The organism is Streptomyces sp. 2131.1 (assembly GCF_900105515.1).
Classification (GTDB): Bacteria; Actinomycetota; Actinomycetes; order Streptomycetales; family Streptomycetaceae; genus Streptomyces; species Streptomyces drozdowiczii.
In genome coordinates, this window is record NZ_FNSY01000002.1 from 53,642 (window position 1) to 138,435 (window position 84,794).

Annotated in this window: 83 protein-coding genes and 1 pseudogene (1 of these 84 cut by a window edge); 26 read left to right on the plus strand and 58 right to left on the minus strand. The window is 72.1% G+C overall.

What is annotated here, in order from left to right:
- A protein-coding gene (gene rfbB, locus BLW14_RS32700) for a dTDP-glucose 4,6-dehydratase (RefSeq protein WP_093710983.1) crosses the window boundary here: on the plus strand, positions 1–418 show its end. The gene continues 575 nt to the left of window position 1, outside the view; 418 of the gene's 993 nt are visible here — the last part of the coding sequence; its start codon lies off the left edge, out of view; its stop codon occupies positions 416–418.
- 20 nt (positions 419–438) lie between these two features.
- On the opposite strand, the gene BLW14_RS32705 is transcribed toward rfbB, so the two are convergent.
- Positions 439–921 carry a hypothetical protein gene (locus BLW14_RS32705; RefSeq protein ID WP_093710984.1) on the minus strand — a complete coding sequence of 161 codons (483 nt, stop codon included), beginning with the start codon at positions 919–921 and terminating at the stop codon, positions 439–441.
- A gap of 98 nt (positions 922–1,019) precedes the next feature.
- Here BLW14_RS32705 and BLW14_RS32710 point away from each other — a divergent pair, with 98 nt between their 5' ends.
- Entirely contained in the window at positions 1,020–1,559 is a 540-nt protein-coding gene (locus tag BLW14_RS32710; RefSeq protein ID WP_093710985.1) for a hypothetical protein, read from the plus strand.
- Between the two features lie 26 nt (positions 1,560–1,585).
- Here BLW14_RS32710 and BLW14_RS32715 read toward each other — a convergent pair whose 3' ends face one another.
- Both BLW14_RS32715 and BLW14_RS32720 read right to left on the minus strand, forming a co-directional pair.
- Positions 1,586–2,776: an alpha/beta hydrolase family protein gene (locus BLW14_RS32715; RefSeq protein WP_093710986.1), complete on the minus strand. Its 1,191-nt coding sequence runs from the start codon at positions 2,774–2,776 to the stop codon at positions 1,586–1,588.
- A gap of 104 nt (positions 2,777–2,880) precedes the next feature.
- Complete coding sequence (locus BLW14_RS32720; protein WP_093710987.1) at positions 2,881–3,762, minus strand: FAD-dependent oxidoreductase; 882 nt, start codon at positions 3,760–3,762, stop codon at positions 2,881–2,883.
- Positions 3,763–3,842: 80 nt separating this feature from the next.
- On the opposite strand from BLW14_RS32720, the gene BLW14_RS32725 reads away from it, so the two are divergent.
- Positions 3,843–4,676: a class I SAM-dependent methyltransferase gene (locus BLW14_RS32725; protein WP_093710988.1), complete on the plus strand. Its 834-nt coding sequence runs from the start codon at positions 3,843–3,845 to the stop codon at positions 4,674–4,676.
- A gap of 4 nt (positions 4,677–4,680) precedes the next feature.
- On the opposite strand, the gene BLW14_RS32730 is transcribed toward BLW14_RS32725, so the two are convergent.
- From BLW14_RS32730 to BLW14_RS32740, 3 genes are read right to left on the minus strand one after another with little or no spacing between them, the layout of a single operon-like run.
- Positions 4,681–5,280, minus strand: coding sequence for a hypothetical protein (locus BLW14_RS32730; protein WP_093710989.1), 600 nt, complete (start codon positions 5,278–5,280; stop codon positions 4,681–4,683).
- A 9-nt stretch (positions 5,281–5,289) separates the two neighbouring features.
- Positions 5,290–5,616 (minus strand): DMT family transporter, encoded by a 327-nt coding sequence (locus BLW14_RS32735; RefSeq protein ID WP_093710990.1) that lies wholly within the window; start codon positions 5,614–5,616, stop codon positions 5,290–5,292.
- Positions 5,613–6,278 (minus strand): FMN-dependent NADH-azoreductase, encoded by a 666-nt coding sequence (locus BLW14_RS32740; protein ID WP_093710991.1) that lies wholly within the window; start codon positions 6,276–6,278, stop codon positions 5,613–5,615. The genes BLW14_RS32735 and BLW14_RS32740 overlap by 4 nt, the downstream gene beginning before the upstream one ends.
- 158 nt (positions 6,279–6,436) lie before the next feature.
- Here BLW14_RS32740 and BLW14_RS32745 point away from each other — a divergent pair, with 158 nt between their 5' ends.
- Positions 6,437–6,988: a TetR/AcrR family transcriptional regulator gene (locus BLW14_RS32745; protein WP_177154261.1), complete on the plus strand. Its 552-nt coding sequence runs from the start codon at positions 6,437–6,439 to the stop codon at positions 6,986–6,988.
- A gap of 74 nt (positions 6,989–7,062) precedes the next feature.
- The gene (locus BLW14_RS32750) at positions 7,063–7,533 is read left to right on the plus strand and encodes a hypothetical protein (protein ID WP_093710993.1); all 471 of its coding nucleotides are present in this window, start codon (positions 7,063–7,065) and stop codon (positions 7,531–7,533) included.
- 147 nt (positions 7,534–7,680) lie between these two features.
- Here the strand turns inward: BLW14_RS32750 and BLW14_RS32755 are convergent, their stop codons facing one another.
- The 3 genes from BLW14_RS32755 to BLW14_RS32765 form a co-directional block, all read right to left on the minus strand.
- Positions 7,681–7,959 (minus strand): VOC family protein, encoded by a 279-nt coding sequence (locus tag BLW14_RS32755; protein WP_256333053.1) that lies wholly within the window; start codon positions 7,957–7,959, stop codon positions 7,681–7,683.
- 124 nt (positions 7,960–8,083) lie between these two features.
- Positions 8,084–8,701: a hypothetical protein gene (locus BLW14_RS32760; RefSeq protein ID WP_256333054.1), complete on the minus strand. Its 618-nt coding sequence runs from the start codon at positions 8,699–8,701 to the stop codon at positions 8,084–8,086.
- On the minus strand, positions 8,694–9,509 hold the full coding sequence (locus tag BLW14_RS32765; protein ID WP_093710994.1) for an alpha/beta fold hydrolase: 816 nt from the start codon (positions 9,507–9,509) through the stop codon (positions 8,694–8,696). The genes BLW14_RS32760 and BLW14_RS32765 overlap by 8 nt, the downstream gene beginning before the upstream one ends.
- A gap of 694 nt (positions 9,510–10,203) precedes the next feature.
- Here BLW14_RS32765 and BLW14_RS34735 point away from each other — a divergent pair.
- The gene (locus tag BLW14_RS34735; protein WP_177154258.1) at positions 10,204–10,575 is read left to right on the plus strand and encodes a hypothetical protein; all 372 of its coding nucleotides are present in this window, start codon (positions 10,204–10,206) and stop codon (positions 10,573–10,575) included.
- A gap of 69 nt (positions 10,576–10,644) precedes the next feature.
- On the opposite strand, the gene BLW14_RS32775 is transcribed toward BLW14_RS34735, so the two are convergent.
- Positions 10,645–11,580: a LysR family transcriptional regulator gene (locus tag BLW14_RS32775; RefSeq protein WP_093710995.1), complete on the minus strand. Its 936-nt coding sequence runs from the start codon at positions 11,578–11,580 to the stop codon at positions 10,645–10,647.
- Positions 11,581–11,682: 102 nt separating this feature from the next.
- Entirely contained in the window at positions 11,683–12,681 is a 999-nt protein-coding gene (locus tag BLW14_RS32780) for a DMT family transporter (RefSeq protein WP_143052038.1), read from the minus strand.
- 192 nt (positions 12,682–12,873) lie between these two features.
- Between BLW14_RS32780 and BLW14_RS32785 the strand changes: the two genes are divergently transcribed.
- A complete protein-coding gene (locus BLW14_RS32785; protein ID WP_256333055.1) occupies positions 12,874–13,206 on the plus strand; it encodes an ArsR/SmtB family transcription factor in 333 nt (110 codons plus the stop codon).
- A 136-nt stretch (positions 13,207–13,342) separates the two neighbouring features.
- On the plus strand, positions 13,343–14,587 hold the full coding sequence (locus BLW14_RS32790) for an MFS transporter (protein ID WP_093710997.1): 1,245 nt from the start codon (positions 13,343–13,345) through the stop codon (positions 14,585–14,587).
- A gap of 4 nt (positions 14,588–14,591) precedes the next feature.
- Here the strand turns inward: BLW14_RS32790 and BLW14_RS32795 are convergent, their stop codons facing one another.
- On the minus strand, positions 14,592–15,179 hold the full coding sequence (locus tag BLW14_RS32795; RefSeq protein ID WP_093710998.1) for a TetR/AcrR family transcriptional regulator: 588 nt from the start codon (positions 15,177–15,179) through the stop codon (positions 14,592–14,594).
- 134 nt (positions 15,180–15,313) lie between these two features.
- Between BLW14_RS32795 and BLW14_RS32800 the strand changes: the two genes are divergently transcribed.
- Complete coding sequence (locus BLW14_RS32800; RefSeq protein WP_093710999.1) at positions 15,314–16,768, plus strand: MFS transporter; 1,455 nt, start codon at positions 15,314–15,316, stop codon at positions 16,766–16,768.
- A 28-nt stretch (positions 16,769–16,796) separates the two neighbouring features.
- Here BLW14_RS32800 and BLW14_RS32805 read toward each other — a convergent pair whose 3' ends face one another.
- The 3 genes from BLW14_RS32805 to BLW14_RS32815 form a co-directional block, all read right to left on the minus strand.
- On the minus strand, positions 16,797–17,333 hold the full coding sequence (locus BLW14_RS32805) for a GNAT family N-acetyltransferase (RefSeq protein ID WP_093711000.1): 537 nt from the start codon (positions 17,331–17,333) through the stop codon (positions 16,797–16,799).
- 76 nt (positions 17,334–17,409) lie between these two features.
- Positions 17,410–18,207 (minus strand): VOC family protein, encoded by a 798-nt coding sequence (locus BLW14_RS32810; protein ID WP_093711055.1) that lies wholly within the window; start codon positions 18,205–18,207, stop codon positions 17,410–17,412.
- A 129-nt stretch (positions 18,208–18,336) separates the two neighbouring features.
- Complete coding sequence (locus BLW14_RS32815; protein ID WP_093711001.1) at positions 18,337–18,810, minus strand: carboxymuconolactone decarboxylase family protein; 474 nt, start codon at positions 18,808–18,810, stop codon at positions 18,337–18,339.
- 70 nt (positions 18,811–18,880) lie between these two features.
- Between BLW14_RS32815 and BLW14_RS32820 the strand changes: the two genes are divergently transcribed.
- Positions 18,881–19,765 carry a sigma-70 family RNA polymerase sigma factor gene (locus tag BLW14_RS32820; RefSeq protein WP_093711002.1) on the plus strand — a complete coding sequence of 295 codons (885 nt, stop codon included), beginning with the start codon at positions 18,881–18,883 and terminating at the stop codon, positions 19,763–19,765.
- 31 nt (positions 19,766–19,796) lie between these two features.
- Positions 19,797–20,399 carry an ATP-binding protein gene (locus tag BLW14_RS32825; RefSeq protein WP_177154259.1) on the plus strand — a complete coding sequence of 201 codons (603 nt, stop codon included), beginning with the start codon at positions 19,797–19,799 and terminating at the stop codon, positions 20,397–20,399.
- Positions 20,400–20,405: 6 nt separating this feature from the next.
- Here the strand turns inward: BLW14_RS32825 and BLW14_RS32830 are convergent, their stop codons facing one another.
- Entirely contained in the window at positions 20,406–21,458 is a 1,053-nt protein-coding gene (locus tag BLW14_RS32830) for a phosphotransferase (protein ID WP_093711003.1), read from the minus strand.
- Between the two features lie 21 nt (positions 21,459–21,479).
- On the minus strand, positions 21,480–22,391 hold the full coding sequence (locus BLW14_RS32835) for a TetR/AcrR family transcriptional regulator (RefSeq protein ID WP_093711004.1): 912 nt from the start codon (positions 22,389–22,391) through the stop codon (positions 21,480–21,482).
- 114 nt (positions 22,392–22,505) lie between these two features.
- Between BLW14_RS32835 and BLW14_RS32840 the strand changes: the two genes are divergently transcribed.
- On the plus strand, positions 22,506–24,077 hold the full coding sequence (locus BLW14_RS32840) for an MFS transporter (protein ID WP_093711005.1): 1,572 nt from the start codon (positions 22,506–22,508) through the stop codon (positions 24,075–24,077).
- 138 nt (positions 24,078–24,215) lie between these two features.
- The gene (locus BLW14_RS32845) at positions 24,216–24,752 is read left to right on the plus strand and encodes a pyridoxamine 5'-phosphate oxidase family protein (protein WP_093711006.1); all 537 of its coding nucleotides are present in this window, start codon (positions 24,216–24,218) and stop codon (positions 24,750–24,752) included.
- Between the two features lie 339 nt (positions 24,753–25,091).
- On the opposite strand, the gene BLW14_RS32850 is transcribed toward BLW14_RS32845, so the two are convergent.
- The 21 genes from BLW14_RS32850 to fabD all read right to left on the minus strand — a co-directional run bounded on the left by BLW14_RS32850 (position 25,092) and on the right by fabD (position 46,583).
- Complete coding sequence (locus tag BLW14_RS32850; RefSeq protein WP_093711007.1) at positions 25,092–25,730, minus strand: NADPH-dependent F420 reductase; 639 nt, start codon at positions 25,728–25,730, stop codon at positions 25,092–25,094.
- Complete coding sequence (locus tag BLW14_RS32855; RefSeq protein WP_093711008.1) at positions 25,727–26,335, minus strand: dTDP-4-dehydrorhamnose 3,5-epimerase family protein; 609 nt, start codon at positions 26,333–26,335, stop codon at positions 25,727–25,729. The genes BLW14_RS32850 and BLW14_RS32855 overlap by 4 nt, the downstream gene beginning before the upstream one ends.
- A gap of 51 nt (positions 26,336–26,386) precedes the next feature.
- The gene (locus BLW14_RS32860) at positions 26,387–27,871 is read right to left on the minus strand and encodes a DHA2 family efflux MFS transporter permease subunit (protein WP_177154260.1); all 1,485 of its coding nucleotides are present in this window, start codon (positions 27,869–27,871) and stop codon (positions 26,387–26,389) included.
- Between the two features lie 171 nt (positions 27,872–28,042).
- Positions 28,043–28,513 (minus strand): nuclear transport factor 2 family protein, encoded by a 471-nt coding sequence (locus BLW14_RS32865; protein WP_093711010.1) that lies wholly within the window; start codon positions 28,511–28,513, stop codon positions 28,043–28,045.
- A gap of 103 nt (positions 28,514–28,616) precedes the next feature.
- Positions 28,617–29,207: a cupin domain-containing protein gene (locus tag BLW14_RS32870; RefSeq protein WP_093711011.1), complete on the minus strand. Its 591-nt coding sequence runs from the start codon at positions 29,205–29,207 to the stop codon at positions 28,617–28,619.
- Positions 29,208–29,240: 33 nt separating this feature from the next.
- Entirely contained in the window at positions 29,241–30,734 is a 1,494-nt protein-coding gene (locus tag BLW14_RS32875; RefSeq protein ID WP_093711012.1) for an MFS transporter, read from the minus strand.
- A 22-nt stretch (positions 30,735–30,756) separates the two neighbouring features.
- Positions 30,757–31,665, minus strand: coding sequence for a TauD/TfdA family dioxygenase (locus tag BLW14_RS32880; protein ID WP_093711013.1), 909 nt, complete (start codon positions 31,663–31,665; stop codon positions 30,757–30,759).
- Positions 31,662–33,293, minus strand: coding sequence for an AMP-binding protein (locus BLW14_RS32885; RefSeq protein ID WP_093711014.1), 1,632 nt, complete (start codon positions 33,291–33,293; stop codon positions 31,662–31,664). The genes BLW14_RS32880 and BLW14_RS32885 overlap by 4 nt, the downstream gene beginning before the upstream one ends.
- Positions 33,283–33,939, minus strand: coding sequence for a thermostable hemolysin (locus tag BLW14_RS32890; RefSeq protein WP_093711015.1), 657 nt, complete (start codon positions 33,937–33,939; stop codon positions 33,283–33,285). Before BLW14_RS32890 ends, BLW14_RS32885 begins: the two co-directional genes overlap by 11 nt.
- A gap of 26 nt (positions 33,940–33,965) precedes the next feature.
- On the minus strand, positions 33,966–35,174 hold the full coding sequence (locus BLW14_RS32895; protein WP_093711016.1) for an FAD-dependent oxidoreductase: 1,209 nt from the start codon (positions 35,172–35,174) through the stop codon (positions 33,966–33,968).
- 37 nt (positions 35,175–35,211) lie between these two features.
- The gene (locus tag BLW14_RS32900) at positions 35,212–36,198 is read right to left on the minus strand and encodes an aldo/keto reductase (protein ID WP_093711017.1); all 987 of its coding nucleotides are present in this window, start codon (positions 36,196–36,198) and stop codon (positions 35,212–35,214) included.
- A gap of 101 nt (positions 36,199–36,299) precedes the next feature.
- Positions 36,300–37,166 (minus strand): ester cyclase, encoded by an 867-nt coding sequence (locus tag BLW14_RS32905; protein WP_093711018.1) that lies wholly within the window; start codon positions 37,164–37,166, stop codon positions 36,300–36,302.
- Positions 37,167–37,263: 97 nt separating this feature from the next.
- The gene (locus tag BLW14_RS32910; RefSeq protein ID WP_256333056.1) at positions 37,264–38,373 is read right to left on the minus strand and encodes a 3-oxoacyl-ACP synthase III family protein; all 1,110 of its coding nucleotides are present in this window, start codon (positions 38,371–38,373) and stop codon (positions 37,264–37,266) included.
- A gap of 2 nt (positions 38,374–38,375) precedes the next feature.
- Positions 38,376–40,739, minus strand: coding sequence for a beta-ketoacyl-[acyl-carrier-protein] synthase family protein (locus BLW14_RS32915; RefSeq protein ID WP_093711019.1), 2,364 nt, complete (start codon positions 40,737–40,739; stop codon positions 38,376–38,378).
- A 34-nt stretch (positions 40,740–40,773) separates the two neighbouring features.
- Positions 40,774–42,060: a beta-ketoacyl-[acyl-carrier-protein] synthase family protein gene (locus BLW14_RS32920; protein WP_018521806.1), complete on the minus strand. Its 1,287-nt coding sequence runs from the start codon at positions 42,058–42,060 to the stop codon at positions 40,774–40,776.
- Positions 42,057–42,473: a 3-hydroxyacyl-ACP dehydratase FabZ family protein gene (locus tag BLW14_RS32925; RefSeq protein WP_093711020.1), complete on the minus strand. Its 417-nt coding sequence runs from the start codon at positions 42,471–42,473 to the stop codon at positions 42,057–42,059. The genes BLW14_RS32920 and BLW14_RS32925 overlap by 4 nt, the downstream gene beginning before the upstream one ends.
- On the minus strand, positions 42,470–43,747 hold the full coding sequence (locus BLW14_RS32930) for a beta-ketoacyl-[acyl-carrier-protein] synthase family protein (protein WP_093711021.1): 1,278 nt from the start codon (positions 43,745–43,747) through the stop codon (positions 42,470–42,472). Before BLW14_RS32930 ends, BLW14_RS32925 begins: the two co-directional genes overlap by 4 nt.
- A complete protein-coding gene (locus BLW14_RS32935) occupies positions 43,744–44,196 on the minus strand; it encodes a hotdog family protein (RefSeq protein ID WP_018521809.1) in 453 nt (150 codons plus the stop codon). The genes BLW14_RS32930 and BLW14_RS32935 overlap by 4 nt, the downstream gene beginning before the upstream one ends.
- 31 nt (positions 44,197–44,227) lie before the next feature.
- The gene (locus BLW14_RS32940; protein WP_093711022.1) at positions 44,228–44,995 is read right to left on the minus strand and encodes an SDR family NAD(P)-dependent oxidoreductase; all 768 of its coding nucleotides are present in this window, start codon (positions 44,993–44,995) and stop codon (positions 44,228–44,230) included.
- Between the two features lie 130 nt (positions 44,996–45,125).
- Entirely contained in the window at positions 45,126–45,539 is a 414-nt protein-coding gene (locus BLW14_RS32945; RefSeq protein WP_256333057.1) for an acyl carrier protein, read from the minus strand.
- A gap of 75 nt (positions 45,540–45,614) precedes the next feature.
- Positions 45,615–46,583: an ACP S-malonyltransferase gene (gene fabD / locus BLW14_RS32950; RefSeq protein WP_018521812.1), complete on the minus strand. Its 969-nt coding sequence runs from the start codon at positions 46,581–46,583 to the stop codon at positions 45,615–45,617.
- A 171-nt stretch (positions 46,584–46,754) separates the two neighbouring features.
- On the opposite strand from fabD, the gene BLW14_RS32955 reads away from it, so the two are divergent.
- Entirely contained in the window at positions 46,755–47,405 is a 651-nt protein-coding gene (locus tag BLW14_RS32955) for a TetR/AcrR family transcriptional regulator (protein ID WP_093711023.1), read from the plus strand.
- A gap of 68 nt (positions 47,406–47,473) precedes the next feature.
- Here BLW14_RS32955 and BLW14_RS32960 read toward each other — a convergent pair whose 3' ends face one another.
- On the minus strand, positions 47,474–48,679 hold the full coding sequence (locus BLW14_RS32960; protein WP_093711024.1) for an FAD-dependent monooxygenase: 1,206 nt from the start codon (positions 48,677–48,679) through the stop codon (positions 47,474–47,476).
- A gap of 203 nt (positions 48,680–48,882) precedes the next feature.
- Here BLW14_RS32960 and BLW14_RS32965 point away from each other — a divergent pair, with 203 nt between their 5' ends.
- Complete coding sequence (locus BLW14_RS32965; protein WP_018521815.1) at positions 48,883–49,356, plus strand: DUF1772 domain-containing protein; 474 nt, start codon at positions 48,883–48,885, stop codon at positions 49,354–49,356.
- 647 nt (positions 49,357–50,003) lie between these two features.
- Here the strand turns inward: BLW14_RS32965 and BLW14_RS32970 are convergent.
- The 14 genes from BLW14_RS32970 to BLW14_RS33035 all read right to left on the minus strand — a co-directional run bounded on the left by BLW14_RS32970 (position 50,004) and on the right by BLW14_RS33035 (position 65,469).
- Complete coding sequence (locus tag BLW14_RS32970; protein ID WP_093711025.1) at positions 50,004–51,215, minus strand: AMP-binding protein; 1,212 nt, start codon at positions 51,213–51,215, stop codon at positions 50,004–50,006.
- Between the two features lie 87 nt (positions 51,216–51,302).
- Positions 51,303–52,124 (minus strand): AfsR/SARP family transcriptional regulator, encoded by an 822-nt coding sequence (locus tag BLW14_RS32975; RefSeq protein WP_093711026.1) that lies wholly within the window; start codon positions 52,122–52,124, stop codon positions 51,303–51,305.
- Between the two features lie 245 nt (positions 52,125–52,369).
- Positions 52,370–53,227 (minus strand): 4'-phosphopantetheinyl transferase family protein, encoded by an 858-nt coding sequence (locus tag BLW14_RS32980; protein WP_093711027.1) that lies wholly within the window; start codon positions 53,225–53,227, stop codon positions 52,370–52,372.
- A complete protein-coding gene (locus BLW14_RS32985) occupies positions 53,217–54,719 on the minus strand; it encodes a beta-ketoacyl synthase N-terminal-like domain-containing protein (protein WP_093711028.1) in 1,503 nt (500 codons plus the stop codon). Before BLW14_RS32985 ends, BLW14_RS32980 begins: the two co-directional genes overlap by 11 nt.
- A 21-nt stretch (positions 54,720–54,740) precedes the next feature.
- The gene (locus BLW14_RS32990) at positions 54,741–55,442 is read right to left on the minus strand and encodes a phosphopantetheine-binding protein (protein WP_093711029.1); all 702 of its coding nucleotides are present in this window, start codon (positions 55,440–55,442) and stop codon (positions 54,741–54,743) included.
- Between the two features lie 138 nt (positions 55,443–55,580).
- The gene (locus tag BLW14_RS32995) at positions 55,581–56,366 is read right to left on the minus strand and encodes an AfsR/SARP family transcriptional regulator (protein ID WP_093711030.1); all 786 of its coding nucleotides are present in this window, start codon (positions 56,364–56,366) and stop codon (positions 55,581–55,583) included.
- 151 nt (positions 56,367–56,517) lie between these two features.
- Positions 56,518–58,113, minus strand: coding sequence for an acyl-CoA carboxylase subunit beta (locus tag BLW14_RS33000; RefSeq protein WP_093711031.1), 1,596 nt, complete (start codon positions 58,111–58,113; stop codon positions 56,518–56,520).
- Between the two features lie 36 nt (positions 58,114–58,149).
- On the minus strand, positions 58,150–58,347 hold the full coding sequence (locus BLW14_RS33005) for an acyl-CoA carboxylase subunit epsilon (RefSeq protein WP_093711032.1): 198 nt from the start codon (positions 58,345–58,347) through the stop codon (positions 58,150–58,152).
- Positions 58,348–58,431: 84 nt separating this feature from the next.
- On the minus strand, positions 58,432–60,450 hold the full coding sequence (locus BLW14_RS33010; protein WP_093711033.1) for a condensation domain-containing protein: 2,019 nt from the start codon (positions 60,448–60,450) through the stop codon (positions 58,432–58,434).
- Entirely contained in the window at positions 60,447–61,352 is a 906-nt protein-coding gene (locus tag BLW14_RS35645) for a 4'-phosphopantetheinyl transferase family protein (protein WP_093711034.1), read from the minus strand. Before BLW14_RS35645 ends, BLW14_RS33010 begins: the two co-directional genes overlap by 4 nt.
- Before the next feature lie 7 nt (positions 61,353–61,359).
- Positions 61,360–62,715 (minus strand): hypothetical protein, encoded by a 1,356-nt coding sequence (locus tag BLW14_RS33020; protein WP_093711035.1) that lies wholly within the window; start codon positions 62,713–62,715, stop codon positions 61,360–61,362.
- A gap of 19 nt (positions 62,716–62,734) precedes the next feature.
- Positions 62,735–63,655, minus strand: coding sequence for an SRPBCC family protein (locus BLW14_RS33025; protein WP_093711036.1), 921 nt, complete (start codon positions 63,653–63,655; stop codon positions 62,735–62,737).
- A gap of 97 nt (positions 63,656–63,752) precedes the next feature.
- The gene (locus BLW14_RS33030) at positions 63,753–64,568 is read right to left on the minus strand and encodes an AfsR/SARP family transcriptional regulator (RefSeq protein WP_093711037.1); all 816 of its coding nucleotides are present in this window, start codon (positions 64,566–64,568) and stop codon (positions 63,753–63,755) included.
- Between the two features lie 313 nt (positions 64,569–64,881).
- Positions 64,882–65,469 carry a ScbR family autoregulator-binding transcription factor gene (locus BLW14_RS33035; protein WP_305616612.1) on the minus strand — a complete coding sequence of 196 codons (588 nt, stop codon included), beginning with the start codon at positions 65,467–65,469 and terminating at the stop codon, positions 64,882–64,884.
- 498 nt (positions 65,470–65,967) lie between these two features.
- Here BLW14_RS33035 and BLW14_RS33040 point away from each other — a divergent pair, with 498 nt between their 5' ends.
- The gene (locus tag BLW14_RS33040; RefSeq protein WP_093711039.1) at positions 65,968–66,927 is read left to right on the plus strand and encodes a ScbA/BarX family gamma-butyrolactone biosynthesis protein; all 960 of its coding nucleotides are present in this window, start codon (positions 65,968–65,970) and stop codon (positions 66,925–66,927) included.
- Between the two features lie 292 nt (positions 66,928–67,219).
- Here BLW14_RS33040 and BLW14_RS33045 read toward each other — a convergent pair whose 3' ends face one another.
- Positions 67,220–67,774 carry a telomere-protecting terminal protein Tpg gene (locus tag BLW14_RS33045; RefSeq protein WP_093711040.1) on the minus strand — a complete coding sequence of 185 codons (555 nt, stop codon included), beginning with the start codon at positions 67,772–67,774 and terminating at the stop codon, positions 67,220–67,222.
- A 12-nt stretch (positions 67,775–67,786) separates the two neighbouring features.
- Complete coding sequence (locus BLW14_RS33050; RefSeq protein WP_093711041.1) at positions 67,787–69,985, minus strand: telomere-associated protein Tap; 2,199 nt, start codon at positions 69,983–69,985, stop codon at positions 67,787–67,789.
- A gap of 715 nt (positions 69,986–70,700) precedes the next feature.
- Here BLW14_RS33050 and BLW14_RS33055 point away from each other — a divergent pair.
- From BLW14_RS33055 to BLW14_RS33065, 3 genes are all read left to right on the plus strand, one after another.
- Positions 70,701–72,206 (plus strand): DNA primase family protein, encoded by a 1,506-nt coding sequence (locus BLW14_RS33055; protein ID WP_093711042.1) that lies wholly within the window; start codon positions 70,701–70,703, stop codon positions 72,204–72,206.
- Positions 72,203–72,595 (plus strand): DUF6009 family protein, encoded by a 393-nt coding sequence (locus tag BLW14_RS33060; RefSeq protein ID WP_093711043.1) that lies wholly within the window; start codon positions 72,203–72,205, stop codon positions 72,593–72,595. Before BLW14_RS33055 ends, BLW14_RS33060 begins: the two co-directional genes overlap by 4 nt.
- A 105-nt stretch (positions 72,596–72,700) precedes the next feature.
- Entirely contained in the window at positions 72,701–74,203 is a 1,503-nt protein-coding gene (locus tag BLW14_RS33065) for an FAD-dependent monooxygenase (protein WP_093711044.1), read from the plus strand.
- Positions 74,204–74,233: 30 nt separating this feature from the next.
- Here the strand turns inward: BLW14_RS33065 and BLW14_RS33070 are convergent, their stop codons facing one another.
- The gene (locus tag BLW14_RS33070) at positions 74,234–74,905 is read right to left on the minus strand and encodes a ScbR family autoregulator-binding transcription factor (protein ID WP_093711045.1); all 672 of its coding nucleotides are present in this window, start codon (positions 74,903–74,905) and stop codon (positions 74,234–74,236) included.
- Between the two features lie 126 nt (positions 74,906–75,031).
- On the opposite strand from BLW14_RS33070, the gene BLW14_RS33075 reads away from it, so the two are divergent.
- From BLW14_RS33075 to BLW14_RS33100, 6 genes and pseudogenes are all read left to right on the plus strand, one after another.
- Positions 75,032–75,898 carry an NAD(P)H-binding protein gene (locus tag BLW14_RS33075; protein ID WP_093711046.1) on the plus strand — a complete coding sequence of 289 codons (867 nt, stop codon included), beginning with the start codon at positions 75,032–75,034 and terminating at the stop codon, positions 75,896–75,898.
- 677 nt (positions 75,899–76,575) lie between these two features.
- Positions 76,576–77,592 (plus strand): bifunctional DNA primase/polymerase, encoded by a 1,017-nt coding sequence (locus BLW14_RS33080; RefSeq protein WP_093711047.1) that lies wholly within the window; start codon positions 76,576–76,578, stop codon positions 77,590–77,592.
- A complete protein-coding gene (locus BLW14_RS33085) occupies positions 77,589–79,124 on the plus strand; it encodes a DNA primase family protein (RefSeq protein ID WP_093711048.1) in 1,536 nt (511 codons plus the stop codon). Before BLW14_RS33080 ends, BLW14_RS33085 begins: the two co-directional genes overlap by 4 nt.
- A 123-nt stretch (positions 79,125–79,247) precedes the next feature.
- Positions 79,248–79,631 carry a DUF6009 family protein gene (locus tag BLW14_RS33090; protein WP_018521694.1) on the plus strand — a complete coding sequence of 128 codons (384 nt, stop codon included), beginning with the start codon at positions 79,248–79,250 and terminating at the stop codon, positions 79,629–79,631.
- A gap of 212 nt (positions 79,632–79,843) precedes the next feature.
- Positions 79,844–81,082 (plus strand): ParA family protein, encoded by a 1,239-nt coding sequence (locus BLW14_RS33095; protein WP_093711049.1) that lies wholly within the window; start codon positions 79,844–79,846, stop codon positions 81,080–81,082.
- Positions 81,079–81,831: pseudogene (locus tag BLW14_RS33100) on the plus strand (ParB/RepB/Spo0J family partition protein); the annotation flags it as partial. The gene BLW14_RS33095 and the pseudogene BLW14_RS33100, both read left to right, overlap by 4 nt.
- A 271-nt stretch (positions 81,832–82,102) precedes the next feature.
- Here the strand turns inward: BLW14_RS33100 and BLW14_RS33105 are convergent.
- A complete protein-coding gene (locus BLW14_RS33105; RefSeq protein WP_093711051.1) occupies positions 82,103–82,612 on the minus strand; it encodes a hypothetical protein in 510 nt (169 codons plus the stop codon).
- A gap of 236 nt (positions 82,613–82,848) precedes the next feature.
- A complete protein-coding gene (locus tag BLW14_RS33110) occupies positions 82,849–83,673 on the minus strand; it encodes an SGNH/GDSL hydrolase family protein (RefSeq protein ID WP_093711058.1) in 825 nt (274 codons plus the stop codon).
- Between the two features lie 245 nt (positions 83,674–83,918).
- Here BLW14_RS33110 and BLW14_RS33115 point away from each other — a divergent pair, with 245 nt between their 5' ends.
- Positions 83,919–84,212: an HIT family protein gene (locus BLW14_RS33115; RefSeq protein WP_093711052.1), complete on the plus strand. Its 294-nt coding sequence runs from the start codon at positions 83,919–83,921 to the stop codon at positions 84,210–84,212.
- Positions 84,213–84,794 lie beyond the last annotated feature (582 nt).

Here is an 84,794-nt window from a genome sequence, read left to right on the forward strand (position 1 = left end):
GAAGGTCATCCCGCTGTTCATCACCAACCTCCTGGACGGGCACAAGGTGCCGCTGTACGGGGAGGGGCTGAACGTACGGGACTGGCTGCACATCGACGACCACGTCCAGGGCCTGGAGCTGGTGCGCACCGGCGGCCGCCCGGGCGAGGTCTACAACATCGGTGGTGGCACGGAGCTGAGCAACAAGGAGCTGACCGAACTGCTGCTGGAGCTGTCCGGCTCCACCTGGCAGAGCGTCGAGCACGTGGCCGACCGGCTCGGGCACGACCTGCGCTACTCGGTCGACTGCACCAAGATCCGCGAGGAGCTGGGCTACCGGCCGCGCAAGGACTTCACGCAGGGGCTGCGGGAGACCTTCGACTGGTACCGGGACAACCGCGCCTGGTGGGAGCCGCTGAAGAACAGGGCCGCCTTGTGACCCTCCGGCCGCGGCCTGCTTCAGGCCGGGCGTTCGGTGCCGAGGGTGATGCGGCCGTCCGTCCAGGCGCGCAGGGACCGGGCGAGTCGCTTCAGTGACGGGCCCCGCACGTGGTGCAGATGTACCGCGAGCCGCGTGCCGAACAGCGCCTCGAAGCGGGCTCCGAGGCCCCGGCCGGTGCCGCTGAACATGTCGTCGGCCGGGATGTCGGGCCGCGGCGGTTCATCGATCCGGTACACGCACAGGGCCCGCCGGCCCGCTATCGGCCCGGGAAGGACGGCGACCGCCCGGACCGCCGACCAGCCCAGCTTGATCACGGGGTCGTGTCCGAACGCCTGGTGGTACGCGACCCCTCCGGGATGGAAGCGGACGGCGGGATCGTCGGGGCGGGCCGGTGTGGGCCCGCCCGTGTACGCGCGGACCGTGGTCAGGAGCGTGCTTCCGGGCCGGTAGAGGAGCGACTGCCGGTGGAGCTGTCGGTCGTGCGAGGACTCCTGGCCCATCTCGCGACTCCTTCACGGCCTCTCGCGCGGGACTGATGGCCGCATCAGCCTCGCACGGACCCGTTACACGCACCATGCTCTTTGAATAGGGTGCGCCCATGCCCACCGCGCGCGCCCCCGAACCCGCCCTGCTGGATCCCAAGGGCCCGGTGATCACCGCGATCGCCTGCACCGTGGGGGCGGTCCTGCTGCTGGGCGCGGGCGGCGCCGCCGTCTACGTCGCGGTCCGTACCGTCTCCGAGATCGGTGGGACCGGCAGCGGATGGACGTGGGCGGGCACCGCACTCTTCCTGGTCGCCGTGTTCGTCGCGTACGTCGGGTGGTCGACCTTCGTCTCCGCCCGCGTGGAACGCCGGCTCACCCTCCGGCTCGCCGCCACCGGTGTCGATGCGACCGCCCTGGTCCGGTCGGCGTCCTCCGCCCCTCCGACCAACGAGGAGCACGAGCAGGTCCGGCTGCTGATATGGGTTGACGGCCCGGGATTCGAACCGTTCGAGTGCACATGCGACCTTCTGGCGTACCTGTTCGGGGACGCCGCACAGGGGACGGTGCTGCCGGCCCGGGTCGACCCGGAGACGCGCGTGTTCACTCTCGAACGCCGCTCCGCACCCCCGGCACCCGGCACCGGAGGCAGCTGAGCCCGCCCCGCATCCGGCGAGACCTGTCACAGCCGCTGGAACGACACCTCCGGGTCGGCGGCCGTCGGGCCGTCGAGCAGCGGCTGCGGTACGCCCTTGAGATGGAGGTCGAAGAAGGCGGCGACGTAGTCGCGGGTGATGCGGCTGGAGGGGTGGGCGGCCAGCGGTGCCGAGGGGTCCTTGATGCCCAGTTCGGCGCCGAGAACCGGCATGTCGGTGAAGGTGAAGTGGCCCGCCCCGGCGACCGTGAGCCACCGCTTCCAGCCGTCCAAGCGCGGCCAGTCACGGTCCCACGTGGTGTCGGTGGTGCTGCCGGGGGCGTGCTGGACCTCGGTGCCGAGCATCATGAACGGCCGGCCCCGGAGCCCCGCGTCGGGGACCGGGGCGTAGAAGGCGCCGTCCATGTTCACGCCCGCGCGCACCCGCGGGTCGGCGGCCATCGTGGCCGCGGCGGAGTCGCCGCCGATGGAGTGCCCGGCCATGCCGACGCGCCGCCGGTCGATCATCGAGGCGTACGACCAGGCGGGGTGATGCCCCGTCAACCGGTCCAGCAGGAACGAGACGTCCCTCGCCCGGCCCCGGGCGACCTCCGCCATGCCCGCGTCCCCGGTCCGCTCCACCAGGTCGCAGGCGGCGCAGGGCAGGACGCGTCCGCCCGGGAAGACGGTCGCGAGGGACTCGTAGGCGTGGTCCACCGCCGCGACGACATAACCGCGTGAGGCCAGGTCCGCCGCGAGGGAGGTGAGCGTGAAGCGGCTCTGCCCGAAGCCCGGCGACAGCACGACCAGCGGGAACCGGCGGCGCGCGGGCGCCGCGCCCAGCCGCGCGTGGGTCTCGGTGGCCCCGACCACACCGGGCTTGACGAGACCGCCGAGCCCCCGGGACTCCAGCAGCAGTTCCGCTTCCTTCTCGCTCATGTACGGAGCCGGCACCCCGCTTCCGGCCCGTGCCGGGTAGAACACGGACGCCAGCAGCTCGCGTCCGCCGGCCTCCGGAACGTACGGGTCGGCGCGGCCGGTGTCCCGCAGGTGCAGGGTGCTCCGGCCGACGCCGTACGGCCCGGTCGGCGCGGGCAGCCGCAGGTGCTGGGCGGCGGCGGTGAGTGCGGGGCCGCCCGCGGCGGGCGACGGGGTGGCGGCGACGGCCGGGGCGACGGCGGTGGCCCCCAGGGCGAGGACGAGGAGCGAGGCGGCCAGGCCGCGGTGACGAGTTCTCATGATCGGAACGCTAGGCGCGGACCGGGTGCCTCAACGTCCGCCCACGGGTGGTGGTTCGGTACCTCCGCGGTCGCATGTACGTGGCTGCGCGCCGTACCACGGGCCTACAGACGGTCCGCGTAGTACGCGTGCAGAGCGGCCTCGCTGCCGGAGCCCAGGGCGGTCATGATCCGCTGGTAGCGCGCGGAGCGGAGGTCGCCTGCGACGAGGACGCGGGGGTGCTGGCCGGCGGGCGCGCAGTACCCGTCGGCGCCCCGGACCAGATCCCCCGCCGGTGCGGCGGGCGCGCTGCCGAGGCTGAGGTACACGGCGTCCGCCGCGAGCCTGTGCCGTACACCGTCCGGGCCTGTCGCCTCCGCCGCCCCGTCGTCCGCGAGCGTCAGGTGCTCGACGGGGACGAGCGTGACCCGGGGGTCCTCGCGGATCTCCTCGGTCTTGTACGCGTCGGCCGCCGGGTACGCCACGAGGAGCCGGATGCCGGTGTCCGGACGGGCGCGCAGGAAGGTCCCGATCGGCCGGTCCCCGCCGAGGACGAGGAGCGTCCGGCCCTCTGCCGCCTCTGCCTGCCAGAGCGGCGGCAGGGTCGGCCCGTCCGGGGCGGTGATCCAGCCGACGTCGCACGGCTGGAGCGGCCCGACCCCGGTGGCGACGACGGCGTACGGGGCGGTGAGACGGGCCCCGCTGTCGAGGGTGGCGGTGACACGGTCCTCGTCAGCGCGCAGCTCACTGACGTATCGCCCGAGTGCGAGCCGGCACAGCTCCGTGCCCCTGACCTCCGCGGTGACGGCGTCGGCGAGCGCGGGGCCGCCGGCATGGCCGCCGAGCACGTTGTTGAGGACCGGAATCCGGCAGAGGTTCCGGCACAGCCGGTCCGGCTCGACCAGCACCGACCGCATCCCGACCCCGGCGGCCATCCGCACGGCGGCGCAGCCGGCGGGACCGCCGCCGATGACGAGGAGGTCGGTGTCGTACAGCGTGTCGCCCATGGAGCCATTCCAGCACCCCCGCCGTACCGCTTCCGCCGTACGGCGGGCCACCGGCGCGGGCATCGCATAGCCTGCCCCGCATGCCCGGAATCGCCACCCACCGCGACGACACCCCCGACGACGCCCGGCGGGAGCGGCTGCGGCGGACCTTCGACGAGGACGCGGAGCTGTACGACCGGGCCAGGCCGGGGTATCCGACGGCGTTGTACGACGACCTCGCGGAGCTCGCCGGGGCCCGTCCCGGCAGCCGGGTCCTGGAGGTGGGCTGCGGGACCGGCCAGGCCACCGTCCCGCTGGCCCGGCGGGGCTGCCGGATCACGGCCGTCGAGGCGGGGCCGAGCATGGCCGCGGTCGCCCGCCGCAATCTGGCCGGGGCGCGGGGCGTGGAGGTGGTGACGGCCGAGTTCGAGAGCTGGCCGCTGCCCCCGGAGCCGTACGACACGGTGCTCGCGGTGACCTCGTTCCACTGGATCGCCCCGGCGGTGCGCGTGCCCAGGGCCGCCGACGCGCTGCGCCCCGGCGGTGCGCTCGCCGTGGTGCGTACCCAGCATGTGGCGGGCGGCACCGAGGAGTTCTTCCTCGATGTCCAGCGCTGCTACGAGCGGTTCGACCCGGACACGAAGCCCGGGACGCGCCCGCCCGCGACCGCCGAAGTCGGCAACGCGGACCACGCCGAGGAGGTGGCCCGCAGCGGCCGCTTCGGCCCCACGGTCTTCCGCCGTTACGAGCAGGACCTCACGTACACCGCGTCGGAGTACCTGGACGTGCTGCGGACGTACTCGGGTCACCGGGCGCTCCCGGACACCGCCCGCCGCGGGCTGCTGGATGCCATCGCCGAGCTGATCGACGGGCGATACGGGGGCCGGGTGACCAAGCGCTACCTGATCGAGCTGGGGGTTTCGCGCAGGCGCTGACCGCCTACTCGCTCACGCCCGCGATCCCCCAGCCCCTGCGGGCGGCCTCGGCCAGGACTTCGCCCCAGTCGGTCAGGAGGCGCACGAAGGCGTCGAAGCCTTTGTACTGGGACGCTTCGGAGCGCTCCTCGTAGGGTGTGCGGAGCTCTTCGAGCCTTGGCCGTACGCGCTCCCAGGCCGCGAGCAGGTCCCGTACGCCCTGCGGGGACTGCGCGACCAGCAAGCCGTAGCCCCCGGTGAAGAAGGCGTGGCCCTCGCCCGGCTCCTCGTCGTCGAAGTCCGGACCGTCCCAGATCAGCCCGCCGAGCAGCGCGTCCAGCTCCGCCCGCACGTCCGCGTCGACGTGGTCGCGGGCCTTCTCCCACGCCTCCCCCGCCCAGAAATGCGGCTTGTACGAGCCGAGGGTGCCCGGGAACTCGTACACGCCGAAGAGCGCGCTGTGCGGCCCGCGCGGCCACTCCCACCCGTACGTCACCGACACGGCGTCCCACAACCCGGTCGCCTCGTCGTACCAGGCGTTCCGCAGCCGCTCCAGCCGTTCCGGGGGCGGGACCTCGGCGAGCCAGGTCCAGTCGGCGATCAGTGTGGTGAGGTCGACGCCCATGGCATGACCCTACGAGCCCTCCTGAGAGGTCACCCGGGCCAGGGCCACGCCCCCGACGATGAGGGCGAGTGCGGCGATACGGCCCATCGACACCGGGTCCTTGTGGACGACGATGCCCAGGGTGATCGCCCCGAGCGCGCCGATGCCGGTGAAGACCGCGTACGCCGTGCCGACCGGCAGGCTCCGCATCGCCAGCGACAGCAGATAGACCGCGGCGGCGGCGAGCACGAAACAGACCAGCGTCGGCAGCGGGCGGGTGAAGCCGGCCGTGGGCTTGATGCTCTGCGACCAGGCGACCTCGACCAGCCCCGCCGCGAGGAGCAGCAGCCAGCTCACAGCGCCCCTCCGGTCTTCCGGGCCGCCGCCAGCGCCGCCTCGCGGGACGCGTCGTGGGCGGCGCGGCGCGCGGCGAGGGCGGGATCGACGCGCGCGTTCACCAGCTCGGTGCCGAGGAAGTCCATCGCCTCGTCCGGAATGGCGAAGTGCCCGGCGAAGAAGTCGCGCAGGTAGCGCTCCTGGTGGTCGTACGGGTGGCGCGGCGTGCCCGGCCCGTACGCCCCGCCGCGTGCGTACGCCACGACGAACCGACGCCCGGCCAGGGACATCTTCGGGAAGGTCACCTGGTCGATCCACGCCTTCAGCGACGCCGGGATCGAGAAGTTGTACATGGGTGTGGCGATCAGGACGGTGTCGGCGGCGACGAGTTCGGCGAGCAGCGGCTCGATGACCGCCCAGGCGGCGGCATGTTCCGGGGTGCGGACCGCTTCCCGGTACCGGTCGGTGTCGGTGATCCCGTGCTCCAGGACGTAGTCGCACAGCTCGGTCCACGCCTCGGTTATCTGCGGGACCGGAGTCAGCGCGAGATCACGGTGGAGGTACGTGCCGCCGGGGTGGGCCGTACGCCAGGCACCGGCGACGGCGTCGCCGAGCTCCCGGCTGAAGGAGTGGCGGCGGGCGCTGGCGTCGATGTGGAGCAGGGTCGGGGCGTTGGCGGTCATGGCGGACGTCTCCTCGGTCGGGCGATTCGTTCGAGCGCGCACAGACGCTCGCACAACCGGACACCGTGTCCAGTTATGCGGCGAGCTGACCCTACCAACCAACCGGACACCGTGTCCGCTTACTTCCCGGACTGACGTAGGCTGAGCCCGTGGTGGAGATGAGGGAACGCGCGGACGCGGCGCGCAACCGCGCCAAGGTGCTGGCCGCCGCAGCTGAGTTGTTCGAGACCGGGGACCCCCGGACGGTCACGATGGAGGACATCGCCCGCACGGCCGGCGTCGGCCGGGGCACCCTCTACCGCCGCTACCCGGACGTGGCGTCCATCGCGGCGGCCCTGCTCGACGAGCACGAACGCCTCCTCCAGGACGAACTGCTGCGCGGCGCCCCGCCCCTGGGCCCCGGCGCCCCGCCCCACGAGCGGCTCGCCGCCTTCTACGCGGCGATGGTCGACCTGCTGGACCGGCACGGCCACCTGGTCCTGGGCGCGGAGTCCGGAGCGAAGCGCCTCGCAGTGGGCGCGTACGGCTTCTGGCGCGCCCACGTCCTCGCCCTCCTCCGCCAGGCGGGCACCCCGGACCCGGAGGCCCTGGCGGACAGCCTGCTCGCACCGCTGGCCCCGGAGGTGTACCTCCACCAGCGGGAGCGGGGGGTGACGCCGGACCGGATCAAGGCGGGGCTGGGGCGGCTGGCGAGGGTGGCTGCGGAGTGAGGTGAGGCGGCCCCCCGTTTCGAGATCGCCGGAATGGGCGAACACCGCTCCACTCGGTGATCGTTTTCCGAGACATGACGACGAACTCCCTCTCCACCAGGCGCCCGACGCGCCGCCTGGCCCGTGCCTGCGCCACCGCCCTCGCCGTGGCCGGCGCGGCACTCCTGCCGGTCTCGTCCGCCAGCGCGGCGACCCTCGAAGCCCACGTCAGCTACATCAAGGACGACCCGTACGGGGTCAACCTGTACGACGTCCGCTTCAACGGAACCGTCAGCAGCGACGGCCCCCGCCACTACACCGTCAAGGGCGAACTCGACGCCTACTGCCACCACGGCGCCCTCACCGGCCAGTCCGTGACCCTGGGCTACCGGAACTGGAACGGCAGCTGGCACTACAAGAGCTACTGGTGCACGGACACGCCTGTGAAGATCGACGTCCGCTCGGACCGGCACGAGAACGGATCCGTCGAGCTGGTCGTGGGCGCCACCAGCGGAATCGCCAACACGTACCAGTACGGGGACGTGGAGTTCTATCAGATCGGCTGAGCCCGAAACACCGGTGATCACAACCGGCCCTGCTCCGGCATACCGCGAGAGCCGGGCCGGTTGCGTGCTCCGACGAGGGGCACCGACGGCCTCGGCTCACGCCGTTGCCCGTACCCGCAACCGACCCAGGTCGTGTTTTCGCGCGCTCTACGGGCCTTCGATCCCGATGACCGTGCCGAACGGGTCGCGCAGTTGGGCGATCCTGCGCCCCGGTTCGATGGTCAGCGGCCCGCGATGGTGCGCGCACCCGCCCGCCAGCAGCCGCTCGCGTACCCGGTCGAGGTCCGCCACGCCCCAGTACACGACGGGGCTGCCGCCCCGGGGATTGCGCTCGTCGTCCACCGGATGGAACCCGAGCTCGACCCCGCCGACCACCACCCAGGCGTAGACGGCCCCGGTGTCACCGACGTCCATCTCCACGGGCACGCCCAGAAGCTCACCCGCCAACGGGCCGACGCCTCGGGGTCGACGGCGAAGGTCATGACGGTACGGACGGCGCTGAACAACGCCTTGCCTCCTCAGTGCTCCGCGGATCGCTGGGGCCGGATGATCACTTCGCTGCCGATCGGGGTGAACCCGCAGGCCAGGAAGGCGCGGAAGGAGCGGCATTGCCCGGGGACACGGCGGCGAAGAGCGGTTCGCCCGCCGGCACGAGCGTCAGGGCATCCGCGAGGAGGCCGCGTCCGTGGCCCTGGCTCCCGTGGTGGGGGGCATGCAGTTCGATGCTCAGTTCCCGCCGTCCGGCGAGGCCGACCGCCAGCGTGATCAGCCCCCGCTCGTCGCCGTAGACCTTGATGCCGGTCCTCAGTGCGCGGGCATGCAGGACGCGCGGGTGATCGTGCGCTTCGTCCCCGAGCTCGGCCAGGCGTGGCGTTCCGCCGGTACCACGGGTCGTCAGGGTGGCGTCCGTGACGCCGATCGCCCCCTCCGGGCCCGCGAGGTGGCGAAGGAAGTCGGGGGCCAGGGAGGCACCGAAGCCGTCCGGTCCCAGGGCGTGTACGTCAGCGGCGTTCAAGGCGGTGGCGAACACCGCGTGTCCGGTGAAGGCGACGGATGCCTCAAGCCCCCCGGGCAGCGGCGGAAGCACCGTCACACCGCCGTCGCAGGGCGGGAAACGACCGTGGGCGGCCTCGGTGAAGCAGGCCAGGAGCGGGTGCGGCTCAGTCACGGGTGGCCACCCGGGCGGTGAGGAAGTCCAGCAGAGCGGTGTTGAAGGACTCGGGCTGCTCGGCGCCGGGAAGGTGGCCGGCCTTCTCGATGACGGCCAGAGTCGCGTCGGGTACGAGGCCGCGGATCGCCTCGGCCTCCGCGACCGGGGTGTACACGTCGTCCGCGCCGACGACGACCAGTACCGGCTTGCGGACCGCTGCCAGCGTGTCCCGGTAGTCGGGGCGTTCGGCCCGCCCGCGCAGGGCTGCCGCCGCGCCGTGAGGGTCCGTGGCGCGCATCATGCCCAGGACGCGATCGGCGACCTCGGGCATCGCGGTCACGTTGTACGCGGCGAGCATCTTGTCGATCACCTCGCTCGCGTACCCGTCCATGCCCTCGGCGAGGAGCCGGTCGGCCAGGCGGTTGCGGAACTCCTTGCCCTCATCGGTCTCGGCGGGAGCGGAGGTGTCGGACAGGACCAGGGCCCGCACCCGCTGCGGGTGGAGACGCTGAAACTCCATGGCGATCTGACCGCCCATCGAGACACCCCCGACCACGGCCCGCTCGACACCCAGGTGGTCGAGGAGCGCGGCGAGGTCATCGGCGAAGTCGGAGAGCAGGACCCTTCCCCGGGTGACGCTGCTGTCGCCGTAACCCCGCAGGTCAGGGGTGATGACCCGGTACCCCGCCTCGGCCAGCGCCCTGCCCTGGGGTGCCCACAGAGTGCGGTTGAACGGATGGCCGTGAATCAACAGGGCCGGCAGCCCGGCCGAGGGACCGAAGTCGTCGTAGTGGATCGTGGCTCCACGCACCGCTATCGCGTTCATGCCAGGCACCTTAGCCGGGTGATCAACAGGGACGCAGAGGTGTTCTCTTCGTGCTGGGTGCCGGTTCCCGAGGCTGTGCGTCCGACCGGGAGCAGTCCGGAACCGCATCGATACGGCCCACGTCTCCCACCTCATGATCTCCAACGAGCACCAAGAGCACGCGAGCGCCCCCGGCCCACCTCGTCGTCCGCGGTGACCGTGGATCCACCGAAGGTCAACGACTACAACAGCCACGCCGAGGCGTACACGGCCGAGAACGAGACCAACCTCCTCAATGCCCCAGGTTGGGGGCACTCAGGTGCTTGGGGGAGCTGGTTCCAAGGGCCGCACCGCCCACCCCGGCGCCCAGGACTCCGACGCCCCGTCTCACGGCGTGCTTGGCGCCTTCGCATTCACGTCATCCTCCCCACTCACGAACGGTTCGGCCTCGGCCACAGCACGGAACCTGCGACGCGGGTCGGCGTCGGCTCCGGCGTGCGGAGGCACCTGAGCCGTTCGGCCCCCGGGCCGGACGGCGGAGCCCGGCACCGTGACCAGCCACTCCTGCTGTTGTTCGTCCGTCACGGTCCGCACCACCCGAGACTCAGATCCGCTGATGCCCCCTACGGTCCGAGGAATCCCACGGGCCCGCACGTTCAACGGTCTCGCGTACGTGCCCAGGCTCCCTCCCACCGCGTACACCCTGCTGCTGCCCATGATGACCGAGCAGGAGCCCGGCGGACTCGTGGCCGCCACACACGAAGAGTTCGCCGCCGGTCTCGCCATGGAGCGCGGCATGATCAGCCGTGCCATGCCGCACCTCGTCGCCGCCCGCCTCGTCACCGTCATCCGCCGCGGACGGTTCCAACTGCACCCGATGATCGCCGCGTTCAACGACCCTCGCGACCAACAACGCGCCATCAAAGCCACGCCGGATGACATGCGGCTGGACCTGGGCGACTTCGAGGACGAATACGAACGCCGCTTCCAGCTCCACCTGGACGAAAAGGCTCGAAAGGCCGAAGCCAGAGCCAAGGGAAACGTCACGCCCATCAATAGGCGAAGCCACCTCAAGCCCGTCGGCTGATGCCGGCCACGAGGGGCGCGCACGCCGGTTCGTGACGAGACGGAGCGCGTATGGCGGATTCCATCTCGTTCAGCGCCCGAGCACCCACCCCGGCACCCAGGTTCCCTCAGGGTCCCGGCGCTCCCCCGTCACCGCCAAGTACGCCCGCAGCGCCCCCAGCCCCGGGTGCGGGTTGTCGCGGTGCCAGAGGAGGGAGTGGGGGTAGACCGGGGTCGGGGTCTTGATGGGGATGCGGCGGAGGTCGTGGTCCTTGGGCCAGATGAGGCGGGAGTGCTTGCCCATGAAGGTGGCCAGGGACGGGGTGTCCGCGATGGTGTCGAGCAGGGCGTCCGAGCCGAAGTTGGGGCCCGTCGCCTCGATCGTGAGGCCGAAGTCGGCGACCAGGTCGTCGTAGTAGGCGCCCCACTCCGTGCCGGGGGCGATGCCGGGCATCCAGATGCGGTGGCCGACGAGGTCGGTGAGGGTGACCGCGCGGGCGTCCGCCAGGGCGTGGGCGGGGCCGGTGAGGAGTTCGAGGGGTTCGTCCAGGACCCGGGCGGACTCGATGTCGTCGGGCAGGGGGCGGCCGGGGGCTCCGACCGCGCGGAACGTCGCGTCGAGTTCGCCGGAGCGGAGGACGGCCACCGCCGTGTCCATGCTGACCAGCATCATCACATCGAGGCCGATCTCCGGGTGCGCGTGGTGGAAACCGCGCATCGCGCTCGACTGGGCGGTGCGCGAGGCGATCACGTCGACGCGGAGCGCGCGGCTGCCGGGGCGGACGGACGCGCTCGCGCGCTCGGCGGCGCGCAGGAGTTCGCGCGCGTGGGGCAGGAACGCGCGGCCGTCGATGGTGAGCTCGGCGCCGCGCGGGGCGCGCGTGAACAGCCGGACGCCGAGGGTCTGCTCCAGCGCGGCGATCCGCTTGGAAACGGCCTGCTGGGTGACCGACAGGTCGGCGGCGGCTTTGAGGAACCCGCCCGCTTCCGTGACGGCGACGAAGGTGCGTACTGCTTGGAGATCCACGTCGGCCCACCTTAGGGAACGTTGCGCGCAGACGGCGCCCGGGAGGTGAGCGCCATCCTGTGGCGCTCACCTCCCGGGCGCCGGCGAGGGCGGGACCCGTCGTCATGCGGCCGTCGTGAGGGACTTCCCGGTGTCGGCGGCGGAGGCCGGTGCCGACACCGCGGCGGAGGCCGGTGCCGCCCCGCGCGCCCGCTTCGCCGCTCGGCGGCTGTACACGTTGTTGGCGATCACGGCCGCGAGGGTCAGCGCGACGCCGGCGAGTTCGGCGGTCGTGGGCCGGTGGCCGCGTACCGCTTCGATGGCGAAGGCCGTGATCGGAACCAGGTTGATGAACAGGACGCCGTTCGCGGGGCCGAGGGTGCGGGTGGCGTGGTTGAAGGCGAGGATCGCGACGGCGGTGGCGGGGACGGCCATGTAGAGGATCTGCCACCAGTCGGCCGCGTAGTCGGCGGCGGACGGGGTGGGGATCCAGTCCACCGCGCCGGCGGTGAGGGTGACGACCGCGATGGTGACGGTGCCCAGGACGCTGGTGAGGGCGGTGTAGCGCAGGACGGAGAAGGCCGGGAAGCCGGCAGCGCCCGTCGTGTAGACGACCCAGCCGACCACGCCGGCCAGGATGGCGAGGCCGCCCGCACCGATGCCGCCGGTGAGGACGACGAGCGGGTTGCCGTCGCCCAGGACCATGGCGACGCCGGTCAGGGCGAGCAGGACCAGGCCGAGGGTGATGCCGGTAGGGCGCTTCCCGGTGCGGGCCCACATCACGATGACGGTGATGGCGGGCATCGCGGCCATGATCAGCGAGGCCGTGGAAGCCGGGGTGGACTGGAGGCCCACGTACGTCAGGAGGTTGAAGGCCGCGAAGCCGAGCGAGCCGAGCCCCCAGAGCTTGAGGAGCTTGCCGTCGGTACGCAGCGCCCTGCGGCCCTCGACGATCAGCAGGGCGATCACGAAGACCGCGGAGCCGAGCGCGAAGCGGGCCAGAGTGAGGTGGAAGGGATCCACGTGGCCGAAGGCCGATTTGGCGACGGCGAACATGCCGCCGAAGGCGAGGGCGGTGACCAGGCCTCCGGCGGCTGCGGCAGCGGTCTTCATCTCAGCCATGAGGGTCTCCCAGCGTGCGGGCAGCACGTATTCGTCGGGTCATAGTCGTTGGTCGCGTGTTCGCCTGTTGGCGAACACATCGGTTAACGTATACACAGAGCCGAGGGTCGTCAACCGGTGTTCGCCAACCAGCGAACACTGCCACGGACAACCCTCACGAACACATCGCGTCCGACCCGGGAGAACCGCACAGTGAAGCCGCTCCAGCACCCCCGCGCCGCAGACATCAACATCTACGCCGTGCTTCACGCGCTGGCCGAGCCGGCCCGGATGCAGATCGTGCGAACCCTCGTCGAGGCCGGCGGCAAGCCGTGCGGGAGCTTCGGCATCGACCTGAGCAAGTCGACCCTCTCCGCCCACTTCAAGGTGCTCCGGGAGGCGGGGATCATCCGCCAGGAGACCGGACCGGGAAACTCCCGCGTCAACACCCTGCGCCACGAAGACCTCGACACCCGCTTCCCCGGCCTGCTCACCGCCGTTCTCCTCGCCGTCGAGCGGACCGAGACCGCGCTTCCGTCTCTCTGAGCTCTCCGGCCATCGGGCGCCGCGCCCACAGGGCATGACAACCAGCAGTTGTCGCTGATCGGCGCGTCGGTTGTTTGACCTGTGCTTCTCCTGAACGGTTGTCTCTCCCCTGCCAAATACAGGTTGTGGGTGAGGCATGGTGGGCAGAAGAGCGCTGGGCAAGCCGTTCGGTTGGTTGTGGGCGGCGTACGCGGTGAGCGCGTACGGGTCCGGACTGGGGTTCGGGGCGTTGCCGCTGCTCGCGGTGCTGGTGCTGCACGCCGGGCCCGCCGAGGTGTCCGCGCTGTCCGCCGTGGGGCCGGCGGTGGGGGCGGTGATCGCGGTGCCGCTCGCGCCGTGGGTGGAGTTCCGGCGCAAGCGGCCGGTCATGATCGGGACGGACCTCGTCCGGTTCGCGGCCATGGCGACGATCCCGGTGGCGTACGCCTTCGGGGTGCTCGGGTTCGTCCAGCTGCTGGTGGTGTCGGCGGTGATCGCCGCGGCGAAGATCGCGTTCGGCGCGGCGAGCGGCGCGTATCTGAAGGCGCTCGTGCGGCCGGAGGACCTGCTCGTCGCCAACGCCCGCTTCGAATCCACGAACTGGAGCTCCATCGCGGTCGGCCCGCCCCTCGGCGGCGCGGCGATCGGGCTGTTCGGGCCGGTCACGACCGTGGTGGCCGACGCGCTCAGCTATCTGCTCTCCGCGCTGGGCATCACCGCGATCCGGGGCAAGGAGGAGGCGCCGGGGGCCGAGGACAGGGGCCCGCTGCGGGCGGGCGCGCTGCTCGCCGGCTGGCGGCACATCATGGGCCATCCGGTGCTGCGGGCGCTCTACCTCAACCAGGTGCTCGTCGCCGGTCTGATCATGGCCACCGAACCGCTGCTGGCGGTGCTCCTGCTGCGCCGGCTCGGGTTCCCGCCCTGGCAGTACGGTCTCGCCTTCGCCGCTCCGTGCCTCGGCGGCCTCATCGGCTCGCGGCTGGCCCGCCCGGTCGTCGCCCGCCACGGCCGCGACCGGGTCTTCCGGACGGTGGGCACCCTGCGCGCGGTCTGGCTGATCGGGCTGGTTTTCGTACGGCCGGGTGTCGTCGGGCTCGTCACGGTGATGGCCGTCGAGCTGGCCATCATCGTCAACATGAGCCTGTACGGGCCGGTGCTGTCCACGTACCGCCTCGAACACACCCCGAAGCACCTCGTCGCGCGCACGCTCACGGCCTGGTCGATCGGGCAGCAGGCGTCCGTCGCCGTCCTCACCGCGCTCGCCGGACTGCTCGCCGGCGTCACCGGTCCGCGCACCGCCCTCGCGGTGGCGGGGGTGCTGATCCTGGGCACGCCACTGCTGCTCCCGGGGCGGCGGAGCCGTAGGGCGCGGCCGGAGGCCGAGGTGGCCCCCAGCCGCTAGCCGCTCATGAATCGCCCGGCAGGAACGCCAGCAGCCGGGCGACCAGCCCGTCGACGTACTCCGGGGTGAGCGGGCCCATGCCGAACAGGACGCGGATGTACATGGGGGCCAGGATGTGGTCCAGCACCTCCAACGCGTCGGGTGCGTCCTCGCCCCGTTCGCCGGCGCGGTCGAGCATCGACTGCAACTGCCGGGTGCGGTCGGCCCGGAGGCCCTCCTGCGCGCGCACGCCCTGCTCCCCCGTGCCGGACAGCGCGACGGCGAGGTGCAGCAGCACCGGGCCGTCGGGTCCGGTGATCTCGCGGGCCACCTGGGCGGCGTACGTACGCAGGTCGCCGGCCAGGCTTCCGGTGTCGGGCATCGGCGAGCGCGTGTTCAGCCGGTTCAGCACCACGTCGCTGAGCAGGGCCTCCAGGTTGCCCCACCGCCGGTAGATGCTGCTGTCGGCCACGCCCGCGCGGGCCGCCACCTCGCCGACGGTGAAGTTGCCGTAGCCGCGCTCGCCGATCAGCTCGGTGACGGCCTGGTGCACCTGCGCGCCGACGCGGGCGCTGCGCCCGCCGGGCCGTCGGGTCCGCTCCTTCTCGTTCATCCCACCACCTTAAAGCAGTTCTCGCTTGCGTTTAAGAGGCGACCCGCCTTACAGTCGACAAACGCAGTCGCTGACTGCGTTAAAGCGTCGGGTGCTCCACCGGGCGCGCATGTCCGTCGACGAGAGGAATCCCCATGGCGGCTTCACCCGCGGCCGTTGGCAGTCGTTCGCACCGGGCCGTGCTGCTCACGGTGACCTGCCTGGGCCAGTTCATGGTCCTGCTCGACAACACGATCGTCGGAGCGGCGCTGCCCGACATGCAGCACGGGCTGCACATCGAACTCACCGGTCTCCAGTGGATCGTCGACGCGTACGTCCTGCTCGTCGCGATGCTGCTGCTGTCCGGGGGCGTCTTCGCCGACCGGTTCGGCCGCAAGCGGGTCTACCTGACCGGCGTCGCGGTGTTCACCGCCGCCTCGGCGGTGTGCGCTCTCGCGCCCTCGCTCGGCTGGCTGATCGCGGGCCGGGTGCTCCAGGGCGTCGGGGCCGCCGCGCTGAGCCCGGCCTCGCTCGCCCTGCTCGCCGCCGCGTATCCCGTGCCGCAGGAACGCGTGAAGGCCATCGGGCTGTGGGCCGGGCTCAGCGGGATCGGTCTCGCCGCGGGCCCGGTGGCCGGCGGCGCGCTCACGGACGCGTTCGGGTGGCCCGCGATCTTCCTGGTCAACCTGCCGATCGGCGTAATCCTCCTGGTCGCCGGCGTGCGCAGCCTCGACGAGAGCCGCAACCCCGGCGCCCCCACGATCGACATCCCCGGAACCGTGCTGTCCGTCCTCGGCGTGGGGACGATGACCTACGGGCTGATCGAGGGCGGCGCCCGCGGCTGGACGTCGCCGCTGATCCTGGGCAGCTTCACCGCCGGGGCGCTCCTCCTCGCGGCCTTCGTCGCCGTCGAGGCACGCCGCCCGGCGCCGATGCTGCCGCTGCGGCTGTTCCGGGAACGCCTGTTCACCGTGTCCAACACCGCGATGGTCGTGGTCGGGTTCGCGCTGATGGGCTCGTCGTTCTTCTTCTCCCAGTTCTTCGTGTACGTCCAGGGCAGCTCGATCCTGCGCGCCGGTCTCCAGACGCTGCCGGTGTCCCTCGCGATGGTGGTCGTCAGCCCGTACGCGGGCCGGCTCGCCGCCCGGTACGGCTTCCGCGTCGTGGTCACCGCGGGGCTGGCCCTGGCCGGCCTTGGGCTGCTGGGGCTCGGCGCGGTGCACGCCGACACCGGTTACGGGACCGTGTGGTGGCGGCTGGCGGTCGTGGGCACCGGCTTCGCCCTGACCATGTCCCCCCTGACCGGCGCCGCCATCCAGGCCGTCAGCACGCAGGAGGGCGGCCTCGCCTCGGGCATCAGCAGCACGACCCGGCAGATCGGCGCGGTGCTCGGCGTGGCCCTGCTCGGAGCCGTCGTCCGCACCCGCCAGTCGGGCGGCGCCTCCTTCGAGGCCGGCCTCGACAGCGCCTTCACCACGGCCGGTGCCGTCACCCTGGCCACCGCCGTGTTCACCGGCCTGTGGCTGGCGAAGTCCAAGCCCGCGGCAACCGCCACGGCCCCGGAGGAGGCCGCCCCCTCGCTGAAGGCGTCCGCGCCCGGCCGGAGCTGAGCGCGCCCCCGGGGGCGGCCGGCGCCGGTCAGCCCACCAGCGCCTTTTCGAGCAGCGTGAACGACTTCGGCGTACCGCCCGGCTGCGGTTTGCCCTCCTTGCGGCCGACCACCCGGTAACCGGCACCGAGGTAGTACGCGGTCAGGGGCTCGTTGCCCGCCAGGCAGTCCAGGCGCACCGTCGTCCGCCCCGCCTCGGCCACCCGGCGTTCGGCGGCGCGCAGGAGCCGGCGGCCCGTGCCGGGCGGGGCGCAGGCGCGGTCCGCCATCAGCCGGTGCACGTAACCGGCGGGCACCCGCTGCGGGCCCCAGGCGTCCTCGTCCTGCCACCACAGCTCCCAGGCCCCGACGGCCCGGCCGCCGGCTTCCGCGAGCCACACCTCGCCGGTCTCCATGATCCGGCCGAAGTGGTCCTCGCCCAGCTCGCCGGGCTGCCACTGGCCGGTGACGCCCAGGGCGTGCAGCCGGCGGGCCGCGTCGTCGCGCAGCCGCACGAGGGAGGCGAGGTCGGCGTCACCGGCGAGGCGGAAGCGCAGGTCGTCGAGGCGCGGGTGCGAATCATTCACCGCGCGATCTTCGCACGCGCGTACGTGTGCGGGGCCGGGCGCGGGGAGGCGGGGGCCTCCACGTGCCCGGTTCACGTCAGGCCGAACCCTCGTGCGGCTTCGGCGCGATGACGGAGAACGCCCCGCCCTGGGGGTCGGCCAGGACCGCCATGCGGCCGGCGACCATGTCGAAGGCGGGGGCCAGGACCTGGCCCCCGGCGCGGACGGCGGCGGCCTGGATGTCGTCCACGCTGTCCACGTTGAAGTACGGCTGCCAGTTCGGCGGGACGCCGGGCGGCATCTTGCTCATGTCCATCATGCCGCCCACCGCCCGCCCGTCGACCTGGAACTCGACGTAGCCGTCGGCGCCCTCCATCTCGGAGCGCGCCGTCGTCACCGGCAGGACGGCCGAGTAGAACGCGGAGGCGGCCGCCAGGTCGGGCGCGGTCAGCTCGCTCCAGATCAGCGCGCCGTGCTCGTTGACGATGGCCGCCCCGTCGAACGTGCCGGGCTGCCAGAGGCCGAAGACCGCACCCGCCGGGTCGGAGATCACGGCCATCCGGCCGAGGTCCATGACGTCCATCGCGGGCACGACGACCCGGCCTCCCGCGTCGGTGACGGAGGCGACGGTGGCGTCGATGTCGTCCGTCGAGAGGTACGTCGTCCACGCCGTCGGCGGCATGGGGTCCGGCACCGTACCGTCCGGGTTCATCGCCTTCATGATCCCGGCGACCGCCTTGCCCTTCAGCGTGCAGACGGTGTAGCCGCCCTGCTCGGGCGGGCCCACCTCGCCCTGCCAGCCGAAGAGGTCGCAGTAGAAGTCGATGGCGGCCTGCTGGTCGGGGACCATCAGGGCGATCCAGCAGGGGGTGCCGGGCTTGTAGGGACTGTTCACTTCGGGCACGGATGCCTCCGGGAGGCGCTCGGGGACGGACGGGCCGTCCTTACCCGCACCGTGCGCGAGCGGAATCGGGCCGTACGGGTGATGCGCGCGTGGCCCCGGGAATCAGCCCGCGATCCCCGGTCACCAGGTGGTGCCGGCGGGCTCCTCGATGGTGGTGTTGATGCGGTTGAAGAAGTTGGTGAGGCTGATCATCAGGATGATCGCGGAGAGCTGTTCCTCGTCGAAGTGGTCCGCGGCCTCGTTCCATACGTCGTCGGGGACGGCCTTGCCGGAGCGGTCGGCGATGCGGGTGGCGGCCTCGGTCAGGGCCAGGGCCGCGCGCTCCTCGTCGGTGAAGAACGGCGCCTCGCGCCAGGCGGCCACGGCGTGGAGGCGTTCGTCGCTCTCGCCGTGCTTCTTCGCGCCCGCCACCCCGGCGAACACGCAGGCGCTGCAGCCGTTGATCTGGCTGGCCCGCAAATGGACCAGTTCCAGGGTCTGCGGGGAGACACCGCCCTGGTACATGGCCTTGTAGATGTTCTGGATGCCCTTCATCGCGTCCGGCAGGACCAGAGCGGGGTTCTTCATCCGGGCAGTGGTGGTTCCGGCGTTCATCCGGTGTACTCCTCGTGATCCGTTGGCGTCTGACACTGGATCGACGGATCCGGACACGGGGGTGTGACAGGTGAGCGAAGAAATTCTTCTGGCCGACCGTTTCGAGGCGGAGCGGCCCGGCCTGCGGGCGGTGGCCTACCGGATGCTGGGTTCGCTCGCCGAGGCGGAGGACGCCGTCCAGGAGACGTGGCTCAAGCTCGGCCGCGCCGACGTGAGCGACGTGAAGAACCTGGGGGCCTGGCTCACCACGGTCGTGGGCCGGACGTGCCTGGACATGCTGCGCTCGCGCACCTCGCGGCGGGAGAGTCCGCTGCCCGAGCAGGACGGGTCCGTCCGGCTTCCCGACCCGGTGGTCACCGCGCTGCCCCGCGTCGACCCCGAGCGGGAGGTCCTGATCGCGGACTCGGTGGGCATCGCCCTCATGATCGTGCTGCAGAACCTGTCCCCGGACGAGCGCCTCGCCTTCGTCCTCCACGACATGTTCGACGTGCCCTTCGACGACATCGCGCCGGTCCTCGGCCGGACCACGGTCTCCACCCGGCAGCTCGCCAGCCGCGCCCGACGCCGGGTCCAGGGCGCCGCCCCGACGGCCGACACGGACGTGGCCCGCAAGCGCCATGTCGTGGACGCCTTCCTGACCGCTTCCCGGGGCGGGGACTTCGAGGCGCTCCTGGCCGTTCTCGCGCCCGACGTGGTCGCGCGTTCGGACGGCGGCACGCTCGTCCCGAGCATCCTGCGGCGCGGCGCCTCCGACGTGGCGTCCCAGGCGATCACTTTCGCCCGCTTCGCGGCGGACGCACGCCTCGTCCTGGTCAACGGCACTCCCGGCGTCGTCTCGTTCGACGGGGAACGGCCGCTGTCCGTCATGTCGTTCACCATCCAGGGCGACCGCGTCACCGGCCTCGACATCCTCACCGACCCCGACCGTCTGGCCACGCTGGGCCTGACCGCCTGACCGGCGCCCCCGTATCCGGCAGGCTGGGCCCATGCCGAAGAACCCGCGGGAACCGATGCGCCACCTGTCCGACGGCCCGCCGGCCATCCGGGTGCCGGCAGGGCTCGTCGTCCTCGTCGGCCCACCGGCGTCGGGCAAGACCAGCTTCGTCCGGGCCCTGATCGCGCGCCGGCAGATCGACGCGGAGGCCGTGGTGTCCAGCGACGAGATCCGCGCGGAGCTCTTCGGCGGCTCACCCGCGGAGGCGGAGTCCGACGCGGCGGACGCGCGGATCTTCGAGGAGCGCGACCGCAGGATCGTCGCCAGGCTCGCCGCCGGGCACAGCGCGATCGCCGAGTCGACCAACGTGACACCGCCGGCACGCGCACGCCTCATCGCCCTCGCCAGGCGCTTCGACGCCCCGGTGACGATGCTGCGCTTCGATCCCGATGTCGCCGGCCTCCTCCAGCAGTACGCCGAAAGGGGCCGCACGGACCTCACCGCCTCGGACGTCCGCGCCTACGCGGCCCTCATGGCCCGGGACGCCGGTGCCGAGCAGCTCCGCTCCGAGGGCGCGACCGCCGTCCACGACGTCCCCGGCCGGCGCCGGGCGACCACACCCGCGGAGGCCGCCGCGCGCTTCTCCTTCGCCTGACAGCTCTCAGTACCAGGGCCGCGCGTCCGCCGTGGGCAGCGGCCGCAGTCCCGGCCAGCGTTCGAGGAGGCGGGTCGCCATGGCGGAGCCGAGGCGGCCGAGCGCGTGCAGGTGGTCGTGGCGGCGGGTCAGGCCGGCGACCACACCCAGGCGGTGGACGAGGCGTTCGCGGGCGGAGACGTAGCCCCACTCGAAGTCCTCGACGGGTACCCGGGCGAGCTGGTCCGCCGTGCCCCGGTGGGCGCGTTCGACGAGGGCGTCGCCCTGGATCAGCCAGCCCGCGCACGCGTCGGCCAGGTCGCCCGGGACGTCCGTGCCGGTGACGTCGCGCCAGGTGGTCCGGTAGACGGCCTCGACCTCGGTGAGCGGGGCCGCGGTGACCGAGAGGGCGCACCAGCAGGTGGGGAAGCCGATGCGGAAGTAGGCGAGCTCCATCAGGCCGTTGCCGAGCGAGGCCCGCTCGAAGTCGACGAAGCGGACGCCGTCGGCGGTGCGCAGGTCGTTGCCGGGGCAGGGGTCGCCGTGCAGCAGCGCGTGGTGGCCGGTGGGGTCGAGGCGCTGGAGGAGACCGGCGAGTTCGTCCGGGACAGCGGCCGGTACGGGCACGTCGAGCGCGGCGGCCAGGGCGAGGAAGGACTCCGCGTCGGCGGCCGTCGGGCCCGTCCAGGCCGGAAGGGCGACCGCGTCACCGGGACCGGTCAGGGCGTGCAGCCGGGCGAGCGCGTCGGCGTACCCGGGCATCCAGTCATCGGTCCGGCCGAGGTCGTCCACGTACTCCAGGACCAGCACCCGCGCGGCCGGGTCCGCGGCGAGCAGCGCGGGGGCCACGGAGCCGCGGCCCGCCAGGCGCAGTCCGGCGAGCTCCCGCGCGAAGCGGGCGTCCGCGTCGGCGCCGGTGTCCCCGTCGTCGGTGATCTGCTTGACGATCACCGGTCGCCCGTCGGCCCGCCGCACCCGCCAGACCCGTGACCGGGGGCTGCTGTCCAGGGGTTCGGCCCGGGCGGGGGCCCCGCCCAGGGCGGAGAGCAGTACTTCGGTCGACGGAAGCGTGTGCGGCATGGGGAGGAGCCTACGACCTGCTCAGCGGCCCCCGGCCCGCTCGACGAGCACCGCGACCCCGTCCAGTAGGCGTTCGAGGCCGAAGGAGAAGAGCATGTCGAGTTCGAGGTCGAACCCCTCGTCGCCGAAGAGCGTGGACAGGGTCGGGAAGGAGCCGGTGATCTGGATCGTCTCCATCCGGGTTTCGTGGGTGGCCAGCCACTCCTCGGGGGTCATCCCGGTCTCCTGCCACGCCTGGGACTCCAGCTCGACCGCCGCCGCGATGCCCTGCGCGTAACCGAGGAGAGCCAGGTGTACGTGGATCATCTGGGTCGGCGTCAGGCCCAGGCCCTTGAGGGCGCTGAGGACCCGTTCGGTGTAGCGCATCGCGTGCGTCGAGGCCGTCGGGCGGGTGAGGGCGGACAGGACTCGCGCCATCCACGGGTGGCGCACGTACAGGCTCCACAGCCATCGCACCTCCCGTTCCAGCCGGTCCCGCCAGCCGGCCGGGCACGGCCCGGGCGGAGCGCCCTCGAACACCGTCTCCGACATCAGCCGTACGAGTTCGCCCTTGTTCGGGACGTGGCGGTAGAGCGCCATCGTGGAGGCCCCGAAGTCGGTGGCGATCCGGCGCATGGAGAGCGCGGGGAGTCCTTCGACGTCGGCGAGGGCGATCGCGGCGTGCACGATGCGGTCCCGGGTGAGGCCGTGCGGCGGGGCCGCGGGCCGGGCGCGCCCGGACTCGGCGACGACGGTGCCGACGCCGGGGACGGCGCGTACCAGGCCCTCCTGGTTCAGGGCGGCGAGCGCCTTCGTCGCGGTCGCCATGGCGACGCCCCACTCCTGCGTGATGCGCCGGGTGGAGGGGACGCGGTCCCCGGGGGAGAGCTCGCCGGCGGCGATGCGGCGGCGGATCTCCCCGGCGATGCGGAGGTAGGGCGGTTCCTCGGGCATGGCCGTACTGTACTAGTGCGCTGGGGAGCCAACGGGCCCCTGGAAAAGGGCCGAACCCCGGTGCACTAGGCAGCCGCTTGCGGTGTACGCGGGCGTATCGCTTCCCTGCCGTTCATGGAAACCAACACATCCCGCCCCCGCGCTGGGCGCAAGGAATGGACCGCCCTCGGCGTCCTGATGCTGCCGCTGGCCCTCGTCTCGATGGACGTCTCCGTCCTGTACTTCGCGATTCCGTACATCAGCCAGGACTTGGAGCCCAGCGCCACCCAGCAGTTGTGGGTCCTCGACATGTACGGCTTCGTGCTCGCCGGACTGCTCATCCCAATGGGTGCACTCGGTGACCGCTTCGGCCGACGCAAGCTGGTGCTCGTGGGAGCGGCCCTCTTCGCGGTGGCCTCGGCGGCTGCCGCGTACGCGCACACGGCCGAACTACTCATCGCCGTGCGGGCGTTGCTCGGTGTGGGCGGCGCCGCCCTGATGCCGTCGACCCTCGGCGTGATCCGCAACCTCTTCCACGACGCCCGGCAGCGCGGGCGGGCGGTTGGCCTGTGGACCGCCGTGATGACGACGGGCATCTCGCTCGGGCCGGTCGTCAGCGGTCTGCTGCTGGAGCACTTCTGGTGGGGATCGGTGTTCCTGATCAACGTGCCCGCGATGGCGCTGCTGCTCGTCCTCGTGCCGTTCCTGGTGCCGGAGTCCCGGGCGGCGAGGAGCGCGCGTTTCGACCTGCTGAGCGCGGTGCTGTCCCTGGGGGCCCTCCTCCTGGTCATCTACGGCATCAAGGAGTGGTCCCGGCACGGTTACGAGCCGCTGCCCGCGCTCGCCGTCGGTGCGGGGCTGGTGCTCGGTGCCGTGTTCGTACAGCGGCAGAGGCGCGCCCCGCATCCGATGATCGACCTCGGTCTGCTCGGCCGGCGGGCCTTCGGCGGGCCGGTGCTCGCGAATCTCCTCGCGATGTTCGCCACGGTCGGGATGGCCGTCTTCGTCACCCAGTACCTGCAGTCGGTCCTCGGCCTGAACCCGTTCCGCGCCGCGCTGTGGAGTCTGGTGCCGTCCGTCGGGGTGGCCTGCATGGCCCCGGCCGGGGCCATGCTCGCGCAGCGGATCGACCGGGCGTACGTGATGGGAGGCGGATTCCTCGTCTCCGCCTGCGGGTTCCTCTGGCTGTCCCAGGTCCGGACGGACTCGGCGCTGTGGTTCGTCCTCGCCGGCGCCTCCGTGTACGCGGGCGGCCTGGTGGCCGCGATGACGCTGGCCAACGAACTCGCCCTGGGCGCGGCACCGTCGGAGCGCGCGGGGTCGGCGGCGGCCGTGCTGGAGTCGGGCCAGGAGCTGGGCGGCGCGCTGGGCATGGCGATCCTGGGGTCCGTCGGGGCCGCCGCCTACAGCCGGGACATGGCGGGTGCGCTGCCCTCCGGCGTACCGCAGGCCGACGCCGTACGCGAGACGCTGGGCGGTGCCACGGCCGTCGCGGCACACCTGCCGCACGCGTCGGCCGACGCCGTGCTGGCGGCGGCGCGCGACGCCTTCACGCACGGGATGAGCATCGCGGCCGTCGGCGCGTCCGCTGTCATGGCCGGGGCGGGCCTGCTGTCCCTCACGTGGCTGCGGGGCGCGGGGAGGACGGCGGGCGCGGGCGCGGACGCGGGCGCGGGCGCGGAGCGGGAGCCGGCCACGGCGGCGTAGCGCCGGTGCGCGCTCGGCGGAGCAGAAGTTTCGGTGACTCCTGGGGCGGCGAGTGCCTCGCGTCGCCGCGACCGCCGGTTCATGCGCAGACTTGTCCTGCCCGAGGACCGCGTCGACCAGTGACAGGACAGGGGAATCATGACCGACGAACCCGAGGCCGAGCTTCACCCCGGCTACAGCAGCGCCGGTGCCGCGGCGACTCCGTGGGCCGAGGTGGTGGCCGTTCTCGAACAGGCCGAGATGTTCTGGATCTCGACGGTCCGCCCCGACGGCCGGCCGCACGTGTCACCGCTGCCGGCGATGTGGCTCGACGGCGCGCTGCACTTCTCCACGGGCCTCGAGGAGCAGAAGGGCCGCAACCTCACCCGCAACCCGAACTGCGTGCTGACGACCGGCAACAACGCCTACGGGCAGGGGCTCGACGTCGTCGTCGAGGGTCCGGCGGTACGCGTCACCGGCCTCCCGACGCTGGAACGCCTCGCCGAGCTGTGGATGGCGAAGATCCGGTGGCCGTACGACGCCGTCGAGGACGGTTTCCGGCACCGGCCGGAGGGGCCCCAGCCGGAGACCTCGGGCAGGGCGGGCGAAGTGGTCCCGGTGTTCGCCGTCCGGCCGTCGAAGATCCTGGCGTTCGGCCGCGGCGACGAGTTCAGCCAGACCCGGTTCCGGCCCTGAGACCGGCGGGGCGGGCCTGCGGCCCGGAGTCGTTTCCCGTGACTCCGGGCCGTGTGGGTTCGCGAACGGCTGCTACCAGTCGGAGGTGTATCCCTTGCCGTTACATCCGCAACAGACGCCGTCGCCCCCGCACTTGTCGCACTTGCGCTGGCCGCCCCATCCGTAGGTCTTTCCGCTGCCCTTGCACGTGCGGCACTCGCCCTTGCGCTCAGGGCATGCCTTGCATCGAGCCATGAGTGCTCCCCCTCGTTTCGGTTCCGGGGGCAAATACCTGACGCCGGTGTCCGCCCCGGGTCAACGATCTCGGAGCGCATCGACAAGAGCAAGCCCGTATACGCCTCAGTGCGCGATCGCCAGGCTGAACGGGGCCATGCCGTGACGTCTGATGATCGGGCCCAGCATCACGTAACTGGCCTCCAGGGCGCGGGCGGCCGTCAGGGGGCCCAGGTCCAGGAGCCAGTCGTCGTGCCAGCCCACGTCGTGCAGGAGGGCGGTGACGGCGGCCTTGGCAGTCGGGTCGTCGCCGGCCAGGAAGGCGGTGGGCGGGGCCGGGAGGACGGACGGGTCCGTCATGACGCGCTGGTCCATCGTGTTTAGGGTCTTGACCACGCGGGTGTCGGGAAGGGCGCGCTGGATCTCCTCGGCCACGCTGGTGTCCGGGTCCAGGGGGCCGGTCGGGAAGCCGTCCGGGCCGCGTACCGCCGCGTTGGAGACGTCCGCCAGGACCCGGCCGCGCAGGGCGGGGGCGAGGCCGGCCAGGAACTGTGCGGCCACCTCGCCCGGGGTGGCGTTGAAGACGACGTCCGCCGCCCCGGCGGCGTCCGCGTGGGCGGCCACGCGGACGCCGGCGGCGGTCAGGGCCTCCTGCGGGCGGTCCGGGTGGCCCGAGCCGACCAGCACGGTGTGGCCGGCCCGGGCGAAGCCGGTGGCGAGGGTGATGCCGACGATGCCGGTGCCGAGGACGGCGACCGTGCTCATGCGCGGGCCTTCCCGGCCGGGACGTACGAGGCGCGGGCCTGCTCGTACGTGGGCAGCAGGCCCTGGGCGACGGCCTCCGAGAGGGTGGGGGCCGCCGCGTCCTTCTCGGATCTGATGAGGGGCTCCGTGGTGTTCCACGGGATGCCCAGCGCGGGGTCGAGCGCCTGGATGTCGACCATCGTGCCGGGCACGTACTCCTCGGTGCACAGGTAGTTCATGCACGTGTCGTCGGTGAGCGCCAGGAAGGCGTGGCCCAGGCCGTCGGCGAGGTAGACGCCGATGCCCGAGCCCGCCTCCTGGAGCGTCGTGTCGAACATGCCGAACGTCGGCGAGCCGACCCGCAGGTCGACCACGACGTCCAGCGCCGCGCCGCGCACGCACGTCACGAGCTTGGCCTGCCCCGGGGGCAGGGTCGTGCCGTGGATGCCGCGCAGCGTGTTCCGCTTGGAGACCGAGTAGTTGACCTGCCCCACCGAGAACGTCTGGCCCGTGGCGTCGGTCAGCTCGCTGAGCCGCCACGCCTCGAAGAAGAGGCCACGGTTGTCCGACAGCTGCGACGGCGTGATGCGGAAGGCGTCGCGGACCTTCATCTCCTCGATAGCCATGCTTGCTTCCTCGGTACCTCTCGGGAGGGGGCAGGGGGTCGGCCGCTTCGGTCAGCGGGACTGGGTCGCCGGTTCCGGTTCCTGGGCCGGAGCCGGGGTGGCGGCAACCGTCGCCGCCTTCGCCGCCACGGTGGTCTCCGCCGCACGGCGGCCGGGGGCGATGAGCATCGAGAACGTGGCCAGGGCGACGGCCACCGCGCCGACCCACATCGCCGGCACCAGGCCGTCGACGAAGTTCTGCGGGGAGGCGTAACCGCCGTTGGCGCTGAAGATGGACGCCAGCAGGGCGACACCGAGCGCGGCGCCGACCTCACGGGTGGCGGCCGTGACACCGGAGGCGATGCCCTGCTCGTGCTCGGCCACCGAACCCATGGTCAGGTTCATCAGCGGGGCGTAGAACATGGCCATGCCCGCGCCGCAGATCATCAGGGACGGCAGCTGGGCGACGTAGCTGACGCCGGGGTCGAGGACGAACGCCCACCAGACCATGCCCGCCGTCATCAGGGCGAGGCCGAGGGTGACCACCGGCTTGCCGCCGATACGGTCGGAGACCATGCCCGCGATGGGCGCCACGACCATCGGCATCGCCGTCCAGGCGAGCAGCCGCACGCCGGCCTCCATCGCCGTGTAGCCCTGGATGTTCTGCAGGAACTGGGTCATCAGGAAGATCGCGCCGAACATGCCGACCGACATCAGCGTGCCGGCCAGGTTGATCGCGGTGAACGCCCGGATGCGGAACAGGCGCATCGGGACCATGGGGTGCTCGGTGTGGTTCTCCCACACCACGAAGGCGGCCATGACGACCGCGCCGCCGATCAGCGCGGACAGGGTGAACGCGGAGGTCCAGCCCTTCTCGTGGCCCTTGATCAGGCCGAGGACGATGCCGAACAGGCCGGCGCTCGCCAGGATCGTGCCGATCGCGTCGAGCCGGGAGTTCGCGATCCGGCTCTCCTTGAGCTTGGCCCAGGACAGCGGGGCCAGGGCCAGGCCGATGGGCACGTTGAGCCAGAAGATCCACTGCCAGGAGATGTGCTCGACGATGGCGCCGCCGACGAGCGGGCCCGCGGCGATCGACAGGCCGTTGACCGCGCCCCAGATGCCGAGCGCGGCACCGCGCTTCTCGGCGGGGACGGCGGCCGTCAGCAGCGTCACGGACAGCGGCATGATGATGGCCGCGCCGGCGCCCTGGACGGCGCGGGCGGCGATCAGCTCGTTGACGCCCGGGGCGAGCGCGGCGGCCGCGGAGGCGCCGGTGAAGAGCAGCAGACCGAGCGAGAAGACCTTGCGCCGGCCGAAGCGGTCGCCGAGCGCGGCGCCGAACATCATGAGGACGGCGAAGGACAGCGTGTACGCGTTGACCGTCCACTCGAGGTCACTGAGGCTGCCGCCCAGCTTCTCGCTGATGGTGGGCAGCGCGGTGATGATGACCAGGTTGTCCAGGCCCGCCATGAAGGAAGCGACACTGGTCGTGAGGATGGCCCAGAAGACCACTCCCTGCTTCCCTGTGGCCGGAGTTGGGGGGTTAGCGGTGCTCATCCGAGCATCCTTTCTGAGTACGGTCACGGGCCGACTCGGCCGAGGCTATGGACGGCCGCTCGACGCGCGCTCGAATCCCGCCTGACCCCCGGTGGAGCCGCCGCGCCGCACATAGCACCGCGGGGCCCGGCGTCCTGGCCGGGCCCCGCGATCACCGGGCGTGCGCAGCCGTCAGCCGAGCTGACGCTTGAAGGTGTCGACGTCGAAGTAGAGCGTCTCGTCGATCAGCACGTCGCCGTCGAAGTGGAAGAAGACCGCCACGGGCGCGTCGATCGACTTGCCCTTGTTGGGTATGTCGCGCCAGTCGGCCTCCTGCTTGCCGCGCGCCTGCGCCTCCAGGATCACCGCGGTCGGCGTGTGGTGCACGTGGTGCAGCTCGTGCTCCAGGTTCGGGAACGCGGCCTGCATGTCGTTGAAGTAGCCCTTGCGGATGGCTTCCTCACCGACGAAGGGGCTCTCCTCGAACGCCTGGACGCGGTAGACCGCACCGCGCGGGAAGGTGGCCATCACACCCGGGATGTCCCACACCGTCTCCGCGATGGTGTGGGCGGCGACGACCGCCTCGCGCCGGGCACGCAGGTCGGCGTCGGGCGCCGGGAGATCCGCGCCGGGGAGAGTGAATCCGTGCTCTTCGCTGGCCATGTCCGATTCCTCCACGCGTAGCCGTGTCCGTTGCCGCAGACGCTAGGGAGCACACCTCGCTTCCCCCTCGCGCGCGACTGGAGAAATCGGCCACCGGCCGGAATCAGACGGACTGGTGTGCCCCTTGACGGTCGGCCAGGTGGTCCTCGGGGTGCTGCTCGGGCCGGTACGAGGAGCGGTAACCGCAGGCCAGCGATACGGGGGCGAGTGCCGCGCACAGCGCCATGTCGACCAGGAACGGACGCCCGGTCACCACCCGGTACTCGTCGCGGAAGCCCAGCGCCAGCAACGGCATCTGGAGGCGCGGGGTGCCGTCGGGGCGCAGCCGGCCCTCGTTGGTCAGGCCCCACAGGGTCTCGAACACGGTCTCGGTGCGGTAGGCGGGGGTGGTGCGCCAGACGATCCGGGTGTGCTCGGGGCCCGGGTTCCACAGCGAGTGGACGGCCCCCGGCGGGATGTGGAACTCGTCGCCGGCCTCGTACTCGTGGAGTTCGCCGTCGAGCAGCAGGTTCAGCCGGCCGCTGCGCACCTGCATCCGCTCGGTCTGCTTGGGGTGGTAGTGGGCGGGCGGCTTGATGACGGCCGGTGCGTAGTCCACCGCCACCTCGACGTACGCGCCGCCCGACTGGGCCGCGGTGGTGAGGAAGGTGAGCCGGTCGTCGCCGAGGCGCAGTACGTCTCCCGGGCTGGCCATGGAGATCTCCTGTCGTTGTGGGGTCGGGCGGGTTCAGGCTGTCTGCTGCCGCGCCCCGGCCGGGGCGCGCCGTCGGCCGGGCAGGCCGACGAAGGCGTTGACGAGGTTCAGTACGGCGATGCCGGCCGCGATCCAGAAGCCCAGGTGGAGTCCGTCGAGCCAGGCGGCGGCCGGGGCGGTGCCGTGGGCGAGTTCGCCGGTGGTACGGGTCATGGCGCTGGTGGCGATGGTGGCGACGCCGAGCGAGGCGCCGACCTGGAAGGCCGCGGTGAGCACGCCGGACGCGATGCCCTGCTGCTCCTGCGGTACGTCGGACACGCCGTGGACGTTGACGGGGATGGTGCAGCACTGCATCGCGGCGCCCAGCAGGAGCAGCGCCGGCAGCAGGTCGAGCAGGTAGCTGCCGTGCTCGGGGGCCCGGGTGAGCAGGATCAGGCCTAGTACGGAGCCCACGCCGCCCGCGAGGTACACGGGGCGCGGTCCGGAGCGGTGCATGACGCGGGTGGCCGGTGCGGTGATCGCGATGGCGATGACCCCGAGCGGCAGGAAGGCGAACCCGGCCTTCAGGGTCGAGTAGCCGAGGGTGCGCTGGAGGTAGTAGCTGGCCAGGAAGAGCACGGCGGCCTGCACCGCGCTGGTCAGGACGCGGCCGACGGACGCGGTGACCAGGGAGCGGGTGGTGAACAGCCGCATCGGCATCAGCGGGTCGGGGGCGCGCAGTTCGACCAGGACGAACCCGGCGAGCAGCGCGACGGAGGCCACCGCGGGCACCACGACGTACGCCGCCGAGCCCCAGCCGTGCTCCTGGATGTTGACGATGGCGTACACGAGGGCGGCCAGGCCCCCGGTGACGGTGACGGCGCCGAGCACGTCGGGGCGCGAGGCGGTGGCCGACCGGCTCTCGGCGCGGCCCCGCGAGAGCGCGACGACACCGGCGACGGCGACCACGCCGAACGGGATGTTGATGTAGAAGATCCAGCGCCAGCTGAGGCTGTCGGTGATCAGGCCGCCGACGACGACGCCGAGCGTGCCGCCGAGACCGGCGAGCGCCGCCCACACCGCGAGGGCGGTGGTGCGCTCCTTGCCCTTCGGGAAGATGGTCGTGACCAGGGACATCGCGGCGGGCGAGAGGAAGGCCGCGCCGCAGCCCTGAATGGCACGGGCGGCGATGAGCACGCCCGTACCGCCGGCGACGCCGCACCACAGGGAGGCACCCGTGAACAGGGCGGCGCCCAGCAGGAACGTACGCCGGCGGCCCCAGCGGTCGGCGGTGCGGCCGCCGAGAAGCATCAGTCCGCCGAAGCAGAGGATGTATCCGGTGAGGATCCACTCGACGCCGGTGGCGCTCGCCCCGAGGTCCGCCTGGATGGCGGGCAGGGCGAGGTTCACCACCGTCGTGTCCAGGAGGACCATGAACTGTGCGAGTCCGACGAAGGCGAGCAGGCGCCAGCGGCGGGGGTCCGGCGGGGCGCTGCCGGAGGTGTCCTTCGACAGGCTGGTGCCGGGTGCGGTGCGGTCGGTGTTCATGGCGTCCTCTCGGGCGGTCCCGTCAGGCGGCCTGTGCCTCGATGTAGCTCAGGGCGTTGTAGATGGTGCGGTCCGGGTCGGTGATGGCCCGGCGGCCGTGCATGACGCGGGTGTTGTCGATGACGGCCGCGTCGCCGTGCTGCCAGTCGAGGTTCTCGGTGACCAGGGCGGTCACCGTCTCGATCTCGGCGAGGAGTTCGGGGGAGAACTCGGTGCCGTCGGCGAAGGTGATCCGGGGCTTCTCGTAGTTGAAGGACGGGCCCAGGATGCTGTTCGCGAAGGACGGGCGCGAGCCGAACACGGTGGAGTCGGCCGCCGGGGTACGGAAGGCGTAGCGGATGCCGCCGTCCTCCTCCGGGGTGATCGTGGTGCCGGCCAGCTGCTCGGTGAGGGCGAGCAGTTCGGAGACCTCGATCTCCTCGGCGGGCTTGGTGCCGCCGAGCAGGTGGTGGGCCATCGCGCGCCACTGGGGCTCGGCGACGTAGCGGCTGTAGACGATGTCCTGTGCGGCGAACGCCTCGCGGGCGGCCGGGGACAGGGCGTCCCAGACGCGGTAGCCGTCGCAGACGGTGGTCTGGGAGCCGGAGGAGGCGGCCTTCTCGCAGAAGAACCAGGCGAGGTGGGAGCGGAAGGGGCTGTTGCCGTTCTCGGTGTGCAGCCCGACCTCGTCGAAGCCGGCGTCGACCTTCTGGGCGACCTCGGAGTAGAAGTCGCGGGCGGGGTCGAGGGTGGTGGAGACGGAGGTGTTCTGGACGAGCGCGGTGAACGACGTCATGTCCGAGTCGAAGCCGCGCAGCAGCAGGAAGCCCGCCTCGGCCAGCAGGTCGAGGAGTTCCTTGCGGTCGACGTCGGCCAGCGAGCCGCCGGCGACGGGTTCGACCAGCAGGCCGCTGCCGGTGCCGTAGGGGGTGGTCTTCACGGTGGTGCTCATACCTTCTCCTCGTGGGGCGTCGGTGCGGCCGGCGTGCGGCCGGTCAGTACGTGGTCGCGGATGACGTCGCGGCGCGGGCGGCCGGTAACGGTGAAGCAGCGGGTGTAGTCGGGGTCGTCCTCGGTCATGAGGTGGACGACGGCGGCGCGTTCGATGGTGGAGAGCCGTTCCCGGCCGAAGGCGTCGATGCGCTCGCGGGCGGTGTCCGGGTCGAGGCCGGCCTCGACGACGAAGAGGCCGTGGACCTCTTCCAGGGCGTCGGCGACGATCGCGGACTCGCGGACGAAGCCGAGTTCGCGGTAGCGGGCCTCGACCCATTCCGGGGACACGTTGCGTCCGCCGGCGGTGATGATGAGGCTCTTCTTGCGGCCGGTGATCCGGAGGTAGCCGTCCTCGTCGATCTCGGCGAGGTCGCCGGTGTGCAGCCTGCCCTGTTCGTCCACGACGACGCTGGAGGGGTCCTCGCGGGTGTAGCCGGCGAACAGCGAGGTGCTGCGGATGAGCAGTTCGCCGTCCTCGGCCAGCTCGACCTGGACGTGGTCCAGCGGGCGGCCGACGGTGCCGAACCTGACCTCGCCGGGGAAGTTCCAGGAGACGACGGAGGAGTTCTCGCTCAGTCCGTAGCCCTCGTGGACGGTGAGCCCGAAGGCGTCGAGGCGCTGGAGGATCTCGGCGGGCACGGGCGCGCCGCCGCAGGCGATGAAGACCGGGCCCTCGTGGCCGAAGATCCGCAGGTGCCGCTCGGTGACGCTCTCCCCGGGCGCCTCCTCGCACAGCGCGAGGAACAGCCCGGCGACGGTGGGCGGGACGACGAGCGCGGTGGGCCGGGCCTGGCGCAGCAGCGAGAGCATCCGGGGTCCGGCGTCGGCGGCGGTGCCCACCAGGGCGGTGCCGGGCGGCAGGAAGGAGACCGAGCCGCCGGCGAGGAACGGCATGTAGAGGCCGGCGACCTGCTCGATGAGGAGGCTGAGCGGGACGATGGAGAGGTACCGCTCGAACAGCGCGGTGCCGGTGCGGGCGCGCAGCGAGGTGAGCAGGGCGTCCAGGCCGTGCCGGCGGATCTGCACGCCCTTGGGCGCGGAGGTGGTGCCGGAGGTGTGGATGACCTTGATGACCCCCTCCTCGCCGGAGGGGTTGCGCAGGTCGGCGGTCCGGAACGGCTCGGCGAGCAGGGCGGGCAGGTCGACGGGCCGCACTTCGCAGCCGCCGCCCAGCACCTTGACGGTGGAGGTGTCGGCCCAGCGGGCGAGGGCGCGGGTGCCGGCGTCGTCGACGAGGCAGAGGTCGGCGGACTCCAGGAGGGAGGCGGCCTGTTCGGCGGCGAAGGCGGTGGGAACGGGGATCTCGACGGCCCCGGCGAACAGGGCGGCGAGGTCGGCGACGACCCACTCGGGCGAGTTCTCCGCGAGGAGCCCGACCCGGGCGGGCCGGCCGTGTTCGGCGGCCCACTCCCCCAGGCGGCGGGCGAGGCGCAGGGAGGCGCCGATGATCTGGCGGTAGGTCCACTCGGCGGGGACGCTGCCGGCGGGAGCGTCGTCGGGGACCAGGACCCGCAGCATCACGGCGTCGCTGTCGGCCTGCCGCAGGAGTCCGGCGGTCAGGCTGGTGCGCTCGGTGTCAGGCAGCACGGGTCAGCACCTTCTGCTCGGGGCGGTTCGCGACGAACCGCATGTCGACCGATTCGAAGCAGTAGCGGCCGATCGCGGCGAGCAGCAGGGTGCTCTGCTCGGCGGCCTCGGCCCAGCCGACGACCGGCCGGGTGTCGTAGTACGAGCCCCACTGGTCGGCCTCCTCTGCGGTGAGGCGGTCGCGGGAGGCGTCGACGAGCGGGTGGAAGACGCAGCCGAGGCGTTCCATCAGCTGGGCGAGCCGGCCGGTCATCGTCATCACCGCGTACGGGCGGCCGAGGCAGGCCATGATCAGGGGGATGGCCCTGATGATCTCGCCGCCGGCGCTCGCCCGTACGGAGGCGACGTTGCCGATCTGCATGACCTGCGAGCGCTTGACCTGGACACCGGCCTCGTCGCTGAGGACGTCTTCGACGGGCCGGTCGAGATAGCGTTCGAGCAGGAGAGGGGTGTCCCCCTCGGGGAAGGAAAGCCCCGCGCAGGCCAGGGCCTGTTCGGTGCCGTCCTCCGCCTCGTCGAAGAACGCCAGGAACCCGTCGGGGTCGGGCCGGACGCTGGCCCGGTACTGCTTGGCGAAGACCTGGTGGGCGAGCTCGGAGGCGATCTGCCAGTCCGGTTCACCGCGCTGGGACAGTGTGATTCTCATGCGTGCACCCCCCTTGGTGGGTCGGGTTACAGGACGGAGGCGGACGGCTCGGACGCGGCCTTCGCGCGGGGCGCGGGGGCGGCCACCGGCCGGGCGCGCACGGCGAGTTCGGCGGCGCGCAGTCCGCTGTTGATGGAGGTCTCGGCGAGGATGCCGGGGGCGGCGACGCTGTCGCCGATGAGGTAGACGCCCTCGCCGCGGTCGATCGCGGGCCGGTCGCGCCAGCTGAGGCCCGGCAGGTCCAGGGCGCCGGTGCGGCCGCGGGAGACGCCCTCGCGGCGCCACAGGGTGCGGTCCTGCCAGCCCGGGGTCGTCAGGTCGAACAGCTTCTCCAGGCGGGCGATGGCCTGGGCCTTGTTCTCGCCGGGCCGGATCGGCATCGCGCCCTGGAAGAGGGCGTGGCCCTCGGGTGCGAGGGAGGGGTCGTGGTCGGAGTACTGGGAGGTGAAGCCGCCCTCGTCCATGTCGAAGGAGACGTTGCCGTCCTTCTTGGAGCGGGTGACCGCGAGGTCGACCAGGGCGGAGGTGCCGCTCGGCCACTCCAGGGTGGTGTCCTTCAGCAGGCCGCGGGCGGCGGCGAGCGAGGTGGCGATGATGACCGGGCCGTCCGTGGGCAGCTCGGTCAGGCGGGAGTTGGTCTCGATGACCACCCCGTTGTGGCGGGCGACGCGGGCCATGCGCTCGACGAGCGCCCCCCAGCCGCCGATGAAGTAGCGGCTGGGCAGCGGGAACTTGGGGGTACCGACCCGCAGCAGCCGCTCCCAGACGAAGGCGGCGGACAGCCGGCCCGGGTCGCCGTCGAAGAGGATCGGGCCGAGGAAGCCGAGGGCCTCGTCGACGGTCTGCTGGGGGAAGTTCTCGCTCGCCCAGTCCTGGAAGGAGCGGTCGATGGGGACCGGCCGGTCCCGCTTGAGCAGCGTCATCTTCATGTAGCCGGGCGGCAGGGTCATGCGCAGCTTGCCCTGGTGGCGGAAGCGCATGCGCGTCCACTCGTGGAAGGACAGGCGCACATAGCGTCCGGCCACCCCGCGCTGGATGAGCCACTGCCAGGCGGGCCCGTTGTTCATGATGGTGTGCGGGCCGTCGTTGGTGACGTACGGCCCGTCCGCCGAGCGGGCGCGGCCGCCCAGGTGGGTGTGCGCCTCGTGGAGAGTGACGCGGGCGCCTTGCTCGGCGGCGGCGATCGCCGCGGTCAGGCCGGCCAGCCCGCCGCCGATGATCGTGATGTTGGCCATGGTCGGTACTCACTCACCTTCGGGTTTCGCGGGCGTGTCAGCCGTCGAGCGTGGCCATGGCGCCGGCGGGGTAACGGTCCCCCACGGTCGATCCGTGCGGGGCGATCGCGTCGAGCGCCGCGAGGTCGTCGGCGCTCAGCCGTACGTCGGATGCGGCGACGTTCTGTTCGAGGTAGCCGACGCGCTTGGTGCCGGGGATGGCGACGACGTCCTGGGAGAGGACCCAGGCCAGGGCGAGCTGCCCGGGGGTGACGCCCTTGGCCTCGGCGAGCGCCTCCAGGCGTTCGACGACGCTCAGGTTGGCGGCGAGGTTCTCGGCCTGGAAGCGCGGGACGACGCGGCGGAAGTCCTGCTCGGCGAGGTTGTCGACGCTGCGGATGGCGCCGGTCAGCAGGCCGCGGCCCAGCGGGCTGTAGCCGACGAAGCCGATGCCGAGTTCGCGGACGGTCGCGAGGACGCCGTTGTGCTCGACGTCCCGCGTGGACAGCGAGTACTCGGTCTGTACGGCGCTGAGCGGGTGCACCGCGTGGGCGCGGCGGATGGTGGCGGCGGACGCCTCGGAGATGCCGAGGTGGCGCACCTTGCCCTCGGCGACCAGCTCGGCGAGGGCGCCGAAGCTCTCCTCGACGGGCACGTCCGGGTCGACGCGGTGCAGGTAGTACAGGTCGAGCCGGTCGGTGCCGAGCCGGCCCAGGGTGCCGTCGACGCAGCTGCGGATGTACTCGGGGCGGCCGTTGAGCCGTCCCGTGATGCTGCCGTCGGGGGCGACCTCGTTGCCGACCTTCGAGGAGACGACGATGTCGTCGCGGCGGCCGGCGATGACCTTGCCGACGAACTCCTCGTTGGTGTGCGGGCCGTAGAAGTCCGCGGTGTCCAGCAGGGTGACGCCGAGTTCGAGAGCCCGGTCGGCGGTGCGCAGCGCCTCCCGGCCGTCGACCGGACCGTAGGCGAACGTCATGCCCATGCATCCGAGCCCCTGCTCGGAGACGACGAGCCCCTGGCTGCCGAGCTTTCGTTGCCGCATCATCGGTTCCTTCCGGATTTATCGTCGATAAAAATTCTAGCACTGACAGTTTCAGGGAACCAGTGAGCGACGGTGCCCCGTACGAAGGGGGTGACGCGGCCTCAGTCGCGCACGAGCTCGCTGTTGACCGAGGACCAGACGTGCCCCGGCTCCGCGTCCTTGCGCGCGGCCAGCTCGGCCCACGGGTCGGCGCCGAACGCGTCGAGCGCCGCCGTCCGCAGCCAGGCGTCGAACTCGTCCGACGACTCGCCCAGCCGGCGCGCGGCCAGGGCCGGGTCACGGGCCTCCACCCGCAGCACGACGACCTCGCGCCCGTCGAACTCCTGCACGGTCAGCGACTCGTGGACCACGCCGGCCCGGCGTCGCGATGCCTCGTACGCGCGCAGCCTCGGCCCGCTCAGCTCGGCCTCGACCGCCTTCCAGCGGGCGGCGGCGCCCTCGGTGGCGGGCACCAGGACCGAGGCGGGCCGCACCTCGCGGCGGGCCGTGGCACGGGCCGCGCCGCGCGAGGACGGAGCCAGCCGGCGCATGCCCAGTTCGGAGAGCATGTTGGAGTCGACACCGACGCCCCAGCGCTCGGCGATCAGGCCGTTGTCCAGCAGCCGCCACACGACGACGCCCTTGAACTCGATGACCCGTCCGGTGGGCTCCATGCCCAGGAACTCGCCGAGGTGGGTGCCGCGCCAGGTGTTGTGGACGACGACGTGGTCGGCGTGCGCGCTGATGTCCTCGATCGTCACGTGCAGGTCGGGGAAGCCCTCGCGCAGCCCGGCGATCGTGTAGCGCACGCCCTCCAGGCCCTCGGGGGCGCCCGGCAGCGGCTGGTGGTCGACCATGTCCGGGCTGTAGATCCTGTCGACGATGGAGAAGTCGCCCTTGTTGACGAAGGTGTGGAAGACCGCGCGGATGGTCTCCTTGTTCCGCTCCTCCACGCTCCGGCCGGTGTGCACCATCTGCTGTGTCGACACGTTTTCATCCTTCTCGGTAGGAACGCCCGCGAGGGGCGGTGGTGGGCGGCGGACGCCGGGGAGGGGAGGCTGAGGTGCACTTCCCGTGAGGCGGGGGTCACTTCCCCGGGAAGGGTGCCTCCCAGGTGAGGGTGAGCCCCGCGTACACGTAACGGCTGGCCTCGATCGCGAGGAGCAGCACCTTGTGGCCCGGCCGGATGCGGCCCTCGGCCCAGCCCGCGTCCAGGGCGAGCGGTACGGCGGCGGAGCCGGTCGCGCCGACGTCCGTCAGGTTCTCCACGATGGTCTTGCTCAGCACGGCCTGGTCCTCGTCGGACAGCCCGGCGGTGCCGTACTCGCTCGCGAAGTACTCCGCGTTGCCCTCCGGCAGCACGCACGCGTCGAGGTCCGACAGGGCGAGCCCGGAGCGCTCCAGCATGTCGTGGATGCCCCGCACGAAGACCCGCGGCCCGAACTGGGCGGTGCCGGGGATGTCCAGCTTGATGTCCATCAGCCGCTTGCGGTCCCGCTGTTCGGCCAGTGGTACGTCGGTGCCGCCGCCGACGATGAGCATGCCGGGCTTGCGCGCCCCGCCCATGGACTGGGTGGCGAACACCTGGCGGCCGCCCTCGTGCGCGGAGCCCTCCTCGCCGGCCCGCAGCACGACCGCGCCCGCCCCGTCGCCGAAGGTGTAGACGGTGAGCCGGTCGCGCATCCGCACCCGCTCCGGGTCCTGGCCGATGAAGACCGGGGCCAGCAGGGGCGAGACGGACTCGGTGCCGATGACCAGGGCGGTGCGGTAGGTGCCGTCGGCGAGGTTGCGACGGGCGATGTCCAGGCCCTGCACGGCGCCCACGCACCCGGCCCGCACCTCGATGACCGCGCAGCTCTCCAGGCCCAGCTGCTCCTGTACGTAGGTGGCGGCGACCGGGAGCAGGTAGTCGGGGCTGGCCGTGGAGACGACGATCAGGTCGACCTCCTCCGGCTCCACACCGGCCCGCTCCAGCGCCTGCCGGGCGGCGGCCGTGGCCATCGCGGAGGTGCTGGTGAGGTGCTTGCCGGTGGCCGGGTCGATCATCCAGTGGCGGCGCTGGACCTGGATGCCCTCCAGGACGTCGTCGGGCAGCGGCCCGCAGATCCGGGCCAGGGCATCGTTGTCCAGCGGCTCGCCCGGCAGATGGGCGCCGGTGGCGAGGACGGACACATGGCGGTCGGAACTCGATGACATGGTCACTTCTCCGTAGCGGGACGCAGGACGAGGCTGATGTGGGTGCCGCCGAGCGAGGAGCTGTTGATGAGGACGGGCCCGCTCGCCATGCCCCGCTCCCAGCCCGTCACCGCGAGCAGCGCGGACAGCTGCGCCCCGGCGCCCGCCGGCTCGCCCAGCACCTGCTTCGGGGTGTGCACCGGGGTGTCGCCGGGCGCGGCCAGCCGGTCGGTGGCCAGGGCCTCCGGCGCGTCGGCCCGCTTGAGGCCGGCCGCGTTGGCCCAGATGCCGGTCAGCTCGGCGGGCTCGACGCCGGCCTGGTCCAGCGCCTGGCGCATCGCCCGCTCCACGCCGCCGCCCTGCGGGTCCCAGCGGCCGATGCCCCGCGCGTCGGACGCGGTGCCGTGGCCGGCGAACTCCGCGAGGATGCGGGCGCCGCGTGCCCTGGCGGTGGACTCCCGCTCCAGGACCAGGGCGATGCCCGCCTCGGCCAGCGTGTAGTCCGGGGAGTCGAACAGCGGCAGCTGCCTGTACGCCTCCAGGACGCCCGGCGACAGGTCCTCCACCGCAGGGCACAGCACCGCGTCCGCCCGGTGCTGGAGCAGCAGGTCGTGGGCGACGGTCAGGGCGGACGCCCCGGCCGCGTGACCGGTCGTCACGGTGGACGTGGGGCCCTTCGCCCCGACGTTCATCGCGACCTGGCCGGCCGCCGCGTTGAAGACGGTGTTCGGGAAGACCGCGGGGCTGCCGTGTGCGGGGCAGCCCGCCAGCACCGGGAGCAGGAACTCCTCGATGGAGCGCATCGGGCCGAGGCCCGTGCCGAGGACCACGCCGACCCGGTCGTCCGCGGTGAGCCCGGCGTGCTCCAGGGCACCCCGGCACGAGGCGACGGCGAGCTGGCCGAGCGGGTCCATCCGGCGCCGGTCCCGGGCGCTGATGTACTTCTGCGGGTCGTAGTCGGCGCGGGCGACGCGCAGCCCGTCCTCGTCGGTGCCCAGGGCCCGGCCCTCGCGCCACGCCTCCCACACCGCGTCCGCGCCGTCCCCGGCCGAGGTGATCGCGGCGAAGCCGGTGACCACCACCTTCTCCGGGGGCGGCGCGTCGGCGGGGGTGAAGGAGCTGCCCGGCCGCCCGAAGGCGACGCAGGCGTTGGCCCCGGCGAACGCGAAGTTGTTGGACAGCGCCACGTCCATGGCGTGCGCGCGGCCCGGGTCCGGCACCGCGTCCAGGCCGCACTTGGGGTCCAGCTCGGTGAAGTTGGCGGTCGGCGGCGCGATCTGGTCGACCAGCGCCTGCACGGTGACGATCGCCTCGACCGCCCCGGCCGCGCCGAGCAGGTGCCCGACCATCGACTTGGAGCTGCTGAGCGCCGTCGCCTCGGCGGCCTCGCCCAGCGCGGCCCGTACGGCGTTGCTCTCGGCCGTGTCGTTCTTCGCGGTGCCCGTGCCGTGGCCGTTGATGTAGCCGACGTCCTCGGGGGTGATCCCGGCCGCCTCCAGCGCGGAGCGGATCGCGCGCGCCGCGCCCTCGCCCTTGGGGTGCGGGGCGGTCGCGTGGTAGCCGTCGGCGGACAGGCCGTAGCCCAGCACCTCGGCCAGGATGGGGGCGCCGGCGGCCCGCGCCACCGACTCCTCGGCCAGCACCAGCATTCCGGCGCCCTCGCCGAGCGAGAGGCCGTCGCGGTCCTTGGAGTACGGGGCGGCGGGCTTCGTCGACAGCGACTGGAGGCTGGTGAACCCGGCGAACGCCGTCTCCGTGAAGGCGTCGCTGCCGCCCACCAGCATCGCGTCGACCCGGCCCGCGCCGATCGCCTCGGTGGCGTGCGCGATGGCGTGCGCACCGGAGGCACAGGCGGTGTTGACGGAGACCGAGGGGCCCAGGAGCCCGAAGGCGCTGCTCAGCGCCTCCGCTATCGCCTGCGGGGACACCAGCAGGTAGTGGCGCCCGTCGTCCGGGCCCGACGTCTCGGTCTCCGCGCGGCGAGCCAGCTTCTCGGCGCTGCGCAGACCGCCGTTGCACGACCCGAAGGCCACGCCCCAGCGTGCGCCGGGCACATTGCCGAGGCCGGCCTGCCGCATCGCTTCCTGCGCGGCCACCAGGGCGAAGTCCACGGCCGGTTCGGGCTCGTGGCCGCCGAAGGAGGCCAGGTAGTCGTAGGCGGGGGTGCGCGGGTCGCGGACCTCGCCGCCGATCTCGGTGCCGTAGCCCTCCATCGGCATGCCGCGTACGGGGCCGATGGCGGAGCGGCCGGCCTTGACGCCCTCCCACAGGGCTGTGACGTCGTCGCCGTGGGCCGTCACCGCGCCCACACCGCAGACCACGACGGTCCGTCGGGACCGAGCCCCGCTGTCCGGCGAAGTGCCGGTGCTCTGCTCGCCGTTGCTCATGTCGCGACTCCTTTCGGGTTGTGCGTTGCGTCCATCAGGACCGCTCCATCGCTATGGCCACCGCCTGGCCCTCCAGGCCGCGGGCGAGTGCCAGGGCGTTGCCGGGGCGGGTCTCGCGTGGTGTCAGGGGTACGTAGTCGAGGTCGCAGTCGTCCGCGGGGTTGTGGAGGTTCTGCGTGGCCGGCACGACCCCGGAGTCCAGGGTGAGCGCGGCGACCGCCGCGTTCAGCGCCCCGGCGCCGCCGACCAGGTGGCCGGTCTGCGGTTTGACGCTGCTGATGAGCGCCGCCTTCGCGCTGGTGCCGAGCGCGTCGTGCAGGGCCAGGGTCTCGCTCGCGTCGCCCTGCCGGGTGGCGCAGCCGTGGGCTGCGATGTAACCGCCGTCCGCGAAGCCGTTGCCGGAGTCGGTGAGGGCCCGCCCGATCGCCCGGGCCAGGCCGCGGGCGCGGGCCTGCGGGCTCGGCGGGCGTACGCAGTCGTTGCCCGAGCCGAAGCCGGTGACCTCGGCGTAGACGTGCGCGCCGCGGGCCAGGGCGTGTTCGCGGTCCTCCAGGACGAGCAGGGCCGCGCCCTCCCCGAACACCGAACCGCTGCGGTCCCGGTCGAACGGGCGGAACGCCTCGGCGCCCAGCTCCGTACGCGTCGACAGCACGCCGAGCCCGTCCATCTTGGACATGGCCCACCAGCCGGTGGCGTCGTCGTAGCCGCCGGCCACGATCACGTCGGCCTCGCCGCGGCGGATGGTCCGCATGGCCCGGCCGATCGCCATCGCGCCGGAGTCGGCGGTGCCGGCGAAGTAGGAGTTGGCGCCCCGGATGCCGTACTTCTCCGAGATGTGGAAGCCGGCCGCGGGCTGCAGCCCCTCGACGAAGAACAGCGGTGCGACCACCGAGGAGGCCGTCTGCCCCAGCTTGTGCAGGTCGGGAGTGCCGTCCGGCGCCCGGACCGCCTGGAGCTGGGTGATCAGCTCGTCCATGCGGGGCATTTCCTTGTTGCTGCCGAGGAAGAGCCCGCTGCGGTGGCCGAGGTCGCCGACATCGTCCAGGCCCGCGTCGCGCAGGGCCAGGGTCGCGCCGGCCAGGGCCAGTTGGTCGCCCCGGCACAGCATGCGCAGGGTGCGCCGCTTCGCCCACTCGGTGGGGTCGAAGTCGTGGATCTCCGCGCCGATGCCGGTCCGCAGCGGCGCGGGGTCGTACGCCTTCAGCGGGCCGATGCCGCTGCGGCCGGCCAGCAGGTTCTCCCAGGTCTGTGCCGCGCCCTGGCCGATGGCGGTCATCAGGCCGATGCCGGTCACCACCACACGGCGTCCGCCGTCGCTCATGCTGTGTCCTTCCCGGCCCGGTCCGCCGCCGCCAGCGTCAGGGTGCGGGCGGTGGCGACCACCCGGTCCCCGACCCGGGCGGTGGCCCGTACCTCGGTCGTCTGCTCGGTGGTCTTCGTGACCTCGGCGGTGATGCGCACCTGGTCCCCGGGGCCCACGAAGTGCTTGAAGCGCACCGCGCGTACGGACTCCAGGCGCCAGGCCCGCTCGCCGCCCGCGGCCGCCTTCGCCAGGGCGGCCATGCTCTCCAGGAGCAGCACACCGGGCAGGATCGGGTGGCGCGGGAAGTGGGTGTCGAAGAAGGTCAGGGTGTTCGGGATGTTGCGTACGGCCACGGCCCGGTCGCCCGGTACGAGTTCCTCGATGCGGTCGAAGACGGGCGCGGTGTCGGTGGCCCCGGTCGTGGCGGTCATGCGTCCTCCCCTGCGGCGCCGATGACGATGCTGGTGTTGCTGCCGCCGAAGGCGAACGCGTTGACCAGGGCCGCGCCCACCGGCATCGGGCGCGCCGTGTGCGGCACGTAGTCGAGGTCGAGGCCGCGGTCGTTCTTGTCGAGGTTGACCGTGGGCGGCACCAGCGAGTGCTTCATGGCGCCGATCGCGGCGAGGACGCCCAGGCCGAGGCTTGCCGATGTCAGGTGGCCGGCCATCGACTTGGGGGCGCTGACCACCAGGCCGTCCGCGTCGTCGCCGAAGACCTTCTTGATGGCGACGGTCTCGGAGTGGTCGTTGCCGTGCGTGCTGGTGCCGTGCGCGACGACGTAGTCGATGTCGCCGGTCTTCAGGCCGGAGTCCGCGAGCGCACCCTCCATGGCCTGGATCGCGCCGGAGCCGTCGGGCGGCGAGTCGGTGATGCGGTAGGCGTTGAGCGTGGAGGCGTATCCGAGGACCTCGGCGAGGATCGTCGCGCCCCGGGCCCGGGCCGTGTCCATGTCCTCCAGGACGACGGCGACGGCGCCCTCGCCGACGACGAAGCCGGAGCGGTCCGCGTCGAAGGGCCGCGAGGCGTGCTCGGGGTCGTCGTTGTGCTGGTCGGTGAGCGCGCCCAGCAGGCTGAAGCCGAGGATGTCGAGCCAGGTCGTCAGGGAGTCGTAGCCCCCCGCGACCATGACCTTGGCGTCGCCCTCCTGGATGGCGCGGAACGCCTCGCCGATGGCGTGCCCGGACCCGGCGCAGGCGGTGCTGATGCCCATCATCGGGCCGGTGGCGCCGATCATCCGGGCCATGGCGGCCAGCGGCACGTTCTGGTCGTCCGTCAGCGTCACGGCCGGCGGCTGGCAGATGAAGGCGTCGGGGCGGCCGGTGGTGGCCCGCAGGTGCCCGATGTCCAGCAGCGTCTGCAGCTCGGGGCGGCCGACGCTGGCCCCCATCGAGACCCCGCGCTCCTCGGCCGGGTACACGTCGAGCGGCACCTCGTCGAGGCCGGCGTTGCGCACGGCCTCCCAGGCGGCCGCCACGCCGAACTGCCCGACGCGGGAGAGGTGCTTGCGGCCGACGCGGGCCGGGATGGCCGTCTTCGCGTCGAAGTCCTTGACCTGGGCGGCGATCCGTACGGCGAAGCCCTCGGCGTCGAACGTCGTCAGCTTGCCGACGCCGCTGCGCCCGGTGGTCAGGCCCTCCCAGGTGGTGGCGGCGTCGTTGCCGAGGGGCGTGACGGCCCCCACCGCGGTGATGGCTACGCGTGTCATCCGACCGGTCCTCCGCCCTGGAGCTGGTGCGCCATGCGCCGGGTGTTCGCGGGGTCGTCGAGCCGTTCGGCGTCGATGAGCGCGCAGAGCAGGCCGCTGACCTCCAGCACCTTCTCGCCGTCCACGGTGACGGTGCCGTCCAGGACGGCGGCGTCCTCGTTCATCGACTCGATCCTGGCCTCCATGTGCAGGACCTCACCGGGCTGCACGGGGCGCAGCGAGGTCGCCTCGCCGACGGCCAGGAGTGCGGCGCGCAGCCGGTGGTCGGTGCTGATCATGATCAGCCAGGTGGCGGCCTGGCAGAGGGCCTCCAGCGCCAGGCCGAACGGCATGGCGGGCCCGTCGCCGGTGCTCTGCCAGTACGTCTCGTCGACCGAGGTGACCTTGCGGGCCGTGATGCGCTCGTTGGGCGCACACGTCTCGATCCTGTCGATCAGATGGAATCGCATCGTCGTCTCTTCTCCCGGTTCCCGTGGCCCGTCACGGCCGGCCGACGCCGAGCTGGGCGGAGAACCCGCCGTCCACACAGAGCAGTTCGCCCGTCGTGTAGCCGGAGTCGGGCCCGGCCAGGAACAGCGCGGCCGAGGCCACCTGCTCGACGGTGGCGAACCGGCGCATCGGGATCTGCCGCTTGATGCTCTTGCCGCCGTCCCGCTGCATGACCTCCCCGACCAGTTCGGTCGGGGTGAAGCCGGCCAGGACGGCGTTGACCCGTACGCCGAACCGCGCGAGCTCGACGGCGGCGCAGCGGGTGAAGGAGTTCAGGGCGCCCTTGGACGCCGAGTAGTTGGACTGCCCGATCCAGCCGCGCTCGCCCATGGCGGACGAGATGTTGACGATCGTGGCCGCGCCCTGCGCCATGAACTGCTCCATGACGGCGTGGGTGCAGTGGTAGGCGCCGCCGAAGTTGGTCTTCATGACGTTGAGCCAGGCGTCGGCCGGGGAGTCGTAGATCAGCCCGTCGTCGCTGACGCCGGCATTGTTGACCAGCAGGTTCAGGGGGCCCAGCAGGCGGTTGGCCTCCTCGACGAGGCGGGCCGCGTCCTGCGGGTCGGCGACGTCGGCGCCGATCGCCACGGCCTTGCCGCCGGCCGTCTCGATCTCCTTGACCACCGCGAGGGCGTCCTCCCGGCGGGAGCGGTAGTTCACGGCGACGGCCGCGCCCTGCTCGGCCAGTCCCAGGGCGATGGCCCGGCCGATGCCGCGGGAGGCTCCGGTGACCAGCGCGGTGCGGTCCTTCAGCTTCATCTGTCTCTTCCTGTTTCTGCCGGGAGATGGGCGGCACGGGGGCGGACGTGGCCGGATGGCCGGTGGCCCCGCGGCCGGTGTCCGGGACGCCTTCGGCCCGGACACCGGCCGCGGAAGGCGGCGGGGCGGGTCAGGCGGCCTTGGCCCGCTCGGTGAGCAGGTCGGTGAGGTTCTGGACGGTGAACAGCCCGAGCACGCCCTCGGCCGTCAGCGGCTCGGTCAGCTGGGCGCGGTCGAACTGCGGGAGCACCTTCTCCAGGTGGGTCAGACCGGTGTCGTTGACGACCTCGTTCTCGTCGCCGAACTCCTCGTCGGGGATGCCGCCCTGGAGCAGGTCCGCGATGTCGGCGACGGTGATCTTCACCTTGGTGGTGCGCTCCAGCCGGAAGAGGATGTCGAGCAGGTCGATCGACTCCGCGCCCAGCTCGCCCAGCAGGGTCGCCTCGGGAACGGCCTCGTCCTCGTCGATGCCGAGGGCGTCGGCGACGGCGGCCTGCACTGCGGAGAGGTAGTCGGTCGTCGTGGGGATCAAAGTTTCGGACACCGCTGGCTGCCTTTCGGTGGGTTGTTGCGTACGGGCCGGCGCCGGGGGCCGGTCCGCCGGGTGCGGGGCGGGTGCCTAGGCGGCGGCCGCCGTGGTGATCTCCTGGCTCAGGTCGCGCAGGAGGGTGGTGATGCGGCGCGCGTCGTTGGTGCTGCGCACGTCGGCGCCGGGCGCGGTCCGCTTGGCGAAGCCGCTGAGCACCCGGCCGGGTCCGACCTCCAGATAGCCGTCCGGGACGGTCTGCGCGGCGCCGGCGAGTACGTCGACCCAGCGGACCGGGCCGGCCAGCTGGCGGCGCAGCAGGTCGCGGGCGTGGGCGCCGTCCCGCACGAGGGTGCCGGTCACCGAGCTGTACACCGGGAGCCGGGGGGACCGGAAGGTGACCCGGGCCAGCTCGGCGGCGAACTCGTCCTCGATGACACGCATGAGGGAGCAGTGGAAGGGGGCCGAGACCTTGAGCGGCACGGCGCGTTCGGCTCCGGCCTCCAGGGCGAGCCGCATCGCCTCGGCGACGGCCCCGTCCTGTCCGGAGACGACGGTCTGGCCGGCCTCGTTGTAGTTGGCGACCTCGACCACGCCGAGCGCGGACGCCTCGGCGCAGATCTCGTCGATCCGTTCGGGCGCGAGGCCCATGAGCGCGGCCATGGCGCCGGAGACGCGCTGCGAGACGCCGGCCATCAGCTCACCGCGCCGGCGCACCAGGCGAAGGGCGTCGTCGGCGGCGAGTACCCCGCCGACGACGAGGGCGGTGTACTCGCCGAGGCTGTGCCCGGCGACCGCGCCGGGCACGAAGCCGGTCTCCTCGTGGAGCACCTGGTACACGGCGAGGCTGGTGGCGACGATGGCGGGCTGGGCGATCTCGGTCGGCTCCAGCTCCCCGGCCGCCGCGGTGGAGCACAGCTCCATCAGGGGCAGCCCGGTCGCCTGCTGCGCGTGGGCGAGGACGCGGCCCGCGGTGCGCGGGTGGTCGCGAAGCAGATGGGCGGCCATGCCGGCGCGCTGTGATCCCTGTCCGGGAAACATCGTGAAGAGGTTGTCGCTCATTCCCGTCCTGCCTCACTGGGGGGTGGATGGTGTGTCATCGAGCCGTCGGCGAGGCGTTCTCGACTCCTGGAATGTCGCACCGCGCTCTGGCGCATTCCTCGAATGTGTCTCGATTCCCGCTGGCCACCAGGGCCTCTTGACGTGGTGTCACGCAGACGTGAGCTTGGGGCCATGGTCAGGATGAGTGCGCAGGAGAGGCGTGAGGTCGTCGTACGGGCGGCGGTGGTGGAGTTCGCCCGGGGCGGCTACCGCGGTACGTCGACGGAGACGATCGCGCGCCGCTCGGGGGTCTCGCAGCCGTATCTGTTCCGGCTGTTCCCGGGCAAGCAGGCGCTGTTCCTGGCCGCCGCGACGCGCTGCCTGGCGCAGATCACGGAGCGGCTGGTGGGGGCGGCGGACGGCCTGTCCGGCGAGGACGCGCAGCGCGCGATGGCGAACGCGTACACCCGGATCATCGTCAAGGAGCCGGAGAGCCTGCTGATGCAGATGCAGGTGTACGCCGCCGCTGCCGCGGCGGAGGCCGACGGGGACCACGCGTTCGCGGAGGCGGTCCGGGCGCACTGGCAGGAGCTGTGGGACGCGGTGCACGCGACGACGGGCGCGGACACGGCGGGCACGACGACGTTCGTGGCGCGCGGGATGCTCGTCAACGCCCTGGTGTCGCTGGGCTTCCCGGCCGGGCACCGCGCGTGGGACGGCCTCGACCCGACGGTCGGCATCCGCGCCCTGCACGGGTTCGCGGACGGGGCGCCCGCGCGGGAGGCGGGGCCGGGTACGCATGACGACGGGCCCGCCGGAGGGGACGCGGCGGGCCCGTCGTGATCAGGCGGGACGTCAGAACGTGTCCGGCGGATCATGGCCGGGGTCGCCCCTGATCCGCCGGACAGGCCCTAGTCGGCGCGGCCGGTGACCGGCGCCCGGTCCTTCTTCGCCCAGCGCAGCCCGTAGGCCACCTGGTCCTTCTCGGCGGCCGTGAAGGCGCGGGTGTTCCAGTTCTTGCGCATGAACGCCTCGCGCACCTTGATCAGCAGCGGGTTCTTGACGGCGCCCATCTTGCCGATCATCCAGGCGATGTTCTGGAGCGGCCCGGTGCGCTTGCGGCGCTCCTCCTCGTACCGGCGCAGCGCACCGACCGAGTCGCTGTCCTCGGCGAGGTATTCGGCGAGGACGAGCGCGTCCTCCAGGGCCTGGCAGGCGCCCTGGCCGATGTTGAAGGTGATGGGGTGGGCGGCGTCCCCGAGGAGGGTGACCCGGCCCTTGCCCCACTGCTTCTCTGGCTTGCGGCCCTCGACGTCGCCGCGCAGGATCCAGTCCTCCGGGGTGGCGCGCAGGATGTCGGCGACCGGGCCGGCCCAGCCCTCGTGGCGGCGCAGCAGCATGTCGCGTACTCCGGCGCCGTCGCGCCCGCCGGGTGCCCCGTTGGCCACGCTCATCCAGTGGACGAGGCCGGGGGCGACGTCGTAGTACGTGAAGCGGGTGCCGGGCCCGAAGACCGCGTTGAACGTGCCGGGCGGGATGTCCGCGTGTTCCATCGGGGCCCGGCCGCGCCAGGCGATGTAGCCGCTGAACCGGTTGCGGGCGGGCCCGAACATGCAGTCGCGCACGGCCCCGTGGATGCCGTCGGCACCGATCAGGAGGTCGCCGCGCTCGCTGCCGCCGTCCGCGAAGTGCACGGTGACGCCGTCCGCGTCCTGGTCGAAGGAGACGACCTGGGCGCCGGTGCGCAGCGGGGAGCCCTCCAGCGCGTCGCGCAGCACGCCGTGCAGCACGGAGCGTTCGACGGCGATGGTGGGGGCGCCGTAGCGCTCGATGAAGTCGCCGACGGGCCAGGCGCCGAGGACGTCGCCGCGGTCGGTGGTGAAGTGGGCGGTGTGCTGGACGGGCGCGACCTCCAGGACCTGGTCGGCCAGGCCCAGGTAGTCGAGGGCGAGCACGCCGTTGCTCCAGATGTGGAGGCCGGCGCCGCCGTCGCGCAGCGAGTCGGCTCGCTCGAACACGACGACTTCGAAGCCCCTGCGCTGGAGCGCGAGGGCGGCGGCGAGGCCGCCTATCCCTCCGCCGGCGATGAGTATGCGACGGGCACGTCCTTTGGCCATCTGTGGGTCTCCTCGTGGCTGTCCGGGCGCTGGGGTCCGGGCGGGGGTCCGACGGAACGGGGTGCGGGGCGGGCTGGAACGCCGAGGAACAAGGGGGCGCCGGAACAATCTTCCTGTCAACGCTAGAACTTTAATCGATGAATTCTGTAGTGTCATCGACAGATGATGGAGCACCGACTGTAGACCGACGAAGGTGGTTGTTGATGGAAGCGCTCCTGCAAACGCTGGCCGTGGTGGCCACCATGGCCAACGCCGTCGTGTACGGCACCGACGTCTTCTCGGCCCTCGTGCAGCGCCCCGCGATGGCCCACGTCGACGACCGGGTCCTCACCAGCACCATGGGTCAGATCCACCGCTTCGGCGACCAGCGGATGCCGGTCCCCGGAGTGTTCGGCCTCGTCGCGACCGTCGGCACGGCGGTCGTCGCGGCCGTGGACGGCAAGGCCGTGCCGGCCGTCGCGGCGGGCATCGCGGCACTGGCCCTGGTGGTCTGGCTGACCGTCTACAACAAGATCAGCGCCCCGGTGAACAAGGAACTCACCGACGCCGCCCTGGACTGCCGCACCGCCGCCGACGCCCGCGGCCTGCAACGCACCTGGGACAGCGTCATCAACGCCCGCGTCCTGCTCCAGGCGGTCGCCCTGGGCGGCATGTGCGTCGCACTGATGGGCTCCTGAACGCCGGCCGCCCGTACGGGAGGGGGCCCACCGGTGACCGGTGGGCCCCCTCCCGTGTGCCCGTGCCCTACTGGAGCGCGATGTTGCCGAGGACCGACTCCTCGGAGTCCTGGTCCAGGACCGCGTCGAGGACGGGCTCGGTCTCGGTGATCTGGGTCTGCTGGCTCTTAGCGGCCACGGGAGGGCTCCTTCGTCCTGGACAGCCTGCGGGAACACCTGTGCGGAAGCACACGGCGAATTCTCTATCGAGATTCGCTGGCCCCCCGATGGCCGTCAACCCGCCTTTCCCCGAATCGAGCGCCGCTCAAGAAATGCACCGGCCGTTTTCCCGTACGCCGATTTCCGGAAATGATCTGCGAACCCGTCTCGTACGTTTCTGGTGCGGCTCTCATGTGTTCCTCAAGCGGTTCTCCAGCGACTCACGGGAGTCTTTCGATGGCCCGGTATGCGTCCGGGCGCCCTGCCCCGTTTCCCGTCCGCTGCCAGGGGGTCGACCGATGAGGCTCTGCGTGTGCTCCCCGTACGCACCCGGGAACGACGACCCGGAGGCCAGGTCCGACGAGGACATCGGCTGGCCCCGGCGCTGACCGGGACGCGCGAAGGCCGCCCGACCGGTGAGGTCGGGCGGCCTTCGCCGCCGCGCCCGTTCAGGCGTACGCGGGTGTCTTACGGGTCACCAGGTGCAGCTCGCCGTCGAGGTCGAGGTAGCCCCGGTCCCCCGTGGCGAGCCAGCCGTCGGGGTGCCCGGAAGGCACCTGCGGTCCGCGTATCTCCACCTCGCCGTCGCTCCACACCGGCGCCGGCAGCCCGCTCACCGCGTCGACGACCCGGCACTCGGTACCCGGCAGGGGCGCCCCCGCCGCCCCGCGCCCCGGCAGCGAGCCGGGGACCTGGGCGTGCGAGAGGGCGGCGAGCCCGCCGACTCCGTACCCCTGGAGGACCGGCACCCGCAGGGTGTCCCGCAGCCTTCGGGCGATGCCCGGCTCCAGCGCGGCGCCGTCCGAGAACACCGCGCGCAGCCGGCCCCCGGGCGGGAGCACCCCGTGCCCGGCGAAGCGCGCGTCGTCGGTCAGCCGGGCGAGCCTGGCCGGAAAGCCGTAGTAGTGGGTGGCGCCCAGGCTCCGGCTGACGGTCATGCCCGCGCACGGGTCCGGGTCGGCGACCAGGACCTGCTCCGCGCCCGCGTGCACGGCGGCCGCCAGCAGCGAGGGGTGGTACGCCTGCATGTGGTTGACGACCACGCTGTCCGCGTCGAGCCGGTGCGCGATGGCGGTCTGGGCCGCGTTGGCCAGCAGGTTGCGGTGGCTCAGGCGCAACTCCCGTACACCGGCCGTGGCATGCGCGACCCGCTGTACGCAGGCCACCGCGTCCGCGTCCGTGAAGGCCGGCGGCAGCGCGGGGCCGGCGCCGGCGTCCAGCAGCACCTTCAGCGGGACGCTCCCGCCGCCGCCCGGCCCATCCGTGGCGACCACGGTGTGCGGCCGCCCGGGGCCCCCGGCCAGCCGCTCGGCCGCCGGGGCGGGCAGGAACGCGAACTCCGCCCCGGACCGCGCGCACAGGTCGCGCAGGGCCCCGGGGTCCGCCGCCGGGTCGGCGAGGGCCAGCACCAGGCCGCTGCGCACCGCACCGAAGTACACGGCGGGAAAGACCGCGTCCAGGGTGCAGGCCGCGACCACGGCCCCGTCGGCCCGGCGCGCGGTGCGCCGGATGCCGTGGGCGATGCGGTCCGCCTCACGGTCCAGACCGGCGAAGCTCAGGGTGCCGGCCGGGGTGGTGACGGCCGGGCGGTCCCCGTACCGCTCCGCGGCCCGGCGCAGGAGACCGTCCAGCGGACGGTCCAGGTGTCTGAGCACGGCCACGGTGACCTCCTGGCGCCGGGAACGGGGTGGGAACGAGGCCCCACTCTCCGCTCCGGCACTCGAAGGGTCTTCGAGACGGAGTGGACGTCACGCGGCGAACAGATCGAACGTCGACGTGTGCCGCGGCCCCGCCAGTACGTCGAGCTGCGGGTCCACCGCCAGCATGGCCTGGTGCAGCCGCTGGAGCTGGGGCGAGGGCTCCACGCCCAGCTCCTCGATGAGCCGCATCCGCAGCCGCCGGTACGCCTCCAGCGCCGAGGCCTGCCGGCCCGAGCGGTAGAGGGCCACCATCAGCTGCGAGTGCAGGCCCTCGTGCTGCGGGTGGCGGGCCGTCAGCTCGGTCATCTCCGCGATGAGTTCCGCGTGCCGGCCGAGCCGCAGCTCGGAGTCCACGCGCCGCTCGATCGTCATGAGACGGCTCTCCTGGAGCCTGCGGACCTCGATGTCGAGGATCGGGCCGATCCGCACGTCCACGAGCGCCCCGCCCTGCCACAGGTCCAGCGCCGCCTTGAACCGGGCCGCCGCGACAGCGTTGTCCCCGGTCTCGAAGGCCACCTGCCCCTCACGGACCAGCCGCTCGTAATCGTGCACATCGACCGACTCCTCGGGGACCTGCAGCAGATACCCGCCGTGCCGGGTGGCGAGAACGTCCTTGGCCCGGCCGGGGGCATCCGTCCCCATGGCCGTGCCCAGCCGTCTGCGCAGCTGGAGGATGTACGTCTGCAGCGTGGTCAGGGCGCTCTGCGGCGGCGCCGTCGACCAGATCTCCTCCATCAAGGTCGGTACGGGCATGACGCGCCCGGGGTACAGGGCGAGCAGTGCCAGAATCTGCCGCGGTTTCCCCGCGGACGGAACGATGGATCCCCCGTCGACCTCGGCACTCAACGGACCCAGAACCTGAATCCTCACGGTCTCCTCCGTACTCGTCGAGTTCCTTGTCTCGCTTTCCTTCCGGTGGCCTGAATTCTGCCTCCGCTGCAGGCAAACTAGCGGGATTCTCGAACATTCAGTAAATTCCTCAAGCGCCTCTCTAGTGAATTCCGGGCCTCCGGCGCGCATTCGTTCGAAGACGTTACGGATCACGATGCACATGCAAAAAGAGGGCGACGCGGTTTGTTTTTCGCGCGGGAGAAATCGCTGCTCGTACGCGGTGTTCAGGCGGCCCGGCCGGCCGGGATACGCCCGCCGACGGGCGGCGGCAGAGCGAACTGCCGGGGCGCCGACCTGCTCCACGGGAAGCCGAGGTTGAGGTGGACGGCCGTCGCACCCTCCCCCGCCGGCACGGCCACGGCGACCAGCACCCCCGGCACGGGCTCCAGTTCGACGAACCGCCAGGGGCGGGCCTCGTCGTCGGCCGGCGGCGTGAAGGCGAGCACCCCGCGCTCGTCGTCCAGTGTGAACTCGAAGCTGTCGAACGGGATGCCGAGCCCCAGCCCGCGCGCCTTGGAGTACGCCTCCTTGAGCGTCCAGATCCGCAGCGCCCGCCGGTCCCGCTCACGGCCGGGGCCGGGTTCCTCCGCCCAGGCGCGCTCGGGCGCGGAGACGGCGTTGAGGATCGTGGCGACGGCCTGCTGGTCGCGGTCGTCGACCCGTTCGACGTCCACGCCGATCCGGGCCTGGCGCACGATGCCGAGCAGGTTGTAGCCGCCGGCGTGGGACAGGTTGAAGTCCAGCACCCCGTCGTCCTGCGAGAGCCGGTCGGTGGCGGGCCGCAGGAAGGGCCGGCCGCGCGCCGAGCGCCAGATGACGAGCTCGGACTCCGCGTGGCCCGCCTCCAGCGAGAGGGCACGCCGGACGAGGGTGTGCGCGACGAGGTACTGGAGCCGGTCGCGTTCGAACAGGAACTTGTTCGCGGTCCGCTGCTCCTTGGCGTCCAGCCAGTGCCCGGCGAGCAGCCTGGCCGTCTCGGGGTCGAGGCCGTCGTTGGGGCACAGCCACAGCGTCACCGGCGCTGACTGCGGAGCACTCTCCGCGTCCGGCCCGGCGTCCACGGCCTTCAGCTCAGCCGTCACGGCGTGCCTCCGGCCCGTCCTTCGGCCCGTCCTTCGGCCCGTCCTCGGGCAGCACGGCGCTCGTGGGCAGTTCGAGTACGGGGCCGGGCGGCCCGGTCCGGTCACCGGCCGGCACATCCGCGCCCGCCAGCCACAGGCGCGCCAGCTGCTCGAACCGCCGCCCGCGCCACAGGGCCGCGAGGTAGTCACGGGTCTCGGGCAGCCCGTCCGCCAGCAGCGGTTCGTCTGCCGCCCCGCGCAGGTCCGCGTCGCGCACCGGCCTGGGAGCCGACGCCGCGTCACCGTGCGCGAACGCGGCCAGCGACCCGGCCAGTTCCGCCGTGCCGTGGACCACGACGGCCAGCCGGCAGTCGTGGACCGCGCGCCCGAGCCGCAGCTCCCGCGCCACCGCGCCGGGCCCCGGCGCCTGTGCGCACGAGGTGAGCCAGTCCGCGAGGCGCCCGGCCGTGGCGGCCAGGTGCCGGGGCGTGGGGGCGGAGAGCAGCACCAGGTGCGGCCCGTCCTCCTCCCCGGGTCCCGGCGGGGCGGGCGGTGGCTCCCGCAGCGCCACGACGGCGTACGGTGCGTCGTCCTCGTACACCCCGGCCAGGGCGGTACGAGGCCCCGCGGGCCATGACTCGGGGCGCGCGCGTCCGGGTCCCGGGAGCAGGACGCCGTGGCGCAGCTGGAGGACGGCGCGTACGAGGGCGACCGCACCTGCCCCTTCCTCGTCCAGTACGGGGGCGGTGGCCGACGCCCGCCGCCGCAGCCGTTCGCGCAGGTCGGCGGAGGTGCCGCGGCCGGGATGCCCGGCGGCGCTCGCGGTGAGGACGGCGTGCACCCGGTCCCCGTCGGCGCGCGCGGCGGCCAGCGGCTTGAGGAGCAGGACGGCCGTGCCCCCGCCGCCGCCGGCGACCAGGGCGGCGGCGCACTCCCCGGTGCGCAGGGCGCCGAGCGCCTGGTGGACGGCGGTGAGGTACGAGGAGGGCCCGGTGTCGACGTTGTGGCCGGGACCGCTCAGGTCCAGCACGCGGGACAGCAGCGCCGCGGTGTGCGGGCGGGCGGCGGCCGTGAAGACGCCGACCGCGCGGTGCTCGCCGTCCGGCCCGGTCAGCGCGTCGAGCCGGGCCCCGGCGTGTCCGGCGCCCTCCAGCGCGTGCCAGACGCGGTGGAGCAGGAGCCGTTCGGCGGGGTGGAGGGCGTCCGCCTCGTCGGGGCCGATGCGCAGGGGCGCGGGGTCGAAGGCGTCGGCCTCGGTGCCTCCGGGCTCTTCGGGCGCCGCGCGCAGGGCCGCCTCCCAGAAGCCGGCCGTACCGGCGGCGGCCCCGGGAAAGGCGCAGTCGACGGCGACGACGGCGAACCCGTCGGCGGGGGGAGGCGGTTCCGCCTGCTCCGCCGCAACGGGCACCTCCGAAGCCGCGGGCGCCTGCCCGTTCCCCGTGAGCATCGCCAGGACCTGCTGCCGGTCCAGCGCACCGCTCTTGAAGCGCGTCAGGATTTCCCTGTTGTCCATGGGCTCAACGCGTCCTTCGCCTCAGGCGGTTCGGGTGTCGAGCAGTCCGGCCGCCTGGTCGACGCCGATCAGGCCGTCGCGGACCGCGTCGAGCAGGGCCTCGATCTCGGCCGTGGAGCGGGGCGCGGTGAAGGCCGCCGGGGCGGGCTCCCCGCTGCCGGCCGTGGCGGCGCGCTCCACGTATCCCGTCAGGGAGGCGAGGTCCGGGTAGGTGTAGAAGAGGGCGGACTGCTCCTTGAGGCCCCAGGTCCGGTTGATGCCCTCGACGAACTGCGCGGCGAGGATGGAGTCGAGCCCGAGCACGGTGAACGGGGCGGTGGCGTCGATCGCGTCGGGCGCGCAGCCCAGGATGCCGGCGAGCTGGCCGCGCAGGGCGTCGGGGACGGCGCCGGTGCCCGGCGGGGCCACCCGTACGACGGGGCGCGGCTGTTCGGGCACGACGGAGGCCGTCCCCTCCGCGCCGAGCCGGTCGGCCACATGCGCGGCCAGGGCCTGCGGCGTCGGGTAGCGGTACAGGGCGTCGGCGGGCACGGCGGTCCCGTAGCGGGCGTTCACCATGGCGAGGAACTGGGCGTTCAGCAGCGAGTCCATGCCCAGCGCCGCGAAGGTCCGCCCCGGGTCGACGGCGTGCGCCTCGACGTGCGAGAAACCCGCGAGGATCGCGGTGACCTCGGCGAGCACGTCGGCGACGGGTGTCTGCGGGAGATGGTGCGCGGCAGTCATGGTGGGCGTCTCCAAGTGTCGTGTCTCGGGTGGCCGTCCGCGCATTGTGCTGCCGGGGCCCGCGCCGCCGCATCGCCGTACGGGGTGAACCGGTTCCCGGGACCTCGCTCCTGGGAGGGAGCGGGGCCCCGGGCCCGGTCAGCCCGCGAGCAGCGAGACCCCCGGCAGTTCGGCGGCCGCGGCCTGCACGGAATGCTGGAGCCGCTGGAGCCGGGGCGAGGGTTCGAGGCCCTGGTCGCGCAGGAGCGTGGTGCGCAGCCGTGCGTACGCCTGGAGCGCTTCGCCGCGCCGGCCGGAGCGGGCGAGGGCCACCATGAACTGGGCGTGGAGGTTCTCGTGGGCGGGGTGGCGGCTGGTCAGGACGGTGAGTTCGGCGAGCAGTTCGCGGTGGCGGCCCAGGTGCAGGTCGGCCTCGATGCGCTGGTCGAGCGCGCACAGCCGGCTCTCCTCCAGGCGCCGGACCTCGGTGCGCAGGAGCGGGCCGTGCTGGACGTCGGCGAGCGCGGTGCCGCTCCACAGCGCCAGCGCCTCGCCGAGGCGGCCGGCCGCCTCGGCGAAGGACTCGGCGTCCATGGCCCGGTACCCCTCCCCCACCAGCCGCTCGAACCTGCGTACGTCGCTGTCGGCGCCGGAGACGAGCAGGTAGCCGCCGGGCAGGGTCATCAGGACGTCCTTGGCGTCGCCCTGTTCGCCGAGGGCCCGGCCGATGCACTCGCGCAGTTGCAGCACATAGGTCTGCAGCGTCGTGCGGGCGCTGCGGGGCGGGTTGTCGCCCCACAGCTCCTCGATCAGGTCGGTGACCGGTACGACGCGGTCGGCGTTGAGCGCCAGCAGGGCCAGCACCTGGCGCGGTTTGGGCGCGGTGGGGGTGATGGACACCCCGTTCTCCCGCACGGCAAGCGCTCCGAGTACGTCGATGTCCAACGCCGTCTCCCTCACGTCCTCGGGTCCGTGCCCCGGCCCGACATCAAAACAGCACAAGCGGTCTGCAAAGAGCGTACCGGTCGTGCTGTTTTCTGTCAGCGCATCGAGATCACGGAACGGATCACATGAGGGAGACGGCAGGGGACACGGACTACTGCGGGGGGTTGCCGTGCTTGCGGGACGGCAGGTCGGCGTGCTTGGAGTGCAGCATGGCCAGCGACCTGACGAGCACCGAGCGGGTCTCGGCGGGGTCGATGACGTCGTCGACGAGCCCGCGCTCGGCGGCGTAGTAGGGGTGCATCAGCTCGGTCTTGTACTCCTTGACCATGCGGGCGCGCATGGCCTCGGGGTCCTCGGCCTCCGCGATCTGCCGGCGGAAGATGACGTTGGCGGCGCCCTCGGCGCCCATGACCGCGATCTCGTTGGTGGGCCAGGCGTACGTCAGGTCCGCGCCGATCGACTGCGAGTCCATGACGATGTACGCGCCGCCGTAGGCCTTGCGCAGGATCAGCGAGATGCGCGGCACGGTCGCGTTGCAGTACGCGTACAGCAGCTTCGCGCCGTGCCGGATGATGCCGCCGTGCTCCTGGTCCACGCCGGGCAGGAAGCCGGGCACGTCCAGCAGCGTCACGATGGGGATGTTGAAGGCGTCGCAGAGCTGGACGAAGCGGGCGGCCTTCTCGGACGCCTCGATGTCCAGCACCCCGGCGAGCGACTGCGGCTGGTTGGCGACGATGCCGACGACCTCACCGCCCACCCGGGCCAGGGCGCAGATGATGTTGCGCGCCCAGTGCTCGTGGACCTCCAGGTACTCGCCGTCGTCGACCAGTTCCTCGATGACCTTCGCCATGTCGTACGGACGGTTGCCGTCCACCGGGACCAGGTCGAGCAGGGTGTCCGAGCGGCGGTCGACCGGGTCGGCGGTCGGTGCCTTCGGCGGGTTCTCGCGGTTGTTCTGCGGGAGCATCGACAGCAGGTAGCGGACCTCGGCGATGCAGGTCTCCTCGTCGTCGTACGCGAAGTGCGCGACGCCCGAGGTGCCCGCGTGGACGTCGGCGCCGCCGAGTCCGTTCTGTGTGATCTCCTCGCCGGTCACCGCCTTCACCACGTCCGGCCCGGTGATGAACATCTGCGAGGTCTCACGGACCATGAACACGAAGTCCGTCAGCGCCGGCGAGTACGCCGCACCGCCCGCGCACGGGCCGAGCATCACGCTGATCTGCGGAATCACCCCGGACGCCTTGGTGTTGCGCTGGAAGATCCCGCCGTACCCGGCGAGCGCCGAGACGCCCTCCTGGATACGGGCGCCCGCGCCGTCGTTCAGCGACACCAGCGGCGCACCGGCCGAGATGGCCATGTCCATGATCTTGTGGATCTTCGTGGCGTGGGCCTCGCCCAGCGCCCCGCCGAAGATCCGGAAGTCGTGCGCGTACACGAAGACCGTCCGGCCCTCGACCGTCCCCCAGCCGGTGATCACACCGTCGGTGTACGGCTTCTTCGCCTCCAGGCCGAAACCCGTCGCCCGGTGCCGGCGAAGCTGTTCCACTTCGTTGAACGACCCCGGATCGAAGAGCAGCTCGATGCGCTCGCGCGCAGTCAGCTTGCCCTTGGCGTGCTGCGCCTCGGTCGCCTTGGGGTTCGGTCCCCGCTCCGCCGCCGCACGGATCCCGTGCAGCTCCGCCACCCGGCCGCGGATGTCGGCCGGTTCGAGCTGGTCGGTCGTGGGGGCGATGGTGGTCATCGACATGTCGTCAGATCCCTTCCTGGGACGCGGGTCGCCGCGTCATTGCCAGCTGCGCGGAGCTCGGTAGGCAGGCTGTCGGCTCCACCGCTTGGAACCGCCGGCCGGGTCGCCCTCCGGCTGCTCCCCGGCGCCCGCCCGCAGCGCGAGCAGCACCACCGTGAGCGCGGCCAGCTCCTCCTCGGTGGCCCGTCCGCGCTCGATGCGCAGCGCGGGCTCTGCCAGGCCCGAATCACCCATGCCCCACCTCCAGCGTTTCCGCCACGGTCGGACACGGCGCTAAAGAACCGCTCCTGCTCCGCTGGAGAAACGCTCAGCAGCAGCTCAAAGGCTCTTGGCCCGCACGGACTCCAGCCCCGTGGCGAGCGCCCTGGCGCAGTCCGGACCGCTGCCGACACCGGTCATGACGACGGCCGCGACCGTGTTGTCGCGGGCCGCGCCCGCGATCTCGTACGCGGCCGTGCCGCCCGGCCCTGCCCCGCACAGCACGAGCCGCCGTTCGCACGCGAGCAGCCGCAGCAGCGCGGAGGCGGGCGGCTCCCCGGCCCGCGTCACCCGCAGGCCGAGGATGCGTTCGGGCCCCGGGTGGTCCCGCACCAGCGCCTCGTACGCGCCCGGGGGCACGCCCGGTGTCGCGACCAGCACGATGGTGTCCGCGGCGGGGTCACCGGCGCGCAGCACCGACACGTCCGGCCCCTCCGGCTCGGGCGGCCGGGGCAGCACACGGGGCACTTCGAAGCCCTGGAGGAGTTCGAGGACATGGCCCACCGTGGACTGCGGATCGCGGTGGTCGGGCAGCGAACGCAGCAGTCGTACGCAGTGCGAGAGCAGCGCGGAGGCGTCCACGTCGCCCAGACAGCGCCGGTCGTACATCGCGGTCAGGGTCAGCCCGCCGTCCGCGTCGTGCCGGGCCGCCAGCGCGAGCGGCAGCCCGGGGTGGGCGCTGATGCTGCGGGGGGCGTCGACCTCGATGCCCTGGCCGCGCAGCTCGGCGAGCAGCGCCTCGGGCAGCTCCGGGCGGCTGTCGAACTCGACGCCGGTCGCGAAGAGTTCCGCGTCCGGGTCCCGGCCGCTCCACACCCGGACCCGGTCGGCCGGCACCCAGGCGTGCCCGGACAGGTCGAGCGCGGCGTCCCTGGCCTGCTCCAGGAGACCGGTCAGCGGGTCCGCCGGGTCCACGGTCACCGTCATCGGCAGCGGGTTGCCCAGCAGCCCCGGAATGCCCCCGGCCCCCTCCATCGGCACATCCCGCCCCGAAAGGTGCACGCCGAAACTGACCGGGGCGGGCCCGGTCGCGTCCACCGCCCGGTACAGCAGCAGCGCCCACACGGCGTGCAGGGCGCTGGACTCCCCCGCCCCGCGCATCGCGGCCCAGGTCCGCAGCCGGGCGGTCTGCGGCGGCCGCAGCCGGCGCTGGACCCGGCCCGAGCCGGTGTGCCCGGTCGGGGCGCCGCCGGACAGGCCGGGGCGGACGATCGCCTCCGGCGGCGGGGCGGCCGTGGACCAGTAGGCCCGGGCGGCCCCGGTGTGCTGGCGGGCCAGCCACAGGGCGTGGTCGCGCACGTCGGGGCGCCGGTCGCCGCCGGGCAGGACGCCGCCACGCGCGTACGCCCGGTAGAACTCGCGCAGCAGCAGATGGACGCCGCGCTCGTCGAGCAGCGCCCGGTGGTACGTCAGCAGGACGCGGGTCGGACCGCGTTCGCCGCCGGGGCCCGGCCGGCCGTCGAGGAGCGTCACGCGCAGCAGGCCCGGCCGGTGCGGGGCGAAGCTGCGCAGGCGGTCGCGCTCGACGAGGTCGCTCCAGGAGACGGCGGCGTGTTCGAGATGGGCGATCTCGATCTCGGCCCACTCGTGCAGCACGAGCCGGGGCAGGTGCGTCCAGTCGAACGAGGCGCGCAGCACGGTCTCGCGGTCGGCGACGGACAGCCAGGCGTCGGCGAGCCGGGCGGTGTCGAGCGGCCCCGCCCAGTTCCAGGCGAGCTGCCCGACGTGCCCGTCCGCCGGGTCGCGGACCGCCGCCCGGATCAGGTCGCGCTGGTGGCCGGCGGCGGTGACCGTGTCACGCGCCCCGGCCGCCAGCGCCAGTACGTCGGCGAGGACCGCGGCCCCCGGGCGGGCCGGGGGGCCGTGCGCCTGGGCGATGCGCAGGATGTGGCGGCCGGCCCCGGGGTCGTCGGAGGTGACCGTCCAGGCGCGGTGGCGCTGGGTCACCCGGGCCGCCACGGACTCGGCGCGGCCGGGGTCGAGCGGCCCGCACAGCTCCAGCTCGAAGGGCAGGCCGGAGGCGGCGGGCACCGGCTGGTGGACCACCGCGAGCACGAGTTCCGCCGGGCCTTCCATCATCGGGCACCCGGGCTTTCCGGCCCCGGCCCGGGAGCGCCCCCGGCGGACGGGGCCGCGTGGTGGTCCGGGTTGCCCGGACCGGTGGGCGGCGCGGGGTGCCAGTCGGGGGCGCCGGGGTCGGGCAGCGGGGCCCCGGCGGCGCGCGGCGCGCGGTGGTGGGCGACGCTCGCCAGGTACCGGCCCTGCACGACGTGGGTCGCGAAGTCCCAGTCCCCGGGCTCGTCGCCGGTCAGCACCGTACGCCCCCGCTCGTCCCGGCCGAAGGCGATCGTGGCGAAGCGGCGGCGCAGACCGTGCCCGAGCGCCTTGGTGTACGCCTCCTTCAGGGTCCACAGGTTGAGCAGGCGCAGCGCCCGCTCCGCCTCGGGCAGGACGGCGAGCGCCTCGCCCTCCTCGGGGGTGCAGACGTGGTCGCGCAGCAGCTCGAAGGAGACCGGGCGCGAGAGGGGTTCGACGTCCACACCGACCGGGCCGGTGGCGCTGACGCCGACGAGGATCAGGTCGTCGGTGTGGGCGAGGCTCACGTCCAGCTCCTCGCCCAGGCCGCGTAACCGGGGCCGCCCGCCCGGGCTGTGGGCCAGGTCCAGGGAGCGCGGCGGGACCTGGAGCACGGCCGCCGCGGTGTACCGCATCACCATCCGCGAGACGGCGAACCGGAAGCGGCCCGCCGGGGTCGGGGTGTGCAGGTAGCGCTGCCGTTCCCGGCCCAGCACGAGCCGCAGTTCCGGGTCGAGGAGGGCAGCGGTCAGCCACTCGCCCCATGTGGTGTGCACCAGGACGGGCCGCCCGCTCTCCAGTACCTCGCGCACCGGTTCCCACGGCCCGTCGGGGCCGGCCACATGGAGCGGCGCCGGAAACTCCGGGGCCGCGTCCACGGTCTGTACGCCGTCGTCACGGTTCACGGCCCGCTCACCACAGCATTCTCGTGGCGTACACGTCGACGTCGACGTGGTGGCGGACGCGGTGGGCGACCACGGCCCACACGTCGTCGCGGGGGTCGGTGAGACCGGGCGGCAGCGGCACGCCGAGCCGTTGGGTGGCCCGGGCGAGGGCCAGCAGCGCCCAGTCCGGTGCCCCGAGGTACGCGCCGGGGACCGCGGTGGCGGCCTCCCGCACCCCGAGCACGGCGGCGGCCAGCAGGAGCAGCGCCCTGCGGTCGGCCAGCGCCCGCACCGCGGGGTCGGCCGGGTCGGCGTGCGCGGCCCGGAGCAACGGAATCCGCAGCGTGCGCAGTTCGGTGTTGAGCCGCCGTGCGGTACGGGCCAGCGCCACCTGCGCGGGCGGACCCGCGACGTGGATCCCGGCGGCGGCCTCCGGCAGCGCGGCCGCCAGCGCCTCCGCGCACCCGGAGGCCGGCAGGCCCTCGCCGAGGGGCCGCCCGAGCCGGAACAGCGGGTGGCCCGGTGCGCTCCCGGCCCGGAGCGGCGGGGCGTCTTCCGGGGTGTCCCGCGCGCGGACGAGGCGGGCCTGGTCCACGGTCGCGGCGACCCAGTCGAGCCCGGCGGGCGTCAGGTCATCCGCGATCCGGGCGAGGGCCCGGGCCTGCGGGCTCGCCGGCCCGCACCCGGTCTCGTGCAGGACGAGGTCGAGGGCGCTGCGCACATCGGCGACCAGCTGCGGCACGGCGTACCCGACGGCGGCGGTCAGCGCGGGCGCGGTGCCGCCGGACGCGTCGAGGGAGCGCAGCGCGACGGCCACCAGGCTCTCGCAGGCCAGCAGGTCCGCGAAGCACTCGGCGAGCGTGCCGTGCCACTGGCGTACGGCCGGTTCGTGGCGGCCGCGGGCGTCCACCACCCGTACGGCCTCGCGCAGCACACCGCCGGTGACCGCGGTCAGCGCGGCCGGTGCCAGCAGCGCGGCCAGCTCCACGGCCCGGGGCGGCGCGCAGCCGGAACCGTCGTCCGCGACGAGCAGCGGACGTACGCCCCAGGCCTGACCGAGCGCCAGGTCCCGGCGGAACAGCGGCCGCAGCGCCCGGGCCAGCTCCTCACCGCTCGTGAAGTGCCCGCCGGCCGCCGGGGGCACGAACTCCTCGCGCAGCCCGTCGGGAACCGGCAGGTCATCGAGAGCGCCGCGGTCCGCGCGGCAGTAGGGGTTGTCGGCGTCGTCGGGGTCGCCGAGGAGCGCGTCGAGCCGCAGGGCCCGCGCCGCGGCGTCGGCCGTCGGCGGCAGCTCGGCGTACGCGCGCGAAGCGGCCCGCGGTGGTCTCCCCGGCACGGAGGGGGAGCCCGGGGCCGCGACGGGGGCCGGCCGGGTGAGGGTCATCGAAGCCTCCTGATCGTGGTCATCGCAGGCGGCGGACGGCGCTCTCCGCATGCCACTTGGCCAGGCCCAGCGCCTCGGTGCTCGCCCGGCCCAGCCACGTACGCACGTGATGCCGGGCGTCCGCGCCGGCGGTACGCCCGTCCGGGGCCGGGCCGACGGCGTCCTCCCTGAGCATCACCTGATGGGTGGAGACGACCCGCACCCCGGACTCGTCGGGCAGCAGCGCCCATTCCCCGCTGTGCGAGGCGATCGGATCGGGGGTGAGCGTCTCCTTGTAGACGATGCGCCCGGCATGCGGGAAGCAGAGCCGGACGCTCTCCACGGTGACGGTCTCGCCGGTGTCCTCGGCGCAGGTGTCCATGGCGGCGAGCTGCACACCCGGCTGGTCCTCGCGGACGAGGGTCCACTCCACGTGCGGGATCAGCTCGACCCAGTCCTCCATGCGGTAGAGGAAGTCGTAGACGAGTTCGCTGGGCCCCTCGACGTGCACGCTGTCCTCGAAGCCGACGAGGAGTTCGTCCAGCCGCTCCCAGCGCTCGGCCATCTCCCTGACCTGGTCCAGCAGGGCGGGCACCACGTCCGGGGCGTCGTCGCCGTCCCGGCTCAGCGTGAGCGCCGAGCGGGTGTCGCCGTCGGATTCCACGCTCCAGCGCCCCGTGACCGGCGCGTTCGCCCGGTCCCCGGAGCGCTGCTCGAAGTCGATGGTCCGGGCGGGCGGGTCGAGGGTGCGCCGGACGTGCGAGGAGCGGACCCGGTCGTCGACCAGGTCCCAGACGCGCAGCTGTTCGACGGTGCCGTCGAAGTCGATGCGCTCGACGTGCAGGTGGGAGGTCAGGAAGAGCGGCCAGCGCACGGCGTCGGCGAGCATCCCGTAGACGACGCCTGCCGGGGCTGCCACGGACATGGTGCGCCGGGTCGAGTGCCCTCGCTCAGCCGACATGGCTGCCCTCCTCCTGATGGCCCCCAGGCTGCGGCGCGATTCCGGAGAAGCCCTTGAGCGCCGCCTGAGCCGGGCACCGGCGCGGTGCCCGGCCCGGTCAGCCGATCTCGGCGAGCCGGACTCCGCCGGTCCCCGTGACGCCCTCGGGGCGTGCCATGAGGATGGAGCGCTGCAACTTGGCCAGCGCGGGCGAGGGTTCGAGCCCCAGGGTGCGCACCAGGGTGGACCGCAGCCGCTGGTAGGCGTCCAGCGCCTCTCCGCGCCGCCCGGAGCGGTAGAGGGCCAGCATGTACTGGCCGCACAGGCTCTCGTGGGTGGAGTACCTGCTGAGCAGGACGGTGAGTTCGGAGAGCAGTTCGCGGTGGCGGCCCAGTCTGAGGTCGGCCTCGATGCGCTGGTCGAGCGCGCACAGCCGGCTCTCCTCCAGCCGCTTGATCTGGGTGTCCAGGTGGGGGCCGGTGTGTACGTCGGCCAGTGCCGGGCCGGTCCACAGGGCGAGGGCCTCCCGCAGCAGCCGAGCGCCCTCGGGGTAGTCCTCGGCGTCCATGGCCCGGTATCCCCGGCCGGCCAGACGCTCGAACTCCCGGACGTCGTGGGTGCCTTCGCCGCCCTTGAGTAAATAGCCCCCGGGGACGGTGAGCAGGACGTCCTTGGCGGTTCGGGTGTCGTCGCCGTCCTGTTCGAGCGCGACGGTGATCAGTTCGCGCAGCTGCAGGATGTAGGTCTGCAGGGTGGGGCGGGCGCTGCGGGGCGGCTCGCTCCCCCACAGCTCCTCGGTGAGGGTGCCCACGGGCACCACCTCGTCGGCGTGCAGCGCCAGCAGGGCGAGCACCTGCCGGGGCTTGGGCGCGGTCGGTGTGATCGATGTGCCCTTTTCCCGCACGGCAAGCGTGCCGAGTACGTCGATGTCCACGCCGTCTCCCCGTCATCTCCCGGCCGTCTCGGACGGCCCGGAACTGTTGCTGACGCATCGATTTAAAAACAGCACAGGCGGTATGTCAATACCAAACCGATCCACCTGTTTCCTCTCGTGCGCGGCCCCAGCGATCCTCCAGGGGAGGGCTCAACTTGCCGCGAAAACTAGCAAAAACGGGCAAAACAGAGGTCAATGAGCCCGTCGTGGGGCACAGATGACACCCAGGCAAACAAACCATGTGGACTGTTTTACGAGGTCGCAGCGGCCGGCACCCTGTACGGAAGTGCGCAGGACAGGGCCCGTACGCCCGCTACTCGGCGGGACTGAGCCGCGGCAGCGCGAACGACCAGAGCTGTGACACCCGTTCCGCGGACTGCCAGTACCGGTCGGTCGCGCCGAGGGTCTCCAGGCCGAGTGTCGCCGCGACCACGACCACCGCCGCGTCCTCGGCCGATACGTCCTCGGCCAGTTCACCGTTCCTGCGCGCCTGGACAAGAGCGTTGCGCACCCACTCGTACCACCAGTCGTGCAGCTTGGCCTCGCTCTTGCGTGAGGGGTCGGCGCCCAGCCGGAAGCCCGCGCGCACGACCGGGTCGTCGGCGACGGCGTCCATCAGCCGGCAGACCGTGGCGACGAGCGCCTGGAGCCGGCCGCCCTTCGCGGCCCTCGCGCTCTCCTCGGTCAGCACCAGCGCGGATTCGGCGGCGGCGCTCTCCACCGCGGAGGCCAGCGCCTCCTTGTTGGGGAAGTGGAAGTGGAGGGCACCCGAACTCACCCCGGCCCGGCTGCTGATCGCCGGCAGCGTCGCCATCGCGTACCCGTCGGTGCCGAAGACCTCCGCGGCAGCCGAAATGAGGGCTTGACGAGTCACAGCCGCTCGCGCCTGCTTGACCATCATGTCCTCCTCCGGGCGGGCGAGTTCTCCGGCCTTCAGCCGTCCGATTCACCCAGGATTCTCCGTACTGACTCGTGCATACCTTAGCAAACCGCACGGCTGGTTGGTTTACTGCCGCGACGTGCGATCCACCGGTTTCAGCTGATCATTTTGCATGCGGCCGGGCAGCACGGGCGGCCGGCCCAAGGAAACAGTTGGTTTCTCCAGCCGTTCTCCCGGAGGAATGCACTCCGAACCGGCAAAGGAAACCGTCCGAAAGGTTTTTTTCCATGGTCGCGCGGGCGCTCGCGCGCGAGGCCATGGAAATCGACAGGCATTATGCCCGTATTTATGCATTTTTGATAGCGAACGCCGACCGATTGAAAGCCATGAAACGGAATGAGATATTCAAGTAAACAAGGGATCCTTGGTAAATCCTTTACTTTTGGGCCGATTGAAGAAAACCGGTAGGTCCGTATCTTAAGTGGCGTCGCCGAACACAGGTTTCAAGACGGGGGCCCCATGAGTCTCACCACTGCTGAAGCCAGAACCGCACTCCCGGCCGCACTGCGGCTGACCACCACGGTCGCGAAGGAATACGTGCACCGTGACTCCGTCGCCGAGGTGTTCCTCACCGGGTGCGACACCCAGGACGGGGTGAACTTCTCGCTCACCGGCCAATGGCCGCGCGCCCACACCATGTTCCGGAGCCTCGACGGAGCGAGTCACGATCCGCTGCAGGTGGCCGAAACGTTCCGTCAGGCCGGCATCTACGTCTCGCACGTGGAGCTGGGCGTGCCGCTGGGCCACAACTTCGTGATGTCGAACATCACCTACACGACGGACACCGCCAGCCTGCGCATCGCCTCCGGCCCCACCGACTTCGACCTCGACACCCGGTGCACGGAGATCGTCCGGCGCCGGGGCGTGGCCAGCCGCATGGCGTTCGAGTTCGCACTCCGCCGCGGCGGACGCCCCCTGGCGGGCGGCACCGGGCAGATCTCCGTGATCCCGCCGGCCGTCTACAACCGGTTACGGCAGGGCCGCGTCGCCCAGCCGCCGGTCGCTGCCGAGACGCACCCGGACCGCACCCTGCTGCCGCCGTCGATGGTGGGGCGGACGTTCACCACGGACGTGGTGCTCTCCGACGTACCCGGTGCCGGCTCCGGCGGGAACCCGCGTTGGCTGCTGACCCCGGACCTCAACCACCCGATCCTCTTCGACCACAAGGGCGACCACGTGCCCGGCATGGTCCTGCTCGAAGCTGCCCGCCAGGCGGCCTGCGCCGTGATGGCGCCCCACTCGTTCACCCCCGCCGCCGCGTCGAACGACTTCCACCAGTACGCCGAACTCGACCGGCCCTGCTGGGTCGAGGTGACCCGGGTGTCGCACGAGGCCGGCAACATGGTCACGATGGAGGTCGTCGGCCGCCAGGACGGCAAGGACGTCTTCACCTCGGTGCTCACCGGCCCGGTCGACTGAGCCGGCGGTCCGTGCCGCCGCAGAGACCTCCCCTTTCCCTCAAGAACAAACCGGATGACCTGTTCTTGAGTGAACGGCAGCCGGTTGTACGGGAAACGGCCCGCGCACCTTGGGTAGCTGCACCGGTCTCGCAACGAACCAGCAGGTCACACCCGTACGTACGACGGGAAAGCGACCGAAGCGACCGAAGCGCGCGCTCGGACCTGTATGCGGGAGGGCCCGCCCGTCAAGGAGGCGGGCCCTCCCGCATACAGGCGGAACAGCACCTCGGGACGAGCACCGTGACGCCCAATCAGAGGTCGAACGCCACGTGCTCCAGGTCGGTGTACTCCACCAGGAGCCCCTGCGCCCTGCGCCCGCCGTCCTTGAAGTAGATCTCCTGGAGCCCCTCGGCCGCGATCTCCTGGAGCTGCCGGTCGCTGCCGCCCCGCTCGCGCGTCTCGAAGAGCCGGGCCGCGTACGCGGGCGGAAGCGCCACGGTGAGGTGGCGCAGCCGGGCGTCGTCGGTGGAGCCGGGGGCCGCCGTGTAGCCGAACCTGGCCCGGGTGTCGATGACGATGCCGTCGGTGGTCGCCGCGGCCTTACGGGCCTTCGCCTGGATCTGCGGCTGCCAGCGCCGCTTGACCTCGCGGTCCATCCGGGCCGCCAGGTCGGGCCGGGGCTTCTTCAGCTGATTGCGCACGTACCGCTCGACCGTGCGCTGGGTGATGCCCAGCAGTGCGGCGACGGCCCGGGTGCCCTTGAGCTGCTTGACCAGGTACCGCATCTGCGCACCGGCCGACTTGGGCGCGGGCCGGGTGAACGCCCGCTGGACCGCCTCGTCGAGACCTTCCCCGACCGTGTTCATCGGCTGGTTGTCCTACTTTCCGTCGTCCGCGGCGGTGACCGTGCCGTCCTTGATGTACCGGGCCAGGTTGAGCTCCGGACCGTACTCCTCCCGGACGGCCTCCGCCCACAGCGTGGTCTGCGAACCCTCGTGCTTCACCATTCCCGGGCTGACCCCGAGACGGAAGCCCCCGGGCAGCGGCTTGCCGTCCCGGTACGGCAGGACGTCCAGCGGCGAGGGCCCGTCGGAGGCGTACACCGCGCAGTCCGAGAGCACCGCGACCGGGTACTGGCCGGTGGCGTCCGCGAGCCGGACCATCTTGCGGTGCATGTTGATCCGGGCCCGGGAAATGACGGCGGCGCGGATGTCGGGCCGCCAGGTCGGCCTGCTCAGCGCGGGCCACGGCTTGCCGGGGCGCCATCCGCCGCCGCGCGGGCGCTCCCGCAGCTTGCCGATGCCGCCCTTGGCCGTCGCCTTGATCGCGGACAGCACCACCGCCAGCTGCGGATCGCGGTCCCGGTAGCCCTCCATCGCCGCCAGGAACGCGTCGGGGGCCATGCCCTCTGTCACACCGAGGTCCGCCATGGTCGCCACGTACGCGTCGCGCAGCCGCTTGTACCACCCGTCCAGGTAGCGCGCGTTGGCCGGCCGAACCCACGCCTCGACGGGTGCCACCTCGTAACCGAGCTCCACCGCGTAGGCCACGGTCGGTGTCGCGTACCAGGCGGGCCCCTCGGGGCGGTCGCCCTTCGGCGTGAACGGGCTGGGCAGCAGCTCCCCTTCGAGCCGCCGCCACTGCTTGCCGATCACGACGTGCGAGAGGTCGACGTGCGAGAGGTCCACCAGCCAGGAGCCGGGCAGCGCCGGGTCGAATGCGGGGCCGTCCACATGCACGGGCGCCTCCAGGCCGACGAGCGCCCCGTTGGCGGCCGCGCCGAAGGCGAGGTTGACGTCGATGCCGACCAGGTGGCGCTTCAGGCACTCGTCGTCCGTGAGGGGCCGCGCCCAGTCGTACGCCTCCTCGAACAGCATCTCGGCCGGGCCGCGCTGGTGGAAGCGGGGCAGGCCCGCGAGGAGCGGGTGGCCGTCGGGGGCCTCGCAGGGGGCGCACTCGACGGGTTCGGAGCCGAGCGAGCCGGGGTTGCGTTCGCTGTGCCGCTTGCCGTCCGCGTCGGGCGCGGACGCCCGGGTCGGCGGGTGCAGCGATGTCATGAGCTCCAGCCCGGTGACGGCGGTGGAGCCCCTGGGCGTCATCACGCGTGAAGCGTACGTGCCCAGCAGCCGTACGAGTTCGGCCGCCGGGAGGTGCGCCGCGCCGTCCCAGTGCCGGACGTCGAGCGCGTTCCAGGACGGCACGCAGAGCTGTACGCAGCTGCGGCGCGAACCCCGCGCGGGGCGGTAGATCCGGGCCCACGGCCCGAACCCGCGCCGGGTCAGCTTCCACTCCGCCCGCTCCAGCTGCTTGAGCACCTTGTGCCCCTCGGGAAGCCGCCCCGCGAGGCTCTCCTCCCGGGACAGCCGCGCGGGCAGCCCGAAGCGCTCGCACGCCGCCTCGGTGAGGACGAGCAGCGGGTCGGAGTCCTGCCCGTGGGGGTGCAGCCGGGGCGCCCCGAGGTCTGCCTCGTTCAGCGCCCAGTCGACCAGGGCGGGCAGCGACTTGGCGGGCACGTCCAGCAGCAGACCGCCCACGCAGTACGCGGACACCGCGCCCCCGTCCACATCGACGACGGCGAGCGGGCCGTGCTCGTAGCGGGGGGTGCGGGAGGCCCGCGGTGCCTGTGGCGCCTGCGCGTTCTCGGTCGTGCGGGGCTCGTCGGCGGCCGCGGTGCTCTCGGGCGTACGGGGTTCGGAGGCGGGCTCGACGGAGGGAGCAGGCGCGGGCACGACAGGGGCAACGGCCGCCGCGGCGGCGGGCGGCGCGACGGGAGCCGCGACGGGCACGACGGCTTCCGCCGGGGCCCCGGCCGCCTGCTCCGGGGCGAAACGCGCGGCCAGTCCCTCCAGCAGCCGGGCATACGCGGCCCGCTTCGGCGGCCGGGGCTCGCTGCGTCCGGACTCCCAGTTGCCGACCGACTCACGGCGGCTGCCGAGCGCCTTCGCGACCTGGTCCTGGCTCAGCCCGGCGGCCTCGCGCAGCCGCTTGCGTTCGGCCGGCGGCGGCAGCGGGTCCTGCGCGATCTGCTCCAGCAGCGCGTCCACCGCGCTGAAGAGCAGCTGCTCCTCGTGGGACAAAGCGATCACCTCTGGCGCCACCCTATCGAACCGCTCATCGAACGCCTCGCAGATGTCGCACGGATTGCGCATGTTCGTGGCCGGGCGCTGGAGACGCGGTTCAGACGGACTGGAGACCACCGGAAGGCTTCCACACGTTCAGCGACCGGACCGGGGCGGCCGGCCACTCGCTCGGTAGCTGTCATTCGCCGACGAGAACCGCAGGTCACAAGCCCGGCAGGAACACCGAGCGACCGAAGCGACCCAAGGTTCAGGTATATGGAGCCATTGGCGTGTGTGCGCGTGCGCGTCATATATGGGGAGCTTGAGTCGCTTCAGTCGCTGATGGGCCAACCACAACGCCGTGACCTGCAACGTTTCCGGCAGGAGGGCCAGCGACTCAGCAACTCCTCATTACCCGCGACAAAGTCGCCGGGTAGCTGGGCCGCATTCCGCGCTGGCACATCTGTTCTGACGCATGTACCTCTTCTCCCCCGAGGGTTTCGCTAATCTGATTGTGCGAGTTGAGTCGCTTCAGTCGCTGATGGGGGAAGTGAATGGCAGCTGAACTGCGGGTCTCGCGCGGCGACCCACGCCAGTTCAGGAGAGCTGCACCGGTCGCTTCGCAGCCTCTGACGACAGCCCGGCGATGCGTGCGCCAGGGGTGGCCGGTTCACGCCGTCACGCCGGGGCCGCAGGCCCCCGGGGGGCGCACGTGAGCGCGGACAAGGAGAGAGTGCTGCCGTCGGCCTCCTTCGACGCACAGGCCGTGGCCGCCCAGATCCTCGCGCAGCCCGTCGCACCGCCCCGGCAGAACGACCCGTACGTCCCGGCAGACGGAACGGCACCGGGCGGAGCCACGGCGGACGGACTGCTGCCCGACACCCTCACCGACAGGGGCAACGCCAAGTTATTCGTCAGGCTCTACCGCAACGACTACCGGCATGTGCCCGGCATCGGCTGGTTCCGCTGGGACGGCACCCGCTGGCAGTTCGACGAGGACGACACGGTGATGTGGTCGGCGGGCGACCTGGCGGAGTCCCTCGCCACCACCGACCCCCGCGGTCTGTTCCCCCCGGCCGCGCTCCAGCAGCACCGCCGGCGCACGCTCAGCACGAGCGGGATGAACGCGATGCTGACCCAGGCCAAGTCCGCACCGGGCATGGTGCTCAACGCGGCGATGCTCGACGCCGATCCGTACGCACTGTGCACACCGGCGGGCGTGGTGGACCTGCGCACCGGGCACATCCGCCCGGCCGAGCCCGCCAAGGACTTCCACTCCCGCTCCACCTCCGCCGCACCCCGGGCCATGCCCACACCGCGCTGGGACCGCTTCCTCTCCGACACCTTCGGCGAGGGCCCGGACGGCGGGGAGATGATCTCCTTCCTTCAGTTGCTGCTCGGCTACTCCATCACCGGGGACGTCGGCGGTCAGGTGATGCCGTTCCTGTTCGGCTCCGGCAAGAACGGCAAGTCCGTACTGCTCGACGTCCTGATGAAGCTCCTGCGGGACTACGCCGACGCGGCGCCGCCGGGCTTCCTGATGTCACGCCCGTACGAGGGCCACCCCACGGACCTCGCCGAACTGCACGGCCGCCGCGTCATCGTGTGCAGCGAGGTCAAGCCGGGCGACCGTTTCGACGAGGCCCGGGTGAAGCTGCTGACCGGCGGGGACCGGATCAAGGCCCGCCGGATGCGGCAGGATTTCTTCAGCTTCGAACCGACGCACAAGATGTGGCTGCTGGGCAACCACCGGCCGGAAGTCGGCACGGGCGGCTTCGCGTTCTGGCGGCGCATGCGCCTCATCCCGTTCGAGCGGGTCGTCTCCGACGACCGCAAGATCGACAACCTGGCGGACATCCTGGTCACCCAGGAGGGTCCGGGCATCCTCAACTGGCTGATCGAGGGCGCCCGCCGCTACCTGGGCGGCGACAAGGACCTGTCCGGCCCGGAGAGGGTGCGCATCGCGACGACCGTGTACGCGGAGACCGAGGACCACACCGGACGCTTCGTCGGCGAGACCTGCCGGCTCGACGCCGGCCTCCGCGCCGAACAGGCCCAGCTCTACTCGGCGTACAGACGCTGGTGCCAGAATGAGGGCGTTCCGGCGATTTCGTCGCGAGCCTTCGCGGCGCACATCCGGGAAGTGGTGGGGCTGGCATCACCGAAGGAAATGATCTTTTCCAACCAGCGCAAGTACTACCCGGGCATCGGCCTGCTCGCGGACGAGGAGACAGTATGAGCGCCCTCATCGCAGAGGACGAGATCGTCCACGAGGTGGACCTCGTATGGCTCGAGGACATCAGCGTGCTCGACTACGTCCGCCAGAGCCTGGACCGCCTCCCGACCCGCCGGGGCAGGCCCGCCTACCACCGCGACGGCAGAATGGTCGGGTACGCCCTGCTCGGCCCGAAGGCGAAGCCGTCCCGCTCCTCGGGCACCTTCCGCCGCCGGGTGTTCTGGCTGCTCCCCCACGACCGGGACAGCGAACCCGACGGGCTGTACGCACGGGGCGCACCGGCCGAGGCCGTGGACGTACGGACGCTTGCCCCGGGCAGCAAGGGACACAAGACCGAGCGTTCGGAGGGCGGCCCGATGTCCTCGTCCGCCGCGCGGGAGTTGCGGCCGTAGCGGTACACCCGTGCCGGAATCGGGAGCCTGCCCGGGGATAGATAAGAAACAGCACGTCCGGTATATTTCTGTCGTCGGTAAGAAACGTGACAGAAAGGCGCCACAGTGCAGGGGGAACATCCCATCCGGGCCCAGGTGCTCGTGGCCGGCGGCGGCCCGGTCGGCATGCTCGTCGCGGCCGAACTCGCCGCGTACGGCGTGGACACCGTACTCCTCGAACCCAGGACCGAGGTCTCCGACCAGCCCAAGGCGACCACCCTGCACGCCCGCGCGGTGCAGTCACTGGCCCGTCGCGGCCACATGCCGGGCCCGGCCCGGCCCGCGTACGGCCCGGAACCCGCCTCCAGCGCCTTCCACTTCGCCGGGCTCCCGGGCCTGACCATCACCGCTCCCCCGCACGAACCGGAACCGGTCCTCAAGTGCGCCCAGGCCGACCTGGAACGGCACCTGGAGTCGCGGGCACGCACGGCCGGGGCCCGCATCCTGCGCGGTCACCGCGTCACCGACGTCGAACAGGACGGAAGCGGTGTACGGGGCACGGCCGAAGGCCCCCAGGGCTCGGCCGTCCTCCGCGCCGATTACGTGGTGGGTGCGGACGGCGCCCGCAGCACGGTCCGCACCCGGTCCGGCATTGAGTCCGACACGGTCCCGGCGACGGTGTCCGCGCTGATGGGGACCGTCACCCTGGCCGATTCCGGGGACCTGCCCAAGGGCTGGCACCGCACCCCGCGCGGCTGGATCGTCGCCAAGCACGACGGGGATCGCACGCACCTCCGTACGCTCAACTGCGCCGGACCCCACGAGGACCGGCGGAGCCCCGTCACCCTGGACGAACTCCGCGACGAGGTGGCCCACATCGCGGGCCGGGACATCGCGATGCACTCGCCGCACTGGCTCAGCCGGTTCAGCGACTTCGCACGCCTGGCCCGCACGTTCGGCCGGGGGCGGGTCTTCCTCGTCGGCGACGCCGCTCACGTGCACTTCCCGATCGGCGGCCAGGGCCTGAGCACCGGTGTGCTCGACGCGCTGAACCTGAGCTGGAAACTGGCCCACGCGGTGCACGGCACGGCGGGCCCCGGACTGCTGGACAGCTACGACGCGGAACGTCGCCCGCTCGCCCGCCGTGTCATCGACGGCACCTTGGCCCAGCTCGCCCTGATGCGCCCCGGCCCCGAAGCGGAAGCGCTGCGCACGGTGTTCACCGGCCTCCTCACGGCGGAGAGCGGAAGCGGCCACCTCAGCGGCCTGATCAGCGCCCAGGACACCGTCCTGCCGGATCCCACCGGCGCGGGCGGCCCGGCCGCGGGAACGTACCTCGCCAACACCGCGCTCGGCACCCCGGACGGGGACACCGACGTCATCCGCCTCCTGCACGACGGCCGGCCGCACCTGCTGCTCCTCGGCGAAAAGGCCGACCGCCACCGGGAAGCGTCGAGGGCATGGGCGGGCATCCTGCATACCGTCGAGGTCCGGCCCACCCCGGCAGTGCCGTACGAGGCGGTACTGCTGCGGCCCGACGGTCATCTCGCCTGGGTACCCGGCGACGGTGAGCTGGGGCAGGTGCTGACGGCGTACTTCGAACCGGGCGCCCCTGCCACTGCCGGGTAGACCGGCGGGAGGCGGGGCGCCCCGGCGCTGTCAGCTCGCGGTCTCCAGGACGTCACGCAGGTCGGCCGCCTTCAGCGCCTCCGCGTACACCTTGGCGCCCCGGCCCTCGGACAGGTCCAGCGAGGCCAGCACCGAAGGCATCACCGCACTGGGCAGCAGATGACGCATCAGCGCGGACACACGCACCACCAGGTCGCGGTACTCGCACACGGCCTGCGACATGGACTGGATACCGGCGAAGGAGCCCACGATGACCTCGGCCGTCTCGGGCGGCGAGATGTGCGGCAGCAACTCGCCCTGGGCCTGCGCCTGCTGGAGCAGGTCGAGCCCGACCTCGCCCCACCGCAGGAACGGGCCGCTGCGGTCGAGGTTCTGCGTCTGCTGGTCCATCGTCAGCCGGACACCGGCCCGCACCATCGGGTCGGTCTGGAGGCGGTGGGCGTGCAGCATGACGACGTCCACGATCTCCTGCACCTTCGACGCCCGCATCGGCACGATGATGCGCGGGTCCTGCTCGGAGAGAACGCCCTGGGCGAGATCCTCCTTGGAGTGGAAGTGGAAGTACAACGCGCCCTTGGTGACTCCCGCCTCGGTGAGGATCTGGGAGATCGTGGCTGCTTGGTACCCCTGCTCCTCGAAGATCTTGGCCGCCGCCGAAAGAATCGTCTGCCGGGTGCGGATAGCCCGTAGCTGCTCAGCCACTCTGCCTCCTCCCTCCTCAGGGTGGTCGAACGTGGGGAGTGTAAATAAACCGTCCAGTTCGTATCTTACAGGCCGGCCGCTTCCCTCCGCCCTGGTCGGGGAAATGTCCGGCAGGAAAGGGAAACCATGATCCTCGTCACGGGCGCAACCGGGACGATCGGCCGTGAAGTGCTCCGCCTCCTCCCCGCCGGGCGGGCCGTACGCATCATGGCCAGGAACCCGGAACGGGTCGCCTGCGCCACGCAGGGCGCCGAGATCGTCCACGGTGACTTCACCGACTCCGCGTCACTGACGGACGCTCTGCACAACGTCCACACCGCGTTCTTGGTCACCAACCCCGACGGCAACGACGACGCGCGCTTCCTCGACCCTGCCCGCGCGGCCGGCGTCCGGCACATCGTCAAACTCTCCGCGGCCGCCGTCACCGACCCCCTGGCCGATGACCTGATCACCCGCCACCAGCGCCGCAACGAGGAGCTCCTGCGCGCCTCCGGCATGGCCTGGACCCTGCTGCGGCCCCGCGCCTTCATGTCGAACACCCTGTCCTGGGCCCGTTCCATCCGCGCCGACGGGGTGGTGCGCGCCCTGTACGGAACTTCGGCGAACGCGTGCGTCGACCCCCGGGACGTAGCCGAGGCCGCCGTACGGGCCCTTACGGGGGCAGCTGGGGAGCATGCGGGCAGGGCCCACACCCTGACCGGCCCTCAGACTCTCTCGGCAGCCCAGCAGACAGCAGAGCTCGCCGATCTCCTCGGCCAAGAGCTCCGGTTCGAGGAGCTGACCCCCCAGCAGGCCCGTACGGCCCTCGGAGCGCGCTACCCAGCCGATATCGCCGACGCCCTCCTGGAGAGCGCCAGACGGCAGCACAGCGGCTCCAAGGCGGTCGTAGACCCCACCCTGCCCGGTCTGCTCGGGCGCCCCGCCCGCACGTTCCGCGACTGGGCCGCCGACCACCTGGACGCGTTCGGCCCCGCGCCGGCCGCGAGGGACTGAAATCCCTTCAGTCCCTCCTCATTCGGTCCCCGTTCAGTCCCTCCAGTAAAAACGCAGGTCAGAGGCTTGCGTTTCTCGGTAGCCAGGGTCTGAAGGGACTGAAGGGACTCAAGATCGGCAGTTATAACCGATTATGCAGGCGTGTGTATGCGCGTACGCGTAGAACAACCCTATATATCCCTTTGTACCTACTACTCTGGTCCTGAAGCGCTGATAACTACGGAGCTTGAGTCCCTTCAGTCCCTCTCTTTTTCACCCACAAGCCGCTGACCTGCACTTTCGCCCGAGGGACCGAAGAGGGACCAAAGCTTCCAGTCCCTCCCGTTCCACGTTCAGTCCCTCCTCTTCGGTCCCTCCCCGCCGAGGTCGGCGCATGCGCCCGACACGCCCGGACCGGACGTACAACTCCTCCTCGGGCAAGGGACCGAAGGGACTCGCGGCACGAAGAGTCCCGCCTGCTGTGGGACGCCTGTTGTAGGCTCTGGTCCGAATCTGAAAACTCAGTCCCTTCAGTCCCTCAGCCCGGCAGTGGAACCGCTCTGAACTGGGCTTTTCTTGAATGGGACCGAATCTTTCAGGACTGAACAACCTGTTGGCCCTCGACAAGGACGATCAGCGTGCCGCGTCAAAGAGAGACCAGTGGCCCGCGTGCGGCGGGACCCACGAGTCCCTTCGACATGGCCCGGTGGTGCGCGGCGAACGGCTGGCCGGTCCACCCTCTGGCCGCTGGCCGCAAGACCCCCGCGGGCAACTGCCCTGCTTGCCGCGAGGACCCCCACCGCCCCGCCGACTGCCCCTGCCTGCCCGCGGGCAAGTGGTGTCACGGCTTCCACGCCGCGACCACCGACCCGGAGCTCCTGGCTGCCTGGTGGGGCGTCAACCCTTCTTTCGGCGTCGGCGTTTCGTGCGGCCCGGCGGGGCTCGTCGTACTGGACATCGACGCACACAGTGCCGAAGTCCCGCACCGCGACCGGCTCCTGCCCGGCATCCCGATTCACGAGAACGTCAACCTGACCGGCCTGGCTTCCGGCTTCGACACTCTCGCCCTCCTGGCTGCCCTGCGGGGCGCTCCCAGCCCCGCGGACGACGAGGCGACCCTTCGCGTGCGTACCCCGTCCGGCGGCCTCCACGTCTGGTACCGCACCGCTCCCGGCGCACCGGGCTACCGCTCTTCGGTGGGCTCCAGCCCCAAGGTCGCCCTTGCCTGGCAGGTCGACGTGCGTGCGGTCGGCGGCTACATCGTCACTCCGGCCACACGTACCTCCGCGGGCACCTACACCCCCGTCGGCGCAGCCCGCATGCCCGCACTCCTGCCGGACTGGCTCGCCGCCGAGCTCAGCCGCACCGGCCACGCACCGCAGCCCGCGCCGGTCCGCGTCCCGGTGCCCCGCCCCGTACGCCCGGCACGTGCCGCCTCACGGGCGCTCCGGCTGCTCGAACCCCTGCTCGCCGAGGTACGGGCCTGCGCGGCGGCCGCCGAAGGCATGGCCTTCACCGAGAAGCTCAACCGCGCCGCGTACACGGCGGGCGGCCTCGTCGCGGCCGGGCACCTGGCCGAACCCCGCGCACAGGACCTGCTCACCGACGCGGCCCACGCAGCCCGCCCGCACCGCCATCGGCACAGCCTCACCGTCATCGCCTCAGCCCTGTCCGCCGGCGCAGCCCGCCCGCTCCATCCCGAAGGACGCCCATGAGCAGCGCCGACAGCAGCCCGCGCTTCGACGCCACTGCCGCAGCGCAGCAGATGCTCGCCCTCGAAACCGAGGGCGGCCTCCCCGGCCTGCCCGCGCAGCAGAACGCCACCGTGGTCCACGAGCCCCTGCCCGAAGGCCGGCTGCCGGCGCTCCTGACCGACCGGGGCAACGCGAAGCTTTTCGCGGTCATGTTCGGCGACCAGTTCCGGCACGTCGAGGGCCTGGGCTGGTACCACTGGGACCAGTACCGCTGGAAGCGCACCGGTGGGGAGAAAGCCGCCGTCTGGGCCGCGGGCGACCTGGCCGAGCAGATGCCCCCCACCGACCCCACCGGCCAGTTCACCGACCGGGAAGTGCGCGCGCACCGACGCCGCTCCATGTCGACCCCGGGCATCAAGGCCATGCTCACCCAGGCGAAGGCCTCCCCAGCGCTCGCCCTGGACCCGGACGTCCTGGACGGCGACCCGTACGCGCTGTGCACGCCCGCGGGCGTCGTCGACCTGCACACCGGGCACCTGCGCAAGCCCGACCCCGAGGGTGACATGCACTCCCGGGCCACCAGCGTCGCGCCCGAGGCGACGCACACCCCGCGCTGGTACCGCTTCCTGCACGACACATTCGGGGACGACGTCAAGGGCGAGGAGACCATTCACTTCCTCCACCTGCTCCTCGGCTACTCCATCACCGGTGACGTCGGCGCCCAGGTGCTCCCGTTCCTGTACGGCACGGGAGCGAACGGCAAGTCCGTCCTCCTGGACGTCATGACGCAGATCCTCGGCGACTACGCGCAGGCGGCCCCGCCTGGCTTCCTCATGGAGAAGGGCAAGTTCTCCGAGCACTCCACCGAGCTGACCGAACTGCACGGGCGACGCATCGTCGTCTGCTCGGAGCTCAAGCCGAACGACAAGTTCGACGAGTCCCGGGTGAAGCTGCTGACCGGCGGCGACCGCATCATGGCCCGCCGTATGCGGCAGGACTTCTTCAGTTTCAACCCCACCCACAAGCTCTGGCTGCTGGGCAACCACCGCCCCGAAGTCGGCACCGGAGGCCACGCGTTCTGGCGCCGCATCCGCCTCATCCCGTTCGAGCGCGTCGTCCCCGCAGCCCGCAAGATCGACAACCTGGCCAAGGAGCTCGTGCAGAGCGAGGGCCCCGGCATTCTCCAGTGGCTCATCGAAGGCGCCAAGCTCTATCTGGCCACCCGCGACCCCCTCGACGGCCCCGCCACGGTCCGGTCGGCCACCGCGGCCTACGCCACCACCGAGGACCACATCGGCCGCTTCCTCGCCGAATGCTGCACCACCCACACGTCGGACCTCCGCGTGGAACAGGGCCTGCTCTACGCGGCGTACAGCAGCTGGTGCGGTGCGGGCGAGGGCATCCGTCCCGCGACCGCCCGCGCGTTCGCGACCCGGGTCCGCCAGGAACTCTCCCTCGCCTCGCCCGCCGACATGATGAAGTCCAGCGGCAAGAAGTACTACCCCGGCCTCGGACTCCTCTCCGACGACGACTCCAGGACCGGCCATGCCTGACCCACGCACCCGACGCGTACCCGCCGGTCCGGCCTACCATGAACACGGTGCCCCCACCAGGGAACGTGCTCACACCCACCCCGGCCTCCTCCCGGCCGGCCGACACACAAAGGGGCTGCAGCCATGAGCTCGCTGCTGAACGAGAGCGACCTCCACCACGAGAACGCCGTGGTCTGGCTGGAGAACCCCGATAACCTCGACTACGTACGCCAGGCGCTCGACAAGACCACCCGCCGCCGCGGGAAGCCCCGCTACGAACGTGACGGGCGCATGGTCGGCTACACCGAGCTGGAGGCCCACACCGAGGCCGACCCCGACAGCGGACTCCATCTGCGCAGGGTCTTCTTCCTCCTCCCCCACGACCGTGACGCCGACCCCGACGGCCCGTACCACGAGGGCGCGCCCGGTGAGGCGGTCGACCCGAGCACCATCGAGCCGAAGCGTGTCGGCGACAAGACGCCCCGCTCGCAACGCGGCCTGGCCGCGACGGCGGAGACCGGCAGCTGAGCGGGGTGGGGGGATTATTACGGCGTAATAATCCCCCCACCCCGCCGACTTATTACGCCGTAATAACCGCCCCGGCCCCCCTCCCGCGGACCCTCCGGCCCGGCTCCACGGCCACCCCGGAGCCGGGCTCTTGAGTGACCCTCAAACAAAAAACAGCCAGAACTAACGCGTCGGTGCCAAAAAGGATCATCGAAGTTAGTAAGGTGGCTGCCATGACTTCGCCCTCCCCCGGCGACCGCGAGAAGGTCGTCTCCAAGCTGCCCTCGGTGCTGCAGCAGGACCTGAAGATCCGGGCCGCCCAGCACAACATCGACATCCAGCACGCCGTCGAAGCAGGCATCGAGGCCTGGCGGCGACTCGGCTCCAACCTCTCCCCCATCGACACCGCCGGGGCCAAGTCCTTCGCCACCTTCCTGCCTGACGGCCAGTGGGACGGCTTCCGCGCCGACTGCGCCTCCCGCGGCCTCTCCCTCATCCAGGGCCTCGCCCAGTCCGTCGTGATGTGGCTGGAGACGAACCCGGCGCCCACCGTCGTACGCCCCGAGCACCCCAAGCGCATCATCACGTGCAACCAGAAGGGCGGCGTCGGCAAGACCGCCGTCGCCGCGGGCACCGGCGAGGCCCTCGCCGAGGACCCCGGCGCGCTCCACCCCGTCCGTATCTCCAAGCACTTCGCGGCCGCGCTCGCCGACGACCAGGACCCCTCACCGCTCGACTACGAGGACCTTCCCGGCCTCGGACTGCGCGTCCTCCTCGTCGACTTCGACCCCCAGTGCCACCTCACCAAGCAACTCGGCCACCAGCCGCTGCCCATCGAGGGCGACAGCCTCACCAAGCACATGGCGGGCGAGGCCAAGGGCCGCCTCGCCGACCTCGTCGTCCCCATCGACGACCCCCGCTTCGGTGACCGCCTCCACCTCCTCCCCGCCTGCACCGACGCCTTCCTCCTCGACGTGAAGCTCTCCGGGGTCCGGGCCCGCGAAGCAGCCCTGGAACGCGCCCTGTCCGCCATCGAGGCCGACTACGATGCCGTCATCATCGACTGCCCGCCCAGCCTCGGCCTCAGCATGGACGCCGCCGCCTACTACGGCCGCCGCCGCCAGGGCGAGGCCCCGGGCAACTCAGGCGTCCTCGTCGTCGTCCAGGCCGAGGACAGCTCCGCCGACGCCTACGGACTCCTCACCTCCCAGATCGAGGACCTCCGCGACGACATGCACCTCGAACTCGACTACCTCGGCATCGTCGTCAACCACTACGACGCCCGCCGCGGTTACATCGCCACCTCGTCCCTCGAGTCCTGGATGGACATAAAGGACCCCAGGGTCGTCGGCGTCATCGGTGACCTCAAGGAACAGAAGGAGGCCGTACGCGTGAAGCAGCCCCTGCTCGCCTACTCCCCCCGCTGCGACCAGGCAGTCGGCCTGCGCGCCCTCGCCCGGGAGATCTCATGAGCAAGGCATCCCGGCTCGGCGCCGGCTCCTCCTTCGGCCAGACCCAGTCCATCAGCGCCCGCCGCGCCGCCATCAACCAGGTCGCCGCCGCCCCCACCGAGGGTGCCCCGCCCCCGGTCCAACTCCCCGTCGACGCCATCAGCCTGAACCCCGACAACCCCAGGTCGGACCTCGGCGACCTCACCGACCTCGGCAACAGCCTGCGCGACCACGGGCAGAAGACCGCCATCAGCATCATGGGCCGGTTCGCCTACCTCGAAGGCAACCCCGGCCGCGAGGACGATCTCGAACCCGGCGCCAAGTACGTCGTCATCGACGGCAACTCCCGCCTCGCCGCCGCCCGCGAAGCCGGCCTCACCGAGATCAAGGTGATGCTCGACGACAAGCTGGGCAGCAACCCCGACGAGATACTGGAATCGGCCCTCGTCGCCAACATCCACCGCCAGGAGCTCAACCACCTCGACGAGGCCAAGGCGCTCGAACAGCTCCTGAAGATCCACGGCACCCAGGAAGCCCTCGCCGCCCGCCTCCACCGCTCCCAGGGCTGGGTCTCCCAACGCCTCGCGCTCCTGACCCTGACCCCCTCCCTCAAGGAGAAGCTCCAGTCGGGCGAGGAGTCCGCAGCCACGCTGCGCCTGGTCGGCAAGAAGAAGGCTGAGGAACAGGAGGCCCACCTCGAGCACCTGAAGGCCACCAGGACCCAGAAGCCCCGCACCCCCAAGCAGAAGCGGCAGTCCCCCGCGGAGCCCCCCACGCGTCTGCCGTCGACCGACGCCTACACCCTGGCGAGCCTGATCATCGCCGAGCTCGACGTCCCGTCCCGTCGCAAGCTCACCGAGCTGCTCGTCGACTTCAAGATCGAGGAGTCGAAGCGGATGAGGGCCGAGACGTAACCACCGCTGAGGTCGGGGCGCAGATTATTACGCCGTAATAATCTGCGCCCCGACCTCACTTATTACGGCGTAATACCGCGAGGCCGCTCGGTCGGAGGGAGCACCGCCACCCCGCCCGCTCGCAGTATTACGCCGTAATAATCTCGGCAGCAGACCGACGACGGCGGTTGTACGAGACCGTCACGGCCGCGAGCAGCGGCCCCCAGGCGACCAGCGGCAGATAGAGCAGCCCCACAACCAGGCTGCCGCGCGCGGTCAGGTCGGAGTGGGGGAGAGCCCACCAGGCGACGAGCGGCGTCCACAGGACCGCCAGCATCAGGGACCCTAGGGCAGCCGGTACGACGACCGCGAGGCGGGGGAGCGCCCGCCCGCCGAGCAGGGGAACCCAGCCGGGGACCACCTCGCCCCACGGCCGCACGAGCCCGAGGGCGAGAAGCGCGATCACCTCGCTGACGAGGCTGAGGCCGATGACATAACCCGCGCCCCAGCCGCTGAAGTCCATCGCCGCGTAGCCCGCCTCGGTGTAGCCGGCCTGGTGACCCGTCGCCAGAAGCAGGCGCCAGAGGCCGGTAGGCAGCGTGACGAGCGCGCAGAGATGGGCGGCGCGGACGGCCCAGCGGGGCGGGGTGGAAGTCATGCACACCATCCTGTTGGCACGCGCGTTCGCGGTCGTCGGTACGGGGGACGAGTTCCGGGTCCGGCCCGGAAGGAGATCCGGCGCCACCGTCCCACCCGCGCGGGGGAGACCGCCTCGTCCTTGAGGGCCTGCGAGTACTGGGCAGGGCCCACCGCGCGGCTGCAGTATTACGGCGTAATAATGCAGCTGCGCGCGGCCACGCTCTTCACGGGCTCGGGAGGCCTGTCCCAGTGCGGCTACAACGAGGGCGGGCCTTCTGGACCGGTGTCCGAGGGAGCGACGGGCAGCCCGCTCAACGGCAGGAGCTGGGGGCGCTTGGCGGTTCGGCTGTCGCCGGAAGACCGTCCGAGCAGTCGGCGCCCGAGCCAGGGTCCGAGGAACGCGGCTATCCAGCGCAGCTCAGCCACCGCCGCTCGGTGGGCCGGGGGAATGGCCCGGGGCGGCAGAGGCAGCGTCCAGGCGTCGTCGCTCCCGGGCAGCTGGAGGGCGTGGGCGAGGGCTGCGGCGATCCGTTCGTGGCCCAGAGGGCTCGCGTGGAGCCGGTCTGCGGTCCACAGCCGAGGGTCGGTGGTCACCATGTGCTGCGTGGTCTCGGCGACCGTAACTCCATGGCGGGCAGCCGCGGCGCGGATGTGGGCGTTGAGCGCAAGGACGCGGGACCTGAGAGGTCGGGCGAGGGGTGCGATCTTGCCGACGTCGGGGAACGTGAGCGTCACGACATGCGCACTGGAAGCAGTGAGCTCCGCGAACATCTCTTCCAGCTGCCCGGCCACTTCGGTGGCGTCGAACCGGGGCCGGAGCACATCGTTCACCCCGGCGACAACGGTGGCCAGGTCCGGGCGCAGCGCCAGCGCCGGCCCCAACTGTTCCTCGCGCACCTGGCCCGCAAGCCGTCCCCGTACGGCCAGATTGGCGTACTGCACCCCGGGGTTGACCAAAGCGAGGCGCTCGGCGAACCGATCGGCGAACCCGCGCAGGCCGGTGGCGTCGTCCCCGTCCCCCAGCCCTTCGGTCTGACTGTCCCCCAGAGCGACGTACCGCAGGTACTCACCGTCCGGCACGAGCCGCCTGCCTTCCCGCTTCAGCTTCGCCAACTGGTCCCTGCTGTACTCACCGTCCAGCAGGGCCGTCAGCATCGCATCATACTCAAAAAAGTGACTAATCACGTTGGTGAATGGTGAGATCCGGCTCATCAGGGGGAAGTGCGACCGCTGAGCAAGCCGCTTCGGTGCAATCCGCTCGCATCTGTGGGCCGTGTCTGATGTCGTGAGCGGCATGAGGGAACTGGGCCTTGAGGAGGCATGCTGTGAGGGACAGCGGATGTATCTCTTGCGCAATAGCGACGGGTCAGGCGGACGCCGGCATCGTCTACGAAGCTGACTCGGTGATTGCCTTCATGGATCTCCAGCCAGTCACTCCAGGCCACTTGCCGGTCGTGCCCAAGACGCACGCGGTGGACCTTGAGAATCTTGACAAGGGCGTTGGCATCCAGGTCTGGAAAGTGGCGCATCAGCTCGCACGCGCACTGCGTTGGTCAGGTTTGCGATGCGAGGGCGTCAACTTGTTCCTTGCGGACGGAGAAGCAGTCTTCCAGGCCTGAACAGACACAAGCGTATTTTGTACCTGTTCTCAGGGCTAAATGCTTGCCCTTGTGTCGGGCGAGACACAAGGGTGCAGGGCGATGCGTCAGGCCCAACACATTCCTCCTTGCAAAATCGCAGGTCAGGGTGGGTTTTTTGCGATTCCCTTTTATCAATAAGAGGCGCTCGGCCACGCGGAGCCGAACTGACGTGGCGTTTCAGGCTGGTTGGGCCCGGAGGGACCCCGCAGGTCGGTGATCGTTCTTGTCGGCAGGAGTCCAGGTGTGGAGCAGGAGTCCAGTCTCTATCTGTACTCCAGAATGAAGCACAGAACGGTTGGACCGATGGCGTCACTGATTTGTGATGCTCGCCTTGGGTCGGGACGGCCTCTCCCTGCGCCTTGCGGAGCAAGTTTGATTCGGAGCGAAGCGGACGAGCTCAGGGGAGGAGCGAAGCGGAGCCCCTGACAGTTAGCCAAGAAGTGGTAGCGGGTCAGGGCATCGCGAAGCGAGGCCCGTTCACTGCGTTCACGGAGCGAAGCGGAGGGGCGCCCGCGCTTCGCGCGGGCCGGGGAGCGAAGCGAGCCGGCGTTCAGTGGTCCC

Coding starts and splice junctions, on each gene's coding strand:
- BLW14_RS32705 (WP_093710984.1), bottom strand. CDS start 921: ATGGGCCAGGAGTCCTCGCACGACCGACAGCTCCACCGGCAGTCGCTC.
- BLW14_RS32710 (WP_093710985.1), top strand. CDS start 1,020: ATGCCCACCGCGCGCGCCCCCGAACCCGCCCTGCTGGATCCCAAGGGC.
- BLW14_RS32715 (WP_093710986.1), bottom strand. CDS start 2,776: ATGAGAACTCGTCACCGCGGCCTGGCCGCCTCGCTCCTCGTCCTCGCC.
- BLW14_RS32720 (WP_093710987.1), bottom strand. CDS start 3,762: ATGGGCGACACGCTGTACGACACCGACCTCCTCGTCATCGGCGGCGGT.
- BLW14_RS32725 (WP_093710988.1), top strand. CDS start 3,843: ATGCCCGGAATCGCCACCCACCGCGACGACACCCCCGACGACGCCCGG.
- BLW14_RS32730 (WP_093710989.1), bottom strand. CDS start 5,280: ATGGGCGTCGACCTCACCACACTGATCGCCGACTGGACCTGGCTCGCC.
- BLW14_RS32740 (WP_093710991.1), bottom strand. CDS start 6,278: ATGACCGCCAACGCCCCGACCCTGCTCCACATCGACGCCAGCGCCCGC.
- BLW14_RS32745 (WP_177154261.1), top strand. CDS start 6,437: ATGAGGGAACGCGCGGACGCGGCGCGCAACCGCGCCAAGGTGCTGGCC.
- BLW14_RS32750 (WP_093710993.1), top strand. CDS start 7,063: ATGACGACGAACTCCCTCTCCACCAGGCGCCCGACGCGCCGCCTGGCC.
- BLW14_RS32765 (WP_093710994.1), bottom strand. CDS start 9,509: ATGAACGCGATAGCGGTGCGTGGAGCCACGATCCACTACGACGACTTC.
- BLW14_RS34735 (WP_177154258.1), top strand. CDS start 10,204: ATGATGACCGAGCAGGAGCCCGGCGGACTCGTGGCCGCCACACACGAA.
- BLW14_RS32780 (WP_143052038.1), bottom strand. CDS start 12,681: ATGGCTGAGATGAAGACCGCTGCCGCAGCCGCCGGAGGCCTGGTCACC.
- BLW14_RS32790 (WP_093710997.1), top strand. CDS start 13,343: ATGGTGGGCAGAAGAGCGCTGGGCAAGCCGTTCGGTTGGTTGTGGGCG.
- BLW14_RS32795 (WP_093710998.1), bottom strand. CDS start 15,179: ATGAACGAGAAGGAGCGGACCCGACGGCCCGGCGGGCGCAGCGCCCGC.
- BLW14_RS32800 (WP_093710999.1), top strand. CDS start 15,314: ATGGCGGCTTCACCCGCGGCCGTTGGCAGTCGTTCGCACCGGGCCGTG.
- BLW14_RS32815 (WP_093711001.1), bottom strand. CDS start 18,810: ATGAACGCCGGAACCACCACTGCCCGGATGAAGAACCCCGCTCTGGTC.
- BLW14_RS32825 (WP_177154259.1), top strand. CDS start 19,797: ATGCCGAAGAACCCGCGGGAACCGATGCGCCACCTGTCCGACGGCCCG.
- BLW14_RS32830 (WP_093711003.1), bottom strand. CDS start 21,458: ATGCCGCACACGCTTCCGTCGACCGAAGTACTGCTCTCCGCCCTGGGC.
- BLW14_RS32835 (WP_093711004.1), bottom strand. CDS start 22,391: ATGCCCGAGGAACCGCCCTACCTCCGCATCGCCGGGGAGATCCGCCGC.
- BLW14_RS32840 (WP_093711005.1), top strand. CDS start 22,506: ATGGAAACCAACACATCCCGCCCCCGCGCTGGGCGCAAGGAATGGACC.
- BLW14_RS32845 (WP_093711006.1), top strand. CDS start 24,216: ATGACCGACGAACCCGAGGCCGAGCTTCACCCCGGCTACAGCAGCGCC.
- BLW14_RS32850 (WP_093711007.1), bottom strand. CDS start 25,730: ATGAGCACGGTCGCCGTCCTCGGCACCGGCATCGTCGGCATCACCCTC.
- BLW14_RS32855 (WP_093711008.1), bottom strand. CDS start 26,335: ATGGCTATCGAGGAGATGAAGGTCCGCGACGCCTTCCGCATCACGCCG.
- BLW14_RS32860 (WP_177154260.1), bottom strand. CDS start 27,871: ATGAGCACCGCTAACCCCCCAACTCCGGCCACAGGGAAGCAGGGAGTG.
- BLW14_RS32865 (WP_093711010.1), bottom strand. CDS start 28,513: ATGGCCAGCGAAGAGCACGGATTCACTCTCCCCGGCGCGGATCTCCCG.
- BLW14_RS32870 (WP_093711011.1), bottom strand. CDS start 29,207: ATGGCCAGCCCGGGAGACGTACTGCGCCTCGGCGACGACCGGCTCACC.
- BLW14_RS32875 (WP_093711012.1), bottom strand. CDS start 30,734: ATGAACACCGACCGCACCGCACCCGGCACCAGCCTGTCGAAGGACACC.
- BLW14_RS32880 (WP_093711013.1), bottom strand. CDS start 31,665: ATGAGCACCACCGTGAAGACCACCCCCTACGGCACCGGCAGCGGCCTG.
- BLW14_RS32890 (WP_093711015.1), bottom strand. CDS start 33,939: ATGAGAATCACACTGTCCCAGCGCGGTGAACCGGACTGGCAGATCGCC.
- BLW14_RS32895 (WP_093711016.1), bottom strand. CDS start 35,174: ATGGCCAACATCACGATCATCGGCGGCGGGCTGGCCGGCCTGACCGCG.
- BLW14_RS32900 (WP_093711017.1), bottom strand. CDS start 36,198: ATGCGGCAACGAAAGCTCGGCAGCCAGGGGCTCGTCGTCTCCGAGCAG.
- BLW14_RS32910 (WP_256333056.1), bottom strand. CDS start 38,373: ATGTCATCGAGTTCCGACCGCCATGTGTCCGTCCTCGCCACCGGCGCC.
- BLW14_RS32915 (WP_093711019.1), bottom strand. CDS start 40,739: ATGAGCAACGGCGAGCAGAGCACCGGCACTTCGCCGGACAGCGGGGCT.
- BLW14_RS32920 (WP_018521806.1), bottom strand. CDS start 42,060: ATGAGCGACGGCGGACGCCGTGTGGTGGTGACCGGCATCGGCCTGATG.
- BLW14_RS32925 (WP_093711020.1), bottom strand. CDS start 42,473: ATGACCGCCACGACCGGGGCCACCGACACCGCGCCCGTCTTCGACCGC.
- BLW14_RS32930 (WP_093711021.1), bottom strand. CDS start 43,747: ATGACACGCGTAGCCATCACCGCGGTGGGGGCCGTCACGCCCCTCGGC.
- BLW14_RS32935 (WP_018521809.1), bottom strand. CDS start 44,196: ATGCGATTCCATCTGATCGACAGGATCGAGACGTGTGCGCCCAACGAG.
- BLW14_RS32940 (WP_093711022.1), bottom strand. CDS start 44,995: ATGAAGCTGAAGGACCGCACCGCGCTGGTCACCGGAGCCTCCCGCGGC.
- fabD (WP_018521812.1), bottom strand. CDS start 46,583: ATGAGCGACAACCTCTTCACGATGTTTCCCGGACAGGGATCACAGCGC.
- BLW14_RS32955 (WP_093711023.1), top strand. CDS start 46,755: ATGGTCAGGATGAGTGCGCAGGAGAGGCGTGAGGTCGTCGTACGGGCG.
- BLW14_RS32960 (WP_093711024.1), bottom strand. CDS start 48,679: ATGGCCAAAGGACGTGCCCGTCGCATACTCATCGCCGGCGGAGGGATA.
- BLW14_RS32965 (WP_018521815.1), top strand. CDS start 48,883: ATGGAAGCGCTCCTGCAAACGCTGGCCGTGGTGGCCACCATGGCCAAC.
- BLW14_RS32985 (WP_093711028.1), bottom strand. CDS start 54,719: ATGGACAACAGGGAAATCCTGACGCGCTTCAAGAGCGGTGCGCTGGAC.
- BLW14_RS32990 (WP_093711029.1), bottom strand. CDS start 55,442: ATGACTGCCGCGCACCATCTCCCGCAGACACCCGTCGCCGACGTGCTC.
- BLW14_RS33000 (WP_093711031.1), bottom strand. CDS start 58,113: ATGTCGATGACCACCATCGCCCCCACGACCGACCAGCTCGAACCGGCC.
- BLW14_RS33005 (WP_093711032.1), bottom strand. CDS start 58,347: ATGGGTGATTCGGGCCTGGCAGAGCCCGCGCTGCGCATCGAGCGCGGA.
- BLW14_RS33010 (WP_093711033.1), bottom strand. CDS start 60,450: ATGATGGAAGGCCCGGCGGAACTCGTGCTCGCGGTGGTCCACCAGCCG.
- BLW14_RS33020 (WP_093711035.1), bottom strand. CDS start 62,715: ATGACCCTCACCCGGCCGGCCCCCGTCGCGGCCCCGGGCTCCCCCTCC.
- BLW14_RS33025 (WP_093711036.1), bottom strand. CDS start 63,655: ATGTCGGCTGAGCGAGGGCACTCGACCCGGCGCACCATGTCCGTGGCA.
- BLW14_RS33035 (WP_305616612.1), bottom strand. CDS start 65,469: ATGATGGTCAAGCAGGCGCGAGCGGCTGTGACTCGTCAAGCCCTCATT.
- BLW14_RS33040 (WP_093711039.1), top strand. CDS start 65,968: ATGAGTCTCACCACTGCTGAAGCCAGAACCGCACTCCCGGCCGCACTG.
- BLW14_RS33045 (WP_093711040.1), bottom strand. CDS start 67,774: ATGAACACGGTCGGGGAAGGTCTCGACGAGGCGGTCCAGCGGGCGTTC.
- BLW14_RS33060 (WP_093711043.1), top strand. CDS start 72,203: ATGAGCGCCCTCATCGCAGAGGACGAGATCGTCCACGAGGTGGACCTC.
- BLW14_RS33075 (WP_093711046.1), top strand. CDS start 75,032: ATGATCCTCGTCACGGGCGCAACCGGGACGATCGGCCGTGAAGTGCTC.
- BLW14_RS33080 (WP_093711047.1), top strand. CDS start 76,576: ATGGCCCGGTGGTGCGCGGCGAACGGCTGGCCGGTCCACCCTCTGGCC.
- BLW14_RS33085 (WP_093711048.1), top strand. CDS start 77,589: ATGAGCAGCGCCGACAGCAGCCCGCGCTTCGACGCCACTGCCGCAGCG.
- BLW14_RS33090 (WP_018521694.1), top strand. CDS start 79,248: ATGAGCTCGCTGCTGAACGAGAGCGACCTCCACCACGAGAACGCCGTG.
- BLW14_RS33095 (WP_093711049.1), top strand. CDS start 79,844: ATGACTTCGCCCTCCCCCGGCGACCGCGAGAAGGTCGTCTCCAAGCTG.
- BLW14_RS33105 (WP_093711051.1), bottom strand. CDS start 82,612: ATGACTTCCACCCCGCCCCGCTGGGCCGTCCGCGCCGCCCATCTCTGC.